This is a genomic window from Modestobacter sp. I12A-02662 (genome assembly GCF_041028325.1).
Classification (GTDB): domain Bacteria; phylum Actinomycetota; class Actinomycetes; order Mycobacteriales; family Geodermatophilaceae; genus Modestobacter.
The window spans coordinates 54,973-167,279 of record NZ_JABGDE010000005.1; the positions used below are offsets into that span (position 1 = coordinate 54,973).

Sequence of the window (112,307 nt, forward strand, 5' to 3'; positions counted from 1 at the left end):
GGGTCGGGCGGGGTACGTGAGGCTGCCCGCATGACCATCGTCGTGGGCTACGTCCCCACCCCCGAGGGCGAGGCCGCCCTGGACGCCGGCATCAGCGAGGCCCGCCTGCGCCAGGAGCCGCTGCACGTCGTCAACACCTCGCGCGGCGACTCGCTCGTCGACAGCCGCTTCGCCTCGGAGGACGCGCTCGCGGCGGTCCGGTCGAGGCTGGACGAGTCCGGCGTCGTGTACGAGATCGCCCAGCAGCTGGGCCGCCACGACGCGTCCGACGAGCTCGTCGAGATCGCCGACCGGGTCAAGGCCAGCCTGCTCGTCATCGGCCTGCGCCGGCGCACGCCGACCGGCAAGCTGATCACGGGCAGCCAGGCCCAGCGCATCCTGCTCGACGCGCACTGCCCGGTCCTGGCGGTCAAGGCCTCGTACTGAGGACACCTCGTCTGCTTCTGCGGTCGAGTGCGGTCGCAGCAGGCACGGGAGACGTCATCACCTCACCGAGCACACGACCCGTCATCGGTGCGCGGGGGTCTCGCGACCGCCTCCCGACCCCGGCGCTCGTCATCGACCGGGACGCCCTCCGATCGAACATGACCGCCGTGCGCCGCCTCCTCCACGGCACGGGCGTCTCCCACCGTCCCCACTTCAAGGCCCACAAGTGCCTGGAGATCAGCCGGTTGCAGATCGAGTTCGGAGCGAACGGGTTCTGTGCGGCGACCGTCGGCGAGGCCGAGGTCCTCGCTGCGCTGGACACGTCCGTCCTGCTGACGTCCATCGTCTTCTCGGACACCAACCTGGGCCGGGTCGCCGAGCTGCGCGCGACGGGCTGCGAGCTGACGCTCGTGGTGGACGACGCGGTCACCGCGCAGCGGATGAGCAGTGCGCTCACCGCCAGGGGCTCCGCTGCCGAGGTCCTCATCGACATCGACACGGGCAGAGGCCGGTCCGGTTGCGGCTCCGTCGACGAGGCGCGTCAGCCCGCCCAGCAGGTCGAGCAGTTGCCCGGGCTGACCCTCGGCGGACTGCAGCTGTACGCCGGGCACCTCTCCCACCTGCGGGATCCGGCCGCGCGGGCACGGGAGCACGCGGACTTCCGGGGCCTGGTGACGCGCCACCGGGAAGCGCTGGCGGACCTGCTCCCGGCAGCGCCGATCATCACCGGCGGCAGCACCGGCTCGCTCGTGCTGGAGCTGCGGGACCCCGTCCTGAGCGAGGTGCAGTGCGGGAGCTGTGCGCTGATGGACGTGGAGTACCTGCACGGCCGGCTCGACTTCACCTCCGGCCACCGGCCCCCCACCGGTGCGCGGATCGAGTGCGGCGTCCCGCACTGCGACCCCTCGATCAACCTCTTCGACGTCGCCCACGTCGTCAGCGGGGACGTCCTCGTCGACGTGTGGGCGATCGACGCTCGAGGCGCGTAGTTCAGCCGAGGAGGTCGAGGCCCTCGCCCGGGCCCCGTGCGAGGTTGCGGAAGATCGTCCGCAGGCTCTGGGCCAGGTGCTCGGCGATCGAGGCCGCCGCCGCGTCGGCGTCCCCGGCGAGCAGCGCGTCGCACATGTCCAGGTGCTCGGCGACGGAGACCTCCACGCGCTGCGGGTCCACGTGCGAGAGGTTGCGCAGCCGGGCGGTGTGCGGCCGCAGCTCGGCGATGGTGCGGCGCAGGTGCTCGTTGCGCGTGGCGCCGATGATCGCCCAGTCGAACCGGTCGGCCACGTCGTAGAACGCGCGGGAGCGGGTCTGCGACGGCGCGCGGCGCTGGATCCGCGCGAACTCCGCGCGCATCGCGGTGAACGCGCGGCGCAGCTCCGGATCGGCCGCGGCGGCCTCGGTCGCCTGGCGCATGGCCGCCGGCTCCAGCAGCGAGCGGAAGTCGAACAGGTCCCGCACGCTCTGCAGGGACACCCGGGACACCCGCGCTCCCTGCCGGGGCACCAGGTCGACCAGGCCCTCGGCCGCCAGCCGGCGCAGCGCCTCGCGGACCGGCGTCCGGGAGGCGCCGGTGCGCTCGACGAGCCAGAGCTCCGACAACGGTGTGCCGGGTGCCAGCTCGCCGAGCTCGATCTCCTCCTTGAGCCGCCGGTGGACGAGGTCGGCCTTGCTGAGGTCGGTGGCGAGCCCGGAGCTCTCGGGGCCGGTGGTCATCGCGCCCCGTCCGCAGGGAACGGCACGCCGGCCCCGTCGCCCAGGGCGCGCAGGTCCGCCAGCGACTGCTCGGCGAGGACCACCCCGCCGGCCGCCAGGTTCGCCGCCTCGGCGCGGTCCTCCACCTCGCCGGGGTAGAAGACCTCGTCGAAGCCCTGGGCGAGAGGGACGGCCTTCACCTCGTCGATCAGCTGCCGCACGCGGGCCTCGTACCCGGCGCGGTCGCCGAAGGCGTCGGGGTCCAACGCGAGGAACAGGTGGCCGCACCCGCTGGGCCGGTCGGCCTGGTAGGGCCCGTGCACGCCGGTGCCCACGGCGCTGCCGGTCAGCGCGCCGGACAGCACGTCCATCAGGAAGGTGATCGCGTAGCCCTTGTGCCCGGCCATCGGCAGGATCACCCCGAGCACCCCCTCCGCCGCGTCGGTGGTAGGCGCGCCGTCTGCGGTCAGTGCCCAGGTCCCCGGGATGCGTTCGCCGCGGTTCTCGGCGAGGTAGATCTTGCCACGGGCCACAGCGGTGTTCGCGATGTCCACGGCGACGACCCGGCCGTCCGGCCCGGGCGCCCCGATCGACCACGGGTTGGTGCCCAGCACCTTCTCGCGGCCGCCCCACGGCGCCATCGCGGGACTCGCGTTGGTCGTGAGGACGGAGACCAGCCCGTCGCGCGCCGCCCGGCGGGTGAAGTACATGGCCGTGCCGAAGTGGTTGGAGTTGCGCACCCCGACGACGCCCACGCCGTGGGAGCGCGCCCGCTCGCCGGCCAGCCGGCGCGCCTGGTCGGTGAGCACCTGCCCGATCCCGTCCCGGCCGTCGAGCAGCACCAGCGGCCCGGTGTCGGAGAGGACGGCGGCGTCGGTGACCGCGCGCATGGCGCCGGAGCGCAGCCGCGCGGCGTACCAGGGCAGCCGCAGGAGGCCGTGCGACTGGTGGCCCCAGAGGTCGGCCTGCACGAGGCTGTCGGCCACCAGGGCGGCGTCGGTCTCGGGGACGCCGAGGGCCAGGAGCACCCGGGTGCCGAACGCCCGGAGCGCCGGTGCCGGGATCCGCTGCTGTGTCATGTCGACCTCTCGTCATCCGGTATGCATTGATGTATACATTAGCGCATACATACACCCCAGCCAATGGAGGAGACGGCGATGTTCAGCCTGGTGGTCCAGATGGAGGTGCGGCCGGGGCTCCGCGAGCAGTTCCTCACCGGCATGGCCGCGAACGCCGAGGCGTCGGTCCGGGACGAACCCGGCTGCCTCCGGTTCGACGTGTGCTCGGTGGCGGGCGATGAGAACCGCTTCGTCCTGTACGAGCTCTACACCGACGCGGACGCGTTCACCGCGCACAAGACGTCCCCGCACTTCGCCCGGTGGCGGCAGATCGCCGAGCAGGTGCTGGTCCCCGGCGGCCAGGTGAACACCCCCGGCGAGCTGCTCCACACCCACACGTCCGAGGAGTCCGCATGAGCACCCAGCGCCCCGCCCAGCCCGCCGCTCCCTCGTTGGTCCTCCGTCCGGAGGCGATCGAGCGCTTCGACCGCGGGAACGGCGTCGTCACCATCCCGTTCGTCGGGAAGTGGAACTGCGAGGACAACCGGGTCACCACCGGGATGACCGTGTTCTCGCCCGGCACCGGCATCCCGCTGCACTCGCACAACGTGGAGGAGTCGGTCCTGGTGTACGAGGGCGAGGCCACCGCCGTCGTCGGCGACGACGAGTTCGACCTGGTCGCCGGGCAGGCGACCTGGGTGCCGGCCGGCGTCCCGCACTGCTTCCGCAACCGCGGCGAGGGTTCGATGACCATCTACTGGGTCTACGGCGGCCGCGACGTCACCCGCACCATCACCGCCACCGGCGAGACGTTCGAGCACCTGTCCGACAGCGACCGCGGGGCGACGCCGGCATGAGCGCCGTCGTCACCGTGAACCCCGCCACGGGTCAGCGGCTGGCCGAGTACCGGACCCTCTCCGGCGCCGACGTCGACGCGGCGCTCGACCGCGCGGCCGTCGCGCAGACCGGCTGGGCGGCGCTGCCGTTCGACGAGCGGTCCGCCGTCCTGCGGCGTGCGGCCGAGGTGCTGCGGGCCGGCGCGGAGCAGCTGGCCCTGCTGGTCACCCGGGAGATGGGCAAGCCGCTGGCCGAGTCCCGCGCCGAGGTGGCGAAGTGCGCCACCGCGTGCGACTACTACGCCGAGCACGCCGCCCGGTTCCTGGCCGACGAGCCGGTGGCCACGTCGGCGGACCGCAGCTGGATCGGCTACGAGCCGGTCGGGGTGGTGCTCGCCGTCATGCCGTGGAACTTCCCGCTCTGGCAGGTGCTCCGGCTCGCCGCCCCGGCGCTGATGGCCGGGAACGCGGCCCTGCTCAAGCACTCGCCGAACACCACCGGGTGCGCCCTGGCGGTGCAGCGGGTGCTGCTCGACGCCGGTGCTCCGGAGGGACTCTTCACCGCCCTGGTCGTGGCCGAACCGGACGTCCCGGCGGTCACCCGACGGCTCATCGGGGACCCGCGCGTCGGCGCGGTGACCATCACCGGGAGCGAGCGGGCCGGCCGGGCCGTCGGCTCCGCCGCGGGCGACGCCATCAAGAAGTCGGTGCTCGAACTGGGCGGCTCCGACCCGTTCGTCGTCCTCGCCGACGCCGACCTGCCGCGGGTGGCGGCCATGGCCGCCCGGGGCCGGTTCCTCAACGCGGGGCAGAGCTGCATCTCGCCCAAGCGGTTCGTGGTCGACGCCTCGGTCGCCGAGGAGTTCACCCGGCTGCTGGTCGCCGAGGCCGGGGCGCTGACCGTGGGGGACCCCGAGTCCGCAGCCACCGACGTCGGCCCGATGGCCCGGGCGGACCTGCTCGAGGGCGTGCACCGGCAGGTGGAGGCATCCGTCGCCGCCGGCGCCCGGCTGCTGGCCGGTGGCCGGCGCCTGGAGGGGCCGGGGAACTTCTACGCGCCGACGGTCCTCACCGACGTCGCGCCCGGGCAGCCCGCCCACGACGAGGAGATCTTCGGTCCCGTCGCCACGGTGATCGTCGTCGACGGCGACGACGAGGCCGTCCGGGTCGCCAACGACACCCGCTTCGGCCTGGGCGCCAGCGTGTGGAGCGCGGACCCGGAGCGGGGGATCGCGGTGGCCCGGCGGATCCGGTCAGGTGCGGTCTTCGTCAACGCCGTCGTCGCCTCCGACGTCCGGATGCCCTTCGGCGGCACCCGGGCCAGCGGCTACGGGCGGGAGCTGGCCGCGGCCGGCATCCGCGAGTTCGTCAACGTCCGGACCTGGTGGGTCCTGGACTCACCCGCCGTCACGGCGCCGGCTTCCGAGTAGTCCCGACCCCCGGAGGAAAGACATCATGACCCGCTCGTACCGCCTCGGCGTCCTGCTGGGCGACGGCATCGGACCCGAGATCGTCCCCGCATCGGTGCGGGTGGTCGACGCCGCCCTCGCGGCGGCTGCGGCCGCTCCGGTCGAGTGGCAGGAGCTCCCGCTGGGGGCCTCGGCCATCGAGGAGCACGGCAGCGCCATCCCGGCCACCACGATGCAGGCACTCGCCGACCTGGACGGCTGGCTGCTCGGCCCGCACGACAGCGCCGCGTACCCCGAGCCGTACCGGTCCCGGCTCAACCCCAGCGGTGCCATCCGCAAGCACTTCGACCTGTACGCCAACATCCGGCCGGCCCGCGGCCTCGGGGGCGGGGAGGCGATCGCGCCGGACACCGACCTGGTCGTCGTCCGGGAGAACACCGAGGGCTTCTACGCCGATCGCAACACCTTCGCCGGGACGGGGGAGTTCATGCCGTCCGCCGACGTGGCGATCGCCCTGGGCGTCTTCACCCGGCCGGCGATCGAGCGGATCGCCCGCGCGGCGTTCGAGCTGGCCGGACGCCGGCGGAAGAAGCTCACCATCGTCCACAAGGCGAACGTCCTGCAGCTGAGCTCCGGGCTGTTCAAGCGGGTCTGCCTCGAGGTCGCGGACAGCTACCCGGACATCGCCGTGGACGACTTCCACATCGACGCGATGACGGTGCACCTGCTGCGCCGGGCCACGGCGTTCGACGTCGTCGTCGCCGAGAACATGTTCGGGGACATCCTGTCGGACATGGCCGGTGAGCTGGCCGGCTCGCTGGGGATCGCGCCGTCGATCAACGCCTCGGACGACCGGTGCATGGCGCAGGCCGCCCACGGCTCGGCCCCGGACATCGCCGGCCGGGGCCTGGCCAACCCGATCGCGATGGTCCTGTCCTCGGGGATGCTGCTGGACTGGCTGGGCACCCGGTTCGGGGACGAGCGGGTGGCAGACGCCGCCGTACGGGTCGAGGACGGCGTCCGGGCGGCCGTGCAGGGCGGGGTGAGCACCCGCGACCTCGGTGGCACGGCCTCCACCGACGAGTTCACCGACGAGGTCGTCGAACGCATCGGCTCGGCTGGATCAGGCGGGCCGTCCCGGGCATCGTCGTCGCCGACGACCCGATCCTCCTCCTGAGAGCGAGCTCCCCGTGCCGACTCCTGCCACCACCGACCTCTGCGACGCCCACCCCGAGATCCAGGTCTGCGACCCGGTGTTCCGGGTGTTCGGGGGCACCCCCGCCTTCAGCGGCCCGATCACCACGCTGAAGGTGTTCGAGGACAACACCCTGGTCAAGCAGGCGGTCGAGGGCCCCGGCGACGGCCGGGTGCTCGTGGTCGACGGCGGCGGATCGCCGCGCTGCGGGCTGGTCGGCGGGAACCTCGCGGTCGCCGCGGCGACCAACGGCTGGGCCGGGCTGGTGGTCTACGGCTACGTCCGGGACGTCGACGAGCTGGCCGAGCAGCCGGTCGGGATCCGCGCGCTCGGCTCGTTCCCCCGCCGGAGCGAGCGCGGGTTGCACTCGGGGCAGGCGGGCCGGCCGGTCGTCTTCGCGGGCGTCGAGTTCCGCGAGGGCGCCTGGCTGTGCGCCGACGGTGACGGCATCGTCGTCCTGCCCGCCGCGCCGGCCGAGGTCTGAGGCCGCCCGGTCAGGTCAGGACCCGGATCGGCGTGCCGGCGAGGTGGGCGGCGACGTCCTCGACGGCCTCGCGGAAGAAGACCTCGTAGGTGCGCTCGGTGACGTAGCCCAGGTGCGGGGTGAGCACGGTCCGCGGGGCGCTGCGGAGCGGGTGGTCCCGGGGCAGCGGCTCCCGGTCGAAGACGTCGAGCCCGGCACCGGCGATCGTGCCGGCGGCCAGCGCCTCGAGCAGGGCGATCTCGTCGACGATCGGGCCGCGCGAGGTGTTGACCAGGATCGCCGAGGGCTTCATCCGGGCCAGCGCGTCGCGGCCGACGAGCCCCCGGGTGCGATCGGAGAGCACCAGGTGGACGGTCACCACGTCGGCCGTGGCGAACAGCTCGTCCCGCCCGACCCGGCGGACGCCGACCTCGGCGGCCCGCTCCGCGGTGAGGTTCTGGCTCCAGGCGACGACGTCCATGCCGAACGCCCCGCCGATCATCGCCACCCGCTCGCCCAGCCGGCCGAGGCCGACGACGCCGAGGGTGCTCCCGGCCAGGTCCGTGCCCACGGTCTCCTGCCATCCGCCGGCGCGGACCGAGGCGTCCTCCTGCGGCAGGTGGCGGGCGACGGCCAGGATCAGTGCCCAGGTGAGCTCGACCGGACCGGTCGGGTGCGACGCCGTCCCGCAGACGGTGACGCCCCGGCCGGCCGCGGCGGCGACGTCGATGGCGGCGTTGCGCGGGCCCGTCGTGACCAGCAGCCGGAGCTGCGGGAGCCGCTCGAGGAGGCTGCGCGGGAACGGCGTCCGCTCCCGCATGGCCACGACGACCTCGAACGGCGCGAGCCGCTCCGCCAGGGCGTCCTCGTCGTCGAGGTGGTCGGAGAACGTGGTGACGTCGAGGGGCGCCGGCACCAGCGACCAGTCGGCGAAGCGGGCGGCGACCGACTGGAAGTCGTCGAGGACGGCGACGCGGAGCATGCGGCGGTTTCTACTCCATCTCGCTGACACGGGCTGATCGGCCAAGGCTCGTTCTGCTCCCTATGCTCCCTCCGACGGCGTCGACGAGGGCGCCGCGGTGCTCGGAGGCGATCATGTCCACGACCGTGACCCAGGACGACACCGGCGGGCCCGCCCGCCCCCCTGGCTCGCTGCGCGGGATGTCGGTGCGCTCGGTGATCGTCTGGGTGGCGGTCGCCGCGGCCGGTGCGGTCTCGTGGACGGTGCTCGCCCTGTCGCGCGGCGAGACGGTGTCGGCGCTGTGGATCCTCTTCGCGGCGCTGTGCTCCTACGCGATCGGGTACCGGTTCTACGCCCGCTACATCACCTACACGGTGCTCCGGGCCGACGACCGGCGCGCCACCCCGGCGGAGCGGCTGCACAACGGCATCGACTTCGACGTCACCGACCGGCGGGTGCTCTTCGGGCACCACTTCGCCGCCATCGCCGGCGCCGGGCCGCTGGTCGGGCCGGTGCTCGCGGCGCAGATGGGCTACCTGCCGGGCACCATCTGGATCGTCGTCGGCGTCATCTTCGCCGGGGCCGTCCAGGACCTGACGGTCATGTTCTTCTCGATGCGCCGCAACGGGAAGAGCCTCGGCCAGATGGTCCGCGAGGAGATCGGCATCGTCGGCGGCATCGCGGCGCTCATCGCCGTCTTCGCCATCATGATCATCATCCTGGCGGTGCTCGCCCTCATCGTGGTCAACGCGCTGGCGGAGTCCCCCTGGGGCGTCTTCTCCATCGCGCTGACCATCCCGATCGCGCTCTTCATGGGCATCTACCTGCGCCGGCTCCGACCGGGCAGGGTGCTCGAGGCCACCGGCATCGGCGTCGTCCTGCTGCTGCTGGCCATCGTCGGCGGCGGCTGGATCCAGGACACCGGGCTCGGCGACGCGCTCACCCTGTCCAAGGAGTGGCTGGTCCTGGCGCTGGTCGTCTACGGGTTCGTCGCCTCGGTGCTGCCGGTCTGGCTGCTCCTCACGCCGCGGGACTACCTGTCGACGTTCATGAAGATCGGCGTCATCGTGCTGCTGGCGCTGAGCCTGCTCATCGCCCGGCCGGTGCTGCAGGCCGAGGCGATCACCGACTTCGCCCGCGAGGGCACCGGCCCGGTCTTCGCCGGCTCGCTGTTCCCGTTCGTGTTCATCACCATCGCCTGCGGTGCGCTGTCCGGCTTCCACGCGCTGATCTCCTCGGGCACGACGCCGAAGATGGTGGCCAAGGAGAGCCAGGTCCGGCTCATCGGCTACGGCGGCATGCTCATGGAGTCCTTCGTCGCCATCAGCGCGCTGATCGCGGCCTGCGTCATCGACCAGGGCCTCTACTTCGCGATGAACAGCCCCGCCGGGGCCACCGGCGGCACGGTCGAGTCGGCCGCCACCTTCGTCCAGGGCTTCGGCTTCGACACCACCGCGCAGGACCTCGCCGCCGCGTCCGCGGCGGTCCAGGAGCCGAGCCTGGTCTCCCGCACCGGTGGCGCCCCCACGCTGGCGGTCGGCATCTCCGAGATCTTCAGCGACGCGTTCGGTGGCGGTCTCCAGGCGTTCTGGTACCACTTCGCGATCATGTTCGAGGCGCTGTTCATCCTCACCGCCGTCGACGCCGGCACCCGGGTGGGCCGGTTCATGCTGCAGGACACGATCGGCAACGTCTGGAAGAAGTTCGGCGACCTGTCGTGGCGGCCGGGCAACATCATCGCCAGCGCCGTCGTCGTCCTCCTGTGGGGCTCGGTCCTCTACATCGGGGTGACCGACCCGCTCGGTGGCGTCAACCAGCTGTTCCCGCTGTTCGGCATCGCCAACCAGCTGCTCGCCGCCATCGCGCTCACCCTGGTCACCGTGCTGCTGATCAAGCACGGGAAGCTGCGCTGGGCCTGGGTGGCCGCCGTCCCGCTGGTCTGGGACCTCGTCGTCACCATGACGGCGAGCTGGCAGAAGGTGTTCTCCGACATCCCCGCGATCGGCTACTTCGCGCAGGCCCAGCGGTACCGCGACGCACGGGACGCCGGGGAGGTGCTGGCGCCGGCGCAGGACCCGGGGCAGATGGACCAGGTCATCTTCAACTCCACGCTGAACGGCATCCTGCAGTCCTTCTTCGCCCTGCTGGTCGTCGTCGTGGTGGTCAACGCCGTGGTCGTCATCGCGAAGGCCATCCGGGCCGGCGGCTCGCTGCCGACCACCGAGGAGCCGGCCGTGCCCTCGAAGCTCGTCGAGCCCGCGGGCCTGTTCGCCACGGCGGAGGAGAAGCGGGCGATCGCCGAGCACGAGCGGCTCGTGGGCGCCGGGACCACCGAGGGCGGCCGGGGGTGACCGGCGGGGACGTCCGCGCGGCGGTCCTGCGCGCCGGCCGCGGGGTGCGCTGGTACCTCCGGGCTTGGAGCGGTGAGACGCGCTGGGACGAGTACCTGCGCGAGTGCGCCGCGCACGGGCACCCGCCGGTCAGCCGGCGGGACTTCGAGCGGCGCCGGGCCGACGCGCTGGAGAGCCGCCCGGTCAGCCGCTGCTGCTGAGCCGGGACCGGGGTGGCCGGCCGTCACGGCCAGTCGTAGAAGCCCCGGCCCGCCTTCCGGCCGAGCTCGCCGGCCGCCACCTTGTCGCGCAGGACCTGTGGCGGGGCGAAGCGCTCGCCGAGCGTCGCGTGCAGGTGCTCGGCGATGCCCAGGCGCACGTCCAGACCCACCAGGTCGGTCGTCCGCAGCGGCCCGACCGGGTGCTGGTAGCCCAGCACCATGGCGTTGTCGATGTCCTCGGGGGCGGCGACGCCCTCCTCGACCATGCGCATGGCCTCCAGCGCGATGGCGACCCCGAGCCGGGAGGAGGCGAAGCCGGGGGAGTCCCGCACGACGACGGCGGTCTTCCCCAGCGCCTGCACCCACCGGCGGGCGGCCGCGACGGTCCCGTCGGAGGTCCTGTCGCCGAGGACGACCTCGATGAGCTTGGAGGCCGGCACCGGGTTGAAGAAGTGCAGGCCCAGGAACCGCTCCGGCCGGGCGAGCGAGGTGGCCAGCTCGCTGACCGACAGGGCGGAGGTGTTGGTCGCGAGGTAGGCGCCCGGGCTCAGCTGCGCCTCCACCCGGGCCAGCGCCGTCGCCTTGAGCGCGGCGTCCTCGGGCACGGCCTCGACCACGAGGTCGCAGCCGGCGAAGGCGCCGTGGTCGACCGCGGTGGTGAGGCCGGCGAGGAGGTCCTGCGCGCTCCGGGTGACCGCCCCGCGCTCGACGGAGGCCTCGACCGAGGTCGCGACGCGCGCGCGGGCGGCGTCGGCGGCCTCCTGGTCGCGTTCGACGACCACGACGGTCGCCCCGCGGACGAGGAACGCGTGCGCGATGCCGGCGCCCATGCGCCCGCCGCCGAGGACGCCGACCCGGGGGACGAGCCCGTCGGCCGGTTCCGTGCTGGTCATGGGTGCTCCTGCTCCCTCTCGGACGACGCTGCCCGGCCCACCGTGCAGCGCAGCCCCCGCCAGCGGACTTCCTGGCGGGGGCTGCGCTGCACTGCGGAGTGGATCAGATGTCGTAGTACATCGCGAACTCGTGCGGGTGCGGGCGGAGACGGATCGGGTCGATCTCGTTCTCCCGCTTGTACTCGATCCACGTCTCGATCAGGTCGGCGGTGAACACGCCACCGTCGAGCAGGTAGTCGTGGTCGACCTCGAGCCGGTCGAGGACGGCGTCCAGCGACGCGGGCACCTTCTCGATGCCCAGGGCCTCCTCGGGCGGCAGCTCGTAGAGGTCCTTGTCGACCGGGGCCGGCGGCTCGATCTTGTTCTTGATGCCGTCGAGGCCGGCCATCATCATCGCCGAGAAGGCGAGGTAGGGGTTGGCCGACGGGTCGGGCACGCGGAACTCGATGCGCTTGGCCTTCGGGCTGTCGCCGGAGATCGGGATGCGGCAGCAGGCCGAGCGGTTGCGGGCCGAGTAGACCAGGTTGATCGGCGCCTCGTAGCCGGGCACCAGGCGGTGGTAGCTGTTCACCGTCGGGTTGGTGAAGGCCAGCAGCGAGGGGGCGTGCGTCAGCAGGCCGCCGATGTAGTGGCGGGCGGTGTCGGACAGCCCCGCGTATCCGGTCTCGGCGTGGAAGAGCGGCTCGCCGTCCTTCCAGAGGCTCTGGTGGCAGTGCATGCCCGAGCCGTTGTCACCGTAGAGCGGCTTGGGCATGAAGGTCGCCGTCTTGCCGTGGGCCCAGGCGGTGTTCTTGATGACGTACTTGAACAGCATCAGGCTGTCGGCCGAGCGCAGCAGGGTGTCGAACTTGTAGTTGATCTCCGCCTGGCCGCCGGTGCCCACCTCGTGGTGGCCACGCTCGAGCTCCAGCCCGGCGTTGGCCAGGTTCACCATCATCGTCGAGCGCAGGTCGCTCTGGTGGTCGTAGGGCTCGACCGGGAAGTACCCGCCCTTGGGCCGGGTCTTGTAGCCGAGGTTCGGGCCACCGTTCTCGCCGGTCAGCGACCCGGAGTTCCAGGAGCCCTCGACCGCGTCGATGTGGTAGTAGCCCTCGTTGATCCCGGTGCTGTGCCGCACCGAGTCGAAGACGTAGAACTCGGCCTCCGGTCCGAAGTACGCGGTGTCGGCTATGCCGGAGCTCGCGAGGTAGGCCTCGGCCTTCTTCGCCACGTTGCGCGGGTCACGGCTGTAGGCCTCGCGCGTGATCGGGTCGTGGATGAAGAAGTTGATGTTCAGCGTCTTGTGGATGCGGAACGGGTCGAGGTAGGCGCTGCTCGCGTCGGGCAGCAGCAGCATGTCCGACTCGTTGATCGCCTGGAAACCGCGGATGGACGACCCGTCGAAGCCGAGGCCCTCGGAGAAGGTGTCCGGACCGAAGGTCTCCGCCGGGATGGTGAAGTGCTGCATGACGCCGGGCAGGTCGCAGAACCGGACGTCGACGAACCTCACGTCGTTGTCGCGGATGTACGCGGTGACCTCGTCGGGACTGTTGAACATCGATCCTCCGGGAGTGGGCGGACAGCCAGGCCGAACGCTACGAGCGAGGAGTTCCGCTGGCATGACACTTGTGTTTCCGGCCGGTGACAACGCCCGCGGGCGTGTCGCGGCGCCCGCCCCGAGGCACGGCCCCCGGGACGACGCGGGGTCGGTCCTACGCTGGGGTCATGTCTGGCGACACGACCGAGGACGGCGCCCCAGCCTCTCAGGAGCGCGCCCGGGGCGCGGCACTGGGGCTGCCCGCCGACGGACCGGGCGCACTGGCGACCTTCGGACGGCGCAGCGGCCAGTTCGCCATCGACGCGATCAGCTCAGCCCTGGTCACGGCGCTGTTCACCGCCCCCGAGCCGCCGGGCAACTGGAGCCTGCTGACCTTCGGGTTGATGACCGTGTTCTTCCTGCTTGCCACCGGCCAGACCCCGGGGATGCGGCTGCTCGGGCTGCGGCTCGCCCACCCGGCCGAGGGGCACCGCCTGGCCCCCTGGCGCGCCGTCGTCCGGACCGCGCTGCTGATCCTCCTCGTCCCGGCGCTGGTCGTCGACTCCGACGGCCGGGGGCTGCACGACCGGCTCACCGACACCGCCGTCGTCCGCGATTAGCCCGGAGACGACGAACGCCCCCGACCGTCCGGCCGGGGGCGTTCGTCGTCTCCGGGCTGTCGCTCAGCGGCGGCGGACCTGCCGCTGGCTGACCGACATCTGCCGGCCGCCGGGGAGCGGGCCACCGGGCACCGGCATGCGCGCCCCGCCCAGGGCGCTCATCCGCCGGCTCAGCGCGTTCACCTCGGCGGCGGTGAGGTTGCGGGGCAGCTTCGTCACGTGCGTGCCCAGCTTCTTCAGCGGCACCTGGCCCTCGTCGTCGCCGACCACGATGTCGTAGATGGGGGTGTCGCCGACGACCTTGGCGATCCGCTTCTTCTCCTGCGCGATCAGCCCGCGCACCCGGTGGGGGGAGCCCTCTCCGACCAGCACGATGCCCGGCCGGCCGAGCACCCGGTGGACGGCGTCCAGCTCGCGCGTGCCGGCGACCCCGGAGGACACCCGCCAGTCACCGCGCATGCCCTCGAGCACCCAGGCGGCCGCGCCGGGCTGGCCCTCGACCTGGCGGTAGGCGGAGCCCTGCGCCCGGCGGCCGAAGATAATCATGGCGACCAGCACGCCGAGCAGGATGGCGATGGGCAGGAAGAGGAACGGCGAGCCGAGCAGGATGCCGACGAGCTCGACCACCGCGGCGGCCGTGACGAACCCGATCAGCATGATCCACGGCAGCTTCGGGTCGTTGCGGCGGGTGAGGGTGTAGGCCTGCTTGATCATCCGGGCCTGGCCCTTGAGCTTGCTCAGCCGGGAGACCTTGGGCTGACCGTCCTTGCCGACCTTCGACGTCTTCCGGCCGAACCGCCGGGCCTTGCCCGGCGTGGCGGCCGTGGAGCCCTTGCCGGAGGGGGCGGAGGAGTCGGTGGACCTGCTGCGAGCCATGTCCTGAGGATAAGACCCCGCCGCGTCCGGCCTGCGCGCCGCGCGCGCAGGCCGGACCCGGACGGGTGGCTTCAACGGGTGACGGCGAGCCCTCGGGCCTCGGCGGCCTGCACGTACAGCCGGCCGGCGCGGTAGGAGCTGCGCACCAGCGGCCCGGCCAGCACCCCGGCGAAACCGATCTCCTCGGCCTGCGCGGCGAAGCCGACGAACTCGTCGGGCTTGACCCAGCGGACGACCGGGTGGTGCCGGACGCTCGGGCGCAGGTACTGGGTGATGGTCAGCAGGTCGCAACCGGCCTCGTGCAGGGCCTGCATCGCCTCGACGACCTCGGCGGGCTCCTCGCCCATGCCGAGGATCAGGTTGGACTTGGTGACCAGCCCGGCCTCCCGGGCGGCGGTGATCACGGCCAGCGAGCGCTCGAACCGGAAGCCGGGGCGGATGCGCTTGAAGATCCGTGGGACGGTCTCGACGTTGTGCGCCAGCACCTCCGGCCGGGAGGAGAAGACCTCCGCCAGCTGTTCGGGCTCGGCGTTGAAGTCGGGGATGAGCAGCTCGACGCCGCAGCCGGGGACGGCGGCGTGGATCTGCCGCACCGTCTCGGCGTACAGCCACGCCCCGCCGTCGGGCAGGTCGTCGCGGGCCACGCCGGTGACCGTGGCGTACCGCAGCCCCATGGTGGCGACGCTCTCGGCGACCCGGCGCGGCTCGTCGGCGTCGAAGTCGGCCGGCTTGCCGGTGTCGATCTGGCAGAAGTCGCACCGCCGGGTGCACTGGTCACCGCCGATGAGGAACGTCGCCTCGCGGTCCTCCCAGCACTCGTAGATGTTGGGGCACCCGGCCTCCTCGCACACCGTGTGCAGGCCCTCGCGGCGCACCAGCGACTTGAGCTCGGTGTACTCCGGCCCGGTCTTCAGCCGCGTCTTGATCCACTCGGGCTTGCGCTCGATCGGCGTCTGGCTGTTGCGGACCTCCAGGCGGAGCAGCTTCCGGCCGGCCGGCTCGATCGGGGACGTGGTCCCGATGGGTGCTGCCGAGGTCTCCTCCATCGCCGAACTCATGGTCAGCACCGTACTCCCGCAGGTCGAGCGGCCCCCGGCAGACGAGTGGGGCCCGGCGCCGTGGCGCCGGGCCCCACCGGTGTCGGGCTGCGAGGTGTCAGCCCCGGGTGTTGCCCGGCTCGCCGGCCGGACCGCCCTGGTCCGCGCCGTCCGCGCCGTCCGGGCCGGCGGTCGCGATCGGGGTGTCGGGGTCGTTGTAGGTGCTGGTGGCCGGCTCCGGGGTCGACTGGTTGCTCGGCTCGTCGGGGCCCGACGCCGGCTGGGCCTCCAGGGCGCCGATGTCGGTGTCGGTCGGGGAGGAGTCCGACGGGGCCGTCTCGGCGGTGGAGACGGTCTTGCCCTGGGCCTGAGGGGTCTCAGAGCCGCCGGCCGGGCTGCTGGGTGAACTGGGCACGGGGTCCTCTCGGTAGCTGGGCACGGGCCCGTCGCCGGCGGGCGCGGGCGTCCACTGGTCGTCGGGGGCATTGCGGCGGATGAGGACGGCGACCCCGGCGGCCACCGCGGCCAGGACGGCGACCACCCACGGCCACCGGCGCGGCTTCTTCTTCTCGATGCCCACCCCGCGCTTGACCGAGACGACGGTCGCGGCGGTGCGCTTGGCGGCCTCCTTGCGGGCCCGAGCCGCGGCCTTCTCCATCTCGGCCCGGCGCTTGGCCGCCTTCTTCGACAGCTTCTCCGCCCGCCTGCCGAGTTCCTCGGCCTTCCTGCCGGCCGCCCGGCGGCTGACCTCCGCGGCGGTGAGCGCGGCGGCCACCCGGGCCGCGGCCTGGTCGCGGGCGGCCTCGGCGTCGTGGCGCACCTTCTCGGCCTGGGCGGCGGCCGCGGCACCGACCGTGGCCGCGAGCTCGCTGCTGCGGCCGGTCAGCTGGGTGCGCGCGTTCTCCACACCCTCGGCAAGGCTCTCCCGGACGCCCTCCAGCACCGGGAGGGCGGACACCCGGGCCGCCTCCACCCGGGGGACGGCAGCGGCCATGGCCGCCTCGAGGTTGGCCATCGCCGTCTTCGTCGCCGCCTCCAGCCGGGGGACGACGTCGGTTTCGTAGGCCTTCTGCGCGGCCACCAGCTGCGGGCCGAGCGCGGCGACGGCCGCCTCCACCCGCGGGGCGACGTCCTTCTCGTACGCCTTGTGCGCGGCCGCGAGCTGCGGTTCGAGTGCGGCGACGGCTGCCTCGACCCGGGGGGTGAGCGCGGCGACGGCCGCCTCGACCCGGGGCGCCAGGTCCGCAGCGTAGGCGGCCTGGGCCGCCTTCGTGGCCGCCTCGACCTGCGGCCTGAGCTGCTCGGCGGTGGCCTTCCGCGCCTCGGAGACCGCGGCGCCGAGATGCGCGAACCCCTCCTGCAACTCTGCGCCGATGACCTCGGTCGAGCTCTGCTTGCGGGACACTCCTGCACCTCCGAGTTGATCGCGTCGCGATCATCCTGCCCGGGAAACCCGGCGAGCACACCCCGAGCCCCGCCGGGGAGCGCGCCCCTCGGCGCGCTGGCTAGCGTGCGCGGTGTGCAGCTGCGGATCTTCACCGAGCCCCAGATGGGTGCCACCTACGACGACCTGCTCGCCGTCGCCCGCCGCACCGAGGAGACCGGCTTCGACGCGTTCTTCCGCTCCGACCACTACCTGGCCATGGGCGGCGACGGGCTGCCGGGGCCGACCGACGCCTGGGTCACCCTGGGCGCGCTGGCCCGGGAGACCAGCCGCATCCGGCTGGGCACGCTGATGAGCTCGGCGACCTTCCGGCTGCCCGGCCCGCTGGCGATCGCGGTGGCGCAGGTGGACCAGATGAGCGGCGGCCGGGTCGAGTTCGGCCTGGGAGCGGGCTGGTTCGAGGCGGAGCACACCGCCTACGGCATCCCGTTCCCCGAGGTCGGGGAGCGGTTCGACCGGCTGGAGGAGCAGCTCGCCGTGGTCAGCGGCCTGTGGGGCACGCCGGCCGGGGAGACCTTCGACTTCGCCGGCCGGCACTACCGGGTGTCCGGGTCACCGGGGCTGCCCAAGCCCGTGCAGGAGGGCGGGATCCCGGTCCTGGTCGGCGGGCACGGCGCCCGCCGCACGCCGCGGCTCGCCGCCCGGTACGCGGCCGAGTTCAATGTGCCGTTCGGCTCGGTGGACGACGTACGGCAGCGGATCGCCGGAGTGCGGGAGGCCTGCGCCGAGGCCGGCCGCGACCCCGCGTCGCTGGTGTACAGCGCGGCGGTCACCGTCTGTGTCGGTGTGGACGACGCCGAGGTCGCCCGGCGGGCCGCCGCGATCGGCCGGACGCCGGGGGGCTGGCGCCCCTCCGACGTGGCCGGGAGCCCCGCACAGGTGGTCGACGTCCTGGGCCGCTACGCCGACGAAGGCGCGTCACGCGCCTACCTGCAGGTGCTCGACCTCGCCGACCTCGACCACCTGGACCTCATCGCCGCCGAGGTGGCGCCCCAGCTGTCCTGAGGCGCCACCTCACGCTCACGGCGTCCAGCGCGGGTCGCGGCCCTGCCAGGCGACCAGCCGGTCGACCAGCGGCGCGTCGTCGGGCACGGGGACCACCGGCCCGAAGGGCACTGGCCCGCCGCGGACGTCGGCCGGGAGGATCCGCTGCGCGGCCGGGAGCGCGACGGCCAGCACCCGCTCGTCCCAGTCCGGCGACTGACCGGTGGCCCGCGCCAGGTCCCAGCTGTGCGTGGTCAGCTCCGAGGTGTAGGCCGCCAGCGCGACCGAGCCGCGGTGGGAGCCGAACGGCAGGGTCAGCTCCCGGTCGAGCAGTTCGTCGTCGGCCCAGACGGTGAGCACCTCGGCCGCGGCCGCCCGGGCGGCGGCGCCCCAGCCGTCGTCGGGCACACCGGCGGGCAGCTCCGGCACCGAGAACGGGTCCTCGCCGCGCCCGATGGCGGCCACCCGGCGCAGGACGAACACCTGGTGGCCGAGCAGGGCGCGGACGTCGAACTCGGGGCAGGGCGTGGGGCAGGACAGCTGCTCGGGCCGGACGACGGTGGCGACGGCGACGGCCGTCGCCACCGCGGAGCCGAACGCCGGGCGGGGGTCGGTGCTGGTCGACACGGTGGTCGTGGTCTCTGTCATGGACCGACCGTCGCAGCCGAAGTGGTCACCTCCTGGCCACTTCGTCGGCCAAGCTGCGGGCATGCGCGCCGACCGGCTGATCGCCGTCCTGCTGCTGCTCCAGAACCGCGGCCGGGTCACCGCCGCCGAGGTGGCCCGCGAGCTGGAGGTGTCCCAGCGGACGGCCCGCCGGGACCTGGAGGCGCTCAGCCTGGCCGGCGTCCCGGTGTACAGCTCGCCGGGAGCCGGCGGGGGCTGGGCGCTGGTCGGTGGGGCGCGCACCGACCTGACCGGGCTCACCGCCGAGGAGGCCCGCGCGCTGTTCCTCACCGCCGGGTCCTCGACGGCCGTGGCGCCGGCCGCTGCCGGTGCGCTGCGCAAGCTGCTCGGCGCCCTGCCCGCGCCGTTCCGGGACGACGCCCGGGCGGCCGGGGAGGCGGTGGTCGTCGACGCGGCCAGCTGGGGGCGGACGGCGCCGCCCGAGCCCCCGTACCTGCCGGCGCTGCAGCGGGCGGTCCTGGAGGCGGAGCAGGTGGTGCTGGGGTACCGCGGCCGGGACGCCCGGGAGTCCACCCGGGTCGTCTCCCCGCTGGGCCTGGTGACCAAGGGCGGGGTCTGGTACCTGGTCGCCGGCACCGAGTCGGGCGTGCGGACATTCCGGGTGGGGCGGGTGACCGACGTCGCCGCCACCGGGCAGCCGGTGCAGCGACCGCCCGGGTTCGACCTGCGGGCGGCCTGGGAGCAGAGCGTGGGGGAGGTGGAGCAGCGGCGCACCGGCGTCCGGGTGCAGGCCCTGGCCGAGCCGGACGTCGTCCCGGTGCTGCTGGCCTGGCTGGGCCGCGAGGGCGTGACGGTCGGCGGGACGGCGCCCGACGGCCGGGTGGAGGTCACGGTCGCCGGTCCCACGCTGCCGCTGGTCGTCGCCCACCTCGCCGGCCTCGGCAGCCGGCTCGAGGTCCTCACCCCGGAGGCGCGGCCGCAGCTCGCCGCGCTGGCCGAGCAGCTGCGGGCGCTGTACGGCGCCGCGGGCTGACCGTTCCCGAACTGCGGCGCGGGGTCCGGGGGCAGCGCGGTAGGCTGGCAGCGTGTCCGGCGGGTTCCTCCTTTCCCGGCCGTGCTGATCTGAACCGCATCGACAGCACGGCGACCCCTCCTGCGTGAGGGGTTTTTTTCTGCCCGCCCACCGGAACCAGGACCCAGGAGCACAGCGATGAGCCAGACGGCCAGCCAGACGGGCACCGAGCCGAGCAGTGAGGTGCCCCCGCACCGGTACACCCCGGCGCTGGCGCAGCAGATCGAGCTCGCCTGGCAGGACCGGTGGGACGCCGAGGGCACCTTCCACACGCCCAACCCGGCGGGCCCGCTCAGCGAGGGCTTCGACCGGGTCGCCGACCGGCCCAAGGCCTTCGTGATGGACATGTTCCCGTACCCCTCGGGCGCCGGCCTGCACGTCGGGCACCCGCTGGGCTACCTGGGCACGGACGTGACCAGCCGCTTCCTGCGGATGGACGGGCACAACGTGCTGCACCCGATGGGCTACGACGCCTTCGGGCTGCCCGCCGAGCAGTACGCCGTCCAGACCGGGCAGCACCCGCGGATCACCACCGAGGCGAACATCGAGGCGATCCGGGCGCAGCTGCGCCGGCTGGGCGTCGACCACGACACCCGGCGCACCTTCGCCACGATCGACCCGGACTACTACCGGTGGACCCAGTGGATCTTCAAGGAGATCTTCGAGTCCTGGTTCGACGAGACCGCCGACGGCGGCCGTGGCCGGGCGAGGCCGATCGCGGAGCTGGTCAGCGAGCTGGACGCCGGCACCCGCCGGCCCGCGCCGGGCACCCTGCCCGACGGGCGCAGCTGGGCGGAGCTGGACGAGGTCGGCCGCCGCCGGGTCGTCGACCGGCACCGGCTGGCCTACCGCCACGAGGCGCCGGTCAACTGGTGCCCCGGGCTGGGCACCGTGCTGTCCAACGAGGAGGTCACCGCCGACGGGCGCTCCGAGCGGGGCAACTTCCCGGTGTTCCGCCGACCGCTGACCCAGTGGATGATGCGGATCACCGCCTACGCCGAGCGCCTGCTCGAGGACCTGGACCGGCTGGACTGGTCGGACTCGCTGAAGCACATGCAGCGCAACTGGATCGGCCGGTCCACGGGCGCCCGGGTCGCCTTCGAGGTCGCCGGGGAGACGATCGAGGTCTTCACCACCCGCCCGGACACGCTGTTCGGGGCCACCTACCTGGTGCTGGCCCCCGAGCACCCGCTGGTCGAGGCGTTGACCGCCGCGGCCTGGCCGGACGCCGTCGACCCGCGCTGGACCGGCGGCGCGGCGACCCCCGCCGAGGCGGTGGAGGCCTACGAGCTGCAGGCCTCCCGCCGGTCGGAGCTGGAGCGGCAGACCGAGGGCCGGGACAAGACCGGTGTCTGGCTGGGTGTCACCGCCCCCAACCCGCTGACCGGCCAGGACATGCCGGTCTTCATCGCCGACTACGTGCTGTTCGGCTACGGCACCGGCGCGGTGATGGGCGTACCGGGGGAGGACCAGCGGGACTGGGAGTTCGCCCAGGCGTTCGGCCTGCCCATCGTGCGCACCGTGCAGCCGCCGGCCGACTTCGACGAGACCTCCGGCGCCTGGACCGGCAGCGGTCCGATGATCAACTCGTCCAACGAGAAGCTGTCGCTGGACGGGTTGGACAAGACCGCCGCGATCGATGCCGTCACCGAGTGGCTGGTCGCGACCGGGAACGGGGAGGCGACGACCACCTTCAAGCTGCGCGACTGGCTGTTCAGCCGTCAGCGGTACTGGGGCGAGCCGTTCCCGGTGGTCTACGACGAGAACGACCTGCCGGTCGCCGTCCCGGACTCGATGCTGCCGGTGCTGCTGCCCGACGTCGACGACTACTCGCCGAAGACGTTCGCCGACGACGACGCCGACTCCCGGCCCGAGCCGCCCCTGTCGCGCGCCACGGAGTGGACGACGGTCACCCTCGACCTGGGCGACGGGCCCAAGGAGTACCGCCGGGAGACCAACACCATGCCCAACTGGGCCGGGTCGTGCTGGTACTACCTGCGCTACGCCGACCCGACCAACGCCGAGCGGCTGGTCGACCCCGAGCTGGACCGCTACTGGCTGGGCCCGCGGGAGCCGGGCGACGTCGGCGGCGTCGACCTGTACGTCGGTGGCGTGGAGCACGCGGTGCTGCACCTGCTGTACGCCCGGTTCTGGCACAAGGTGCTGTACGACCTGGGCCACGTCAGCAGCGAGGAGCCGTTCCGCCGGCTGGTGAACCAGGGCTACATCTCCGCGCACGCCTACACCGACGCCCGCGGCTTCTACGTGCCCGCAGCCGAGGTGGAGGAGCGGGACGGGCGGTTCTTCCACGACGGGGAGCCGGTCACCCGCGAGTACGGGAAGATGGGCAAGAGCCTGAAGAACGTGGTGACGCCGGACGAGATGGTCGCGGCGTTCGGTGCGGACACCTTCCGGGTCTACGAGATGTCGACCGGTCCGCTGGACCAGTCCCGGCCGTGGGAGACCAAGGCCGTGGTCGGCGCCCAGCGCCTGCTGCAGCGGATCTGGCGGGTCGTCGTGGACGAGGAGACCGGCGCGGTGCGGGTCGCCGACGTCGATCCGGACGACGTCACCTCACGCGCGCTGCACCGGGCGATCGAGGCCGTCCGGGACGGCATGACCACGCTCCGGTTCAACATCGCCATCGCCCGGGTCACCGAGCTGACCAACCACCTCACCTCGGCCTGCCCGCCGGGGACGGCGGTGCCCCGCGCGGTCGCCGAGGGGCTGGTGCTGCTGGTGGCCCCGCTGGCGCCGCACCTGGGCGAGGAGCTGTGGGCCCGGCTGGGGCACGACACCTCGGTGGCCTGGGCGGCGTTCCCGGTCGCCGATGAGCGCTGGCTGGTCGACGCGACCGTGACCGTCGCGGTCCAGGTCAACGGCAAGGTGCGGGCCCAGGTCGCGGTGCCGGCCGACGCGGACGCCGCCGGCCTGGAGGCGGCCGCCCGAGCCGACGAGCGGATCGCCGGCCACCTGGACGGCGCCACCGTGCGCCGGGTGGTCGCGGTCCCGGGCCGGCTGGTCAACTTCGTCGTCACCCAGTGACCGCTGAGGGGGGCGGGCCCACCGGCCCGCCCCTTCAGACCGGCGAGATGCGCAGGATGACGTGCCGCTGGGCGCCGGGGCGGGTGATCCGGCTCCACGCCCGGGACGCCACCAGGCCCACCTGGAAGCGCAGGCCGTAGCGACGGCGGAGCGTGGCCAGCGCCCGCGGCCACTCCTCCTCCGGCACGAAGCGGGCGACCGCCTCCACCGCCGGGCCGAGCAGCCGGCCCCGCACGTCGCACGGCGCCACCGTGACCCGGGACGTGTGCCGCAGCCGCTTCACCTTGCCCGAGTCGGCCCGGGTCCAGACCAGGCGGTCCGCGCCGTCCGGTGCAGCCCACACCGGGGTCGCCACAGGCTCCCCGGTGCGCCGGAACGTCGTGAGGCTGACGTACTCGCTGGTCGGCAGCGGCACGGTGGTCAGACCGTGGCGGTCGGGACCGGCGCGAGCACCGCGCGCATCTCCCGCTCGACCGCGTCGATGACCTCGTCCACCCGCACGTCCCGGCCCAGTTCGGCCGACAGCGACGTGGCGCCGGCGTCGACGATGCCGCACGGGATCATGTTGGCGAAGGCGCGCATGTCGGGGTCGCAGTTCAGCGCGAACCCGTGCATGGTCACGCCCCGGGCGACCCGGACGCCGATCGCGGCCACCTTGCGGTCGGGGCCCTTCGCGTCGGCCCGCACCCACACGCCGCTGCGCCCCTCGACCCGCTCGGCCGCCAGGCCCAGCCCCGAGCAGACGACCATCAGGGCCTGCTCCAGGCGGCGGACGTGCGCCACCACGTCGACCGGGTCGGGGAGCCGGACGATCGGGTACCCCACCAGCTGCCCGGGGCCGTGCCAGGTGATCTTGCCGCCCCGGTCGACGTCGATGACCGGCGTGCCGTCGAAGGGCCGCTCGTGCGGCTCGGTGCGCTTGCCGGCGGTGTACACCGGAGGGTGCTCGAGGAGCAGCAGCGTGTCGGGGCCGGTGCCGGCCACCCGCTGCTCGTGCAGCTCGCGCTGCCTCGCCCACGCGTCCTCGTAGGGGACCAGACCCGCCCGGATGACCTGCAGTTCGCTCACGACCCGAGCCTATGTGCCGTCACCGCAGCCGTCTCGGCTCGATCCGCGTCTCCACCGCCGTGCCGTCCCCGCCGGGCGCCACGCGGTACGCAGCCCTGCCGGGACGGTCGGCGACGGCCTCCACCAGGTCGGTGCCGCGGTAGACCAGTCCGACGCCGTCGTCGGTGGCGTGACCGGCGGGCAGCGTGCCCTCCGCGACCAGCCGGTGGTACAGCGGACGGCGCTGCTCCTCCGAGTCGAAGTGCACCCCGTTGCTGTACGGCAGGAGCGCCAGTCCGTCGGTCACCGGCCGCAGGTCGGGCCCGAAGGAGTCGGTGATGCCGCCGACGTGCCAGCACAGCGACCCCGCGGACACCCCGGCCAGCACGACGCCCGCGCCCCAGGCCTCGCGGAACACCTCGTCCAGGCCGTGGACCCGCCACACCGCGAGCAGGTTGGCGACGCTGCCGCCTCCCACCCACACCACGTCCTGGGCGAGCAGGTGCGCGCGCACGTCGGCCACCGTCGGCATCGGGAACAGGCTGAGGTGGCTGGGGCGTACGTCGCGGCCCGCGAAGGCCCCGTAGAACCCGGCGACCCGGGCCGGGTCGTCACCGCTCGCGGTGCCGAGCCAGCAGATGCGTGGCCGTGGAGGCGACCCGGCGAGCTGGACGGCGAGGTCGAGCACCGGGCCGGGCGCCCAGTCGTACGGCCCCCGGCCGCGGGAGTCGAAGCCGATGCTGGTGGCGAGCACGGTCGGCGCGGCGGCGGGCATCGGACCCCTCCCCTCGGCGGTGGTGGAGCCGAACCTAGGCGGGGCCGGTGGCCCACGGCCTCCCCGGCGGGGCGGTCGTGGACCGGGGCCGGGCCTGTGGACAGCCGCGGCACGATCGGCACCGCCGGCCCTACCGTGCCCGCCATGCCCGCACCGCCGCTGCCGACACCCGCCCCCGTCGTGCCCGGGTACGTGCTGGAGGAGCTGCTGGGTCGCGGTGGGTCCGGGCAGGTCTGGCGGGCGCGACCGCGGGGCGGGGGTCCGCCGGTCGCGGTGAAGGTGCTCCTGCGCGGGGACCCGGAGCGGCAGGAGCGGGAGGCCCGGCTGCTCGCCGAGCTCGACCACCCGCACCTGGTCCGGCTGCACCACGTCGTCCGGCGGGAGGTTCGTACCGGGCCGGCCGAGGTGGCGCTCGTGCTCGACCTCCTGGACGGCGGCAGCCTCGCCGCGCTGCTGGCCCGGCGCGGCCGGCTGCGGCCGGGCGAGGTGGTCACCACGGTCGCTCCCGTGGCGGCAGCGCTGGCCCAGGCGCACGAGCGCGGCGTCGTCCACGGCGACCTCTCGCCGGGCAACATCGTCTTCACCGCGGAGGGCCGGCCGGTACTCACCGACCTCGGCACCGCCCGGCTGGTGGGAGACGACGCACGGGCGGAGGTGACGCCGCCCTACGTCGACCCGGTGGTGGCCCGGGGTGGTGCGCCCGGCCCGGCGTCGGACGTCTTCGGTGTGGCGGCCGCCGCCTTCCACGCGCTCACCGGCACCGCTCCCTGGAACGCCGCCGACCCCACCGGCACCCTCTCGGTCGCCGCCGACGGAGCACTGCCCGACCTGGCGCTCCTCGCGCCCGAGGCGCCGGCGGAGCTGGTCCGGGTGGTCCTGCGGGGGCTCTCCCCGGAGCCCCACCTGCGCGGGTCCGCGGCCGCGTTCGCGCTCGACGTGCGGCACGCCTGCCGGCCGGAGCCCGTCCGGCTGCCCGCCCCGGGGGTGCCGGACGCGGAGCTGGCCGGCACCGGGCAGGGCCCGCAGACCGAGCTCACCCACCAGGTGGCCGGCCGGCGCGCGCGGGCCGTCCATGCCGCTCCCGCCGACGCCGGTCGGCTCGATCGGCTGCGGACCGCCCTGCGCAGCCGCGTGGGCGCGGAGGAGGGGACAGGACCCTGGCTGGGCGCGGTGCTGCGCCGGGCGGGGGCCGTCGCGGTGGCGCTCGTGGTGGTGGTCGCCGGGCTCGCCGCCGCCGTCTGGGCCGGGACAGCGTGGGGCGGCCGGGCGGGGGAGCCGGCTCCGGCCGCGGAGAGCGCGCGGGGACCGGGCGCGCAGCCGACCCCCTCGCCGGCGGCTCCTCCGCCGGCTCCCGACCCGCCGGGCACTGCGCCGGCGAGCACGTCGCCGGGTGCGCGGGACGACCAGGACGCCGCCCCCGGGCCGGTGGAGCCGCCGGCCGTGCCGGCCGACCAGGCCGACCAGGCCGACCCGGTCGACCCGGATGGGTGGTCGGCGGTGGTCTCGGTGCTCTACGCCCGTCGCGCCGCCGCCTTCCAGGAGGCCGACCCGGCACCGCTGACCGAGGTCTACGCCGCGGGCAGTGCCCTGCTGGCACGGGATCGCGAGCAGGTCGAGGCGCTGGCGGCCGACGGGGAGCGGCTCGCCGACTTCACCCCGGCGGTGGTGCGCACGGAGTCGGTGGCCCGGCAGTCGCCGGACCGGGTGGAACTCCGGCTGGACGACGAGCTGCCGGGCTACCGGGTGGTGTCCGCGGCCGGCCCCGCGACGGCGCCGGTGGCCCAGGTGCCCGGACGCGGCGAGGCGCGCGTGGGCATGGTGCTCACCCGCACCGCCGCCGGCTGGCGGATCAGCGACGCCTGGCTCGTCGGTTGACGCACGGGGCGGGGCGGTGGGCGAGGCCTCAGGCGGTGAGCGCCGCCCGCAGCGCCTGCTCGAGGTCACGGTGCGTGTGTTGGAAGCCGGCCTCCGTCAGCGCGGCCGGCACTGCCCGCTTCCCGCCGAGGACCGCCTCCCGCGCGAACGAGCCGAGTGCCAGACGCAGGGCGATCCCTGGCACCGGCAGCACGGCCGGCCGGTGGAGCACCTGGGCCAGGGCGCGGGTGAACTCCGCGTTCGTCACCGGGGTCGGGGCGGTCAGGTTGACCGGGCCGGCCACCTCCGCGGTCAGCAGGAACCGGATCGCGTCCACCTCGTCCTGCAGGCTGATCCACGGCCAGTACTGCCGGCCGTTCCCCAGCCGCCCGCCGAGGCCCACCCGGAAGACCAGGCCCATGATCCTCATCAGGGTGGCGCCGGGCCCCACCACCAGCCCGGTGCGCAGGTGGGCGACCCGGACGCCGGCCTCCTCGGCCGGGGCGGTGGCCGCCTCCCATTCCGTGCAGAGCGTGGCCAGGAAACCGCTCCCGGCCGGGTCCCGCTCGGTGACCGTCCGGGAGCCGGTGTCGCCGTAGAAGTCGATGCCCGAGGCGGACAGCAGCACGCGCCGGGGCGAGGGGTCGCTCGTGGCCGCAGCGGCCAACGCCTCGGCGATCGTGGTGGTGCTGTTCAGCCGGCTCGAGCGCAGCCGCTCCTTGTACGCCCGGGTCCACGGCCGCGGCCGGATCGGTTCTCCGGCGAGGTTGATGACCGCGTCGACGTCCAGCAGCAGCGCCGGGTCGACGCGGTGGTGGACCGGGTCCCACCGGTGCTCGTCGGCGGTGCGCGGAGTGCGCCGGACGAGGCGCAGCACCTCGTGCCCGTCCGCGCGCAGGGCCGGCGCGAGCGCCGACCCGATCAGCCCGGACGAACCGGTGAGGGCGACCTTCATCGAATGCTCCTGGCCGGGGGTCGGGGACGGTGCGGAGACGACGAGGGGCCCCGGCCGAAGCCGGGGCCCCTCGGGGAGACCCGGTTCAGAGCCTCGTCCGGAGCGTGCGAGGGACGAGGGGAACGGGGTCCTCGTTCAGGACAGGCCGAGCTCGCCGTGGAACTGACCGGCTTCCAGCCGCTCCTTGACCGTGCCGAGGAAGCGCGCCGCGTCGGCGCCGTCGACGATGCGGTGGTCGTAGGTCAGCGCCAGGTAGACCATCGACCGGACCGCGATGACCTCGCCGAGGTCCGGGTCGTTGACCACGACCGGACGCTTGACCACCGAGCCCACGCCCAGGATGGCGACCTGGGGCTGGTTGATGATCGGGGTGTCGAACAGCGCGCCCCGGCTCCCGGTGTTGGTGAGGGTGAACGTGCCACCGCCCAGTTCGTCGGGGGTGACCTTGTTCGAGCGGGTCCGCTCCGCGAGGTCGGCGATCTTCCGGGCGATCCCGGCGATGCTGAGGTCACCGGCACCCTGGATAACCGGGACGAGCAGGCCGCGCTCGGTGTCCACGGCGACGCCGAGGTTCTCGCTGTCGTGGTAGGTGACGGTGCCCGCCTGCAGGTCGATCGAGGAGTTCACGGCCGGGTGGGCCTTGAGCGCCTCGACGGCGGCCTTCGCGAAGAACGGCAGGAACGACAGCTTGACGCCCTCGCGGGCGGCGAAGTCGTTCTTCACCTGGTCGCGCAGCTTGGCGATCCGGGTGATGTCGGCCTCGACCACGGTGGTCAGCTGCGCACTGACCGCCAGCGACTCGACCATCCGCTTCGCGATGACCGTCCGCAGCCGGGACAGCTTCTCGGTGCGCCCACGGAGCTTGGTGTCCGGGGTCGCCGCCGGCGAGGGGGTGCGCCCGGCGGCCGGTGCCGCGGTCGGTGCGGCGGCCGCAGGGGCCTGCTGGGCGGCCTGCTCGGCCGCGGCCAGGACGTCCTGCTTGCGGATCCGGCCGCCGACACCGGTGCCCTGCACGGAGCCGAGGTCGACACCGTGCTCGGCGGCGAGCCGCCGCACCAGCGGGGTGACGTAGGCGCCCTGGCCCTCCGGCGCCGGGGCAGCCGGCTGCGAGGGCGGCGCCACGGCCTGCGCGGGCGCGGGCCGTGACGTCGGCGACTGGGTGGGCATCGCGCCGCTGGACCCGTAGTCGGCACCCGGGGCCGCCGAGGAGGTCTCGGCGCGGGTCGGGGTCGGCTGCGGCGAGGGCGCCGACTCCGCCTTCGGGGCGGGCTCCGCCTCGGGAGCGGGCTCCGCCTCGGGGGTGGGCTCGGCCTGGGCCGGCTGCTCGGCCGCCGGAGCGCCCGCCCCGCCGCCGATCACCGCGAGCTGCGCGCCGACCTCGACGGTCTCGTCCTCACCCACGAGGATCTTGCTGAGCACACCGGCGGCGGGGGACGGGATCTCGGTGTCCACCTTGTCGGTGGACACCTCCAGGAGCGGCTCGTCGACCTCGACCTGGTCCCCCTCCTGCTTGAGCCAGCGGGTGACCGTGCCCTCGGTGACGCTCTCACCCAGGGCGGGCATGGTCACCGGGGTGCCCTCGCCGCCACCGGCGGAGCCGCCGTCCCCGCCGGACTGCGCCGGGGCCGGCTCCTCGGCGGCCGGCTGCTCGGCGGCCGGCTGCTCGGCGGCCGGCTGCTCGGCGGCCGGCTGCTCGGCGGCCGGCTGCTCGGCGGCCGGCTGCTCGGCGGCCGGCTGCTCGGCGGCCGGCTGCTCGGCGGCCGGAGCGGCGCCGTCGCCGGAGGCGTCCCCACCGATCACCGCGAGCTCCGCGCCGACCTCGACGGTCTCGTCCTCACCCACGAGGATCTTGCTGAGCACACCGGCGGCGGGGGACGGGATCTCGGTGTCCACCTTGTCGGTGGACACCTCCAGGAGCGGCTCGTCGACCTCGACCTGGTCCCCCTCCTGCTTGAGCCAGCGGGTGACCGTGCCCTCGGTGACGCTCTCGCCCAGGGCGGGCATGGTGACGGACGTCGGCATCGAAGGCAGGTCTCCTCAGGTCGTGGTGGGCGGTGCGGAGGGTCGGGTCGTGCGGGTGGAGCGGTGGTACGGCGGTCAGCTGTGCGCGTGCAGCGGCTTCCCGGCCAGCGCCAGGTGCGCCTCGCCCAAGGCCTCGCTCTGGGTGGGGTGCGGGTGGATCAGCTGGGCGACCTCGTCGGGCATGGCCTCCCAGTTGTAGATGAGCTGGGCCTCGGCGATGAGCTCGCCGACGCGGCTGCCGACCATGTGGACGCCGACGACCGGGCCGTCCTTCTGGCGGATGAGCTTGACCGCGCCCTGCGTCTTGAGGATCTGGCTGCGGCCGTTACCGCCGAGGTCGTAGTTCAGCACCTCGACGTCCCCGTAGCGCTCCTTGGCCTGCGCCTCGGTGAGGCCGACGGAGGCGACCTCCGGGTCGGAGTAGGTGATCCGCGGGACGCCGGCGTAGTCGATCGGCACGACCGGGAGCCCGGCCAGGCGCTCGGCGACGAGGATGCCCTCACCGAACCCGACGTGGGCCAGCTGCAGGGTCGGCACCAGGTCGCCGACGGCGGAGATGGTCGGCACGCTGGTCTGGCAGTACTCGTCGACGAGGACGAAGCCGCGTTCCATGGCGACGCCGGCCTCCTCGTAGCCCAGGCCCTGGCTGACCGGGCCCCGGCCGACCGCGACGAGCAGCAGCTCGGCCTCGTACTCCTTGCCGTTCTCCAGCGTCACCTTGACGCCGTCGGCGATGGGCTCCGCCTTCGCGAACCGGGTGCCCACGGAGAAGTCGATCTTCCGGCGGCGGAATGCGCGCTCCAGCAGCTTGGAGGACGACTCGTCCTCCAGCGGCACCAGGTGGGGCAGGGCCTCGACGATGGTGACGTCGACGCCGAAGGACTTCCACGCGCTGGCGAACTCGCAGCCGATGACTCCGCCGCCGAGGACGATCGCCGAGGTCGGGACGCGGTCCAGGTTGAGCGCGTGCTCGCTGGTGATGATCTTCGTGCCGTCGATCTCCAGGCCCGGCAGCGAGCGCGAGTAGGAGCCGGTGGCCAGCAGGACGTGGCGGCCCTCGTAGGTCTGCTCACCCACCTGGACGGCGGTGGGGGAGACCAGCCGCCCCTCGCCCTCGACATAGGTGATCTTGCGGCTCTTGATCAGCCCCTGCAGTCCCTTGTAGAGCCGGCCGACGACGCCGTCCTTGTACGCGTTGACGCCGTCCATGTCGATGCCGGCCAGGGAGGTCTTCACGCCGAACTGCTCGCCCTCGCGGGCGCTGTCGGCCACCTCGCCGCTGTGCAGGAGGGCCTTGGTGGGGATGCAGCCGCGGTGCAGGCAGGTGCCGCCGACCTTGTCCTTCTCGATCAGGACCACCTGCATGCCGAGCTCGGCGGCGCGCAGCGCGGCGGCGTAGCCACCGGAGCCGCCACCGAGGATGACCAGGTCAGCGGGGGTGGACGGTGCGCTCACGTGTGCTCCTCAGTGCTGTGTGGCCCGGCTTTCCACCGGACTCGGCGGTCGTGCGCCTGCTCATCCTGCCACTCCGGGGAACGGCGCGTCCTGGTGCTCCGTTGCAGTCGGTCAGAGCGTGGCGGACGGGCCCGCGGCGCCGGGACCTGGAGCGGGGCATGGGGCTGTTCGACCGCCTGCGCGGAGGCCGTCCGCCGGCCGACCGACGGGGCACGCTGGACCGCGCCTCCGGCCGCGGGGACCTGGCGCACCTGGAGCAGTTCGTGGCGACCCGGCGCGGTGTGGAGGGCTACGTCGAGCCGCGCACCGCCGTCACCGAGACGACGATCCTGCTGGTCGCCGCGGACGGGGAGTGGACCCGGCGGCGGATCGACGGCCCCGACGTCGCCCGGCGGCTGTCCCGGGAACTGGCGATCCCCGTCTACGACGCCCAGGTGACCGGCTATCCCCAGCGCATGCGCGACTGGAACGCCCGCCAGCAGCAGCCCCGGTAGGCCCTCCTGCTCACCGCGCGGCGATGAGGTCCTCGATGGTCGCCAGCAGCGTCCGCACCGGCACACCGGTGCCGCCCTTCGGGGTGTGGCCCCACGGCGAGCCGGTGTTGTACGCCGGACCGGCGACGTCGAGGTGCGCCCACGGCAGGCCGGACGGGACGAACTCGGCGAGGAAGTGCCCGGCGACGAGCATGCCGCCCATCCGGTCGGCGTTGGCGTTGACCATGTCGGCGAGGGGCGAGTCCAGCCCGCGCCGCAGCTCCGGCGGCAGCGGCATCGCCCACATCGGCTCCCCGCACCGACGAGCGGCCGCGACGACGGCGTCGCGCAGGTCGTCGCTGCCCATGACCCCGGCCGTGCGCGTGCCCAGGGCGACCAGCTGGGCGCCGGTCAGGGTGGAGGTCTCCAGCAGGTAGTCGGGGGAGTCCTCGGCCGCGCGGCAGATCGCGTCGGCGAGCACGATCCGGCCCTCCGCGTCGGTGTTGGTGATCAGGACCTTCTTGCCGTTGCGGAAGGTCACCACGTCCGCCGGGCGGTAGGCGCTGCCACCGGGCAGGTTCTCGGCGATCGGGACGGTCGCGGTGACCTCGACCGGCAGGCCCAGCTCGGCCACGAGGCAGACCGTGCCGATCACGGCCGCGGCACCGGCCATGTCGCTGGTCATGTCCTCCATCTTCGGCGCGGGCTTGATCGACAGGCCGCCGCTGTCGAAGGTGATGCCCTTGCCGACCAGCGCGATCTTCGCCTTGGCCTTCTTGCCGCGGTAGGTCATCCGCAGCAGGCGGGGTCCCCGCGCCGAGCCGCCACCGACGGCCAGGATGCCGCCGTAGCGGCCCTCCGCCAGCGCCTTCTCGTCGAGGACCTCGACCGACAGCCCCGCCTTCCTGCCCGCCGCGGCACCCCGCGCGGCGAGCTCGGCCGGGTACAGGTCGTTGGGCGGGGTGTTCACCAGGTCCCGGACCAGGGCGACCGCGTGCGCGACGGCGCGCACCCGTTCCAGCTGCCCCTTCACCTCCGCGACGGCCGGGACGACCAGCTCGAACGACGACGGCGGGGCGAGCCGGTCGGCCGGCAGCTCGGACTTGTAGCCGGTGAACTCGTAGGCGCCGAGCAGGGAGCCCTCGCCGACGGCGTGCAGCCGCTCGGCGTCCGGCGGCCCGCCGACGGCCGCTAGCAGCGTGACGACCGTGCCCCGGCCGGCGAGCGCGCGGCTGGCGGCGCCGGCTGCCCGCCGCACCACGTCGGGGGAGTAGCAGCCGTCCGACTGCGGCGCGCCGAGCCCGACGGCGACGACCACCGGGAACGGGCCCTGGCCGAACGTGGGCAGCTTGGTGATCTCCTCCTCGGCGCCCTTGGCGCCCAGATCGGCGAGTGCGGCGAGCAGCCGCCCGCCGAGGAGCCGGTCGACCGCATCGGCGCCGGGGGTGGAGAGGAGTCCCGAGGGCCCCTTGCCGACACCGACCACGACGGCGTCGGCGGAGAGCTTCTCGATCGGGCGGTCGGTGGCGGAGATCGTCGGCGGCACGGCGTCGATCCTAGTGAGCGGGCTCCGCTGCCCCCCGCGCCCCGCGAGCTCGCCGCGGGACCCGCAGCGGGGCCGCGCTAGCGTCACTTCCGTGAGTCCCCAGACCTCGCCCCTGCGCGAGCGCCACGCTGCCGCCGGCGCCAAGTTCGCGGACTTCGGTGGCTGGTCCATGCCGATCGAGTACGCCCACGGCGGCGTCCTCGCCGAGCACGCCGCGGTGCGGGAGGCCGTGGGGCTGTTCGACGTCTCCCACCTGGGCACCGCCACGGTCCGCGGCCCCGGGGCGGCCGCCTTCGTCGACTCCTGCCTCAGCAACGACCTGTCCCGCATCGAGCCCGGGCAGGCGCAGTACACGCTGTGCTGCGTGCCCGACGGGGAGCCGCGGGCCGGGGGCGTCGTCGACGACCTGATCGTCTACCTGCACGGCCCCGACGACGTCCTGCTGGTGCCCAACGCCGCCAACGCCGCCGACGTGCTGGCCCGGCTGTCCGCGGCCGCACCGGACGGGGTCACCGTCACCGATCGGCACACCGAGGTCGCCGTGCTCGCGTTGCAGGGTCCGCGCTCTCCGGAGGTGCTCACCGCGGCCGGGCTGCCCGGCGGGGACCTGGCCTACATGTCGTTCGCCGGTGGGGACGGCGACGAGGTCACCGTCTGCCGCACCGGCTACACCGGCGAGCACGGCTACGAGCTGCTCGTCGGCGCAGCCCGGGCCGGTGAGCTGTGGGACGCGGTGCTCGCGGCCGGGGAGCCGCACGGCATCCGGCCCTGCGGGCTCGGCGCCCGGGACACGCTGCGCACCGAGATGGGCTACCCGCTGCACGGGCACGAGCTGTCGCTGGACATCACCCCGAACCAGGCGCGCTCGGGCTGGGCCGTCGGGTGGAAGAAGGCGGCGTTCTGGGGCCGGGAGGCGTTGCTCGCCGAGAAGCAGGCCGGCCCGGCCCGGCAGCTCTGGGGGTTGCAGGCCCCCGGCCGCGGCATCCCGCGGCCTGGCATGGACGTCCTCGGCGCGGACGGGCAGCGGATCGGCGAGGTCACCAGCGGCACGTTCTCCCCGACGCTGCGCACCGGGATCGCCCTCGCGCTGGTCGACGCCGCGGCGGGGGTGGCCGAGGGCGACGAGGTGGCCGTCGACGTCCGCGGCCGGCCGCAGCCGGTCGTCGTCCGCCGTCCGCCGTTCGTCGAGTCGCACGTGCGCTGAGGCCTCAGGCGCCCTTCCCGGCCTGCTTGGACTCCTTGGTGGGCGTCGGCGGGTCCGGCAGCTCGTCGGCCATCGTGGCGTCGCGCTGGCCCATGGGCTGGGGCTCGCCCTCGGTCGTGTCGTGCGCCGTCTGGTGCTCGGCCTCGGAGTTGATCTCCGCGCCGAGGAGCACCAGGTAGCAGGTGAGGTAGAGCCACAGCATCAGCACGATCACGCCGGCGATCGCCCCGTAGGTCTTGTCGTAGGACCCGAAGTTGTCGACGTAGATGCTGAACAGCAGGCTCACGAGCGCCCAGATCACGGTGACGACGACCGAACCGAGGCTCACCCAGGAGAAGCGGGGGGAGTTGCGGTCGGGGGCCACCCGGTACAGCACCGCCAGCGAGCCCGCGACGACCCCCAGCAGCAGCACCCAGCGGATGACCTGCGCGAGGACGGTGCCGAAGACCCCGAGCGGCAGCGCCTCGAGAACCGCGGGCACGACGGCGACCAGCGCGAAGGTGATCAGCACGAAGACGATGGCGCCCAGCGTCAACCCGAGCGCGAGGGCCTTGCGCTTGACGAAGCCGCGGGTCTCCACCTCGTCGTAGGCGATGTTCACCGCGGTGATCAGGTTCCCGGTCCCGCCCGAGGCGCTCCACAGCGCGGCCAGGATCGAGACGATCAGGCTGAAGGTGAGCGCGCCGCCGCTGTTGTCCACGATCGAGGTGAGCTGGGCGGCGAGCAGGCTCTGCGCCTCCTCGGGCAGCTGGCCGGACAGCGACTCGATCTGCCGGCTCACGGTCTCCGGGGAGGCGACCAGCCCGTAGATCGAGATGGTCGCGATGAGCGCCGGGAAGACCGCGAGGAAGGCGAAGAACGCGACGCCGGCACCGATGATCGGCATGTTGTCGGCGCTGTTCTCGGCCCAGGCGCGCTTGACGATCTGCACCCAGCCCCGCGCCGGGATCTCGGTCGGCTTCTCGGCGTGCACGCCGGGCAGCTCGGCCTCGCCGGGCACGTGCGGGGCCGGCCGGGCGGCCTCCCGGCGCTCGGTGGCGACCACGTCCGCCGACGAGGACCCGGTCGCCGGGCGGTCAGCGGACCGCTCGGCGGCGACCCGCGCCGCGGCACGCCGCTCGGCCTTCTCCTGCACCCGCTGGCGGATGCGGTCGACTGAGCCTTCGGGACGACCGGTGTTGACCATCGGGCTGCTCCTCGTCGGGGGTCGGGCGGTCAGTCGCCGGGCCAGCTGCCGGTCAGCTTGGTGAAGCCGCGGGCGCCGGCCCGGTCGATCGCGGCCTTCGTCGCGGCGAAGATCGCGCCCTGGATCGCCGCGGCGAGCACCACCTCGCGCATCCGGTACTCGCTCTGCAGCGCGCTGGGGGCGTCGTCCTCGTTCGCCACGCGCTTCCAGACCTGCTTGAACACCGCGCCGGACACCATGCCGGCGAGCACGCCACCGAGCAGGCCGATCGGCCGGTAGGCGAGCTTTGCGCCCGTGCTGCTCATCGCTTCCTCCTCCAGGTCACCACGCCCACGACGAGCGCGACGAGGACCGCGACGGCCCCGAGCACGACCGGCGGGCTCTCGCGGTAGGTCTCCACGGCCGTGTCCCGGGCGCGGTAGACGCCCTCCCGGGCCCGGCTGGGCACGTCCAGCCGGTTGCTGAGCTCGTCGAGGGTGCGGCTGAGCTGCTCGCGGGTGCGGTCGATGTCGGCGCGGATGGCGTCGGGGTCGGTCGGCCCGCCGACGTCCGGGGTGCCGGTGGGGCGGTGGCCGTCGGGTGCGGTCATCGCTGCACCCGCTCCTTCAGCGTCGTCACGTCGGTCCCGAGGCTCCCGATCGTCTCGCCCGGCAGCCGGGGAGCGGCCTGCTGGACGTCCTCCTCGCCGAGCAGGCCGAGGACGGCGACCGGGCCGGCCCCGCCGAAGAGCCCCGCGCCGACGCCGAGCAACTGGGCGGTGGACGCGTTCGCGGGGTGGGGCTGCGGGGTCTCCGCTCGGGTCGAACCGGTGCCCGGGCTGGGCAGGGCCATGGGTCCTCCGCGGTCGGGGGAGCTGGACGCCACCCTCCATGCCCCGATCGCCTTACTCCGTAAACCAAGATCACCAACCGCGACGGCGGGGACCTGACTAGCCTCGCCGCCATGCGCTGGACCTGGCAGCTGGAAGACCCGACGGGTGCGCCCGTGGACCCTGCGAGCCTCGACCTGGAGGTCTCCGACTGGGACAGCCAGGGGGACGCCGAGTCCTGGCTGGGGGAGAACTGGCGGGACCTGCTGGAGCGCGGGATCGCCACCGTGACCCTGTTCGAGGGCGGGACGAAGGTGTACGGCCCGATGGGGCTGGCCGCGACATAGGACCGGGGCGGACGACGAGTCGTCCGCCCCGGTGGCCCCGTCCAGAGGAGGACGGGGTCCTTTCTCAGCCGCGGGAGGTCTTGGCGGGGTCGCGCTCGACCACGTCGCCGAGCGCCTCGTCGATGCGGGTCAGCACCTCGGCCGGCAGCTGGACGCCGGCGGCCTCCACGTTGTCGTGCACCTGCTCGGGCCGGCTGGCGCCGATGATCGCTGCGGCGACGTTCTGGTTCTGCAGCACCCAGGCGACGGCGAGCTGGGCCATCGACAGCCCGACCTCGTCGGCGATCGGGCGCAGCTGCTGCACGCGCGTGAGGATGTCGTCGGTCAGGAAGGACTGCATCGACCCGCCCACGCCGGCGTGCGCCCCGCGGCTGCCCTCCGGCGGCTGCTGGCCCGGCTGGTACTTGCCGGTCAGCACGCCCTGGGCCAGCGGCGACCAGACGATCTGGGACAGGCCCTCCTTCTCGCTGGTGGGCACGACCTCGGCCTCGATGACCCGCCACAGCATCGAGTACTGCGGCTGGTTGCTGATGAGCTGGACCTTCAGCTCGCGGGCCAGCTCGGCCGCGGCCGCGATCTCCTCGGCCCGCCACTCGGAGACCCCGAGGTAGAGCACCTTGCCCTGGCGGACGAGGTCCGCGAAGGCGGTCATCGTCTCCTCCAGCGGCACCGAGGAGTCGTAACGGTGCGCCTGGTAGAGGTCGACGTAGTCGGTCTGCAGCCGCTTCAACGAGGCGTGGCAGCTCTCGATGATGTGCTTGCGGGACAGGCCGCGGTCGTTGGCGCCGGGGCCGGTCGGCCAGTAGACCTTGGTGAAGACCTCCAGGCCCTCGCGGCGCTGGCCGGCCAGCGCCCGGCCGAGCACGGACTCGGCCTTCGTCTGGGCGTAGACGTCGGCGGTGTCGAACGTGGTGATCCCGGCGTCGAGGGCCGCGTGCACGCAGGCGTGCGCGGCGTCCTCCTCGACCTGGCTGCCGTGGGTTAGCCAGTTGCCGTAGGCGATCTCGGAGATGGTCAGGCCGGAGCGGCCGAGGCGTCTGAATTCCACGGACGCCGACCGTACCGACCTGCGCGCAAACCGCTCGTCGAGACGGGAGGCGGGCAGTTCTTCCGGCTAGACCTCGGCGTTCGGCGCGACGGCGGGCTTCGGGAAGCGCCAGCGGCGGATCATCGTCGACCGGCTGATGCCGTACCAGACCAGCGACCGCATCTTCTGGTCGGAGTCCGGGAAGCGCGCGGTGACGACCTTCTTGATCCGGCGGCCCAGCAGGAACGAGTCGGTGACGATCGCGAGGAAGAACACCAGCCAGACCATCGTGGCGTAGTTCTTGAACGCCGGGCTGGGGACGACCAGGCTGATCATGATCAGCCCCGCCACGAACAGGAAGACGCTGCCGACGTTGCGCCGGGTGTCGACGATGTCGCGCACCAGCCGCCGCACCGGCCCCCGGTCCCGGGCCGGCAGCGCGCTGTCGTCGCCGCGGCCCAGGGCGGCCCGCTGGCTGCCCCGGGTGCTCGCCTGCTGCTCCCGCATCCGCCGGTAGGCCTCCTTGCGGGTGGTCGGCGGCGGCGGGACCGGCCCGCTGCGCCGTCCCTGGGCCTCGTTGCGCTTGGGGGTGGGGCGGCCCTTGCCGGCCGCGACCGCCTGCTGCGCCGCGGTGTCGTCGGCCGCGGCCGGCGTGGTCTCGGCGGCGGGACGGCGGCCGGGGAGGCGGAACTTCACGGCTGGGGAGTCTACGTGTCCACCGCCGGCCCCCCGGTGCCGCGGACGGCGGCGTCGTGCCCCGGTGGTGGCAAGCGGTCCCCGCGGCTGCACCTGCGCCGTACAGTGGGAAGCAGCTCCGCTCCGGCGGTGTTGGACGTCGCGACAGACCGCCGGACCGACGCGGCCCCGCGGCGCCCGAGCTGGACACCTCGAGTGTGGGAGGACCACAGACATGACCGTGCAGGACACGCAGGCCCCCGGCGCCACCAACGTCGTGCTCAGCGAGCAGGCTGCCGCCAAGGTGAAGGCGCTGCTCGACCAGGAGGGCCGGGACGACCTGCGTCTGCGGATCGCGGTGCAGCCGGGCGGCTGCTCGGGTCTGCGTTACCAGCTGTTCTTCGACGAGCGCTTCCTCGACGGTGACCAGACCTACGAGTACGGCGGCGTCGAGGTCATCGTCGACCGCATGAGCGGCCCGTACCTCGGTGGCGCCGTGATCGACTTCGTCGACACGATCGAGAAGCAGGGCTTCACCATCGACAACCCCAACGCAGGCGGCTCCTGCGCCTGCGGCGACTCCTTCCACTGAGTAAGGACCCTCCTGCCCCCCGCCACTCGCAAGCTCGCGGCGGGACCACGCAGGAGGGCCGTACCACGAGGCCCGGTTCCCCTTGGGGAGCCGGGCCTCGTTCAGTTCTGCGGTTCCGTCGGGATCGGGATGCCGCTCCCGCCGGGTCCGGGCGTCAGCGTCTCGGGCAACCCGGAGGTCGGTGGCGTGACCGTGCCGGACGGCGTGATCGGCGGGGGAGTGGAGACCTCCGACGGGGTGGCGGGTCCAGGCTGGTCGCCGTCCCCGCCGGAACACCCACCGAGGACGGCGACGGCCAGCAGCCCGGCCGTCAGCGCACCCGCCGCCCGCCGGCCGGTCACAACCGGACCGGGTAGACGGGCTCGGGGATCTCCGGGGTGATCCGCTGCTCGACGAAGATGCCGTGCCACACCATGAAGACCAGCACCTCCCAGACCTGCCGGGCGACCCGCTTGCTCGGGGTGTCCTCCTGGCGCAGCCGCTCGAGCAGGCCCAGCACGTGCTCCCGGTCCAACCACTCGTCGGCCTGGCTGGCGGTGACGATGTCCCGGGCCCAGCCGTGCAGCGGCCCGGCCAGGAAGTCCGCCGTCGGCACCGGGAAGCCCAGCTTGCGGCGGTCCATGATCCGCGGCGGGACGATCTGCCGCATCGCCTGCCGCAGCGCGTACTTCGTCGCGTCCCCGCGCGCGGGCACCCGCATCTCCAGCGGCAGCGTGCTGGCCAGCGCGAACACCTCCGGGTCCAGGAACGGCACCCGGAGCTCGAGGGAGTTCGCCATGGTGATCTTGTCGGCCTTGACCAGGATGTCGCCGCGCAGCCAGGTGAACAGGTCGACGTACTGCATCGCGGTCACGTCGTCGTAGCCGGCCTCCCGGGTGCGCCGGTAGAGGTCCTCGGTGACCTGCACGTGGGACAGGTCCGGGTCGTGGCCGGGCAGCAGCTGCGCCAGCTCGTCGTCCCGCATGTTCCGCGCGTTGCCGTAGTAGCGCTGCTCCAGCGGGATGGAGGCGCGGCGCAGCAGGTCCTGGCCGCGCACGCCCTCGGGGACGAGCCGGGACAGCGCGCCGAGCGCCCGGCGACCGGCCGGGGGCAGCTTCGACGCCCAGGCCAGGCTGAGCGGCTCCCGGTAGATCGTGTAGCCGCCGAACAGCTCGTCGGCGCCCTCGCCGGAGAGCACGACCTTGACGTGCTTGCGCGCCTCACGGGCCACGAAGTACAGCGGCACCAGCGCCGGGTCGGCGACCGGGTCGTCGAGGTACCAGACGACCGTCGGGATCACCTCGGCGAACTCCTCGGCCGTGATCTCGACCGGGACGTGCCGGACGCCGAGGATCGCGGCCGACTCCGCGGCGATCTCCACCTCCGAGGTGGCCTCCCGCTGGAAGCCCACGGTGAAGGTCACCAGATCGCGGTTGTACTTGTGCGCGAGGGCCGCGATCGCCGTGGAGTCGATGCCGCTGGACAGGAACGAGCCGACCGTCACGTCCGCGCGCATGTGCTTGGCCACGGAGTCGTCGAGGACGGCGGCGATCCGGTCGTACAGCGCCTGCTCCGTCCCCGGGGCCACCGGGACCGGGCGGAACGACGGGTGGAACCACCGCTTCGTGTGCAGCTCCCCGTCCGCGACGGTGAAGCTGGTGCCGCTCTCGATCCGCCGGATCCCGCGGTGCAGGGTCGCCGGCTCCGGGACGTACTGCAGGGTCAGGTAGTGCTGCAGGGAGGCCGGGTCCACCCCCCCAGCCGCCGCGCTGCCGCCGAGCAGCTCGAGCAGCGCCTTCTTCTCCGAGCTGAACACCAGCCCGCCGTCCGCGAGGCGCGCGGTGAACAGCGGCTTGATGCCGAAGCCGTCCCGGGCGCCGAACGCCGTCCCGGTCTCGGTGTCCCAGATGACGAAGGCGAACATGCCGCGCAACCGGGGGACGATCGCCTCGCCCCAGAGGTCGTACCCGGCGACGATCGCCTCGGTGTCACCCTCGGTCGCGAACTCGGCCCCGGCGGCACGCAGCTCCTCGCGGAGCTCCAGGTAGTTGTAGATCTCGCCGTTGAAGACGATCCGGTAGCGGCCGTCGGCGTACGGCATCGGCTGCGGGCTGCCCTCGATGTCGATGAAGGCCAGCCGGTTGAAGCCGAGGACCGCGCGGCGGTCCGCCCAGATCTCCCGGTCGTCCGGGCCGCGGTGACGCAGGCAGCGCAGCGCGTGCTGCACGCCCGCGATGGTCTGCTCACCGACCCGGTCGGCGTCGGTGGACAGGTAGGCGAGCAGGCCGCACATGCGGGGTGGTCTCCAGGAGCCGGGGAACGGGGGAAGGGGGCGGTCTACAGGGGCCGACCGGCGCGGACGCGGGAGGTCACCCGGCGCTCCGCCCAGAAGGACAGGAAGGGGACGACGCCGGCCAGCAGCACCAGGACCGTGCCCTTCGCCGTCCAGCGCGCCTTCAGCGCCAGGTCGAAGGCGGCCACCAGGTAGACGATGTAGAGGAACCCGTGGACCGGTGAGACCACCTTGGAGACCTCGGGGATCCCGGCGGCGTAGCGCAGCGGCACGGCCACCAGGACCAGGATCAGAAGCATGACGCCGACGACGTAGGACATCACCCGGTAGCGGGTCAGGGTGCCGGCGACCCGGGGCGGCACGGTGGCCGCGGACGGCTCAGCGACCACCGTTCACCCGCTGTCCCAGCGCCTTGGCGTTCAGCTCGGCCAGGTAGGCGTTGTACGCGGCCAGCTCGGGGTCGCCGGTGGTGTCGATCCGCGGCCGCTGGTAGAGCACGACCGACGTCCCCGGCTCGTCGTCGGCGGGGTCCCGGCGCAGCTCGTCGCGGCACATGCGCAGGTAGAAGCCCGCGCCCATGAGGCCGTACAGCGGCCACTGCAGGGCGTAGCTCCAGTTCACCGGGCCGCCGCCGGCCTCGGCCTTGGTGAGCTGCCAGTGGCCGAGGAAGAACGTCATCACGAACAGCGCCAGGACCAGCAGGTGCATCAGCACCCACCGCCAGGTCAGCAGGCGTTGGTACACGCCTGCGACTCTAACCGCCGCCGGACCCGGGAAGGCGCCGCCGGAGGTGATGCCGGTGACCCGACGCGGCCGGGCCCGGACCCTGCGGCAACGGATCGCCGCTGCCGAACCCGCAGATGGGAGCCGTCGTCGGGCGGTCGCGCGGGCCGACCCGCCGGGCCGTCGCGCCCACCCCCGGACCGGGAGGCGGGGTCGGATACTCTCCGGGAGACTGTGGTGGGGATCGACGGCGCCTGCCGAGGAGCCGTGGGACCCGCCGGTGAGACCGCCTGGCGCCGCCGGGCGGAGGAAGAGGAGGCAGCGGGCAGTGGCTCGACGCAGCAAGCAGGCGAAGGTCGCCGGGCTCGGTCTCCTGGGGGCGCTGACGCTCAGCGGGTGCTCTCTGAACGACGTCGCGGGCAGTTGGCTCAGCTGGGGCTGGCCCGAGGGCATCACCGACGAGGCCCACGCGATGCACGAGCTGTGGATCGGCTCGACGATCGCGGCCCTGGTCATCGGCATCGCCGTGTGGGCGCTCATGGCCTACGCCGCGATCCGGTACCGGAAGCGGGGTGACGAGCTGCCTCGGCAGACGGCGTACAACCTGCCGCTCGAGGTCGTCTACACGATCATCCCGTTCATCATCATCGCGGTGCTCTTCTTCTTCACCGTGAACACCCAGAACCGGGTGATGGAGCGCAGCGAGGACCCGGACGTCACCGTCTCGGTCAACGCGTTCAAGTGGAACTGGCAGTTCGTCTACCCGGACACCACTGACGCCGGTGGCGAGCCGATCTCCACCGTCGGCACCTCCGACGAGGTCCCGATCCTGGTGCTGCCGACCAACGAGACGGTCCGCTTCGAGCTGGTGTCCGCCGACGTCATCCACTCCTTCTGGGTGCCGGACTTCCTCTTCAAGCTCGACGTCATCCCGGGCAACGAGAACGGCCGCGACAACGTCTTCGAGGTGACCGTCCGCGAGGAGGGCTCGTACGTCGGCCGCTGCGCCGAGCTGTGCGGCACCTACCACGCGTACATGAACTTCGAGGTGCGGTCGGTGACCTCCGACGAGTACGACGACTACATCACCGCCCGCGAGTCGGGCCTGTCGACCTACGAGGCGCTGGAGAGCATCGGCCAGCCCGGCCAGGCCACCACCACCGTGCCCCTGCCCCTGGGTGGCCAGCAGGCCGCCTCGGCGCAGGACTGACCCGACCCACGCGGCACCAGGAGGAGCGACCGTGAAGGTCGAAGCAGCAATCTTCAACTTGATCACGGTGTTCTGCCTCGTCGCGGCCATCGTGTACGGCGTGTGGTCCCGCGAGCCCATCGGCACCACGGCGCTGGTCCTGTCCGGTGGCCTGTGCGCGCTCATCGGCGGGTTCTTCTGGTTCGTCAGCCGGCGCATCGACGCGCGGCCGGAGGACCGCAAGGACGCCGAGATCGCCGACGGCGCGGGTGAGCTGGGCTTCTTCAGCCCGGCGAGCTACTGGCCCTTCGGGCTGGCCCTCTCGGCGGCGCTGATGGGCCTGGCGCTGGCGTTCTGGTACCCGTGGCTGGTGCTGATCGCCGCGGTCGCCCTCCTGCTGACCATCGGCGGCCTGCTGTTCGAGTACTACGTCGGGCAGAACGCGCACAGCTGACCGGTCTCGCCCGAGCACGGGCCCCCTCCCCGCCGGGAGGGGGCCCGTCGTCGTCTCCGAGCCGGCGTGTGCCGCGGCCGGGGGACCGGAGCATCTTCCTCCCTGCGCTCCTCGGGGCTCGGCCACCAGGAGCTGTGGCCGTCGCACGTGGGCCTGCACGCCGTGCGACGTCGAGCGGGAGACCGGCCCGATCGGGGAGGCAGACGCCGCGACGGGCAGCGCGATGTCCGCGACGTCCCGGCCCCACTGGGGGACGCGCGGTGGGGTGGCAGCCCTACCGCGACGGTTGCCGCCGAGATCGGGGATCCCGGTGGCAGCAGCCGGGCGCACGGGCCCGGCATCCCGGATCTCGACGCGAGAGTGCCGTGGCGCCGGGGCACGAGGGGTGTCCGCGCCCGTCCGACCGCAACGAGAAGGGCCCCGGTGGGAGATCCCACCGGGGCCCTTCCTGCGTGCTGTGCGCCAGGTCAGTCGCGCGGCTCCCGCGGGCGACCACCCGCGGACGGGCGACCGCCCTCGGCGGGCCGGCCGGACCTGGTGAGCTCGCGGCTGGCCTCCTCGGCCTCCAGCCCGCGCGCCTCCCGCTCGGCCTGGCGCTGGACCTCGGCCGGCTCCTCGATCGGGCGGAAGAAGCCCTTGATCGCGCGGCGGGCGCCGCCGACCTGGTTCATCTTCTTGGGCACCGAGGCGCCGCCGTAGGACAGCACCCCGTGGCCGTGGTCGTCGACCGGGCCGAGCGGCTGGTGCACCTCGATGAACTCACCGTTGGGCAGCCGCCGGATGACACCGGTCTCGATCCCGTGCTCGAGCACCTCGCGGTCGTGCCGCTGGAGGCCCAGGCAGATCCGGTAGGTGATCCAGTAGGCGATCGGCGGCAGGAGGATGAAGCCGATGCGGCCGAACCAGGTCATCGCGTTGAGGCTGATGTCGAACTTCTCCGCGATGACGTCGTTGCCCCCGGAGATCCACAGCACGATGTACGCGGTCAGCGCCATCGCGCCGAGCCCGGTGCGCACGGGGACGTCGCGCGGACGCTGCAGCAGGTGGTGGCTGGCGGTGTCACCGGTCAGCTTGCGCTCGATGATCGGGTACAGCGCCATCACGGTGAACATCACGCCCGGGAGGCCGAGGGCACCCCAGAGCACCGGCGGGATGTGGTAGCCCCAGAGCTCGATCTCCCACGGCGGGAAGATGCGGGAGCCGCCGTCGACGAAACCGATGTACCAGTCCGGCTGCGACCCGGCGGAGACCTGGGCCGGGTTGTACGGGCCGATGAGCCAGATCGGGTTGATCTGCACCAGACCGCCCAGGGCGGCACAGACCGCGAAGACGATGAAGAACAGCGCCGTGGCCTTGCCCGCGAACGTCGGGAAGAGCCGGTTGCCGACCACGTTGTGCTCGGTCCGCCCCGCGCCGGGGAACTGGGTGTGCTTCTGCTTGATCAGCACCGTCAGGTGCAGCGCGATCAGGGCCAGGATGATCGCGGGGATGATCAGCACGTGCAGGATGTACAGCCGGCCGATGATCAGCTCACCCGGGAAGTCCCCACCGAAGACGGTGAAGTACACCCACGTGCCGATCACCGGGATCGACAGGAACACCGCGGAGAAGATCCGCAGCCCGGTCCCGGACAGCAGGTCGTCGGGGAGGGTGTAGCCGGCGAAGCCCTCGAGCATGGCCAGGACCAGCAGCGCGACGCCGATGAACCAGTTGGTCTCGCGCGGCCGGCGGAAGGCGCCGGTGAAGAAGATGCGCAGCAGGTGGACGCAGATGGCCGCCACGAACAGCAGCGCGGCCCAGTGGTGCATCTGCCGGATGAACAGACCGCCGCGGACGTCGAAGGAGAGGGCGAGGGTCGAGTCGTACGCCGCGGACACGTCCACGCCGCGCAGCGGCGCGTAGCTGCCCTCGTACACGACCTCCCTCATCGACGCGTCGAAGAAGAAGGTCAGGTACGTGCCGGACAGCAGCAGGACGACGAAGGCGTAGAGCGCGATCTCCCCGAGCAGGAACGACCAGTGGTCGGGGAAGACCTTGTTCATTGTGCGCCGGAGCCACCCGGCGATGGGAAGGCGGTCGTCGACCTCGAGGGCCGCCTTCCCGACGAGCGTCCTGGGCTGCTCCGGCGCGGGAACGGTGTTCGTGGCCATCAGTTGAGCCTTCCCATGTTCCAGAACGACGGGCCGACGGGCTCACGGAAGTCGCTGCGAGCGACGAAGTAGCCCTCCTCGTCGACCCTGATGGGCAGCTGCGGCAGCGAGCGGGTGGCCGGGCCGAAGACCGGCCTGGCGCCCTGCGTCACGTCGAACTGCGACTGGTGGCACGGGCAGAGGATCCGGCTGGTCTCCTGCTCGTAGAGCGACACCGGGCAACCGGCGTGCGTGCAGATCTTGGAGTAGGCGAGGTAGTCGCCGTAGCCGAAGTCCTCCTGGCCGGCCGGGGTGACCAGGGTCTCCATCTGGTCGGGCCGCAGCCGGATCAGCATGACGGCGGCGTCGGAGTGGTGGACCGAGTTGCCGCCCGGGATGGCCGGGAAAACCGTCTCCAGCGATCCGGGCACCTGGTCACCCGGGCGCACCGGGGTGCCGTCGTCACGCAGCAGCCGGAGCCCGTCCGCCCACGGGGTGGTGCCGAGCGGGTTGCCCTTGTTCGGGTTCTTGATCAGACCACCCAGCGGGGCGATCAGCATGACCCCCATCGCAGCGCCCATGAAGGCCAGTGTCCCCCCGAGGAGCTTGCGGCGGGGGAGCCCCGAGTTGTGCCACGCGCCGACCAGCGTCGCGCCGGTGGTGACCCGGTCGAAGTGCGAGCCGTCGTGCTTGTCCTGCACCGCCGTCTCGTGCGGCAGCAGCTTCTTGACGTACAGCACGAGGCCCACGCCGATGGCGAGCAGCGACAGGCCCATCGTGGCGCCGAGCAGCGGCGTGAAGAGCGCGCTCCAGCCGCTGTCCCCCGGCTCCCAGGACCAGTCGGGGAGGAACCAGTTCGAGCCGGCGTAGACGACGAGGAAGGCCACGGCGGACAGGGCGGCGATGGCGAACCACAGGGTGACCTGGCGGGCGGCCTTCCGCTCCAGCGGCGAGCCGGGCTCCGGCACCGGGTCCACGTGCAGGACCTCGACCGCGTCGTACCGGGCACCGAGCCGGTCCAGCTCGGTGCGGTCCATCGCGGCGAGCTGCTGGGGGGTGTAGTCGTCGTCCGGCCCGCCGTGCAGCGGGCCGGGGACGTCCGCGCCGCCGGTGGAGCCGGGGCGGTGGTCGGTCGTGCTCACGCCTTCGTCCCCATCCAGAAGATCCCGAACAGCAGGCTGCCCATGCCGACGGTCCAGATGACCAGGCCCTCGGCGACCGGGCCGACCCGTCCGATGCCGGCGCCGCCGGGGTCGGCCTGCTCCTTGATGGTCTGCACGTAGTTGATGATCGCCCGCTTGTCCTCGGGCGTCAGCTGGTTGTCACCGAAGACCGGCATGTTCTCCGGACCGGAGAGCATCGCGGTGTAGATGACGAGGTCGCTGGCCTCCTGGAGGGAGGGCGCACGCTTGCCGGAGGAGAGCGCGCCGCCCTCTCCGGTGAAGTTGTGGCACTGGGCGCAGTTGAGCCGGAAGAGCTCGCCACCCGCGGCCAGGTCGCCGTCGCGCAGATCACCCGAGGGCATGGTCGGACCGCCGCCGTTGGCCTGGATGTAGGCCATCAGCTGCTCGATCTGCTCCTCGGTGAAGATCGGCGCGCGCTCGGGCGCCTGGGCCTCCTGGCGCACCAGGGGCATGCGGCCGGTGTGCACCTGGAAGTAGACGGCGGCCTCGCCGACGCCGATGAGGGACGGACCGCGGTCCTGCACGCCCTCCAGGTTCGCGCCGTGGCAGGTGATGCAGCTGCGGGTGTACAGCTCCTGCCCGGCCTCGACGGCGTTGGACGCGGTGCCCGTGGAGTCGTCGGCGGCGCTGGCGCCGGGGGCCAGCACGGAGTAGCCCACCCCGGTGAGGACCAGGGCGGCCATCAGGCCGGCGACGTTGGCCAGGCGACGGCGCTGCTTGGAGCGGCGGCGGTCGCGCGCCGCGGCGGCAGGGCTGCCGGCCACCGGCCGGCGTCCGAACCGGGCGCGCAGGCCGCGGTGGCTGTCGACGGGGGCCTCGGAGGAGGGGTTCGTGGTGGACACCGGTTCCCTAGCGGATCAGGTAGATCGTGGCGAAGAGCCCGACCCACACGACGTCGACGAAGTGCCAGTAGTAGGAGACCACGATGGCCGAGGTCGCCTGGGCTGGCGTGAAACGGCCCATGGTGGACCGGATGAGCACGAAGATGAAGGCGATCAGGCCGCCGATCACGTGCAGCGCGTGGAAGCCGGTCGTCAGGTAGAAGACCGAGCCGTACGTCGACGAGGCGATCGTCGTGCCGTGGTCCACGACCAGCACGCGGTACTCGTTCGCCTGGGCGAGGACGAACACCGTCCCCATCAGGAAGGTGATCGTGAACCAGCGGCGCAGGCCGTAGACGTTCCCGATCTCCGCCGCGAAGACACCGAGCTGGCAGGTCACCGACGAGGCGACCAGGATGATGGTGAACACCGTCGCGTACGGCAGGTTCAGCTCGGTGGGCTCCGGGGGCCAGCCCTCGGTCGCCCGGGCTCGCGCGGTGAAGTACATGGCGAACAGCCCGGCGAAGAACATCAGCTCACTGGCGAGCCAGACGATCGTGCCGACGCTGACCATGTTCGGTCGGGTCAGGGAGTGCACCCGCGAGGTGTCGAAGGTGCTGCTCGCCACGGGGGCCGTTGTCACGGGCTCATCATGGCATCGGAACAGCGTGCCCACGACGTGGGGTGGACGGGCGTGGCGCGCCGACCACGAGGCGTGCGCCGCACCGGCGTGGGCGATCCGGGCAGACACTAGGCTCCGGGCTGTGAGTGACGTCTCCGTGCCGTCCACCGTGCTGGTCTTCAGCCCGCGGGCCGAGGTCCGCGCCGCCGTCCGCACCGCCCTGGGGAGCTCGCCGGCCGCCGACGTGGGACCGCTCGGGTACGTGGAGTGCGCCACCGGCGAGGAGGTCGTCGCCGCCGTCGACGCGGGGGGCATCGACCTGTGCGTGCTGGACGGTGAGGCGCAGCCCACGGGCGGCATGGGCCTGAGCCGGCAGCTCCACGCCGAGATCGCCGACTGCCCGGCGCTGGTCGTGCTGATCGCCCGGCAGGCCGACCGCTGGCTGGCGCACTGGTCGCTGGCCGACGCCACGCTGGCGTACCCGGTCGACCCGCTGACCGCCACCGACGTCGTCGCCGGGCTGCTGCGCGACCGCGCCGCGCGGCGCCCCGCCGCCCGCCGCTGACCCGTGGCGGACACGAGCCCGACCTGGTCGGGTCTGCTCAACCGGCTGACCCGCGGCGAGGACCTCGCCGCGGAGGACACCCGCTGGGCCATGCGCCAGGTCATGACCGGCGAGGCGACCCCGGTCCAGGTGGCCGGCTTCGTCGTCGCGCTGAAGGCGAAGGGGGAGTCGCCGCAGGAGGTGGCCGGTCTCGCCGCGACGATGCTCGAGGTGGCCACCCCGGTGTCGCTGCCGGTCGACTGCGTGGACGTCGTCGGGACCGGGGGCGACGGCGCGCAGACGGTGAACATCTCTACCATGGCCGCGATCGTGACCGCCGCCGCCGGGGTGCCGGTGGCCAAGCACGGCAACCGGGCGGCCTCCTCCCGGTCGGGCACCGCCGACGTCCTCGAGGCCCTCGGCGTGGTGATCGACCTGCCGGCACCGGCGGTGGCCCACTGCGTGCGGGAGGCCGGCATCGGCTTCTTCTTCGCGCCGGTGTTCCACCCCGGCATGCGGCACGCGGCGGTGCCGCGCCGGGAGCTCGGCATCGGCACGGTCTTCAACTTCCTCGGTCCGCTGACCAACCCCGCCCGGCCGGTGGCCGGGGCGATCGGCTGCGCCGACGCGCGGATGGCACCGGTGCTCGCCCAGGTGCTGGCCGACCGCGGCTCGCGGGCGCTGGTCTTCCGCGGGGACGACGGCCTCGACGAGATCACCACCACGACCACCTCCGCGGTCTGGGTGGTGCGCGACGGCGAGGTGGTGGCCGAGCGCCTGGACCCGACGCTGCTCGGGGTGCCCCGGTCCGCGCCGGACTCCCTGCGGGGCGGCGAGCCCGCGGTCAACGCCGAGGTGGTGCGCCGGCTGGTGGCCGGTGACCGGGGGCCGGTGCGGGACGCGGTGCTGCTCAACGCCGCCGGCGCCCTGGCGGCGTTCGACGAGCGAGGCGCCCGGCTGCACGACGCCCTGGCCGCCGGCCTGGAGCGCGCGGCCGCGGCGATCGACGACGGCCGGGCCGCCGCCAAGCTGGAGAAGTGGGTGCGGGTCAGCCGTCAGGCACGCGAGGCCGTCCAGGCCTGAAGACGGCCCCTCTGCCCCCCACCGCTTGCGAGCTCGCGGCGGGGCCCTGCGGAGGGGCCGCTCTCACTCGGCGGACTCGAGCCCCAGGGAGAAGGCCGACTCCAGGTCGTGCCGGGAGTAGGCCCGGAAGGCGATGTGCGTCTCGGTCTCCAGGACGCCGGGGACCTTGTTGATCTGCCCGGCGATGACGTCGGCCACCTGGTCGAACTGGCGGACCCGCACGACCGCGATCAGGTCGACCTCCCCGGCGGTCGAGTAGACCTCGCTGACCCCCTCGAGGTCGGCGACGGCCGCCGCGACCTCGGGGATGGCGTCGGTGGCGGCATCGATCATCACGATGGCGGTGATCACGCCGGGGATGCTAGCGGGGTGCCGCCCCGGGCGCGCCGCCCCGAGGGGCGGGCCGGCCGGGCGGGTGCGGCTCCCGGTGCGGGGGCGGCCACGCGATCGGGCTGGCTGTGCGTCCGCAGGGAGCGGTTGTCGCCGAACGGGTCGCGCTCGGCACGGCCGGCGTCCACGAGGGACAGGAACCCGCTGTAGTCCCCGGTGCCCGGAGCGCGGCAGGCCAGCGTGCCGGTGAGCTCCACCAGCCGGGTGCCCGGCTTCTCCATCCAGCGGAGCACGAGCTCGGTCTCGTCGACGGAGGCGGCCAGCTCGTCGCCGGGCCCGACCGGGGTCTCCGCGGTCGAGAGCAGGTCGGCGAGCGTGCCGCGGACCGACCGCCCCCGCTCCGCGACCCCGGCGGCCACCAGCCGCCCCCGCCGCACCACGGACAGCTGCCAGCCACCCGCGCCGTCGGGGCGGGCGAGCACCAGCTCGGGCACCCGGGCGAGGGACTCCAGCCGCTGGCGGCGGCGGACCGCGCGGACCAGGACGGCGACGCGGTCGCGCAGGACCGCGGCGTCCTCGTACCGGCCCTCCGCGGCGAGCTGCTCGACCCGGACGAGCAGCGGGGCCACCAGCGCCCGGGGGTCGGCGTCGACCGCGGCGGCGAAGACCGCGGCGATCGCGGCGTACTCCTCCCGGGACTGGGCCCCGGTGCACGGAGCGCCGCACCGGCCCATGCCGGCCAGCGCGCAGGCGCTGCCCCGCCCGGCGAGCGACAGCCGGGCGGTGCACTGCCGCAGCGGCAGCGACTCGTGCACCGCCGCGACGGCGGCGTCGGCCGCGCGCCGGTCGGCGAAGGGGCCCAGGAACACCCCGGTGCCGGGCCGGACCCGGCGGACCACCGACAGCCGCGGGAACGGCTCCTCGGTCAGCCGCACCCACAGGGCCCGCTCGGGGAAGCGGGACCGGCGGTTGTACCGCGGTTTGTGCTCGGCGATGAGGCGCAGCTCCCGGACGGCTGCCTCCAGGCCGTGGGCGCAGGGCAGCGCCTCCACCCGCTCGGCCAGCCGGATCATCTCCGTCATCCGGCTGCGCTGCTCGCCGGCGGAGAAGTAGGAGCGCACCCGGCTGCGCAGGTCGGTGGAGGTGCCCACGTACAGGGGTTCGTCGCGCGGGCCACGGAAGAGGTAGACGCCGGGGCCGGAGGGGACGTGCTCGGCCAGGTGGCGCTTGCGCCGCCGCTCCGGGTCGACCTGCCGGGTGAGGCCGGTGAGCTCCTCCAGCGACGTGATGCCCAGCGGGCCCACCCGCTCGAGCAGGCCGTGCAGGACGTCGACCGTGGCCCGGGCGTCGGCGAGGGCCCGGTGGCAGGGCTCCGTGGAGGTGGCGAAGTACGGCGCCAGGGTGGCCAGCTTGCAGTTGGGCACCTCGTCGCGGGTGAGCAGCCGCCGGGCGAGGACGGCGGTGTCCACCGAGGCGAACGCCGGCCAGGGCACGCCGATCTGCTCGCAGGCCGCCCGCAGGAACCCGAGGTCGAAGGGGGCGTTGTGGGCCACCAGCACGGTGCCGCGGGCGAACTCCAGGAAGGCCGGCAGCACCGCGTCGATGCGCGGGGCGGTGGCCACCATCATCGAGGTGATCCCGGTGAGGACGCTGATGTAGGGCGGGATCTCGCAGCCGGGGTCGACCAGGGTCTGGAACTCGCCCAGCACCTCCCCGCCGCGCACCTTGACCGCGCCGACCTCGGTGATCGCGCAGTCCTTCGGTGAGCCGCCGGTGGTCTCCAGGTCGACGACGACGAACGTGACGCCCGCCAGGGGCGTGCCGAGGTCGTCGATGGTCGCCTGCTGGTACCGGCTGCCCGGCGGCGGCGCGGCCGGCCCGGCGGCCGGCGGGTGGTGCGGGCCGGCGGTGGGCGGGGACACGGGGGTTGCGGATCGGGACGACGCGGTGCGGAACGGCACGGTGCGGACGCTAGGTGCGGGGTCCGACAGTCCCCGGGAGGCACGCGGGTCGCCGGCCGCCCGCGGCGGGCGGGCGGCGAGCTCTGCGCGCGACCGGGGCGGAACTGTCGGTGGCCGCTCCTACCGTTCTCCGCGTTGGGTCCGAGAGAAGGAGGAGGGCTGCCGTGCTCATCGACTGCGACACCTGCACCGTCCGCGGTCAGGGCTGTGACGACTGCGTCGTGACCGTGCTCCTGGGCGCACCGCCGGGCTGGCGGGGGAGCGACCCCAGCGTCGTGCCGCTGACCCGCCGGGCGGAGCGTCCGCCCCATGAGCCGACCGTCGCGGACGCGCCCGGACGGACGGACGCCGGACGTGAGGTGCATCACGTTGACACCGCCGCCGCGGACGCCTGGTCGGTGGTGGACCTGGACGACGTCGAGCGGAGAGCCGTCCGCGCTTTGGCAGACTTCGGACTGGTTCCGCCGTTGCGTCATCAGGATGCGTCCACCGGTGGGGAGCGCCACGTGGGTTGACGAATTCCACGGCTGTGATTCAGCAGGAGCTGTCCATGGTTCGGGGTTTGACGGGGCTTTGTCTCGGTCGGGTCACGGACTTAGCGTGATGGCGTCCACACGGGCTGTCGCCACCGACGAGGTGGCCCCGCAGGACACCGCCGAGCCAGCCGGCTGCCCAGCCGCTGGCGGCACCAGCGCACCACCGGATGAGCTCCTGCGCTCCCTGCGGAAGCAGGGCGCCCGCGTCCACGAGGACGCACGGAACTCCGGCCTGGTCCCCAGGCCCGGCCCGGCGGCTGGCCCCACGGCGGTCCGACCGGAAGAAGTGGAGCCCCGCTGCCCGTGGCGCGCCCTGAGTCCTCCTCCCGACCCGCCCGGGCGCTCCCCGTCAGCACGGACGGCTCCGCCGCCCCGCGGCGCAGCCGGTGGGGTGGTCGCGTCGGTCCGGGGCTGGTCGTCGGGTCCGTCGCCGCTCTCCTGCTCGCGGTCCTCCCCGGCAGCGCGTCCGCGACCCCGGCCGCGACCCAGGCCGGCACCGCCGCGGAGGCGACCCGGCTGGTCGCCGACGCCACCCACGAGCTGGAGGTCGTCACCGAGCAGCTGAACGACGCGAAGGTGACGCTGACCCAGCAGCAGGACGCGGTCACGGCCGCCGACGCCGCGATGGCCACCGCCCAGGCCCAGGCCGACGCCCTGCGGGCCGAGATGCGCCAGGTCGCGCGCAGCGCGTTCACCGGCGAGAACATGTCCCACTTCAACGCCCTAATGACCAGCGACTCCGCCGACGACTTCCTGGCGCAGGTCTCCACCCTGGATGCGATCGCCGGCCACACCGGTGACGTCATCGCCCAGGCGGCCGCGGCGGCCCAGGTCGCGCAGCAGGCCAAGACCGTCGCCGAGAACGCGGCGGCCGAGGCGCACCGCACCCTCGAGGACGTCACCGCCCGCCAGGCGTCCCTGCAGGCGCAGGTCGCCGACTACCAGGGGCAGTACCAGACGCTGACCGCGGCGCAGCAGCAGGCCGTCGTCGTCCAGCACGCCGGCCCGGCCCTCCAGGCCCCGCCCCGGGTCGTCGCCCCGTCCGGCACGGTCCAGCCGGTCATCGACACCGCGATGGCGCAGCTCGGCGACCCGTACGTGTGGGGCGCCGGTGGCCCCCACTCCTTCGACTGCTCCGGCCTCACGCAGTACGCCTACGCCGCCGCGGGGATCACCCTGCCGCACTCCAGCAAGGTGCAGTCCACCATGGGCACCGCGGTGCCCCGGGGTCAGCTGCAGCCCGGTGACCTGGTCTTCTTCTACTCCCCGGTGAGCCACGTGGGCATGTACATCGGCAACGGGCAGATGGTGCACGCCTCGACCTTCGGCAGCCCGGTCCTGGTCACCAGCGTCGACATGAAGGGGTACGTCGGCGCCCGCCGCCTGATCGGCTGAACCCGGACGCCGCGACCCCGCTGCCTAAGCTCGCGGCGTGAGCGGGTTGGACGCGGGCACGGCCGGAGCCGGCACGACCGGGGCCGGGACGCCGGGGTCCCGCCGGCTCGCCCTGGCGGTGGCCGCCGTCCTGGGGCTCGCGCTCGCCGTGGTGGTCGCCGTCGTCACCCCGTTCGACCTGCTGCCCACCCCGGCCGGCGGCCGCACCCAGGTGGAACCGACCGAGGTGTTCACCCCCGGGCAGGTGGCCCGCGCCGAGGCGTTCGCCGGCGCCCTGCGGCCGGCCTCGCTCACCTCGCTGGTCCTGAGCCTGGCCGTCGCCGCGCTGTTCGGCCTCACCCGGGCCGGCGCCGCGGTCGCCCGGACGGTGGCCCGGCCGCTGGGCGGGGGCTGGGCCTGGCAGGTGCTGCTGGGCGCGATCGTCCTGCAGGTGGCCGGCCGGCTGGTCACCCTCCCGCTGTCGGCCTACGGCGAGGTGGTGCGGCACCGGTTCGGCCTGTCCACCCGCGGCTGGGGTCTGTGGGCCCGGGACGTCGCCACGTCGACCGGCATCAACGCCGGGCTCACCGCCCTGGGACTGCTCGCCGTCGTCGCGCTGGCCCGCCGGGCCGCCCGGAGCTGGTGGGCGTGGGCCGGGGCCGGGGCGGCCGCGCTGGTGGTCGCCGGCTCGTTCCTCTACCCCCTGGTCATCGAGCCGGCGTTCAACCGGTTCGAGCCGATGCCCGCCGGCCAGCTGCGCAGCGACCTGCTGGACCTCGCCGACCGCAGTGGCACCCCGGTGGAGGACGTCCTGGTGGCCGACGCGAGCCGGCGCACCACGGCGCTGAACGCCTACGTGTCGGGCTTCGGCTCGACCCGGCGGATCGTCGTCTACGACACGCTGCTCGGCCAGCTCTCCGACGAGGAGGTCGAGTCGATCGTCGCGCACGAGCTGGGCCACGTCGCCACCGACGACGTGCTCACCGGCACGCTGATCGGGGCGCTCGGCGCGGGCGCCGGGGTCGCGCTGCTGGGCTGGCTGCTGGGCGCCCCGCCGCTGCTGCGCCGGGCCGGGGTCAGCGGCCCGGGCGACGGGCGGGCCGCCGGACTGCTGCTGTTCCTCCTGGCCGTCGGGACGCTGGTCTCCACCCCGGTGCAGAACGGGGTCTCCCGGCACATCGAGGCCCGCGCGGACCTGCACGCCCTGGACCTCACCGGCGACCCGGAGTCGTTCATCGCCGTCCAGCAGCTCCTGGGGGCGGCGAACCTCAACGACCCCGACCCGCCCGCGCTGTGGCAGTGGGCCTTCGGCTCGCACCCGACGGTGCCGCAGCGGGTCGCGTTCGCCGAGGACTGGGCCCTGGTGCACGGCCGGTGACCCGCACGCTGGTCGTCACCAACGACTTCCCGCCGCGACAGGGAGGCATCCAGACGTTCGTCGCCGCCCTCCTCGCCACCCGGCCCCCGGAGCAGCTGGTCGTGTACGCGTCCGACCACCCCGGGTCGGCCGAGCACGACGCCGGGCTGCCGTACCCCGTCGTGCGCGCCGGGACGTCGATGCTGCTGCCCACCCCGGGGGCGACCCGGACCGCCGTCCGGCTGGCCCGGGAGCACGGCTGCACCTCGGTGTTCTTCGGCGCGGCGGCACCGCTGGGGCTGATGGCGCCGGCGCTGCGCCGGGCGGGGGCGCAGCGGCTGGTCGGCGCCACGCACGGCCACGAGACCGGCTGGGTCGCCCTGCCCGGCGCCCGGCAGCTGGTGCAGCGGATCGCCGGGGGGCTCGACGTCCTCACCTACATCAGCGACTACACCCGCGGCCGGCTCGCGCCCGCGCTGGGGTCCCGGACCGAGCTGCGGCAGCTGTCCCCGGGGGTGGACGTCGACCGGTTCGCCCCGCAGGTCGACGGCTCGCCGGTCCGCGCGCGGCTCGGGCTGGGCGACGCCCCGGTGGTCGTCTGCGTGTCCCGGCTGGTACCGCGCAAGGGCCAGGACGTGCTCGTGGCGGGCTGGGCCGAGGTGCTGGCCCGGCACCCGGGGGCCCGGTTGCTGCTGGTCGGCGGAGGGCCCGCTGAGGCGGCGCTGCGCCGGTCGGTGGCCCGGCGAGGCCTCGAGCGGTCCGTCGTCCTCACCGGCAGCGTGCCGGCCCACGAGCTCCCGGCCCACTACGCCGCCGGGGACGTGTTCGCGATGCCCTGCCGCACCCGCCGCGGCGGGCTGGATGTCGAGGGGCTCGGCATGGTGTTCCTGGAGGCCGCCGCCTGCGGCCGCCCGGTGGTCGCCGGCACGTCCGGTGGCGCGCCGGAGACGGTCCGCGAGGGCGTGACCGGCCACGTGGTCGACCCGCGCTCGCCCTCCGCGGTGGCCCGGGTGGTCGCCGACCTGCTCGACGACCCGGCCGGCGCGCGCGCGATGGGCGCGGCCGGCCGGGCCTGGGTCGAGCAGCGCTGGTCCTGGGCGACCGTCGCCGGCACGTTCACCGAGGTGCTGGACGGCTGAGGGCGCCGCCGCGAGCCCGCGACGGGGAGGAGGGCCGGGGCCCTCCTACTGCTGCAGGGTCCCGCCCCGAGCCTGCGAGGGGTGCGGGGCAGCGGTGTCCGTCCGGTACAGCGCCTCGACCTCGTCGCCGAACTCCCTCATCACCACGGCTCGCTTGAGCTTCAGGCTCGGGGTGAGGGTGCCGTTGTCCTCGGTGAAGTCGTCGGGGAGCACCCGGTACTTCTTGATCGCCTCGGCCTTGGAGACCGCCTTGTTCGCCTCGGCCACCGCGGTGTCCAGCTCGGCCCGCAGCGCGGGGTCCTCGGCGAGCTGGGCCGGTGTGAGCGACTCGTCCTTGCCCTGGCTCCTCAGCCAGGTCGGCAGCGCCTCGACGTCGAGGGTGATCAGCGCGCCGATGAACGGGCGCTGGTCGCCGACGACGATGCACTGGCTGACCAGCTTGTGGGCGCGCAGCCGGTCCTCGAGCACCGCCGGCGCGACGTTCTTGCCGGCGGCGGTCACCAGGATCTCCTTCTTCCGCCCGGTGATCTTCAGGAAGCCCTGCGAGTCGAGCTCGCCGAGGTCCCCGGTGTGGAACCAGCCGTCCGCGTCGATGGCCTCGCGGGTGGCCTGCTCGTTGTGCCAGTAGCCGCGCATCACGATCCCGCCGCGCAGCAGGATCTCGCCGTCGTCGGAGATGGCGGCGTCCACGCCCGGCAGCGGGCGACCGACCGTGCCGACCTTCAACGCCGCGTCGTGGTTGACCGCCGCCGCGGCGGTGGTCTCGGTGAGCCCGTAGCCCTCGAAGACGGTCACGCCCAGGCCGCGGAAGAAGTGGCCCAGACGCTCACCCAGCGGAGCGCCGCCGGACACGGCCGCGGTGCAGCGCCCGCCGAGCGCGGCGCGCAGCTTGCCGTAGACGAGCTTGTCGAACAGGGCGTGCTGCAGCCGGAGGGCGATCCCCGGGCCGCCGGTGTCCTGCGCCCGCGACCAGTCGACGGCCACCTGCGCGGCGCGGTCGAAGATCTTCCCCTTGCCGTCGCCCTCGGCCTTGGCCTTGGCGCCGTTGTAGACCTTCTCGAACACCCGGGGGACGGCGAGCACGAACGTCGGCTGGAACCGGCCGAGGTCGCCGACCAGGTCCTTGATGTCGGCGGTGTGGCCGATGACCGTGCGGGTGTAGACCGCGCCGACCTGCAGCACCCGCGCGAGCACGTGCGCCAGCGGGATGAACAGCAGGAGCGAGCCCTGGTCGTTGAGGTAGCCCGACAGCAGCCCCATCCCGTTGCGGACCTCGAAGAGGAAGTTCGCGTGGGTCAGCTCGCAGCCCTTCGGCCGGCCGGTGGTGCCGCTGGTGTAGATCAGCGTGGCCAGGCTGGCGCTGGTGAGGGTGGCCCGGCGCGCGGTGAGCTCGCTGTCGGGCAGCTCGGCGCCGGCGGTGGTCAGCTGGTCGAGGGCGCCGTCGTCGATCACCCAGACCGGACCGAGCTCGGGTACCTCGGCGCGCACGGAGTCGACGGCCGCGGCGTGCGAGGCCCCCTCGACGACGAGGGCGCGGGCGCCCGAGTCGGACAGGATCCAGGAGATCTGGTCGGTGCTGGAGGTCTCGTAGATCGGGACGACGACAGCGCCGGCGGTCCAGATCGCGAAGTCCAGCACGGTCCACTCGTACCGCGTCCGGGCCAGCAGCCCGACCCGGTCGCCCGGCTGGACGCCGGCGGCGATCAGGCCCTTCGCCACCCCGGAGACCTCGTCGGCGAACTGCCGGTGGGTGACGTCGACCCACTGGTCGCCCACCAGCCGGCGCAGGCCGACGTCGTCCGGGTGCTCGGCCGCGTTGCGGACGACCATGTCGGGCAGGGCGTCGTCGATCGCCACGGTCGCGGTGGGGGGAACGCTCAGCTCGCGCACGCCGGTCCTCTCTTCCAGGCCCGGGTCCCGCGGCCCCGTCGCCGCGCGCCCCGGCGCCGGGGTCGTCAGCCAATCTAACCGGGCGAGCCGGGTGGGCAGCAGGCCTGACCACCCGACCGGGGGGTGCCCCCGGTTCCCGGCCGGGGCCGATGTGGTGACCGGCTACCCTCCGGCCCATGGCCGACCAGTCCACGCAGTCGATCGTCGTCGACGCGTCCGCTGCCCAGGTGATGGCCGTGGTCGCCGACTTCGCCGCGTATCCGGAGTGGGTCGCGGCCGCCAAGAAGGTCGAGGTGCTGGAGACCGGCCCCGACGGCCGCGCCCGGCGGGTGCACTTCGTCATCGACGCCGGCCCGGTCAGCGACGACTACGTGCTCGACTACACCTGGGACGGCGACCGCCGGGTGGCCTGGACCCTGGTGCAGGGCCAGATGCAGAAGAAGCAGGACGGCTCGTACCTGCTGGAGGAGGCCGGCGGCCGGACGACGGTCACCTACACGATCGCCATCGACCTCTCGATCCCCATGCTGGGGCTCATCAAGCGCCGCGCCGAGAAGGTCATCCTCGACACCGCGCTCAAGGAGCTCAAGAAGCGCGTCGAGGGCTGAGCGTGCAGATCCTCCTCGTCACCGGCCCCGGCGGCGCCGGCAGCTCCACGGTGGCCGCGGCGACGGCGTTGCGCCTGGCCGCCGGGGGCAGCCGGGTCGTCCTGCTCACCCCGGACGCGCCGCGGACCACCGGGCTCGGCGAGGCCGTGGAGGTCGACGTCGTCGCGGCCGGTCCCGCGCTGGAGCAGCTGTGGGGCCGGCACGCCGAGCAGCTGGGCGGCGCGCTGCCGCTGCTCACCGTGCCGCCGGCCAGCTCCGTCGTCCCCGTCCCCGGCGTGCGGGAGTTCGCGCTGCTCACCGCGCTCGCCGGGCACGCGGCGGCCGGGCGGGCGGACGCCGTCGTCCTCGACCCGGGGCCGACGCCGGCCGCGGTCGCGCTGCTGGCGCTGCCGTCCGCGCTGCGCTGGTGGCTCGGCCAGGCCGCACCCACCCGGCTGCGCGTGCTCGCCGCCCTCCGCGCCGCGGCGACCCCCGAGCAGCCCGGCGGGACGGCCGCCCTGCTGGCCGGCGTGGCCGGGGTCGAGGAGCTGCTGACCCACGTCCCGCTGGCCGATCCGCGGCGCACGGCGGTGCACCTGGTGCTGCGCCCCGAGCCCGGCGCGGACGAGCAGCTGCGCGCGACCGCGACCGCGCTCGGCGTGCTCGGGCAGCGGGTGGCCTCGGTGACCGTGGCGCGGCTGCTGCCCGACGGGCCGGGGGTGTGGTGGGCGCAGCGCGCCGTGGTGCAGGCCGAGACGGTGCGGGCGGTCAGCGACCTGCTGGGTGAGGTGCGGGAGGTCGCGGAGTCCGCCGTCCCGCCGTTCACCGCCGCCGACGTCGCGGCGCTGGACGCCGCCGTGCCGGACGCCCCCGCGCCGCAGGTGGCCACGCCCGCCCCGCGGCGGGTGGCGGACGAGTGGGTGCTCGACCTGCCGCTGCCCTTCGCCCGCCGCGGCGAGGTGGAGCTGACCCGCTGGGACGACGACCTGGTGGTCACCGCCGCCGGGATGCGCCGCTCCGTGCCGCTGGACGCCCTGCTGCGCCGGTGCACCGTCACGGGCGGGGCGCTGGCCGCGCCGGGCACCGCCTCGGCCACGCTCGAGGTGCGGTTCACCCCGGACCCGGCACACTGGCCGACCGGTCTCCTCCGTCCGGAGGCCGGTGCCACCGATCCCGAGGAGAGCAGGGCATGAGCGCTGCCGGTGCCGACTGGTTCGAGCAGGCCCGCCGCCTGCTCACCGACACCCCGGCCGGGGCCCGGCTGGGCGAGACGCTGGGCGGGCTGCTCGGAACGCCCGGCAGCGCTCCCGCCGACCACTCCGCGGAGTGCTCCCGGTGTCCGCTGTGCGCCGCGCTGGCCACGCTGCGCGGCCGCCGTCCCGAGCTGCTCGAGGCGCTGGCGGACGTGCTGGCCACGACCGCGACCGTGCTGCGAGACTCCGCGGCGGCCGGTACCCGGCCCGGCGACGACCGGACGGGGGCCGCCCCCGACCCGACCTCCCACCTCGCCGAGGACCCCGTGAGCCAGCCCGCCCCCACCCCCGTCCAGCGGATCGAGGTCGCGTGAGCCCCGACGCCGCCCAGCTGCCCGCCCTGGGCATCGACATCGGCGGCACCAAGGTGGCCGGCGGGGTCGTCGCCCCGGACGGGGCGATCCTCGACACCGCCCGCCGGGCCACCCCGGGCAAGTCCGTCTCGAAGACCGAGGACTCGATCGCCGCCGTCGTCGACGAGCTCGCCGAGCGGCACGGCGGCCCGCTCGTCGGGGTCGGCGTCGGCGCCGCCGGCTGGTTCGACCGCACCGGTGACACCGTGCTGTTCAGCCCGCACCTCGCCTGGCGGAACCAGGAGCTGCGCCGGGACCTCGGCCGGCGGCTGCACCGCCCGCTGTGGGTGGGCAACGACGCCGACGCGGCGGCGTGGGCCGAGTACCGCTACGGCGCCGGGCGCGGGGCCAGCCTGATGGTGATGATCACCCTGGGCACCGGCATCGGCGGCGGCCTGGTGATCGACGGCCGGCTGCAGCGCGGCGCGCACGGCGTGGTCGGTGAGTGGGGCCACATGCGGGTGGTGCCCGACGGCCGGCTGTGCGCCTGCGGCAACCGCGGCTGCTGGGAGCAGTACGCCAGCGGCAACGCGCTCGGTCAGACCGCCCGGGACGTCGCCACCAAGTCCCCGGCGGCGGCGGCCAGCCTGCTGGACCGGGTGGGCGGTGACCTCGGCCGGATCACCGGGGAGGTGGTGGCCAAGGCGGCCGCCGAGGGCGACCCGCTGGCCGACGAGCTGCTGCACGAGGTCGGCTCCTGGCTGGGCCAGGGCATAGCCGACATCTCCGCGATCCTCGACCCGGAGGTCGTGGTGATCGGTGGCGGGCTCAGCGTGCTGGGCGAGACGGTGCTCGGCCCCGCCCGCGAGCGGCTGGAGCGGGCGCTGCCCGGCCGCGGCTTCCGGCCCGGCCCGCGGGTGGTCGCCGCCGAGCTCGGCGCCCAGGCCGGCCTGGTCGGCGCCGCGGACCTCGTGCGCTGCGCGGTCAGCGACGGCGAGCAGCAGTAGGAGGACCCCGTCCGGAGGACGGAACCGTCACTCGGCGGCGAGCTCGCGCGCGAGCTGCTCGAGGAACAGCCCGATGTCGGTCACGATGCCCATCGCCTGGGCGCTGCCGCGGTCGGCCAGCTTGGTCACCGTGGCGGGGTTGATGTCGACGCAGACCAGCGGGACCGACGCCGGGAGGATGTTCCCGGTCGCGATGGCGTGCAGCATCGTGGCGACCATGATCGCGAAGCCGACGCCGGGCAGCTGCGCGCGCATGGCCCGCTGACCCTCGACCACGTCGGTGAGCACGTCGGGCAGCGGCCCGTCGTCGCGCACCGACCCCACCAGCACGAACGGCTTACCCGCCCGGACCATCGCGTGCATCACGCCGCCGGTGAGCACGCCGCTCTCGACGGCCGCCGCGATCGACCCCGCCGCGCGGATGGTGTTGATCGCCCGGATGTGGTGCTCGTGGCCGTGCGGCACGCCGGAGCCCTTCGCCAGGTCCACCCCCAGCGAGGTGCCGTACAGCGCGGACTCGATGTCGTGGGTGGCCAGCGCGTTCCCGGCGAACAGGACGTCGACGTACCCGGCGCGCACCAGGCGGACCATCGCCGGGGCCGCCCCGGTGTGCACCACCGCCGGCCCGCCGACCCACAGCACCTTCTTCCCGGCGGCCTTCACCTCGCGCAGCCGCTCGGCGATCTGGCGCACCAGCAGCGCCTGCGGCTTCTCGCTGGAGACCGCCGAGGACATGAAGCCGAAGTCCTCCTCCTCGCCGCGCACCACCGACGGGGCCATCTCCACGCGCACCCCGCGGGCGCCGCAGACCACGGCCTCCCCGGCGCGCACGTCGCTGACCGGGACGGTGCGGACGACCACCTCGCCGTCCCGCTCGCCGACGACCAGCCCGCAGTCCATCTCGGCGCGGTCGACCGGCAGCCAGTCCCGGTCCAACCGGACGAAGGTGTCGAGGTTGGTCGTGGAGTAGAAGTCCTCGGGGAAGACGCCGTCCGCGGGCGCCGGCCGGGTGGTCGCCGTCCCGGGGTCGACCGGGTTCGCGCCGTGGGTCTGCAGCCGCATGACGATCCGCTCGAGCAGGTCGGCGTCCGGGGCCCGGACCTCCACCAGGGCCCGCGACTCGTCCTCGTGCTGCCGGCCGAGCTCCAGGCTGTCGATCCGGTAGTCCCCGCCGTACTCGAGCACGTCGTCGAGGACCCTGGCCAGGATCCCGGTGTCCATGAGGTGGCCGGTCAGCGCGACGACGGTGCGGTGGGGGAGGGCGCCGGTGCTCACGTCCCGCACGCTAACCGAAGAAGGACCCCCTCCTCCCCACCCCTCGCACGCTCGGGGCGGGCCCCTGGAGGGGGCCGGTCACACCACTGCGCCGTCGTCGCCGTCCTCGGTCGACCGCTCCCGCATCCGGGACACCAGCACGCCCACCCCGCCGGTCACGGCGGCGACGCCGAGCACCAGCCCGACGTCCAGCGTCAGCCCGACCCGGCCCGGCGCCACGATGAGCACGGCGCCGACGAGGATGAGCAGCAGCGCGTACAGCGACGCGGGCGCCAGCACCGGCAGCGGCGGGGGCGGCGGCGGCTCGTAGTGGTCGTCGAAGGCGTCGAGCACCGACGGCTCGGCCCGCGGTGGCGGCGGGTCGTCCCGCGGCTCCGCCGAGACGACCGGGCGCCCGTGCTCCGCCTCGAAGGCCGCCACGATCCGGGCGAACTCGGCGTCCTCGTCGACCGGCCGCAGGTCCCGGGACGGGCGCTGCTGCGGCGCCGCGGGGTCCACGGCCGGGTCGTCGACGTGCGCGGCCACGACCTCGCGGGCCTCCGCGCGCCGCGCCCGGTCGACGAACAGCCGGTCCGCGGGCGGGCTGGGCAGGTGGACGTTGCGCGTGTACGGCACCACGTCGGTGGACGGCTCGAGGTAGGCGGCGATCCCCACGGTGGCGAGGACGTCGAGCAGGTGCTCGCCGACCCGGGGGTCGACGTCGCGCAGCGGGTGCCACAGGGTCGCGTCCAGGCCGTTGTCCCGGCGACCGCGGCCGCGGCGGGGCGGCATCACGCGGCACCGTCCGATCGCGGGTGCTGCGGTGGCATCGGACCTCCGGGCGGACGCCGGCGGCTCCCGGGGGAGCCGCCGCAACGGTGGGACGGCGGGGCTGACGACTCGCGCGCGACGACGGATTGTCGCCGGACACGACGCGTCCCTAGTCTGACAGTCACTCAGGGAGGCGTGTTGATCTACTGGTTCCTCAAGTACGTGGCCGTGGGCCCGCTCGTCCGGCTCGTGTACCGCTGGCGACCGGAGGGCGCGCACCACGTGCCGCGGCGCGGGGCGGTGATCCTGGCCAGCAACCACCTGTCCGCGTCCGACTGGATCTTCATGCCCATGTCGGTGCGCCGGCGGGTCACCTTCCTGGCCAAGGCGGAGTACTTCCGCGGCACCGGGCTCAAGGGCATGGCACAGCGCCTGTTCTTCGCCGGCAGCGGCCAGGTGCCGATCGACCGCACCAACGCCTCCGCCGCCGAGGACGCCATCCGCACCGGCATCCGGATCCTGCGCGAGGGCAAGGTGCTGGGCATCTACCCCGAGGGCACCCGGTCACCCGACGGCCGGCTGTACCGCGGCAAGACCGGGGTGGCCCGGATGACCCTGGAGACCGGCGCCCCGGTCATCCCCGTGGCCATGACCTACACGCCCCGGGACATCCCGCTGCCGGGCAAGCTGGGGAGGCTGCTGGGCCAGAAGCTGATCCGGGTCCAGGTGCGCTTCGGGGAGCCGCTGGACTTCTCGCGCTACGCCGGGTTGTCCGGGGACCGCTTCGTGGAGCGGTCGATCACCGACGAGATCATGTACGAGATCATGGAGATGTCGGGGCAGGAGTACGTCGACCTGTACGGCGCCAAGGTGAAGAAGTCGATGGACACCACCGGCGCCAGCGCCGGCGAGGTGGTCCGCCGGCTGCAGCCGCCGCCGGCCGAGGCCGCCGACCGCCTGCCCAGCTCGCTGGCCGGCTGAGGTCACCCCGCCCGGCTCGCCCGGCCGTACTCGCCGGGATCTCCGGCACACCGGGCGGGCCGGCGGACGCCGCGCACCTCGGTCGGGGTCAGGAGGTGGCCGCGGCGCTCGGCTCGGCCGGAGCGGCTGACAGGTCGCGGAGGGCTTCCATCGTGGCTGACCGGCGGTGCGGGCCGGGACGGTGACCGTGGAGGCGATGGTCGCCGCGGCCGGGCAGGACCCGACGGCCGCCTTCGACTTCCTCGACCCGGACGAGGACCCCAGCAGCGAGGGGTGACCGGGCGGGCGGGCCGGCGGCCGGTGCCCCATGATCGGGCGGTGACCTCCGGCATCGAGCTCGTCCGGCCACCCGCGCTGAGCCGCGCCGCCCCGTACGCCTACGCGGCGGTGTCCGACCCGGGCCGCATGGTGTTCACCGCCGGCGCCTGCCCGCTGGACGCCGACGGGGCCACCGTGGCCGTGGGTGACGTCGCCGGCCAGGCCCGGCAGGTGATGGCCAACCTCGTCACCGCGCTGGAGGCGGCGGGCGCCACGCTGACCGACGTCCTCAAGACCACGGTCTACGTCGCCACGACCGACCGGGAGGACCTGCGGAGGGCGTGGGACGTCGTCCGCACGGCCCTGGGAGACCATGCCCCGCCCAGCACCCTGGTCGGGGTGACCGTGCTGGGGTACGCCGACCAGCTCGTGGAGGTCGAGGCGGTCGCCGTCCGGGACAGCTGGCCGGAGCCGGGTCCGCCGGACGACGGTTCTACCGTGGGGAGGTGAGTGTGCGGCGGTACTTCTACGACACCGAGTTCATCGAGGACGGCACCACCATCGACCTGGTGTCCATCGGCGTCGTCGACGAGACCGGCCGCGAGTTCTACGCCGTCAGCACCGAGTTCGACCCGGATCGGGCGATCCCGTGGGTCCGGCGCAACGTGCTGGACCAGCTGCCCCCGCCGGCGGACCGCGCCTGGCGCAGCCGCCAGCGGATCCGCGACGACCTCCTGTCCTTCCTCACCGCGCCGGGGGAGGAGATCGAGCTGTGGGCCTGGATCGCGGCCTACGACCACGTGGCGCTGTGCCAGCTCTGGGGCCCGATGACGGCGCTGCCACGGCCGATCCCGCGCTTCACCCGGGAGCTGCGCCAGCGCTGGGACGACGCCGGCCGCCCCGAGCTGCCGCCCAAGCCGACCGGCACCCACGACGCCCTCGTCGACGCCCGGTACAACCTGCTCCGCTGGAACGTGATGGGAGCCGTCCGAAGCTGAGGGCACGTACGGGTCACCGGTACCGCCACGAGGCCGGCGGGACCCCCGCGAGCGGCCCCGGTGAGGGATCATGTGCCGCCTTGCCCACCCACGAGGGGTCCTGGAGAACTGCATGCGCATCGGCATCCTGACCGGCGGTGGTGACTGCCCCGGCCTCAACGCGGTGATCCGTGCGGTGGTCCGCCGGGCCGTCGTCCAGAACGGCGACGAGGTCGTCGGCTTCCGGGACGGGTGGCGGGGCGTGCTGGACGACGACGCGCTGGTGCTGGACGTCACCGCGACCCGGGGGCTGCTGCCGCGCGGTGGAACGGTGCTGGGCACCTCGCGGACCAACCCGTACGCGGTCGACGGCGGACCCGAGCGGCTGCTCGCCACCCTGGAGCGGCGCGGGATCGACGCGCTGGTCCCGATCGGCGGCGAGGACACCCTCGGCGTCGCCCGCCGACTGGCCGAGGCCGGCGTCCGCACCGTGGGGGTGCCGAAGACGATCGACAACGACCTGGCGGCGACCGACTACACCTTCGGATTCGACACCGCCGTCGGGGTGGCGTCGGAGGCCATCGACCGGCTGCACACCACCGGCGACAGCCACCACCGGGTGCTGGTGGTCGAGGTGATGGGCCGGCACGCCGGGTGGATCGCCCTGCACGCCGGCATGTCCGGCGGCGCGACCGTCGTGCTGGTGCCCGAGCGGCCCTTCGACCTAGACGCGGTGGTCGGGCACTGCCGGCGCCGGTTCGACTCCGGCTACTCGCCGATCGTCGTCGTGTCGGAGGGGGCCCGGCCGGCGGGGGGTGAGCTGGTGTCCAGCTCGGGGGAGCGGGACGCCTTCGGGCACGTCCGGCTGGGCGGCGTGGGGGTGTGGCTGGCGGCCGAGCTGGAGGAGCGGACCGGGCGGGAGGCGCGGGCCGTCGTCCTCGGGCACATCCAGCGCGGTGGCACGCCGTCCCCGTTCGACCGGGTGCTGGCCACCCGGTTCGGGCTGGCCGCGGCCGACGCGGTGCACGAGGGTGCGTCGGGCGTGATGGTGGCGCTGCGCGGGACCGACATCGTGCGCGTGCCGCTCACCGAGGCGACCGCCGGGCTCAAGCTCGTGCCGCTGGAGCGGTACACCGAGGTCGAGACGTTCTTCGGCTGACCCACCCGGCCCCGGGCCGGACACCCGGTCCGGCGGGGACGCCGCGGGCCGTACCCTCGTCACGTGACCCTGCCTGATCCCGCCGAGCTGGTCCCCGGCCTGGACCGGTGGCGGAGTCTGCCCGCCGCCCAGCAGCCGGAGTGGCCCGACCGGGCCGCGCTGGACGCCGTGCTGTCCACCCTCACGTCGGTGCCGCCGATCGTCGCGCCCAGCGAGGTCGACACGCTCCGGGCCCAGCTGGCCGAGGTCGCCCAGGGCCGGGCGTTCCTGCTGCAGGGCGGCGACTGCGCGGAGACCTTCGACCTCAACACCGAGCCGCACCTGCAGGCGACCACCCGCACGCTGCTGCAGATGGCCGTCGTGCTCACCTACGGGGCGAGCGTGCCGGTCGTCAAGGTGGGCCGGGTGGCCGGGCAGTACGCCAAGCCGCGCAGCTCGAACATCGACGCGCTCGGCCTGCCGTCCTACCGCGGCGACATGGTCAACTCGCTGGAGCCGGTGCTCGAGCAGCGGATCCCCGACCCGAACCGGCTGGTCCGGGCCTACGCGAACTCGGCCGCCGCGATGAACATGATCCGGGCCTACGCGCGCGGCGGGCTGGCCGACCTGCACGCGGTCCACGACTGGAACAAGGACTTCGTCGCGAGCTCGCCGGCCGGCGTCCGCTACGAGGTGATCGCCCGCGAGATCGACCGGGCCCTGGCGTTCATGTCCGCCTGCGGGGTGGACGACGCGGCGCTGCGGCAGGTGGAGCTGTACTGCAGCCACGAGGCGCTGATCCTGGACTACGAGCGGGCCCTGCTGCGGGTGCACGAGGGCCGGGCGTACGACCTGTCGGCGCACTTCGTCTGGGTCGGCGAGCGCACCCGCCAGCTGGACGGCGCGCACATCGAGTTCGCCTCGCGGATCGCCAACCCCATCGGCGTCAAGATCGGCCCGACGACGACCCCGGAGCAGGCGGTCGAGCTGGTCGAGCGGCTGGACCCGGAGCGCGTCCCCGGCCGGCTCACCCTGATCAGCCGGATGGGCAACGGGAAGATCCGCGACGTGCTGCCCGGCATCGTGGAGAAGGTCACCGCCGGCGGCCACCAGGTGGTCTGGCAGTGCGACCCCATGCACGGCAACACGCACGAGTCCCCGAGCGGCTACAAGACCCGGCACTTCGACCGCGTCGTCGACGAGGTGCTCGGGTTCTTCGACGTGCACCGCGCGCTGGGCACCTGGCCCGGCGGCATCCACGTCGAGCTGACCGGTGAGGACGTCACCGAGTGCCTCGGTGGCGCCATGGAGATCAGCGACGCCGACCTGAACAGTCGCTACGAGACCGCGTGCGACCCGCGGTTGAACACCGGCCAGTCGCTCGAGCTGGCCTTCCTCGTCACGGAGATGCTGCGCGGCTGATGTACGGGATCGACACCGACAACCCCACCCCTGTTGCCGGCGCGGTGGACCTGCGCTCGGACACCCTCACCCGGCCCACCCCGGCGATGCGCCGGGCGATGGCCGAGGCCGAGGTCGGCGACGACGTCTACCGCGAGGACCCGACGGTCAACGCGCTGGAGGAGCGGACCGCGGACCTCTTCGGGCACGAGGCCGCGCTGTTCGTCCCCTCCGGCACGATGGGCAACCAGATCGGCCTGCGGCTGGTCTGCGAGCCCGGCCAGGAGGTGCTCGGCGACGCCGACGCGCACGTCTTCACCTACGAGATGGGCGCCGCCGCGGCGCTGTTCGGGCTGTCCAGCCGCACCGTGGTCTCCGGCAGCGGGGGCGGTGGGTCCGGCGACGCCGGCCGGGTGTCCGCGGCGCAGCTGATCGCCCAGGTGCGGCCCAAGGACGACTGGCACGTCACCTCCACCGCCGCGATCGCCGTGGAGAACACGCACAACCGCGGCGGCGGCCTGGTCCAGCCCCTGGACGAGCTGCAGACCCTGTTCGACTGGACCCGGCAGCACGACGTGGCCGTGCACCTCGACGGGGCGCGGATCTGGAACGCGCACGTGGCCTCCGGCGTCCCGCTGTCCACCTACGGGCGGCTGTCCGACACCGCGTCGGTCTGCCTGTCCAAGGGCCTCGGCGTCCCGATCGGGTCGGTCCTCGTGGCCGGCGAGGAGCGGATCGCCCAAGCGCGGCTGTGGCGCAAGCGGCTCGGCGGCGGCATGCGGCAGGTCGGCGTGCTCGCCGCGGCCGCGCTGTACGCGCTGGACCACCACGTCGAGCGGCTCGCCGAGGACCACGAGCACGCGCGGTTGCTGGCCGAGCGGCTCGGCGTCGACCCGGCCACGGTGGAGACCAACATGGTCGTCGTCGAAGGCGTCCCGGCCGCCGCGGTGGCGGCCGCCGCCCGCGCCCAGGGGGTGCTGGTCGGGCAGGTGAGCGCCACCCGGATCCGGCTGGTGACCCACCTGGACGTCGACCGGGCCGGTGTCGACCGCGCGGCGAAGGTGCTCACCGAGGTGCTGGCGGACCTGCGCGCCGCCTGACCCCGGACTAGATCCCGACGAAGTCCCCGGGCTTCATCCCGACCAAGTCCCCGGGGCTCTTCCCCGATGAAGTCCGGTCAGGCGGCGGCGGGGAGCGCGGTGCCGTCCCGCAGGGCGCCCAGCAGCGCGATGTCCGCGGCGTGGCCGCCCCAGTCGCTGCCGTGCCCGACGCTCGGGGTCTCCACCACGACCGGCACGCCGGCCATCAGCGGGTGCGTGAGCAGCTCGCCGAACGGCGCGGCGCCGATCGAGCCGGCGCCGATGGTCGTGTGCCGGTCCCGGGTGGAGCCGCAGCCGTCCAGGGAGTCGTTGGCGTGCACCAGGCCCAGCCGGCCCGGTCCCACGGTGGCCTCCAGCGCCTCCAGGGTCGCGGCCATGCCGCCGGGGGTGGCGAGGTCGTGGCCGGCCGCCCAGGCGTGGCAGGTGTCGAAGCAGACCCCGACCGCCGGGTGGCCGTCGAGCGCGGCGAGGTAGGGGCCGAGGTCCTCCACCGTGGCGGCCAGCGACCTCCCGCCGCCCGCGGTGGGCTCGACCAGCAGCCGCGGAGCCCCCTCGGGCAGCTCGTCGAGCACCGGCAGCAGCCGTTCGTGCAGCTGGCCGAGCGCCGCCTCGTAGCGTTCCTCACCGACCGCGGAGCCGGCGTGCACGACCACCCCGGCGCAGCCGAGCTGGACGCCGCGCTGCAGCGAGTGCCGGATGGTGGCGATCGACTGCTCGACGGTCGCCTCGCTCGGCGACCCGACGTTGACCAGGAACGGCGTGTGGATGAACGAGGGCACGCCGCGCTCGGCGCACCCGGCGGTGAAGGCGGCGTCCTGGGCCGGCTTGCCGGCGCTGGGCCGCCAGCCGCGGGGGTTGCCGACGAACACTTGGACGGCGCGGGCGCCGACGGCGTCGGCGTAGGGCAGCCCGCCCGTGGCAAGACCCCCCTTGACCTGGATGTGCGCCCCGATCGGGGGCAGAGCGGGAGCGTGCGAGATCACGAGGGAGGGATCACCCGAAGCTGATGAGGATCTTGACGGTGGTGCCCAGGTCGACGACCTCGCCGGCCTTGGGGCTCTGCTGGAACACCCGGTTGCCCGAGATGAACTGGGTGGACTCGGCGGCCAGCCCGGCGGCCTGCAGCGCCGCCGTCGCATCGGCCTCGGACATGCCGACGACGTCGGGCACGGTCACCTGGGGCGGGCCGACCGAGACGGTGATGGTGACCGCGCTGCCGTAGGGCTGCGTCCCGCCCGGCGCGGGGGCGACTGCCATGACGGCCCCGCTGGGGACGTCGGCGCTGCGGCCCTCGTCGCGCTGCACGGTGAACCCGAGTTGCTCCAGGGTGTCCTGGGCGGCGTCCGGCTCCTGGCCCACGACGTTCGGCACCTCGACCGGGGCCCGGCCCTGGGAGACGACGAGGGTCACCACGTCGCCCCGCTTGAGCTGGGTGCCGGCGGCCGGGTCGAAGCGGATGACGCTGCCGCTGGGCACGTCGGCGCTGTACTCGGTGGCGTTGTCCAGCTGCACGGGCAGCTCGCCCAGCGCCGCCTGGACCTCCTCGAGGGGCCGACCGGCCAGCGCGGTGTCGACGGTGAACCGCTCCACGCCCTTGGACAGCACGAGGGTGACGTCGGAGCCCCGGATCAGCTCGCCCTCGCCGGGGTCGGCGGACAGGACGACGCCCTCCGGCACGGTCTCGCTGAACTGCTCCTCGCCGAAGGCCGGGTCCAGGCCCGCCTCCTGCAGCCGGCCGATGGCGGTCTGCTCGTCGGCGCCGACGAGCTCGGGCACGGTGGTCCAGCGCCCGGAGCCCAGCCACCAGCCGATCGCGCCGATGGTGACCGCCAGCAGCAGGACGAGTGCGATCGCGAACCGGGCGCGCCGGCGGCGGATGTGCGGGGGCACCCCGGGGCGGACCCCCGGCGGGCGGGGTGCCGCGCCCCGGACCTGCGCCATCGGGCCGCTGTCGGCGCCCGGCAGCACGGTGGTGCCGCGGGACCGGCCGCCCAGCAGTTCGGTGCGCGGAGCGCTGCCCCGCCCCGGCACGCTGGCGTCGCGTGGCCGCGGAGCGGAGGGGCGGTTGGTGGGTCGCAGCGTGCCAGGGGACTCGACCGGCCGGCCGGTGGGCACCGGCATCCGGCCGATGCCGAGGTCGGCACGCAGGTCGGTGAGCTCGGCCAGGAACGCCCCGGCGTCCAGCGGGCGGGCCGCGGGGTCCCGGCGGGTGGTCCGGGCGACCAGCTCGTCGACCTGCCACGGCAGGCCGGGCACCTCGGCCGACGGCGCGGGGACGTCGTGGTGCACGTGCTGGTACGCCACGGCCAGGGGGGTGTCGCCGGCGTAGGGCGGATGCCCGGTGAGCAGCTCGTAGAGCATGACGCCGGCGGCGTAGACGTCGCTGCGCGCGTCGCTGCGGCCCCGCTCCAGCTGCTCGGGGGAGAGGTAGGCGACGGTGCCGATGAGCACGCCGCCGGTGTGGCTGGTCTGCCCGGTGCCGGCGACCGCGCGGGCCAGGCCGAAGTCGGCGACCTTGACCTGGCCGTCGGTGGAGATCAGCACGTTCTCCGGCTTGATGTCGCGGTGCACGATGCCGGCCCGGTGCGCGGCGGTCAGCCCGGACAGCACCGGTTCCAGGACGGCGAACGCCTCGCCCGCGGTGAGCCGGCCGCGGGCCTGCAGCAGGTCGCGCAGCGTGCGGCCGCGGACGAGCTCCATGACCAGGTAGACCAGGCCCTGGTCGGCGCCCTGGTCGCTGACCGAGACGACGTTGGGGTGGCTGAGCATGGCCGTGGCCCGCGCCTCGCGGGTGAACCGGTCGACGAACGCCGGGTCGTGGGCGAGGTGCTCGGCCATCACCTTGACCGCGACCGTGCGGTGCAGGCGGAGGTCGGTGGCGGCGTAGACGGTGGACATGCCGCCGCGTGCCAGGCGCTCCTCGAGGCGGTAACGCCCTTCGAGGAGCAGGCCGACCACGGGGTCGGTCACGACGGTGTCCACGCGGCGAGTCTAGGAGCGGATGCGCGGCGTTGGACGAAACGACGCGGACCCGTCGGGGGCGTGGGGCTGCTGGGACCAGACTGGCTGGGCGGACCGGTGGGAGAACGTCCAACCGCTGGTCGCCGCGGGTGCCGACCGTCCAGCGCGGGAGGCCGTCCGGGCCGCCCCGCGGTGCGCCCTAGGCTGGGGACGTGGACACGCTCACCCCCGCGGAGGTCGCGGCGCAGCTCGGGACCTCGCCGAACCGGGTCCGGCAGCTGCTGCGCGAGCGCAAGCTCCTCGCCGTCCCCGGCAGTGGCAACAGCAAGATCCCCGCCGACTTCCTGCAGGACGGCGCCGTGCTGCGTCACCTCCCCGGGTTGCTGACCGTGCTGTTCGACGGCGGCTACACCGAGCAGGACGCGTTCGACTGGCTGTTCCGCCCCGACGACACGCTGCCCGGCACCCCGGTGGAGGCGCTGCGCGACGACCGGCACACCGAGGTCACCCGGCGGGCCCAGGCGCTGGCGTACTGAGCCGGTCCCGCCCGACCCGGGCGAGCTGCGCGGCGGTCAGCCGGCGGGCGAAGACCGCCAGGCGCCGGGGCCGCGAGACGCGCACCCGGCGGTCGAGCACCCGGTGGTCCGCCCGCTCGATCTCGGTGAGGATCCCCCCGTACAGCGCGGTCGCGGCCCGCACGCAGTCCCGGGACTCCTTGGCCAGCATCGGCGTGCCGGGGGCCGCGTCGTCGTAGCGGCGGCGGGTCACCGCCACCATCTCACGCATCAGGTCCTGGAAGCCGGGGGAGTGGCGCCGGGCTCCGAGCTGCTCCCGGGTGACCCCGTGCGCCGCCATCAGGTCCGCGGGCAGGTAGACCCGGCCCCGGTCGGCGTCCTCGCCGACGTCGCGCAGGAAGTTGGTGAGCTGGAAGGCCTCGCCCAGCGCGATCGCGTGCGGCGCGGCCTCCTCCCGGGCCACGCCGGGCGCGGTGCCGAGCACCGGCAGCACCTGCAGGCCGATCACCGCGGCCGAGCCCCACATGTACCTGTCCAGCGCCGCCAGGTCGGCGTAGCCGGTGACCTCCAGGTCGCTGCTCATCGCGGCCAGGAAGTCGACCAGGTGCTCGACCGGGATCGCGTACCGCCGGTAGGTGTGCACCAGGGCCAGCCGGACGGGGTCGTCGGACCACCCGGCGTCCAGCTCGGCCAGCACCGCGCGGGACCAGTCACCGAGGTCGCCGGCCGGATCGGCGCCCGGGACGTCGACCAGGTCGTCGGCGGTGCGGGCCGCGGCGTACAGCGCGTGGACGGCCGGCCGGCGGTCGGCGGTGAGCAGGCGGGTGGCCAGGTGGTAGCTCTTGCCGTGCCGGGCGGCGATCGCCGCGCAGTGCCGGTAGGCCGCGTCGAGGGCGGCCTGCTGCTCCGCCCGGGTCGGGGGGATGGTCATCGGGCCGCCGTGATCCGCTCGGCGGCCAGCCGGCCGCTCATCACCACCATCGGGACGCCGACCCCCGGCTGCACCGAGGAGCCGGCCAGCACGACGTTGACCGGCCCGCGGCGGGGGAGCGTGGGCGGCCGGAACGGACCGGTCTGCCCGAACGTGTGCGCCAGGGCGAACGGGGTGCCCGCGGCCATGCCCTGGGCCGCCCAGTCGACCGGGGTGAGCACCTCCTCGACCTCGACGGCGTCGCCGATGCCGGTCCAGCCGCGGGCGTCCAGGACGCGCAGCAGCTCGTCGCGGTACCTCGGGGTGAGCACCGGCCAGTCCAGGTCGGGGTTGCCGCCGCTGCGCGGGTCGAGGTTCGGGGTCGGGGCGACGACGCTCAGCACCTGCCCGCCCTCGGGGGCCAGCGACCGGTCGGTGACCGACGGCATGCTGACCAGCAGGCTCGGGTCGCTCATCGGCCGCCCGTCGCGGGTCAGCTCGCGGAACACCTCCGACCACGAGGCGCCGAAGCTGATCGTGTGGTGCGCCTGCCCGGGGAGCTCCGCCCGGACGCCGAGGTGCAGGGCCACGCAGGACGGCGAGTGGACCGGCCGTCGCGGGCCGCGGAGCCCGGGCACCAGCCGGTGCGGGGCGTCGGCGGTCACGACGACGGCGTCGGCGGGCAGCCGGTCGCCGTCCGCGAGCCGGACACCGGACACCCGGTCGCCGGTGGTCTCCAGCTCCGCGACCTCCGCCCCGTACCGCAGGACGACGCCGGCGTCGGCGGCCGTGGCGGCCATCGCCCGGGGGACGGCGCCGATCCCGCCCTCCGGGTGCCACACGCCGGCGCCGATGTCCAGCTGCGCGATGACGGCGTAGGCGGCGATCGCCCGGTACGGCGAGACCCCCGCGTAGAGCGCCTGGAAGCTGAACAGCCGGCGCAGCCGCTCGTCGGTGAACGCCGCGGCCACGTGGGAGGACAGCCGCCGGAAGCCCCCGCGCCGGACCAGCCGCACCAGCTCGGGACCGGCCAGGTCGAGCGGGGAGTCGAGGTTGCGGTCGATGAACGTCCGCAGCTGCAGGCGGTACAGCTCGGCGAGGTCGTCCAGGTAGCGGTGCAGCGCGGCCGCCTCCGCCGGGCCGCACAGCCGCTCCACCTCGGCGGCGAAGGCCGCCCGGTCGGCGTGCACGTCCAGGTGCGAGCCGTCGGCGAACCGGGCGCGGTAGGTGGTGGCCAGCGGGGTGAGCCGCAGCCGGTCCTCGAGCCGGTCGCCGACCGCGGCGAAGGCCTCGGCGAGCACCTCGGGCGCGGTGAACACCGAGGGCCCGGTGTCCAGCGTGTAGCCGGCCCGCCGCACCACCCCCGCCCGGCCGCCGGGACCCTCGCCCCGCTCGACGAGCGTGACCTCCCGGCCGGCGCCGCGCAGGCGCAGCGCGGCGGAGAGCCCGGCGAGGCCGGCGCCCACGACGACCACCCGGTCGGTGCGCCCGGGGACCGTCCTCACGCGGAGCGGGAGGTCGCCGCGACGGCGAGCGCGTCGAGCGCGGCGCGCGCGTCCTCGGCGATGGGTGCCGCCGCGATCGCGGACCGGGCCAGCGCCGTGCGCTCGGTGATCCGGTCCTCGACCCGGGCGCGGGCCCCGGTGGACTCGATCAGCCGCCGCAGCTCCTCGAACTGGTCCGGCCCGGCGGTGGGGTCGCCGAGGCCCTCGGCCAGCAGCTGCCGGCCGGCGGCGTCGGCCGCCTCCTCGGCGAGGGCGATGAGCAGCGTCTGCTTGCCCTCGCGCAGGTCGTCGTCCGCGGACTTGCCGGTGACCGCCGGGTCGCCGAACACGCCCAGCACGTCGTCGCGCAGCTGGAACGCCTCGCCCAAGGGCAGGCCGATGGCGGTGTAGGCGTCCACGGCGCGCGGTCCGGCGCCGGCGATCGCCGCGCCGAGCTGCAGCGGGCGCTGCACGGTGTAGCCGGCGCTCTTGTACCGGGCGACGGTGAGCGCGCCCTGCGGCCCGGGCAGCCCACCGCCGGCCCGCAGCAGGTCCAGGTACTGCCCGGCCGTCACCTCGGTGCGCATGGTGTCCCAGACCGAGCGGGCCCGGATCAGCGCGGCGACGGTGATGCCCGACCGGCGCAGCAGCTCGTCGGACCACACCAGCGCCAGGTCGCCGACCAGGATCGCCGCGCCCACGCCGAAGGTGTCGCCGTCCCCGGTGAGCCCGTCCGCGCCGTGCCGGCCGGCGAAGCCGACGTGGGTCGCCGGGCGGCCGCGGCGGGTGAGCGCCCCGTCCATGACGTCGTCGTGCACGAGGGCACTGGCGTGGACGAACTCCAGCGCGGCCACCGCGCGGAGCACCGCGTCGTCGTCCTCGGCCGGTCCCGGCGCGTCGGCGGCGAGGCCGCGCCACCCCCAGTAGGCGAACAGCGGGCGCAGCCGCTTGCCCCCGTCGGCGAGGGCGCAGACCTCGTCGACGACCGGGGTCAGCGCCGCGTCCATGGCGGCCAGGGTGCGGCGCTGCTCGGCCAGGAAGTCGGTGAGGGCGGCGCTCACCGCGGACCGGACCCGGTCGAGGTCCGCCGCGTCGATCGAGGGGGCCGGGAGGCCGGGCGAGCTGTGCAGGGGCTGCGTCCCGACGGTCACCAGGCCAGTATCGCCCAACCCGATCGACGGCGTCCCGTCCAAGGTGCCAGTTGCCTGGTACCAGAGCATGCGCGTCCTCCTCCCGGCGGCCGCAGGCGCGGTCGACACCCCTCTTCGGCCGGAGGTGGCCGATCGGATGCACCGACGCTGCGTACCCTGTGCCCTCATGAGCGGCACCGTGCGGGAGTTGGTGGCGCAGTCCCGGCCCACCTGGTCCTTCGAGTTCTTCCCGCCTCGGGACGAGGCCGCCGAGGCGCAGCTGTGGACCGCGCTGCGGGAGCTGGAGCGGCTGCGGCCGTCCTTCGTGTCCGTCACCTACGGAGCGGGCGGCTCCACGCGGGAGGGCACCGTCGCGGTGACCGAGCGGATCGCCGCCGAGACGACGATGCTCCCGCTGGCCCACCTCACCGCCGTGGACCACAGCGTGGCGGAGCTGCGGCACGTGGTCAGCCGGCTGGCGGCCGCCGGGGTGCGGAACCTGCTCGCCCTGCGCGGTGACCCGCCGGGCGCCGACCCGCAGGCCGAGTGGGTCGCGCATCCCCAGGGGCTGCGGTACGCCGCCGAGCTGGTCGCGCTCATCAAGTCCATGGGCGACTTCTCCGTGGGGGTCGCGGCCTTCCCCGAGCGGCACCCGCGCTCGCCGGACTTCGACTCCGACACCGACATGTTCGTGGCCAAGTGCCGCGCCGGCGCTGACTTCGCGATCACCCAGATGTTCTTCCGGGTCGAGGACTACCTGCGGCTGCGCGACCGGGTGACGGCCCGGGGCTGCGACGTCCCGGTCATCGCCGGGGTCATGCCGGTCACCAGCGCCCGGCAGATCAACCGCATCGTGCAGCTGTCCGGGCAGGCCTTCCCGGCCGGGCTCGCCGCGCGCTTCGCCGAGCTGGACGGGGACACCCCGGAGGCCAGGAAGGCGGTCCGCGCCTACGGCGTGGAGGTGGCGACCGCGATGTGCCAGCAGCTGCTCGACGAGGGCGTGCCCGGCATCCACTTCATCACCATGAACCGGTCGACGGCCACGCGTGAGGTGTACGCCGCGCTGGCCGGGGAGAGCGTCCCGGTCCCGGCCTCCCCGTCGGCGCTCAGCGCGCCGGTGCGCTGAGCAGTTCCTCGGACTTCCGGGCCGCGCGGCGCAGCCCCTCCCGCTCCGCGGCGTAGCCCCCGGCCACGCCGACCACCGGCAGCTGGGACAGCGCACGGGCGAACAGCTTGCCCTTGGGCCGGGCGTCGAGGGCGTCGTCGATGCGGCTCAGCAGCCGGGCCACCCGCCACAGGCTGCGGGCCGCGCCACCCACGCCGCGGCTGCGCTCCGCGCCGAGGGCCTCGTCGACGTAGACGCCGCGGACACGCTGCAGCAGCGGCTCCACCCGGCCGGCGGGGAGGTCCCGGTCCAGGAGCACCCGGGCCAGCAGCGAGATCCGCTCCGCGGGGTCGCCGACGTCGTGCTCCGCGGCGACACCGAGGACGACGAGTGCCTGCACCGCCGACCCCACGGTGTTCTGCAGCGGCAGCAGGTCGGCGAGCTTCCCGGCGAACCGCGGTGCGGCCGAGACGCCGGCGGCGACGCGGGTGACTCGGTCGGCCCACCAGTCGGCGCGCGCGGCCAGCGGCAGGGCGGGCGGCCGGTCCAGGCGCTGCACCAGGGGGTCGAGCACCCGGTCGACCCGGCGCAGGACGTCGACGACGACGGCGTCGCTGATCGGTGCGGCCATGCCGGAACCGTAGGCGGCCCGCCGGTCGCCCGCCCGTTCGCCATCGGGACGTTCCCGCGGGAACGCCCCTTCGCGGCTGCCGATCACCTGCACCACGCGGTGTACCGCTGGGTACCTCGTGGGCATGGCGTCCCTGCTGCAGATCCGCGACGTGCCCGACGAGGTGCGGGAGGCTATCTAGCAGTCATCGGTCCGGAGCGGTCATCGGTCCGGCGTTCGGGGTGGCTGTACCGCTGGGCCCGGTGCCGAGCGGGCGGTTCCACGGAACCGCGCGCTCCGATCGCTACGGTGCGCGGGTGATCACGACCGCCGCCGTCCTGGGCTGCGTCGTCCTGGCGGGGCTCGCCGTCTTCCAGGGTCTGCTGGTCGCCGGGGCGCCGCTGGGCCGGTTCGCCTGGGGCGGCGGGCACCGGGTGCTCCCGAACCGGCTGCGGATGGGCAGTGCCGCCTCGATCGTGCTGTACGCGCTGTTCGCCGTGGTGCTCGTGGCGGCGGCCCGGCGGTCGACCGGGCCGGCCGACGTCGCCATCTGGGTGCTGACCGGCTACTTCGTGCTCGGCATCGGGATGAACGCGATCAGCCGGAGCCGCCCGGAGCGGCTGGTGATGACGCCGGTCGTCGCGCTGCTCGCCGGCTGCTGCCTGGTGGTCGCGCTCGGCTGAGCATCGAGCGGCTGAGTGCGGTCAGCGGGGGACGTCGGGCGGCTCGGCCAGGGGCGCGCGGGTGCGGGTCATCAGGTCGACGAGGTCGGTCATCGCCCCGCGGACGGCGGCGATCCGCTCGGCCACGTCGCCGAGTCCGCCGTCCCCCCGCCCGGACGGGTACGCGGTCTCGACCGTGAGCCCGTCGATCTCCACGGCGCTGCGCTCCATCCGCTCGAGGTCGGCGAGGTGCTGCAGCTCCACGGAGAGCGCGGCGGCCTGGTCGCGGTGCCGGATGAGCGCGTCGGCGCGGGAGCCGAGCCGGCGGGCGGCGTCGTCCAGCGCGGTCTGCTGGCGGTCCCAGAACTCGGCGGCCGGGCCGGTGGGGCGCAGGCCCAGCCGGCTGCGGGCCTGCCGGATGCGGGAGGCCAGGTCGACGATCTGGCGCACCTCCGCGTCCCCGTCGAAGCCGGCCCGGGTGGCGGCCAGGTACGGGGAGCGCCAGGAGGGCTCGCGCACCGTCTCGGCCCAGGCCCGGCTGGCGGCACCGGCGACGCGGGCCTCGATGGTGTCCCAGGCGGCCAGGCTCGCCTCGGGGGACACCGGCGGCGTCGGGAGGGCGGCGCGGGCGGCGTTCTCCCGGTGCTGCAGCACCAGCAGCCCGGCGGCGGGCACGAGGAGTCCCAGCCCGCCGGTGAACACCAGCAGCAGGACGGCGAGCACCCACTTCTGGTCGGTGTCCAGCGCTCGCCACTGCCGGCCGCACCAGACCAGCCACTCCTGCGCGACCAGCCAGTCGCGGGCCTGGTCCCAGAGCGTGGTCTCGGCGCCCGGGGACCGGTCCGGCGGTGACGTGGTGATGACCAGCCGGCCGTCGGTGAGGTAGCGCTCGGGCCACAGCGGCCGGGAGCCCTCGGCGCTCACCGTGCCCGTCCCGCGCTGCCCAGCCGACGCACTCCGTGCCCTCCCCGTTCCGCAAAGGTCCGGGCTGCACCTTCCCCCATGCGGGGACCGAGGCGGAAGAGGCGCGGCGAGGCTCGGGACCCGCGACGGGTGATCACCTCGCGCTGGTCGCTGCCCCCGCCGGCGGACACGACTACCAGCGCGAGGTGGTCATGCTTCCCCGGCGGCCCGCAGCCGCTGGTCGAGGAGGGCGTCGAGCTCCGGGAGGAGCACGACGCTCTCCTGCTCGTTCGGATCGGTGCGGGCGATCACCGCACGCAGCGGGGTGCTGCCGGTGTTGACCGGCAGGTGCGGCACACCGGCCGGGATGTAGACGAAGTCGCCCGGCCGCACGACGTCGCGGTGGGCGAGCCCCTCGCCCCACCACATCTCGCTGTCGCCCTCCAGCACGTACACGGCGGACTCGTGGTGCTCGTGCAGGTGCGCCGTGCCGCGTCCGCCCGGCGGCACGACCAGCGTGTGCAGGCAGAGGCCGCGGGCGCCGGCGGACTCGGCGGACACCCCGGTGCCGTAGTCCAGCCCCTGCTTGCCCGTGTAACCGTCTCCCGGCCGGACGACCCGGCAGGCCGGGCTGCTGTCGTCCATCACGTCCCCTCCCGCTGGTGGTCCGGCCAGCCTGCTCGCCGACGGGGCGGGGCACAACGGATGCGCGGTCGCCGCGCGGCCCGTCGTACCGTCGAGCCGTGGGCGGGCCGCGGACGGGGGCAGCGGCACGCTGGGCTCTCGTCGGCGGTGGGGTCGCCGTCCTGCTGGCGCTACCCCCGCTGATCGACGCGCTCCCGGCCACGGACGCCCCGGCCTCCGCGGCCGACCTGCGCACCCGGGCACTCGCCTCGGCCGGCACCGCGTTCGCGGGGTACGCGCAGTCCGCCGGCGGCCTGGACCTGCCGGTGGGCGACCAGCTCACCGACGCGGCTGACCTGTTCAGCGACCGGACGACGATGCGCGCCTGGTACCGCGGCCCCGCGGACTGGCGGGTGGACGTCGTCACCCCGACCGGGGAGACCGGCGTGCACACCGACGCCGGCGGCACCTGGTCCTGGAACTGGGAGGACGCCGTCGCCACCCGGTCCGCGCCCAGCCCGCTCGCGTTCCCCGGCCCGTCGGACCTGCTGCCCAGCGCGCTGGGCCGGCGGCTGCTGTCGGAGGCGGCCGACGACGAGCTGTCCCGGCTCGGCGCCGAGCGGGTCGCCGGCCGGGACGCCCTCGGGCTGCGGGTGGAGCCGGCCGCGGAGGCGGCGTCGGTGACCCGGGTCGACGTGTGGGTCGACCGGTCGACCGGCCTGCCGCTGCGGGTGCAGGTGTGGGGCGACGACGCAGAGCCCGCGATGGACACCGGCTTCCTGGAGCTCGACCTGACGATCCCGCCGGCCGAGGTCACCGCGTTCACCGTGCCCGCGGGGGCGGAGGTGCGCGAGGGCCAGGCCGAGCAGCTGCTGCAGGCGGCCGATCGCGGACGGCGCCGGGGCCCCCTGCTGCCGGCGTCCCTGGCCGGCCTGGACCGGCGCGCCGTCGAGGGGGCGCCCCGCTCGGTCGGCGTCTACGGCCGGGGGGTGACCCTGCTCGCCGTCGGCCTGCTGCCCGACCGCGCCGCCGCCGGGCTGCGCGCCGAGCTGGCCCGGGCGCCCGGGGCGGTGCTGGACCCGCTCGGCACCCGGATCGCCGCCGGCCCGCTGGGGCTGATGATCGTCGACGGGCCCGACGGCGCGTTGCTGCTCACCGGCACGGTCACCCTCGACGCGCTGGCGGCGGCCGCCACCGAGCTGACCGGGAGGACCGGATGAGCACGGTGATCGGCACCACCGGGCTGGTCAAGCGGTACGGCCGGCTGCGCGCGGTGGACGGGATCGACCTCGACGTGCGGGCCGGGGACGTCTACGGCTTCCTCGGCGCGAACGGCTCCGGCAAGACGACGACGGTGCGGATGCTGCTCGGGCTGGTGCTGCCCACCGCGGGCGAGGTGCGGCTGCTGGGCGAGCCGATGCCGAAGGCGGCCCGGCGGGTGCTGCCCCGGGTGGGGGCGCTCGTCGAGGGCCCGGCGCACTACGGGCACCTGTCGGGGCGGGCCAACCTGGCCCTCGTCGACGCCGCCGGGCCGGGGGGCTCACGGCGGACCCGGCGGGCGCGGATCGAGTCGGTGCTCGAGCAGGTGGGGCTCGCGGGCGTGGGGCGCAAGCCGACGCGGGCCTACTCGCTGGGCATGCGGCAGCGGCTGGGGCTGGCCGCCGCGCTGCTGCGCCGGCCGGAGCTGCTGGTCCTCGACGAGCCGACCAACGGCCTGGACCCGCAGGGCATCACCGAGATCCGTGACCTGCTGCTGCAGCTCAACCGCGAGGGCACCACCGTCTTCCTGTCCAGCCACCTGCTGGCCGAGGTCGAGCAGATGTGCACCCGGATCGGCGTGCTCGACCGGGGCCGGCTGGTGCTGCAGGACGAGCTGGCCCGGCTCACCGCGCCCACCGGCGCGACGGTCGTGGAGACCGCCGAGCCGGACCGGGTGCGCGCGGCGCTGGACGGCCGGGTGCTGTCGGTGGCCGCCGGCCGGGCGGTGGTGCGCGGCGCGGACCCCGCCGAGGTCAACGCCGCGCTGGTGGCCGCGGGCGTGCCGGTGCGCGGGCTGGCGCTGGAACGGCCGAGCTTGGAGGAGGTGGTGCTGGCCGCGGCGCGGACCAGCGCCGACCGGGTCGACGCGCCGGGCGAGCGGGGCCGCCGGTGATACTCGTCGAGCTGCGCAAGCTGTTCCGCCGGCCACGCACCTGGGCGACGATCGGGCTGCTCAACGCGCTGCCGGTGCTGGTGGCGGTGCTGCTGGCGTGGACCGACCTCGCGCCGCGGCCGGGGGAGGGGCCGGTGTTCCTCTCCGCCGTCCTCACCAACGGCACGCTCTACCCGCTGGCCGCCCTCGCGATCGTGCTGCCGCTGTTCCTGCCGATCGCCGTCTCGGTGGTGGCCGGCGAGGCGGTGGCAGGGGAGGCGCAGGGCGGCACGCTGCGGTACCTGCTGGCCCGCCCGGCGGGCCGCACCCGGCTGCTGGTGGCCAAGCTGATCGCGGTGATCGCCTTCGTGGTCGTGACCGTCGTGGTCGTCGCCGCGGTCGGCTACCTGGTCGGGCGGCTGCTGTTCGAGGTGCAGCCGGCCGGTGGGACGGCGCTGTCCGGCACGTCGCTGACGTCGGAGGAGCTCGCCGTCCGCACCCTGCTGGCGATCGGCTACGTGACGGTCTCGATGCTCGGGGTCGCCGCCTTCGCGCTGTTCTTCTCCACGCTCACCGACTCCCCGCTCGGCGCGACCCTGGGGGCGCTCGCCGTCCTCATCGCCTCGTCGCTGCTGTTCACCCTGGACGCGGCGTCGTCGTTCGCGCCCTACCTGCCGACCCGGTACTGGCTGGCCTTCGTCGACCTGTTCCGCGATCCGATCCTGTGGCGGGACGTCGGCCGGGGCGTGGCGCTGCAGGCGGTCTACGTGGTGGTGCTGCTGGGCGCCGCCTGGGCCAACTTCACCACCAAGGACGTCACGAGCTGAGTCCTACCGGGCCGCCGCGCCGGAACGCTGCTCGGTAACGGGCCGGGGGCGCGGCTGGGCCCGCAGCACGGTGCCCGCCGAGCCGGGGTCCCGCCGCTCGGGCACGACCCGGGCGCCGCCGTGCGGCCCCGCGCCGGCGGCCGGCGCCGGGCGGCCGAGGTGGTACCCCTGGCCGTGGTCGACGCCGAGCGCGCGCAGCGCCTCGAGCTCCCCGGCGGTCTCGATGCCCTCGGCGACCAGGGTCAGCTCCAGCGTCCTGCCGAGCGCGACGATCGCGCCGACGACCGCCCGGTCCTGCGGGCTGCTGGCGATCCCCTCGACGAACGCCTTGTCGATCTTGAGGACGTCGATGGGGAAGCGCCGCAGGTAGCTCAGCGACGAGTAGCCGGTGCCGAAGTCGTCCAGGGCCAGCCGGACGCCGAGCGCCTTGACCTCCAGCAGCTTCGCGCTGGTGCTGGCGGCGTCCTCCACGAACAGCGACTCGGTGATCTCCAGGCAGAGCAGCCCGGCGTCCAGCCCGGACTCCTCCAGCGCGCTGCGCAGGTGACCGACCAGGTCGGGGTGCTGGAACTGGCGCACCGAGACGTTGACGCTCACCCGGGTGCGGGAGCCGGGGTCCGACCGCTGCCAGGCCGCGGCCTGCCGGCACACCTCGTGCAGGATCCAGCGGCCGATCGGGACGATCAGGCCGGTCTCCTCGGCGAGGGGGATGAACTCCGCCGGGGGGACGAGCCCCCGCTCGGGGTGCTGCCAGCGGACCAGCGCCTCGAACCCGGTCACCTGCCCGCCGGTGAGCTCGACGATCGGCTGGTAGTGCAGCACGAACTGCCCGGCCCCCAGGGCCCGGTGCAGGTCGGTGCGCAGCCGCTCCCGGTCGACGACGGCGGTGTGGTGGCTGGGCTGGAAGACCGCGTAGCGGCCCTTGCCGGTGGTCTTGGCGACGTACATGGCGACGTCAGCGGCCCGCAGCAGCGGCATCCCGCTGGCCGCGCAGGCGGCCGAGGTGGCGATGCCGATGCTCAGCCCGGCCGTGCAGGACCGCTCGGCGATGGTGATGGGCCGGCGCAGGCTGGCGAGGATGCGCTCGGCCATCCCCTCGGCCGTGATGGACGCCTGGTCCCCGGGCCCGCCGACGAGCAGCACGGCGAACTCGTCCCCGGACAGCCGGGCCAGGGTGTCCTCGGCGCGCAGGCAGCCGCTCATCCGGGCGGCCACCGTCTGGAGCAGCCGGTCACCGCCCTCGTGCCCGAGGTCGTCGTTGATCGTCTTGAGGTTGTCCAGGTCCAGGAAGAGCACGGCGAGCGGGGTGCCGGTGGCCCGCTCCAGCTCCTCGGCGGCCCGCAGCCGCTCCATGAACATCACCCGGTTGGGCAGGCCGGTGAGCGCGTCGTGGTAGGCCTGCTCGCGCAGCTTCTCCTCCAGCTCCCTGCGGTCGCTCACGTCGCGGGTGGTCAGCACGATGCCGGCCACGGCCCGGTCGCCGAGCAGGTCGTTGAGCACGGTCTCGGTCCAGCGCCACGAGCCGTTGCGGTGGCGCAGCCGCGCGGCCACCGACGCGGCGGGCGCGCGGCCGTCGACCGCGTCCCGGAGGTGCGCGGCGAAGGAGGCGGCGTCCTCGGGGTGCACCAGGCCACGGACGTCGCTGCCCAGCAGCGTCGCCGGGGGGTAGCCGAGGACCCAGCCGACCGACGGCGTCTGGTAGGTGATCGTGCCGGCGGCGTCGACGACGGTGATGACGTCGGAGGCGTTGCGGACCAGGGACCGGAAGTGCTCGCCGTCCTCCAGCGCGTCGAGCAGGCTGTTGAACGCCTGCGCGGTCTCCCCGAGCTCGTCGACGGAGTCCACGTCGATCCGGGTCGAGCCCGACCAGTCCCCGCTGCGGCCGGCCGAGCCGATCGAGTCGGCGACCGACCGCAGGTGGGAGCTGAGGACGGCCAGCCGGCTCCCGACCACCCACCGGCACAGCGCGTAGCTCAGCCCGCTGACCAGGAAGCCCGCGACCAGGCAGGCGACCTGGAAGGAGGGCCGGCCGGCGTACCGGTCGGGGACCCCGAGCACCGTGGCGAACGGGGGGAACACCAGCCCGACGACCAGCCCGAACCCGACCATGTAGATGGCCAGGTCCCAGAAGACCCGGCGGGTCAGCCGGACCCCGCTCCGGTGGCCGGCGGGAGGGCTGGGCTCCGGCGGGGTTGTCCTCACACCAGCAGCATCGCCGTTCCGGCGGCCCGCTTGACCGGGGCTCCCCCCGAAGGGGTCATGCCCGCCGCGCCGGCCGCCGATGACACGCCCATGCGCAGCGCACCCTCCAGCGACCCCGGACCGCTCCTGGGAACGGGCATGCAGGTGCCCGTCCTCGGCGGCGGGACGCGCACCTACGTCGACCTGGACACCGCGGCGACCAGCCCGGCGTCGGCGGCGGTGGCCCGGGCGGTGGCGGACTTCCTGCCCCGGTACTCCAGCGTGCACCGGGGGGCCGGCGCCCGGTCCCAGTACGCGAGCGCCCGGTACGAGGGCGCACGCGACACCCTCCTCGGGTTCGTCGGCGCGGACCCCGCGACGCACGTGGCCCTCTTCCCCCGCAACACCACCGAGGCGCTCAACGTCCTGGCCTTCCGGCTGGGCCTCACCCGCGACGACGTGGTGCTGACCACGGCCGTGGAGCACCACGCGAACCTGCTGCCCTGGCGGCGGCACGCCCGGCTGCGGGTCGTCGACGTCGACGCGGCGGGCACCTTCGGCCCCGAGGACGTGATCGCCGCCCTGGACCAGCGCCCGGTGCCCCGCGTGCTGACGCTGACCGGCGCCTCCAACGTGACCGGCTGGCTGCCCGACCTGGGCCGGATCGCCACCGCCGCCCGCGAGCGCGGGGTGCTGGTGGTCGTCGACGCCGCCCAGCTGGCCGGGCACCGGCCCATCGACATCACCGCGCTCGGGATCGACGTCCTGGCGCTGTCCGGGCACAAGATGGGCGCGCCCTACGGTGCCGGCGCGCTGGTCGGGCCCCGGGACCTGTTCAGCTCCGGCGAGCCGCTGCTGGTCGGCGGCGGCGCGGTGCGGGCGGTCTCCTTCGACGACGTCGTGTGGGCCGACGGACCCGACCGGGACGAGGCCGGCTCGCCCAACGTGCTCGGCGTGGTGGCCCTGGCCGCGGCGGCGGAGGAGCTCGGCCCGGAGGTGTGGCCGGCCCTGCTGGGGCACGAGCGGGCCCTCACCGCCGCCCTGGACGCCGAGCTGGCCACCGTGCCGGGCCTGCGGCGGCTCGGGCCGGGAACGGTGGACCGGCTGCCGGTCGCCGCGTTCACCCTCGCGGGCGTGCCGCACGCGCTGGTGGCCGCCCGGCTGTCGCACGAGCACGCGATCGGCGTGCGCAGCGGCTGCTTCTGCGCCCACCCCTACATGAGCCGGCTGCTGTCGCTGACCGAGGACGAGGTGCGCCGGTTCCACCGCGACGCCGGCGCCGGCCGGGTCGACCTGCCCGGGGCCGTGCGGGCCAGCGCGAACCGCGGCACCTCGACGGCGGACGTGGCGGCCCTGGGGACGGCGCTGCGCGCGATCGCCGGCACGCCGGAGGACGCCGACCGCTACCGGCTCGACGAGCACGGCCAGTACGTCCCGGCCGCACCCTCGCTCACCGTCGTCAGGGGCTGACGCGCACCAGCCGGTAGTGCGCCGCGGCCGGTGAGGCCGCGTGCTCGGCGACCGTCAGGGGCGGGGCGTCCTCCAGGTCGCCGAGCAGGCGCTCGCCGGCGCCGAGGAGCACGGGGACGACGACCACGTGCAGCTCGTCGACCAGCCCGGCCCGCAGGTACTGCCGGACCGTCGCCGCCCCGCCGGCGAGCCGCACGTCCGCGCCTCCCGCCGCCGCGAACGCCTGCTCCAGCGCGGACTCGATGCCGTCGGGGACGAAGGTGAACGTCGTCCCGCCGGCCATCTCCTGCGGGCGCCGCGGGTGGTGGGTGAGCACGAACACCGGGTGGTGGAACGGTGGGTCCTCGCCCCACCAGCCCGTCCACGCCGGCTCGGTCCACCCACCGCGGATCGGGCCGAACATGTTCCGGCCCATGATCGTCGCGCCGATGCCCGCCTCGCTGCGGGCCAGCCAGTCGTCGTCCACGCCGGTCGCCCCGCCGGAGCCGCCGTGCGCCGCCTGGCCGGTGCGGGTGTCGAACATCCAGGTGTGCAGCTGCTCTCCGCCCACCCCGAGCGGGTCGTCGGTGCTCTGGCGGGGCCCGGCGGCGTAGCCGTCCAGCGAGACGGACAGGTTGGAGACGCGGAGTCGGGCCATGCTGCTCGGACTCCGCCCGGCAACGGGAGTCATCGCCCGGCCGCGACGGCGCGCTCCCGGCGGCGGTCGGTGACCTCCTCGGCCAGGCGCCGCCGCAGCTCGGCCCGGGGGAGCACCGCCCGGGACGGCAGCCCCGGCGCCGAGACGGCGACGCTGCCCGCGGCCACCTCGGCGTCCCCGAGGACCGCGACGTAGGCGTCCCGCCGCTCGTGCGCCTCCCGCACCCGGGAGGGGAGCGACCCCCGCTCGTCGACCACCGCCCGGATCCCCGCCGCGGTCAGCTCCGCCGCCAGCTCCCGCCCGGGACCGGCGTGCTGCTCGCCGACCGGGAGGACCCGGACCTGCACCGGGGTCAGCCAGGTGGGCAGCCGGCCGGCCGAGGACTCCAGCAGGATCGCGGTCAGCCGCTCCATCGAGCTGAGCAGACCGCGGTGCACCATCACCGGCCGGTGCTTCCGGCCGTCCGCGCCGACGTAGGTCAGGCCGAACCGCTCGGGCTGGTTGGAGTCGACCTGCACGGTGGACAGGGTCTCCTCGCGGCCGCGGCGGTCGGTCACCTGGACGTCGATCTTCGGGCCGTAGAACGCGGCCTCGCCGGGCGCGACCTCGTACGCGAGCCCGGCGTCGTCCAGCGCCTCCCGGAGCTGGGCCTCGGCGGTGCGCCACTGCTCGTCGTCCCCGAGGTACCGGCCACCGGGGCCGCGCACCGACAGCCGGAACCGGCCCACCTCGATCCCGAGCACCGCGTAGCAGTGCCGGATCGCGTCCAGCGCGAGCCGCACCTCGGCGACGACCTGGTCGGGGCGGCAGAAGGAGTGGGCGTCGTCCAGGTTGATCTGCCGGACCCGGCTCAGCCCGCCCAGCACGCCGGACAGCTCGCTGCGGAACATCGCCCCGAGCTCGGCCAGCCGCACGGGCAGGTCCCGGTGGCTGTGCGGGCGGGCGGCGAAGACCTGGGTGTGGTGCGGGCAGTTGGCCGGGCGCAGCACGAAGCTCTCGCCGCCGACGACCATCTCCGGCCACATGTCGGCGGAGAACTTGTCCCAGTGGCCCGAGCGCTCGAACAGCTCGCGTTTCGCCAGCACCGGGGTGTAGACCCGCCGGCAGCCCGAGGCCAGGGCCTGCTCGAGGGCGAACCGCTCGAGCTCGGCGCGGACGACCGCGCCGTCGGGCAGCCACAACGGCAGCCCGGCGCCGACGGCGGGGGTGGTGTCGAACAGGTCGAGGGCCCGTCCGACGGTGGAGTGGTCGGGATCCATGTCGCTTCCTCTCGGGGGAGGGGACCGGCCGCCGACAGCAGAGAGCCCCGGGGACCGGTCCCCGGGGCTCGTGGCGTGCGCTGCCTACACGAGGTGCCGGAGGTCCTCCGGCGTCGTGGCGGCCAGCGCGATGGGCATGCAGCGACGATGACGGGTCCCCGGCTCGCGGTCAACGGAGTTCCGCGGGGCTCCTCCGGCCGGGCAGCCCGACGCCGGCCAGAGGGCGGCCGTCGGCGCCGTGGGCCACGGCGACGGGTGCGCGCCGGCCGGTCCACACCACGACGACGTGCCCGTGGCGCGGCACGGGGAGCACCCGGTCCCCGACGTGCACGCTCGCGACGGCGGCGCTCACCCGCAGCTCCGCGTAGCTGATCCAGCGACCGCCCCACGGCATCCGCCGGCCGGCGTCGTCGGCCACCCCTCCGCTGCCCTGCACCACCACGTGCCCGCCGAGCTCCCAGGCGCCCGGCCGGTCCTCGAGGCCGTCGGTCTCCGCGCCGCTGCCTCCGCCGCCGAGGTACACCCAGTCGGCTCCCCGGCGGACCAGGACGTGGCACATGTGCTCGAAGGAGCCCACGCTGCGCCGCACGAACCTCGTGCAGGCGACATCGCCGTCGACGTCGACGGCCACCGCGGCGAAGCGGCGGCGCCGGCTCAGCCGGACCGGGTCCCCGGTCAGGCCGTGCGCGATCAGCGCGCGGCTCTCCGCCTCGACGTCGTACGCCACGGGCGCACCGTAGGGGGTCAGCCCCGGCGGAGTCGCGTGCAATCGGCGGAGGTGAGCGGCACCGGGTCGCCGGGGGCCAGCTCGGCCAGCACCATGCCCTGCACCAGCGGGTCGGTGGGCAGCTGCCCGTGGGTCACCGCCGAGTCCGCGCACACCGACTGCACCGGCAGCTCCAGCGCGCCGGCCAGCGCGGCCGACTCCGGCGGGGTGACCGTGGAGTCCGCCGTCGTCCAGATCGACACCCAGGTCGGGCCCTCCGGCGTCTCGTCACCCGCGTTCAGCTCCGCGAGCAGGTCGCTGTCGGTGGTCAGCTGCCGGCACCCCTCCGGGCACTCCGCCGGTGCGTAACTGATCGCGAGGTCGGCGACGGTGGTGCCGTGGTGCGGCGACCCGAGCGTGACGACCCGCCGCGCCCGGTCCGCGCCGCCGTCGGCGACCCACAGCCGGGCGACCACCCCGCCGGCCGAGTAGCCGACCACGTCGACGCTCTCCGCGCCGGTGCGCGCCAGCGCCTCGTCGACCGCGGCATCCAGCGCGGCGGCCGACGCCCGCAGGTCGCCGGTGCCCCCGCCGGGCACCGCCACGACCGTCGCGTCCCGGCCGGCGGCGGTCAACCGGTCGGCGAGGGAGGACAGCGCGACGCCCGACCCGCCGTAGCCGGGCACGAGCAGCACCGGTCCGGGGGTCGACTGGTCGGCCGCGTGCGCCGGCCGGGGGTCGTCCCGCGTCAGCAGGGGGACGGCGACCGCCAGGACGACGGCCACGACGACGACCCCCAGCAGGGCCAGCAGGAGGCGGCGGCGGGCGGGGGAGAAGCCGGCGAGCACGCGTCCCACTGTGCCCGGCGTGGTCAACTGGGCCCGTGCTGAGCCGCGACGAGTACCTGGCGGCCTGGTCCCGGTGGCACGGGGACGCGGATCCGGACGACAGCCGGCTGGTCCGCGGCTGGCTCACGCTGGCCTACACCCTCGCCCGGCCGCTCGCCGGGGTGTCCCCGCTGGCGGTGACCGCCGCCGGCCTGCTGGTGGCCGCGGCGGCGGTGGCGCCGGCGGCCGCGGGGGGTGGCTGGCTGGTCGCCGCGGGGCTGCTGGTCGCGTCGTCCGGCCTGCTCGACTCGCTCGACGGTGCGCTGGCGATCGCCGGCGGCCGGGCGTCGCGCCGGGGGTTCGTCCTCGACTCGGCGGTCGACCGGCTCACCGAGGTCGCCTACGCGCTCGCCCTCTGGGTCGCCGGCGTCCCCGGGCTGCTGGCCGCGGCCTTCGGCGCGCTGTGCTGGCTGCCCGACTACCTGCGGGCGCGCGCCGGGCAGGCCGGGGTCACCGAGACCGGTGCGATCTCGGTGTGGGAGCGGCCCACCCGGGTGGTGATGACCGCGCTCACCCTCGGCGGCGCGGGGGTCGTGTCCGGCGTCGTCGACCCGGCCGTCGTCACGACCCTCGGCGCGGCCACCGGCTGCCTGCTCGGGGTGGTCGCCACCGCGCAGCTCGGTCTCCAGCTGCGCCGGGCGCTCACCGACTGAGCCCGCCTACCCTGTAACCCGCCTCGGTGCCCCTCCCGGTCGCCGTCCCCCGAGGGAGTCCCCTGATGTCCGTCGTCGTGACCGGCTCGATCGCCACCGACCACCTGATGACCTTCCCCGGCCGGTTCGCCGACCAGTTCGTCGAGGGCAAGATGGCGAACGTCTCGCTCTCCTTCCTCGTCGACGACCTGGTGCAGCACCGGGGTGGCGCGGGGGCGAACATGGCCTACGGGCTGGGGCTGCTGGGCCTGCACCCGGTGCTGGTCGGCGCGGTGGGCAGCGACTTCGCCGACTACGACGCCTGGCTGACCCGGCACGGCGTCGACACCGCCAGCGTCCGCTGGTCGGAGCTCAAGCACACCGCCCGCTTCACCTGCACGACCGACGCGGCCAACAACCAGATCGCCTCCTTCTACTCGGGGGCGATGAGCGAGGCGGCGCTGATCGAGCTGGCGCCGGTCGAGCGGCGGGTCGGCGCGATCGACCTGGTCGTCGTCGGGCCGAACGACCCGAGTGCGATGGTGCAGCACACCCAGGAGTGCCGGGACCGCGGCTACCCGTTCCTCGCCGACCCGTCCCAGCAGCTGGCCTGGGCCGACGGCGAGATGATCCGCGACCTGGTCGACGGCGCCGACCTGCTGTTCACCAACGAGTACGAGCACGCGCTGCTGCTGCAGAAGACCGGCTGGGACGACGCCGAGGTGCTCGCCCGGGTGGGCACCTGGGTCACCACCCTGGCGGCCTCCGGCGTGCGGGTGGAGCGGGCCGGCGCGGAGCCGATCGAGGTGATCGCCGTCCCGGAGACCAAGCCGGTCGAGCCGACCGGAGGCGGCGACGCGCTGCGGGCGGGGTTCGTGGCGGCCCGGCAGTGGGGGCTCGGCCTGGAACGGTCCACCCAGGTCGGCTCCGCGGTGGCGACCGCGGCGGTGGAGGTCGTCGGCACGCAGGAGTACGCGCTGCCCCGCGAGCACTTCCTGGAGCGGTTCGCCGACGCGTTCGGCGCGGACGCCGCCGAGGAGGTCGCGCCCTTCCTGCCCGGCTGACGAAGGACCCTGCTGCCCCCAGCCCACTCGCGAGCCCGCGCCGGGCCCCTGCAGCGGAGCCGTCAGCCGCCGCGCAGGCGCTCGCCGATCTCCGGGTCCTCCGACCAGCGGCGGTAGGGGATCCGGCGGATCTCCTTGACCTCGCCGATCGTCGACCACTCGTTGCCGCCGAGCCGGGCCAGCGGCCGCAGGTGCTCGATCCGCGGCCGGCCGTCCCGGACGGCGGACTCCCACGCGCTCACGTGCACGACCCGCCCGAACACCACGGTGCTGTCGCCGAAGGACACCGTGCCCTGCAGCGTGCACTCGATCGACACCGGCGACCCGGCGACCCGGGGCACGCCGACCACCTCGCTCGGCTCGAGTGCGACCCCGGTGTGCTCGGCCTCGTCGTGCTCCGGCGGGAAGTCGGTGCCCGTGGCGTTTACCTGCTCGAACAGCGACTCCGGGGTGAGGCTGACGGTGAACTCCCGGGTCTGCTCGACGTTGGTGAGGGAGTCCTTGCGGCCGACCGAGGTGAACTGCACGACCGGCGGTTGCACGCAGGCCACCGTGTAGAAGGAGTGCGGGGCGAGGTTGAGCACGCCCTCGGCCGACCGGCTGCACACCCAGGCGATCGGCCGTGGGACGACGATCGAGTTGAGCACCCGGTAGAACGCGGCGCTCTCCATCTCGGCGGGGTCGAAGTGCACGCGGGCGGTGGTCACCGCTCCATCCTGCGGGAGGTGGGGCCCTCCGGCGCGCCGGTCACCGCGCGGCCGCGCCAGCGCAGCGAACCGCGGCGGTGGCCGGCGAGCGAGCGGGCCACCAGCACGTCGAGCAGCGCGATCGACACCGGGTGGGCCAGCGCGTCGGGCCAGGCCCGGCCCCCGGTGGCGCGCGCGGTCACCGCCCGGCCGGCCGCCCCGGCGGCCCAGCCCAGCAGCCCGGCGCGCGAGCCGGTGAGCGCGGCCAGCGGCGGCAGCAGCCACACCAGGCTCAGCGCGGCCGCCGCCGCGGCGGCCCCGGCCGGACGCCCGCCGAGGGCGGACCACAGCGACTTCGCGTAGCCGTCGCGCACGCCCGGCCAGCCGGCGTACATCCGGCAGGCGGCCAGCGTCGAGCCGTCGACCACCACGCCGCGGCCGCCGGCGGACTTGACCGCGCGCAGCAGGGCGACGTCCTCGATCACCTCGCCGCGGACGGCGGCGTGCCCGCCGGCCCGGACGTAGGCGGAACGCCGGACGACGAGGAACTGCCCGTTCGCCGCCGCCAGCGAGGGGCGCGGGGACCGCTCGGCCAGGCGCAGCGGCAGCAGGGTCGCCCACAGCCACTGCTGCAGCGGCTGCACCAGCCGCTCGGCGGCGCTGCCGGTCAGCTGCTGCGGCCAGGGGGAGACCAGGTCGAGGCCCGCGTCGTCGAGGACGGCCACCGCGGCGGCGACCGCGTCGGGCATCAACCGGACGTCGGCGTCGAGGAAGGCCAGCACGTCGACGTCCCCGGCCGCCGCCGCGCCCTGCGCGCAGGCGTTCGGCTTGCCCAGCCAGCCCGGGCCCGGCGGGGTCGCCCGGAGCACCCGCACCCGCTCGTCGGCGGGCACCCGGTCGGCGGTGCCGTCGGTGGAGCCGTCGTCGACCACGACGACCCGCAGGTCGGGGACGCCGCGCTGGTCGAGGACGGCGGCCAGGCAGCCGGCCACCTGGTCGGCCTCGTCGCGCACCGGCAGGACGACGGCCACCCGGCTGCGCACCGGCGGCGGGACGGCGGGCGGGCGGCGCAGCAGCCGGGTGTTCACCGCCGCGTGCACGGCGCCCAGCACCGACAGGCCGGCGCCCAGCCGCACCAGCCGGCTCACCGGCGGCTGCGCAGGCCCAGCGCGGCGAGCACCGGCAGTGCCAGCAGCACGCCCCAGACGGCCGAGCCCGGCAGGTCCAGGAACGCCGCGTGCGCGAGCGCCCCGCCGAGGGTCATCCAGCCGAGCACGAGCAGCGGTGCGGCGTCCCCGCCCCGCGAGGGGCGACGGCCGGCCAGCAGCTCCAGCAGGGTCATGAGCACCAGCCCGGCCAGCAGCCAGCCAGCGAGGTTGGTCAGCGGCACGGTGTCGATGCCCGGCAGGCCGGGGGAGGGGTGCGCCCAGCGCCAGTAGCCGGCCTGCACCATCTGCGGATCGAGGACGACGTCCCACGCGGCGAAGACGTACGCGGCGACGAGCACCCGGGCCGGCCGGGACCGCGGGGCCAGCCGGGCGGCGAGCACCCAGCTCGGCCAGGCCATCATCAGCCAGGCCAGCGGCACCAGGAACGGGACGCCGAGCAGCGTCGGGCCGAGGCCGTCGCTGTAGCCGTACTCGCCGTAGGGGAAGCCGGTGGCCAGGCCCAGCGCCTCGAACAGCACCGCCACGACGGCGACCAGCCCGAGCACGCCGAGGCCGGTGGGCAGCCCGCGGCTGAGGGCCGCCGAGGTCACCGACACCGCGGCGCCGAGCAGCACTATGGTCCAGCTGACGGCGTTCCGCGGGGCGCCATCGGTGAGCGGGTAGGCGATCGCCGCGCCGACGAGGAGCAGCGCGAGGACCAGGGGCAGCCGGACCGGCGTGCCCGGCCGGAGGGCCAGGGCCCCGGTCACCGGCGGGCTGCCCGCAGCCGCCGGCCCGCCTCGGCGCGCAGCCGGGCCGCGGGACGGCGGTCGGCCAGGACCAGCCGCGCGGCGGTGCGCCCGGAGTTGCCCGACACCCCGCCGCCGGGGTGGGTGGACGCGCCGGCGAGGTAGAGCCCGCCCAGCCCGGGCACCCGGTGCCCGGCCAGGGCCGGCGTCGGCCGGAAGCCGAACATGCTGGCCAGGCCCATCTCCACGTGCATCACGTTGCCGCGCCGCAGCCCCAGCTCCTGCTCCAGGGACAGCGGTGTCTGCACGTACAGCCGCTGTACCGAGTCGGCGAAGCCCGGCGCGAACCGGTCGACGGCGCGCACCAGCTGCGCGGCCGCGGTGTCGGCGACCGCGTCCCAGTCGCTGCCGTCGGCCAGCGTGTACGGGTACCACTGGCCCCAGATGGTGACGACGTGCTGCCCGGGTGGCGCCAGCGTCGGGTCGCTCGCGGAGAACGACATGGCCAGCGGCACCGGCTCGCGCGGGAGCTCACCGGCCAGCCAGTCGCCGTGGGCCCGGGCGAGCTGCGCCCGGTCGGTGCACAGCAGCTGCAGCCCCTGCAGCGACTCGGCCGCGGTGGCCCCCGGATAGGCGGGCAGCGCGTCGGTCAGCGCCCGCAGGACCAGGCCGAAGCCGTTGCCCACCGGCGGGTCGGCGTCGGCCAGGGCCGGGGGTGCGTCCTCGCCGGCCAGCTCCCTGGTGGCCAGCACGTGGCAGGCGGCGACCACGACCGGCGCGGGGATCCGCCGTCCCGACGTCGTCTCCACCCCGGCGACCCGGCGTGCGCCGGGCGGGCCGTCGACCAGCAGCCGGGCGGCGCCGTCCCCGAGGGTGACCCGGCCGCCGTCGGCGGCCAGCCGGGCCGCCAGCGCCGAGGTGAGCCCGCCCGAGCCGCCCACCGGGTGGCCCGGCGGCACCTCGTGCAGCAGCGCCACCCAGGCGACCATCGCCGCGGTGCCCGGCTCGGACATCGGCGGCCCGGACTGGGCGCCGAACCAGGCCAGCGCCGCCTTGAGCCGTTCGCTGTCGAACCAGCGGTCCAGCAGGGCGTCGCCGGAGCCGAGGAAGTCGGTGGCGATCTCGCCGCCGGGGGTGCGCGGCTGCCCGGACCGCGGCGCGCCCACCGGCCACAGGTGCCGGACCAGCCGGCCCATGGTCGGCCGGTCGCCGAACGCCCGGACGACGGCGGCGCTGCGCGGACCCCACACCTGCACGAACCGCCGGTAGGCGCGGGCGTCGGCCTCTCCGCAGGCGGCCGCGATGGAGGCGCAGGTGGCGTCCAGGTCGACGGAGAAGACCAGCGGGCGGCCGTCGGGACCGGGATCGCCGGGGCGCGGGGCGGGCGCGAACCCCCACGGGTCGCAGTCGACGTAGCGCAGGCCGAACCGCTCGAGCTCCAGTTCCTCGACCACGCCGCTGTGCCGGATGATCACGTGCGCGCTGGAGCCCCGGTCGACCCGGACCCCGGGCCACCGCTCGACGGTGGAGACGGCGCCGCCGAGCACCTCGTCGCGCTCCACGACCTCCACCCGCAGCCCCGCCCGGGCCAGGTGGCAGGCGGCGACCAGCCCGTTGTGGCCGGCACCGACGACGACCGCGTCGACCGCGTCGACCCCGGAAGCCCCGGAGGTCATGGAGGTCATGGAGGTCCCGGGGGTCACGGGTTCCGCGGGGACGAGAGGAGCGGCAGGCGGGCACCGAGGATCGCGAACGGGCGCGCGTCCCCGGGGAAGTGGTAGCCGCGGGCCAGGTCGACGAAGCCGTCGGCGTGGTACAGCCGGAACGCCTTGGTGTCGGTGTCCGGGGTGCTGAGCAGCGCCACCGGGGCCGGCACGCCCTCGACCAGGGCGTGCAGCAGCTGCCGGCCGATCCCGCGGCTCTGGTGCTCGGGCAGCACGTGCAGCTCGCAGACCTCGAACGCGCCGGGCAGCCACTGCTTCGCCGTCCGCCGGTCCATGGCGTTGCGCACCTGGTCGTGCCACCACTGGCCGGGGGCGACCAGGTAGCCGTAGCCGAAGCCGACCAGCCGCTCCCCCTCCGCGCCGTCCTCCCGAGCGGTCTCGGTGAACGCGCCGACGGCACGGAAGCCCGCCCGCTCGGTGTGCTGGACGGCGTAGCCGTACCGGCCGGCGACGACCGACTCGCCGTAGCCCATCGCCGCGCCGTAGATGGCCAGCACCTCGTGCAGGTGGTCGCGCACCCACCCGGTGGGCAGCTCGACCACCCGGGTGGCCGGGGCGGTGCCGGTCATCGACCGGCCGCCTCGTCCGGCGGTGTGGCCGGCGTGACGGCCGGGCCCGGACCCACCTCGGCCGGGGTGCCGCCGGTGAGCCGCAGGAGCTCGTCGTAGGTGGTGGGGAAGACGGTGTGCGGGTGCCCGGCTGCGGCCCAGACCTGCGGGTGCCGGGCCAGCTCGACGTCGACGAGGGTGCCGATCGGTGCGGGGTGCCCGACCGGGGCGACCCCGCCGATGGCCTGGCCGGTGTGCTCCCGGACGAACGCCGGGGTCGCCCGGCGGACCTCGGGCACACCGAGCAGCGTGGCGATCAGCTCCTCGTCGACCCGGTGGGCGCCGCTGGTCAGCACCAGCAGCGGCTGGCCGACGGCCTCGAACACCAGGCTGTTGGCGATCGCGCCCGCCTCGACACCGAGCTGGGCGGCTGCGGCGGCGGCGGTGCGGGCGCTGTCGGGCAGCGCGCGCACCTCACCGGCGGCACCGGCGGCGCGCAACTGCCGCACGACCTCGGCGACCCGGGGGTGCAGGGTCTCCGCTCCGGTCATGCCGGCGATCCTGCCACCGGCGCCGGACGGCCGCGCCACCCGGGACCGCCGGGGCCCGCCGGCCGCGGTCCGCGAGAACGGTCGGTGGTCCGTGGTGTGCTGCGGTGCGCAGGCCGCAGGCTGCGTGCAGTCGCTGCAACGACACGGATCCCGACACGCGCCGTCGGCTTGACGCTGTCGGTGGGGTCCGGTCTACTCATGGGTGTTCGAACACGTGTTCGAACACCGGGGGCGCCGTTCCCCGGCCCGGTCGCCGTGCACTTCCCGCATGCGCGCTTCCCCACCGGGTCGGGCGGACGGGGTCGCCGGTGGGGGCGAGGAGTGCGGGAGTCGTGTCATGAGCCGGGTGCTCGTCGGGGCCGAGGGTCGCGTCGGTGAAGAGGTGCAGGTCGAGCAGGGGTCGGCGGGGCCGGCCCAGTTCTGGCGCGGGCAGTCCCGCTACGTCGTCGGGGAGCTGCTCGACTCCTGGGTCGAGACCGCGCCGTGGTGGCAGGCCGACAGCGCCGAGCGGCGCGGGGCCTCGGCCGACCTGGTCGCCACCCGGCAGGTGTGGCGGGTGGAGGCGGTGCGGGCCGGCCGGTCGCGGATGAGCTTCGCCGGGGTGTTCGACCTGTCCTGGGAGCCGACGGCCAACCAGTGGCTGCTCGTCCGGGTGCACGACTGATGGGCGCCGTCCGCGCCCTCGCCGCCCAGGGCCAGCTCCCGTTGCCCCCGCCGATGCCGGCCGCCGCCGCCCAGTTGCTCGGCCAGGCGCACCGCGGCCTGGCCGAGGCCGCCGCCGAGCCCCAGGCGAACTGGCGCTACGCCGGTGCCCACCTGGCCGCCCTCCGCGGCGCCGCCGCGGTGCTGGCGGCCCGTACCCGCCCGGAGCCGGCGCGGCGCCGGCCGCGCAGCGCCTGGGTGCTCATCACCGAGGTGGCCCCCGAGCTCGGGGAGTGGGCGGTCTTCTTCGCCGCGAACGCGCCCAAGCGGGCCGCGGCCGAGGCCGGGCTGTCCTCCGCGGTCACCGACCGGGAGGCCGACGACCTGGTGCGCGACGTGGGGGCCTTCCTCACCGCGGTCGAGACGACGGTCAGCCGGCCCGCGCCCGCCCCGGCGGCACCGGTGCGCCTGCGGTCGATGGACGGCGGCAAGCGCCGTCCGTCGGGCCGCACACCGTGAGCGACCCGTTCGTCCACCTGCACGCTGCCTCCGGCTACTCGATGCGTCACGGCGCCAACCACCCGGCCGACCTGGTCGCCCGGGCCGCCGAGCACGGCATGGGGGCGCTCGCGCTGACCGACCGCGACGGCCTCTACGGCGCGGTCAAGTTCGCGCTGGCCTGCCGGTCGGCGGGGATCCGGCCGCTGTTCGGCGTCGACCTCGCCGTCGACCCGGTCGCCGGAGGTGAGCCGGGCGAGCAGCAGCTGGGCGGGCGCATCTCCTCGGCCGCGCTGCACCGGGCCGCGCACCCGTCCGGGCGCCGGGTGCCGGCCCGGGGCGGCGCCAGCGTCGACCCGCGGCTGCCGCGGGTCACCTTCCTGGCCCGCGACGGCGCCGGCTGGCGCTCGCTGTGCCGGCTCACCAGCGCCACCCACCTCGGGGGCACCCGCGGCGAGCCGGTCAGCTCGCTGCGGGTGGCCGGTGAGCACGCCGCCGGGCTGCTCGCCCTGCTGGGCCCGCAGTCGTCGGTGGGTCGGGCGCTCGCCGCCGGCCGGGCCGACCTGGCGCGCGCCCGGCTGGCGGCCTGGCGGGAGGTCCTCGGACCGGGGCAGCTGGTGCTCGAGGTCGTGCACCACCGCGGGCAGGGCGACCGGGTGCGGGCGCAGGCGATGCTGCGCCTGGCAGCCGAGACCGGGGTGCCGGCGGTGCTCACCAACGCCGTCCGGTACGTCGACGCGCTCGACGCCCCCACCGCCGACGTCCTGGACGCCACGCGCCGGCTGGTGCCGCTCGGGCAGCGGCACGTCGACCGGCGCACCGCCGAGGGGTACCTGAAGTCGGGCAAGGAGATGGCCGAGGTCGCCGAGGAGCTCACCGGCCCCGACCGGGACGCCGCCGCGCGGCTGCTGGCCACCACCGCCCGGGTCGCCGAGCAGTGCGCGGTCGACGTCCGGGCCGACCTCGGCATCGGCACGGTGCGCTATCCCGAGCTCGACGTGGTCACCAGCCCGGCCGAGCGGGGGATGGGCCCCTCGCAGGTGCTGCGGGCCCGGTGCGAGGCCGGGTTCGGGCGGCGGGGCATGTCCCCGACGGCGACGGTGCGCGAGCGGCTGGAGGAGGAGCTCGCGGTCATCGACGGGCTCGGCTACCCGTCCTACTTCCTCACCGTCGCCGACGTGGTCGCGCTGATCAAGGAGCTGCGGGTGCGCGCGGCGGCCCGTGGCTCGGGCGCCGGCAGCCTGGTCACCTACCTGCTGGGCATCTCCGACGTCGACCCGGTCCGCTACGGCCTGCTCATGGAGCGGTTCCTGTCGCCGCTGCGCCACCAGCTGCCCGACATCGACATCGACGTGGAGTCCGCCCGGCGGATGGAGGTCTACGACGCGGTGATCGACCGCTTCGGGGCGCACCGGGTCAGCTGCATCTCGATGATGGACACCTACCGGGTACGGCACGCGATCCGTGACGTCGGCGCCGCGCTCGGGCTGCCGCCCGCCGAGGTCGACGCGGTGGCCAAGGCGTTCCCGCACATCCGGGCCAACCAGGTGCACGCCGCACTGCGCGACCTGCCGGAGCTGCGGGCCAGCCGGCTGGGCTCGAGACGCGGCGGTGGCTCCGGTGACCTCGACCTGCTGTTCGACCTGGTCGCCCGGCTCGACGGGCTGCCCCGGCACATCGCGCTGCACCCGTGCGGGGTGCTGCTGTCCGACGCGACGCTGCTGGACCGCACGCCGGTCGAGAGCAGCTACCTCGGCTACCCGATGAGCCAGTTCGACAAGGACGACGTCGAGGAGCTCGGGCTGCTCAAGCTCGACCTGCTCGGCATCCGGATGCAGTCGGCGATCGCCCACGCGATGGACGAGGTCGCCCGGGTCGACGGGGCGGAGGTCGACATCGACGCCGTGCCGCGCGACGACCCGGCCACCTTCGAGCTGATCCGCAGCACCCGCACGCTGGGGATGTTCCAGATCGAGTCCCCGGGGCAGCGCGAGCTGGTCGGCAAGTTCGGGCCGCAGACGTTCGAGGACCTGATCATCGACATCTCGCTGTTCCGGCCCGGGCCGGTCAAGAGCGACATGGTCACCCCGTTCCTCATGGCCCGGAACGGCTGGCGCGACCCCGAGTACCTGCACCCGGCGCTGCAGCCCGCGCTGGAGCAGACCGCCGGTGTGGTGGTCTTCCACGAGCAGGTGTTGATGATCGTCTCGGCGATGACCGGCTGCACCCTGGCCGAGGCCGACGAGGTGCGCCGGGCGCTGGGCGAGCGGGACGCCCATCCGGAGGTCAAGGCGTGGTTCGCGCCGCGGGCGCTGGACGAGGGCTTCGCCGTCGAGGTGGTCGAGCAGGTGTGGGAGGTGCTGGTCGCCTTCGGCTCCTTCGGCTTCTGCAAGGCGCACGCCGCCGCGTTCGCGCTGCCCACCTACCAGTCGGCCTGGCTGAAGACCCACCACACGGCGGCCTTCCTCGCCGGGGTGCTGACCCACGACCCGGGCATGTACCCCAAGCGGCTGATCCTCGACGACGCCCGCAACTTCGGCGTGCACGTGCTGGGCCTGGACGTCAACGCCTCGACCGGCACCTACCGGATGGAGCGGGTCGAGCCCGACCCGGCCGCGGACCGGCCGCGGCCGGACTGGATGCCTGCCTCGATGTCCGATCCGGGGCGCTACGGCATCCGGCTCTCGCTGGCCGACGTGAAGGGCATCAGCGAGGAGGAGGTGGCCCGGGTCGTGGCCGGGCAGCCCTACCGGTCACTGGCCGACTTCTGGACCCGGGCGAACGTGTCCCGGCCGGTGGCCGAGCGGCTGGTGCTGGCCGGCGGCTTCGACTCGGTCTACGGGTTCGGGGTGCGGGACAGCGAGGGCGGGCGGCCGACCCGGCGGCGGCAGTCGATGACCCGCCGCGACCTGCTGCTGCAGATCGGCGAGCTCGACCGGTGGAGCCGCAGCGGGGCGCGGGCCGCCGGCAGCGGTCAGCTCGGCCTGGAACTGTTCGGCACGGACCTGTCCGGGACGGAGGAGCCCGACCCCGGCGAGGACGCCGGCGGGCCGCCGGAGTTCGTCAGCTCCGGGCTGCCGGAGTTCACCGACGCCGAGCGGGTGCGGGCGGAGCTGGAGGTGCTGGGGCTGGACGCCAGCCGGCACGTCGTCGACTTCTACCGGCCGTTCCTCGCGGCGCTGGGCGCGGTGCCGGCCGGGGAGCTGCTGCAGTGCCGCAGCGGGTCGGAGGTGCTGGTGGCCGGGGTGAAGGTGGCCACGCAGACACCGCCGATCCGGTCCGGGCGCCGGGTGGTGTTCGTGACGCTGGACGACGGCACCGGCTGCACCGACTCCACCTTCTTCGAGGACGTGCAGGGGCCCTACGCGTCCACCGTCTTCCACTCGTGGCTGCTGGTGATCCGCGGGGTGCTGCGGCGCACCGGTCCGCGGGGGATCTCGATGCGGGCCACCGGCGCGTGGGAGCTGCCGGCGCTGCACGAGGCGTGGGAGGTAGGCGGGCTGGCCGCGGTCGCCGAGCTGATGGCCACGGAGGGGGAGTACACGGAGCAGGCGATCACCGGTGCCGCCGCCTCGCACGGCTCCCGGCCGGTCGTGGTGCGGCCGGTGCTCGTGCACCCGACGGGCTTCCGGATGTCGCCCTACGCCGACATCAAGCCGGCCGGCGACGACACCAAGTCCGCGGTCCGCCGGGAGGCGACCGCGGCGCCGCGGAAGCTCTGGCACTCCAGCCCGGGCAGCTCCGGCCGGTGACGGTGGCCTCCTGCAGGGAGGTCCTCGTCTAGACCGGCGCCCAGGCGACCAGCAGGGTCCAGCGCTCGCCGTCCTGGCGGTGCAGCTGGAAGTCGCGGCGCGCTCCGAAGCGCGGCTCGGGGAGCGGGAAGTCCAGCGCGCGGGTCTTCCCGAAGGCCGTGGCCTCCTGGTCGCAGGCGGCGGTGAACGTGTCGGCCGGGCGGCCGTGCCCGTCCACCAGTCGGTAGCTCGGCATGGCCGGACCGTAGGGAGTGAGCCGGCACACGCCGGGGACACCACGCGAACGTCGGGTGACTGCTGCCCCAACACTGCGCTCCCGCCCCACCGGCACCAGCAGGGGCGGGAGCGGCCGGAGCCGCGCGCTCGGGACTGCCGGGTCCACGGGGCGGCCGGAGGGGCGTGCCCACTAGGCTCCGACGGGTGCCCGGAACCGCGCCCGCAGCCGGAACGCAGGCCCCTGCCCGCACGGCGGCGGTCTGGGCCGCCCTCCAGCCGGTGGTCGCCGCCGGCACGCCCCTGCAGGTGCTCGACGTGGGCGGTGGCAGCGGCATGTTCGCCGTTCCGCTCGCGCAGCTGGGGCACGACGTCACCGTCGTCGACCCCAGCGCGGACGCGCTGGCCACCCTGCAGCGCCGCGCCGACACCGCCGGGGTCGCCGACCGGGTCCGCGCGGTGCAGGGCGACGCCGACCGCATGCCGACCCCCGCCGGCGGCGCCGCCTTCGACCTGGTGCTCTGCCACTTCGTGCTCGAGGTCGTCGACGACCCGGCGAGCACGCTGCGCCAGATCGCCGGGGTGCTGCGCCCCGGCGGGCAGCTGTCGCTCGCCTCGGCCAACCGGGCCGGCGCCGTCCTCGCCCGCGCGATCAGCGGCCACCCGGTCGAGGCCCGCGCCCTGCTCACCGACGAGGACCCCGCTCCCCGCCGGTCCCGCCCGGCGCGCCGCCGGTTCGGCCCCGCCGAGCTGCTCGACCTCGTCTCCGGCGCGGGGCTGCAGCCCGGGGACTGGCGCGGGGTCTCGGTGGTGGCCGACCTGCTCGACGCCGCCTCCGGTGCCGACCCCGACGCCGTCCGGGCCCTCGAGCTCGCTCTGGCCGCCACCTCGCCCTACCGCGACATCGCCACCGCGCTGCACCTGCTCGCCACCCGCCCGTGACGCCGCTGCCCCGTGACCTCACGGCACCGGGTTACGGCACGGCCACCCTCGCCGACGTCCTGCCCGGCGTCGCCACCGCGCTCGGAGTCCCGGTGCGCCGCGGCGGGCTGCCGGCCGACCCCCTCCGGCTGGCTCCCGCCCTGGGCGAGGCCCGGCGGATCGCGGTCCTGCTCGTCGACGGCCTCGGCGCCGAGCAGATCGCCGCCCATCCCGACGAGGCGCCGGTCCTCAACGCGCTCGGCACCCCCGCCGGCGTGCTGTCCGCGCCGTGCCCCAGCACCACCCCGGTCAGCCTCGCCACCTTCGGCACCGGCCTCCCCCCGGGCAGCCACGGGGTGCTGGGCTTCGTCACCGAGGTGCCGGGGGAGGGCCGCATGCTCAACCACGTGCAGTGGACCGACGACCCCGACCCGCGGCGGTGGCAGGCGCAGCCGACCGTCTTCGAGCAGGCCACCGCCGCCGGGATCACCTGCACCGCCGTCGGCCCGCACGCCTTCGCCCGCTCCGGGCTGACCCGGGCCGCCTACCGCGGCGCCGACTACGCGAACGCGTACAGCCTCGGCGACCTGGTGGCGGTCGTGCACGGCGCGCTGGCCGCCGGTGAGCGCAGCCTCGTCTACGGCTACACCGCCGACCTCGACGTGACCGGGCACATCCGCGGTGTGGACTCCGCCAGCTGGCGGCACCAGCTCGGCGTCGTCGACCGCCTGGTCGAGCAGCTCGCCGCCGGGCTCCCGGACGACGCCGTCCTGCTGGTCACCGCCGACCACGGCATGGTCGACGTCCCCGCCGGGACCCGGCTGGACGTGGCCGACGTCCCCGCGCTGACCGAGGGCGTCCGGCTCTTCACCGGGGAGCCCCGGGCCCGGTACGTGCACACCGAGCCCGGGGCCGCCGCCGACGTGCTCGCCGCCTGGCGCGAGGTGCTCGGCGACCGCGCCTGGGTCGCCGGGCGCGAGGAGGCGGTGGCCAGCGGGATCTTCGGCGCCGTCGACCCGGCCGTCATCGACCGGATCGGCGACGTCGTCGCCCTGGCCCGCGGCAGCTGGGCGATCACCACCGCCGAGCAGGACCCGCGCGGTTCGGTGCTGGCCGCCTTCCACGGATCGCTGACCTCCGCGGAGCTCGCCGTTCCGTTGCTGGCCGCGCGCGGCCGCGCCGTGTCCTGAGCCGGCTCAGGACGGTGCGGCCACCCGCAGGGACAGCGGGTGCCAGGTGCGCCAGTGCCCCGGGTGCGGCGCGGCACAGGTCAGCCGGTGCGCCTCGGCCGACAGCCGGCTCTCCACGGTGACGGTGATCCCGCCGTCCGGGCCGGCGAGGACGACGTCGAAGCGCTCGATCCCGGGCGCCGGTGAGGGCAGCGCGCGTACCTGCCGCGGTGGCAGCTCGAGGATCCCCAGCAGGCCCAGCTCCCGGCGGGCGTGGTGCTGGGCGGCCTGCGCGGCCGGCGACAGCCCTGCCTGGCCCCGCAGCCACGGCAGCGCCACCTGCCCCGCGGCGTGCGCGCGGACCAGCTCCGCCCCGTCGTCGGGCACCTGCCCGTAGTACAGCCCCCAGGGCAGCACCAGCACGTTGGCCGCGAACCGGTCGCCGCCCAGGTGGCTGGTCTCCCAGACGTCGGCCCGGTCCGGCCCGGCGACCAGCGGCAGGGAGCGGGTCAGCGGGCGGCCGCGGACGGCGCAGCAGACGTCGTGCGCCCCGTGGGTGCAGACCAGGTAGGTCGGTGTCTGCGACGGCGTGCCGACCGATCCGTCCCAGGGCAGCTGGAGCAGCTCGGCGTCGGTCTGCCGGGTGGACCATCGGATGAACTCGCGGCCGGGGGTGGTGTCGGCCACCGCCCAGCGCCGTCCGGAGTCGGCCAGCCGGTCGCCGGCGCGGCGCACCAGCTGGATCCGCAGCCCCAGCTCGCGGGCCCGGGCGGCCAGCCGGGACGCCACCCGGCGGTCGAAGCGGGACTCCAGCAGCGCGTCCCGGCCCCACGGTCCGGGCTGCTCGACCAGCAGCCAGCGGCGGGCCGGCGGTGCGGTCGCCACCGAGGAGTCCGCTCGCAGCAGCGCCCGCACCGAGCACCAGGCGGGGTCGAGCCGGCCGACCGGGGTCGAGCGGGTGCCCGGCGGAGCCCCGTCGGGCTCGCGGCAGAAGTCGGGATCGGTTCCCGGCCCGCTGGGCTCACGTCCGGCTGCCATGCTCCCCATCGTGCCTGCCGGTCCCGGGCACCTCGGCGCGGGCATCGGGGACCACCGCCACCGACCCGGTGACCAGCCGCCGGGCCAGGGTGAGCTGGTCGGCGGGCTCGAGGCCGGGCAGGTCGCCGACCTTGAGCTCACCGGCGGCCAGCAGCGCGGCCAGCGCGGGCCGGGTCGCGGCGGGCAGGTCGTGCGTCCGGCGTCCGGTGACCAGCGCGACCCGGTCGCCCTCGGCCTCGCGCAGCTGCACCCGCAGGCGCGGACGCAGTCGCAGCACGGTGTCGGCGGTCAGCTCCGCGGCGGCGGTCGACTGGGCGAGGGGGGCCACCGGCTCGGGCCGCACCTGGGCCCACGTGCGCGCGCGGACCCGGTCGGCGACGACGGCGGGGTCGATCCGGTGGAGCGCGTGCTCGAGCCCGGCGAGGACCGCGGCGACGTCGTCGGCCACGGCGTCCGGATCGGTGAGGTCGACGCCCAGCGGCAGCGACCGGCGCAGCTCCGGGTCGTCGCCGGCCAGGGTGCGGACCAGGTCCAGGACCGCCTCCGCGGCCGACCAGCGGGTGACCGGGTGCACGCCGATGGTCAGGTGCGCGCTGGTCCGGCCCAGCGCGACGGCCGAGTGCAGGTGCCCGCGCGGCAGGTAGAGCGCGTCGCCCGGGCGCAGCACGGCGTCGATCACCGGCTCCCGCTCGGCGGCCGCGGCGACCTGCTCGGCGCGGTCGTTCCACGGCTGGGTGCGCAGCGGGTCGGGGAGCACCGGCTCGTGGATGGTCCAGTGCTTCTCGCCGGCGACCTGCAGCACGAAGACGTCGTGCACGTCGTAGTGCGGGCTGAACCCCCGCGAGGACGGCGGTGTCACGTAGGCGTTGACCTGGGTCGGGTGCCCGAGGTCGGCGGCCAGCTGGTCGGCGAACTCGATGAGCGGCGGCCAGAGCCGGTGCAGGCCCTGCAGCACCACGGTGCTGCCCTCGGAGAACAGCCGGAGCACCGCGTCGGAGGAGACCTGGTCGGCGACCTCCGCGCCCGCGCCGCCGGAGGTGGTGAACCGCTGGGTGTCGACCACCCTGCCGTCCTTGGCGATGCGCAGGAACGGCGTGCGCAGGCCGCGCCGGGACAGCAGCTCGTCGACGTCGTCCAGGGTCAGCAGGTCCCGGAAGGACCCGCCGGTGTCCTCGGCGCGGGTGAGCAACGGCCGCCGGGACCAGTACTGCTCGGTGAAGACCTGCGGGTCCATCGCCGTGCAGCGGCGCAGCGCGGGCCGGGCGCCGCCCTCCGAGGAGGACGGCGCCCGGCCCTGGCTCCCGAGGTCAGGCACGCTCAGGCCGAGCCGTCCGCGCCGCCGTCCGCACCACCGTCGGCGCCACCATCGGCACCGCCGTCCGCGCCACCGTCGGCGCCACCGTCGGCCCCGCCGTCGGCCCCGCCGTCGGCCCCGCCGTCCGCACCGCCATCGGCCCCGCCGTCCGCGCCACCGTCGGCCCCGCCGTCGTGGGTGCCGGGCGTGCCCTGGGCGCCGCCGTCGGCCGGCCCTTGGGTGCTGGTCATGTCGTCGTCGTCGAGCGCCATGGCTTCTCCGATCGTCCAGTGGGGGACCGCCGGCCGGCGCTCCCGGGGCATTCCTACCGCTGAGATCGACTCGACGCACCTGGTCCGTCGCTGCGTCGTAGCAGGCCGCCGAGCGGCACGACCGCTAGTGTGATCATGTCGAACAAGTGTTCGAAGGCCGTGGGGAAGACGGTCGCGCGGAGGGCCGTGCCGGGGGAAGCCGGTGCGGTGTGGGGAAGGGGCTCGGTGTGTCGGTTCGTGCTGCCGGTTGCAGGGTGCTGCACGTCGACATGGACGCGTTCTTCGCCAGCGTCGAGGTGCGGCGGCGTCCCGAGCTGGCGGGGAAGCCGGTGATCGTGGGCGGCACGGGCAACCGGGGGGTGGTCACGTCGGCCACCTACGAGGCCCGGGCGTACGGCGTGCACAGCGCCATGCCCACCTCGCGGGCGCTGCGGCTGTGCCCGACCGCCACCGTGCTGCCCGGCGACCTGGCCCTCTACGGCGAGGTCTCGCGGTCGGTCATGGCGCTGTTCCGGTCGATCACGCCGCTGGTCGAGCCGTTGAGCCTGGACGAGGCGTTCCTCGACGTCTCCGGAGCCGGCCGGCGGCTGGGCGACCCGGTGGCGATCGCCGAGTACATCCGCGCCCGGGTCTTCGACGAGCAGGGGATCACCTGCTCGGTGGGGGTCGCCCCGAGCAAGTTCGTCGCCAAGCTGGCCTCCACGCGCTCCAAGCCCGACGGGCTGCTCGTGGTCCGGCCGGCCGAGGTCATGGGGTTCCTGCACCCGCTGCCGGTGGGGGCGCTGTGGGGCGTCGGGGCGAAGACCGAGGAGGTGCTGCTCCGGTTGGGGCTGCGCACGGTCGGGGACCTCGCGCACGTCCCGGTGCGGACGCTGCAGCGGGCGGTCGGCCCCGCGGCCGGCGCCCACCTGCACGAGCTGGCCTGGGGGCGCGACCCGCGGCGGGTGGTCCCCGACGAGCCGGACCGGTCGACCGGGGCGGAGGAGACCTTCGGCACCGACGTCGACGACCCGGCCGTCGTCCACCGGGAGCTGCTGCACCTGGCCGAGCGGACGGCGGGCCGGCTGCGCTCGAGCGGCGTCCTGGCCCGGACGGTGACCCTCAAGGTGCGGTTCGCGGACTTCACCACGATCACCCGGTCGCGGACGCTCAAGGTGCCCACCGACGTGGGGCAGGAGCTCTACGACACCGCGCGCGCCCTCTACGACGCGCTGGGGCTGGAGCGGGCCCGGATCCGGCTCGTCGGGGTGCGGGCCGAGGGGCTGGTGGAGGCCGACGGCACCGCCCGCCAGCTCGAGCTCGGGGCCCGCGAGCACGGGCGCCGGGACGCCGAGCTCGCCGCCGACCGGGCGTCCCGCCGCTTCGGCGCGGGCGCGGTCCGGCCGGCGACGCTGCTCACCCGCCGGAGCGTCCCCGGGGCCGGGCCGGCCGGCGGCCCGGGAACACGTCGCTGACCTGCGCCGCAGCCCGCCCGGCACCGCCAGGCGGAAGAACGGGCTCCCGTACGGGTGTGTCGGTGGTCGCTCGCCTTTCGCTGCCCGCAAACGACTCGTATCCTCGGTGTCACCGCGGGCGGACTGCCGCCGGTGGCTTTCTTGCATTGTGCAACTGGAGGTCGACGTGCCGCTCTCTGAACACGAGCAGCGTCTGCTGGAGCAGATCGAGCGCGCCCTCGTCGACGACGATCCGAAGTTCGCCTCGACCGTCCGCACCGGCGACGCCCGATTGAAGGCCCGCCGCAAGGTCCAGCTCGGCGCTCTCCTGGTGGTCGTCGGGCTGGCGGTCCTGGTCCTCGGGGCGGTCGTCCCGCAGGTGGTCCTGGGGGTCCTGGGCTTCCTGGTCATGTTCGGCGGCGCGGTCCTGGGCCTGTTGAACTACAAGCACGCGGCCGGGGCCGTCGAGGCCGGGGGAGCCCCCGGGCGCCCCGCGGCCGGGCGTGGCCGCGCCCCCAAGGCCCGGCGTCAGCCGCTGAAGAACCGGCTCGAGGAGCGCTTCCGCCGCCGCTACGACCAGTAGCCGCAGCCGGCAGCACACATCGGCAGCCGTCGTCCCCACGGGGACGGCGGCTGCCGTCGTCCCGCCCCACCTCGTGCCTCGATGGCCCCGTCCAGAGGCTCGCCCCGAGCTTGCGAGGGGTGAGGAGGACGGGGTCCTTTCTCAGGCGGAGCGGAGCCGCCGCGGGGTGCGGGCCGCCAGCCACCGGGTCGCCGCGCCCACCGTCGAGGCCGGCCACAGCGCCGCCTGCAGCCGCCGGCCGCGGGGGACGCTCGCGCCCAGCGCCTGCTCCAGGGTGAGCACCGCGTCCCGCAGCCCCGGGTCCGGGGCGCCCGGGGTGGGACGCCCGTAGACCGACTGCTCCTCCGCGAGCGCCAGCGACCGCACCGCCGCCACGGCGGACCGGTCCACGTCGGCGACCCGCTCGGCGAGCTGCCGGGCCAGCTGGCGCGGGGTGGCCGTGGCGGGCGCGGGCACGCCCAGGTCCGTGGCGGTGGCCAGCAGCTCCTCCCACAGCGCGCCGGGCCGGCCGTCGTCCAGCCGGGCCCGCCGCTGGCGCCGGCGGACCGCCCACGGCACCAGCCCGGCGGCGAGGACCAGCACGGCCAGCCCTCCGCCGGTGAGCACCGGGGTCAGTCGGTCGGCCTGCTCGGCGGCGGGCAGGGCGAGCGGCGGCACGTACTGGTCGTCGCGGTCGAGCTGGGCGGTGGGACCGGCGGGCACCGGCGCGGTGGCGGTCGGGGCGGCGGGCGCGGCGGCCTCCGGGGTGTCGGCGTCCGCCCGGGGCGCCCAGGGCAGCTCGACCGCCCGCGCCGCGGCGATCGGGGTCGGGTCGAACGGGACCCAGCCCAGGTCGGCGAACCAGACCTCCACCCAGGCGTGCGCGTCGTCGGTGGTCACGACGCGGGTGCCGTCCTCCTGCGCGGACCCGGTGGTGTACCCGAGGACCACCCGGGCGGGCACCCCGGCGGCCCGGACCAGCACGGCCATCGCACCGGCGTACTGCTCGCAGTAGCCCTGCTTGAGCCGGAGGAAGTCGGCGAGGTCGTCGCCGGTGGTGCCCGGCGCGGTGGACAGGCTGTAGCGGAAGCCGTTGGCGCGGTCGGTCAGGTGCCGGTGCACCGCCATCACCCGCTCGTACGGCGTCTGCCCGGGAGCGGTGAGCTCGCCGACGAGCGCGGGGACGCTGGGGTCCAGCGGCGGCAGCTGCCCGAAGCGCTCGGCGACGGGGTCGCCCGGGGCGACCTCCGGTGCCGCCGCCAGCTCCTCCGGCGCGGGCTCCGGCTCTTCCGCGGTGACCCGGTAGGTCAGCCCCGCCGTGGTCACCCCGCGGCCGAAGACCGTGCCGGTCCACTCGTCGAAGCGCCACCGGTTGTCGGAGGGCCCGTCGACCTCCACCGACAGCGGGGAGTACAGCGAGGGCAGGAACCGGTCGTCGTGACCGACCACGGTGATCTCCGCGGCGACCGGGCGGGACGCCACCCGGCCGGGCAGCGGGGCGAGCGTCGGGTCCTCGGCGACCGACTCGGAGCCGTCGAGGTTGCTCATCCGCCAGCCGGTGTCGGTGTACTGGTCCAGGACGACGGCCCGCAGGTACCCCGGCTGCTGGACCGACGCGTCGATCCGGAACAGCTCCCGCGGCGAGGGCAGGGTCAGGTCGCCGCGCATCTCCGCGACCGGGTCGAGCGCGGACCCGGTGCTGCCGCCGCCCGCGCCGCCGCCGAGGCCGGTGGCCAGCGAGCCCTCGCTGAGCGTCGGGACGAAGGCCGCCAGCACGATCCCCGCCACCAGCGCGACGACGCCGGTGCGCAGCGCGGGCAGCGTGCCGGTCCCCAGCGCCGACCCGGCGCCGGCCCGCGCGCCCTCGGTGAGCCGGTCCCGCTGGTCGGCCCACAGCAGCAGGGCGAAGCCGGTCGCCGGCGCCAGGAACGCGATGAGCGAGACCTGCCCGGTGATCGTGCTGACCGGGACGCAGTAGAGGACGAGCAGCCCGAGCCCGCCGACCGCCGGCTGGCGGGCCGGGACGGCGAGCAGGTCGACGGCGAGGGCGACCAGCGCGACGAAGACGGTGGTGAGGGCGACCAGCCCGGTCAGCGGCAGGGCGGGCGTGGCCTGCTCGCGGATCTCGGCGGCGCCGTCGAGGAGCAGCCCGGCGAGGTCCCCGACGCTCGTCGGCGTGGGCAGCACGCCGGCCCAGGCGTCGTCCGGCGTGAAGACGGCGGTGAGCGCGCACAGCGCCAGCCCGGCCTGGCCCAGGGGCACCAGCCGGCCCAGCGCGGAGGGCAGGGCCCACCGGGCGAGCACCGCCCGCAGCAGCACCCCACCGAGCCCCACCGTGAGGACGGCGACGACCACCGGCGGGAGCCAGCTGCCCGCGGCGAACACCGGCACCAGCGCCAGCGAGCCGAGCAGGACCGCTGCGGCGGCGGCGACCGCGGTGCCAGGCCGGGGCCGGGGACGGTCCGGGACCCCGTCGTGCGCGCTCACGACGGCATCCCCGTCGGGTGCGCGGCGCGGCCGGCGGGCGTCGGGCGCATCAGCTGCCAGACCTGCTCGACGGTCTGGTCGGGGCGCATCAGGACCACCTGCCAGCCGGCGGCACGCAGCAGGTCGGCCGTGCGCTGCTGGCGCGCGACCAGCTCGCTGCGCGCCGCGGAGGAGGTGGCCCGGCGCCCCCGGTTGGCCCCGGCGTCGAGCCAGGCGGCGGGGTCGACCAGCACCGCGACGTCGGTTCCGGGGCCGGAGCGGGCCCGCGCGAGCGGGGCGACGTCGTCCGGGTCCAGCAGCCCGAGCAGGCACACCGCGGGACCCTCGGCGGACACCCGGCGCAAGGCGTCGACCGCCAGGTCGAGCCCGCGGACACGCGAGGCGCTGAGCTCGGCGAGCTGCTCGAGGAGCTCCTCGGACCCCAGCCGCCCGCGGCCGGCGGCCGGGGTCAGCTCGCCGCCGTCGGTGACGACGCGCAGCCCGGCACCGCGGCGCAGCAGGTGGGTGCCGATGCCGGCCGCCGCCTCCACGACCCACTCCAGCGAGTCCGAGGGCGGGGCCGGGTCGCCGGCGGGGCCGGTCACCGCCCCGCCCAGCAGGTGGCCGGCGGCGCGGGTGTCGAGCAG

112 protein-coding genes (1 of these 112 running past the window's edge) are annotated in these 112,307 nt (G+C 75.0%); 52 read left to right on the forward strand and 60 right to left on the reverse strand.

The genetic code is table 11. The annotated features are described in order from the left end of the window. Window positions 1-30 precede the first annotated feature (30 nt). A complete protein-coding gene (locus HL189_RS07800; RefSeq protein WP_369133126.1) occupies window positions 31-426 on the forward strand; it encodes a universal stress protein in 396 nt (131 codons plus the stop codon). 131 nt (window positions 427-557) lie between these two features. Then, complete coding sequence (locus tag HL189_RS07805) at window positions 558-1,415, forward strand: alanine racemase (RefSeq protein ID WP_369133443.1); 858 nt, start codon at window positions 558-560, stop codon at window positions 1,413-1,415. A 1-nt stretch (window position 1,416) separates the two neighbouring features. On the opposite strand, the gene HL189_RS07810 is transcribed toward HL189_RS07805, so the two are convergent. Together HL189_RS07810 and HL189_RS07815 are read right to left on the reverse strand one after the other, a co-directional pair. Continuing rightward, window positions 1,417-2,136, reverse strand: a complete 720-nt coding sequence (locus tag HL189_RS07810) for a GntR family transcriptional regulator (protein WP_369133127.1) — start codon at window positions 2,134-2,136, stop codon at window positions 1,417-1,419. Further along, window positions 2,133-3,194, reverse strand: coding sequence for an Ldh family oxidoreductase (locus HL189_RS07815; RefSeq protein WP_369133128.1), 1,062 nt, complete (start codon window positions 3,192-3,194; stop codon window positions 2,133-2,135). Before HL189_RS07815 ends, HL189_RS07810 begins: the two co-directional genes overlap by 4 nt. 78 nt (window positions 3,195-3,272) lie before the next feature. Here HL189_RS07815 and HL189_RS07820 point away from each other — a divergent pair, with 78 nt between their 5' ends. Genes HL189_RS07820 through rraA form a run of 5 tightly spaced genes read left to right on the forward strand, consistent with a single transcriptional unit; the run spans window position 3,273 to window position 7,097 of the window. After that, the gene (locus HL189_RS07820) at window positions 3,273-3,590 is read left to right on the forward strand and encodes a putative quinol monooxygenase (protein WP_369133129.1); all 318 of its coding nucleotides are present in this window, start codon (window positions 3,273-3,275) and stop codon (window positions 3,588-3,590) included. Then, window positions 3,587-4,030, forward strand: coding sequence for a cupin domain-containing protein (locus HL189_RS07825; protein WP_369133130.1), 444 nt, complete (start codon window positions 3,587-3,589; stop codon window positions 4,028-4,030). The genes HL189_RS07820 and HL189_RS07825 overlap by 4 nt, the downstream gene beginning before the upstream one ends. Next, window positions 4,027-5,439, forward strand: coding sequence for an NAD-dependent succinate-semialdehyde dehydrogenase (locus tag HL189_RS07830; protein ID WP_369133131.1), 1,413 nt, complete (start codon window positions 4,027-4,029; stop codon window positions 5,437-5,439). The genes HL189_RS07825 and HL189_RS07830 overlap by 4 nt, the downstream gene beginning before the upstream one ends. Before the next feature lie 25 nt (window positions 5,440-5,464). Further along, window positions 5,465-6,595 (forward strand): isocitrate/isopropylmalate dehydrogenase family protein, encoded by a 1,131-nt coding sequence (locus HL189_RS07835; protein WP_369133132.1) that lies wholly within the window; start codon window positions 5,465-5,467, stop codon window positions 6,593-6,595. 13 nt (window positions 6,596-6,608) lie between these two features. Beyond that, window positions 6,609-7,097, forward strand: coding sequence for a ribonuclease E activity regulator RraA (gene rraA, locus HL189_RS07840; protein ID WP_369133133.1), 489 nt, complete (start codon window positions 6,609-6,611; stop codon window positions 7,095-7,097). A 10-nt stretch (window positions 7,098-7,107) separates the two neighbouring features. Here rraA and HL189_RS07845 read toward each other — a convergent pair whose 3' ends face one another. After that, window positions 7,108-8,058 (reverse strand): D-2-hydroxyacid dehydrogenase family protein, encoded by a 951-nt coding sequence (locus HL189_RS07845; RefSeq protein WP_369133134.1) that lies wholly within the window; start codon window positions 8,056-8,058, stop codon window positions 7,108-7,110. Window positions 8,059-8,171: 113 nt separating this feature from the next. Between HL189_RS07845 and HL189_RS07850 the strand changes: the two genes are divergently transcribed. Further along, window positions 8,172-10,388, forward strand: coding sequence for a carbon starvation CstA family protein (locus HL189_RS07850; RefSeq protein ID WP_369133135.1), 2,217 nt, complete (start codon window positions 8,172-8,174; stop codon window positions 10,386-10,388). Continuing rightward, window positions 10,385-10,588 (forward strand): YbdD/YjiX family protein, encoded by a 204-nt coding sequence (locus tag HL189_RS07855; protein WP_369133136.1) that lies wholly within the window; start codon window positions 10,385-10,387, stop codon window positions 10,586-10,588. Before HL189_RS07850 ends, HL189_RS07855 begins: the two co-directional genes overlap by 4 nt. 23 nt (window positions 10,589-10,611) lie before the next feature. On the opposite strand, the gene HL189_RS07860 is transcribed toward HL189_RS07855, so the two are convergent. After that, a complete protein-coding gene (locus tag HL189_RS07860; protein ID WP_369133137.1) occupies window positions 10,612-11,481 on the reverse strand; it encodes a 3-hydroxyacyl-CoA dehydrogenase family protein in 870 nt (289 codons plus the stop codon). Between the two features lie 103 nt (window positions 11,482-11,584). Next, complete coding sequence (gene glnA / locus HL189_RS07865) at window positions 11,585-13,018, reverse strand: type I glutamate--ammonia ligase (RefSeq protein ID WP_369133138.1); 1,434 nt, start codon at window positions 13,016-13,018, stop codon at window positions 11,585-11,587. 167 nt (window positions 13,019-13,185) lie between these two features. Between glnA and HL189_RS07870 the strand changes: the two genes are divergently transcribed. Then, a complete protein-coding gene (locus HL189_RS07870) occupies window positions 13,186-13,617 on the forward strand; it encodes an RDD family protein (protein ID WP_369133139.1) in 432 nt (143 codons plus the stop codon). Between the two features lie 63 nt (window positions 13,618-13,680). On the opposite strand, the gene HL189_RS07875 is transcribed toward HL189_RS07870, so the two are convergent. The 3 genes from HL189_RS07875 to HL189_RS07885 form a co-directional block, all read right to left on the reverse strand. Beyond that, window positions 13,681-14,493 carry a DUF4191 domain-containing protein gene (locus tag HL189_RS07875; RefSeq protein ID WP_369133140.1) on the reverse strand — a complete coding sequence of 271 codons (813 nt, stop codon included), beginning with the start codon at window positions 14,491-14,493 and terminating at the stop codon, window positions 13,681-13,683. Between the two features lie 71 nt (window positions 14,494-14,564). Next, complete coding sequence (gene lipA, locus HL189_RS07880; RefSeq protein ID WP_369133141.1) at window positions 14,565-15,551, reverse strand: lipoyl synthase; 987 nt, start codon at window positions 15,549-15,551, stop codon at window positions 14,565-14,567. A gap of 97 nt (window positions 15,552-15,648) precedes the next feature. Beyond that, complete coding sequence (locus HL189_RS07885; protein ID WP_369133142.1) at window positions 15,649-16,935, reverse strand: hypothetical protein; 1,287 nt, start codon at window positions 16,933-16,935, stop codon at window positions 15,649-15,651. Between the two features lie 114 nt (window positions 16,936-17,049). Between HL189_RS07885 and HL189_RS07890 the strand changes: the two genes are divergently transcribed. Next, on the forward strand, window positions 17,050-17,979 hold the full coding sequence (locus tag HL189_RS07890; protein ID WP_369133143.1) for an LLM class F420-dependent oxidoreductase: 930 nt from the start codon (window positions 17,050-17,052) through the stop codon (window positions 17,977-17,979). A 15-nt stretch (window positions 17,980-17,994) separates the two neighbouring features. Here HL189_RS07890 and HL189_RS07895 read toward each other — a convergent pair whose 3' ends face one another. Then, window positions 17,995-18,606 carry a TIGR03086 family metal-binding protein gene (locus HL189_RS07895; RefSeq protein ID WP_369133144.1) on the reverse strand — a complete coding sequence of 204 codons (612 nt, stop codon included), beginning with the start codon at window positions 18,604-18,606 and terminating at the stop codon, window positions 17,995-17,997. A gap of 61 nt (window positions 18,607-18,667) precedes the next feature. Between HL189_RS07895 and HL189_RS07900 the strand changes: the two genes are divergently transcribed. Beyond that, complete coding sequence (locus HL189_RS07900) at window positions 18,668-19,618, forward strand: helix-turn-helix transcriptional regulator (protein ID WP_369133145.1); 951 nt, start codon at window positions 18,668-18,670, stop codon at window positions 19,616-19,618. Window positions 19,619-19,795: 177 nt separating this feature from the next. Next, window positions 19,796-22,702 carry a leucine--tRNA ligase gene (gene leuS / locus HL189_RS07905; RefSeq protein ID WP_369133146.1) on the forward strand — a complete coding sequence of 969 codons (2,907 nt, stop codon included), beginning with the start codon at window positions 19,796-19,798 and terminating at the stop codon, window positions 22,700-22,702. A gap of 34 nt (window positions 22,703-22,736) precedes the next feature. On the opposite strand, the gene HL189_RS07910 is transcribed toward leuS, so the two are convergent. From HL189_RS07910 to HL189_RS07920, 3 genes are read right to left on the reverse strand one after another with little or no spacing between them, the layout of a single operon-like run. Continuing rightward, window positions 22,737-23,117: a PPOX class F420-dependent oxidoreductase gene (locus tag HL189_RS07910; protein ID WP_369133147.1), complete on the reverse strand. Its 381-nt coding sequence runs from the start codon at window positions 23,115-23,117 to the stop codon at window positions 22,737-22,739. Between the two features lie 5 nt (window positions 23,118-23,122). After that, complete coding sequence (gene lipB / locus HL189_RS07915; RefSeq protein ID WP_369133148.1) at window positions 23,123-23,770, reverse strand: lipoyl(octanoyl) transferase LipB; 648 nt, start codon at window positions 23,768-23,770, stop codon at window positions 23,123-23,125. A 19-nt stretch (window positions 23,771-23,789) separates the two neighbouring features. Continuing rightward, the gene (locus tag HL189_RS07920; protein WP_369133149.1) at window positions 23,790-24,524 is read right to left on the reverse strand and encodes a Type 1 glutamine amidotransferase-like domain-containing protein; all 735 of its coding nucleotides are present in this window, start codon (window positions 24,522-24,524) and stop codon (window positions 23,790-23,792) included. Between the two features lie 144 nt (window positions 24,525-24,668). Between HL189_RS07920 and HL189_RS07925 the strand changes: the two genes are divergently transcribed. Then, a complete protein-coding gene (locus HL189_RS07925; RefSeq protein ID WP_369133150.1) occupies window positions 24,669-26,399 on the forward strand; it encodes a protein kinase in 1,731 nt (576 codons plus the stop codon). A gap of 28 nt (window positions 26,400-26,427) precedes the next feature. On the opposite strand, the gene HL189_RS07930 is transcribed toward HL189_RS07925, so the two are convergent. The 3 genes from HL189_RS07930 to lpdA all read right to left on the reverse strand — a co-directional run bounded on the left by HL189_RS07930 (window position 26,428) and on the right by lpdA (window position 30,810). Further along, window positions 26,428-27,333, reverse strand: a complete 906-nt coding sequence (locus HL189_RS07930; protein WP_369133151.1) for a TIGR01777 family oxidoreductase — start codon at window positions 27,331-27,333, stop codon at window positions 26,428-26,430. A 135-nt stretch (window positions 27,334-27,468) separates the two neighbouring features. Continuing rightward, a complete protein-coding gene (sucB, locus tag HL189_RS07935) occupies window positions 27,469-29,355 on the reverse strand; it encodes a 2-oxoglutarate dehydrogenase, E2 component, dihydrolipoamide succinyltransferase (RefSeq protein WP_369133152.1) in 1,887 nt (628 codons plus the stop codon). Window positions 29,356-29,430: 75 nt separating this feature from the next. Next, entirely contained in the window at window positions 29,431-30,810 is a 1,380-nt protein-coding gene (gene lpdA, locus HL189_RS07940; RefSeq protein ID WP_369133153.1) for a dihydrolipoyl dehydrogenase, read from the reverse strand. Between the two features lie 158 nt (window positions 30,811-30,968). Between lpdA and HL189_RS07945 the strand changes: the two genes are divergently transcribed. After that, window positions 30,969-31,304, forward strand: a complete 336-nt coding sequence (locus HL189_RS07945; protein ID WP_369133154.1) for an oxidoreductase — start codon at window positions 30,969-30,971, stop codon at window positions 31,302-31,304. A gap of 10 nt (window positions 31,305-31,314) precedes the next feature. Here the strand turns inward: HL189_RS07945 and HL189_RS07950 are convergent, their stop codons facing one another. Continuing rightward, complete coding sequence (locus tag HL189_RS07950) at window positions 31,315-32,829, reverse strand: leucyl aminopeptidase (protein WP_369133155.1); 1,515 nt, start codon at window positions 32,827-32,829, stop codon at window positions 31,315-31,317. A 91-nt stretch (window positions 32,830-32,920) separates the two neighbouring features. Here HL189_RS07950 and gcvT point away from each other — a divergent pair, with 91 nt between their 5' ends. Then, window positions 32,921-34,033 carry a glycine cleavage system aminomethyltransferase GcvT gene (gene gcvT, locus HL189_RS07955; RefSeq protein WP_369133156.1) on the forward strand — a complete coding sequence of 371 codons (1,113 nt, stop codon included), beginning with the start codon at window positions 32,921-32,923 and terminating at the stop codon, window positions 34,031-34,033. A gap of 4 nt (window positions 34,034-34,037) precedes the next feature. Here the strand turns inward: gcvT and HL189_RS07960 are convergent, their stop codons facing one another. The 4 genes from HL189_RS07960 to HL189_RS07975 are packed head-to-tail and all read right to left on the reverse strand — an operon-like array spanning window position 34,038 to window position 36,050. Continuing rightward, window positions 34,038-35,219 (reverse strand): YihY/virulence factor BrkB family protein, encoded by a 1,182-nt coding sequence (locus HL189_RS07960; protein WP_369133157.1) that lies wholly within the window; start codon window positions 35,217-35,219, stop codon window positions 34,038-34,040. Between the two features lie 29 nt (window positions 35,220-35,248). After that, entirely contained in the window at window positions 35,249-35,524 is a 276-nt protein-coding gene (locus HL189_RS07965) for a DUF4235 domain-containing protein (protein WP_369133158.1), read from the reverse strand. After that, complete coding sequence (locus HL189_RS07970; protein WP_369133159.1) at window positions 35,521-35,808, reverse strand: DUF3618 domain-containing protein; 288 nt, start codon at window positions 35,806-35,808, stop codon at window positions 35,521-35,523. Before HL189_RS07970 ends, HL189_RS07965 begins: the two co-directional genes overlap by 4 nt. Further along, complete coding sequence (locus tag HL189_RS07975; protein ID WP_369133160.1) at window positions 35,805-36,050, reverse strand: hypothetical protein; 246 nt, start codon at window positions 36,048-36,050, stop codon at window positions 35,805-35,807. Before HL189_RS07975 ends, HL189_RS07970 begins: the two co-directional genes overlap by 4 nt. A 111-nt stretch (window positions 36,051-36,161) precedes the next feature. Between HL189_RS07975 and HL189_RS07980 the strand changes: the two genes are divergently transcribed. After that, window positions 36,162-36,374, forward strand: coding sequence for a hypothetical protein (locus HL189_RS07980; RefSeq protein WP_369133161.1), 213 nt, complete (start codon window positions 36,162-36,164; stop codon window positions 36,372-36,374). 64 nt (window positions 36,375-36,438) lie between these two features. Here HL189_RS07980 and HL189_RS07985 read toward each other — a convergent pair whose 3' ends face one another. Continuing rightward, on the reverse strand, window positions 36,439-37,422 hold the full coding sequence (locus HL189_RS07985) for an aldo/keto reductase family protein (protein WP_369133162.1): 984 nt from the start codon (window positions 37,420-37,422) through the stop codon (window positions 36,439-36,441). A 66-nt stretch (window positions 37,423-37,488) separates the two neighbouring features. Further along, window positions 37,489-38,097, reverse strand: coding sequence for a DUF3043 domain-containing protein (locus HL189_RS07990; protein WP_369133163.1), 609 nt, complete (start codon window positions 38,095-38,097; stop codon window positions 37,489-37,491). A 214-nt stretch (window positions 38,098-38,311) separates the two neighbouring features. On the opposite strand from HL189_RS07990, the gene HL189_RS07995 reads away from it, so the two are divergent. Next, window positions 38,312-38,668, forward strand: coding sequence for an iron-sulfur cluster assembly accessory protein (locus tag HL189_RS07995; RefSeq protein ID WP_222263941.1), 357 nt, complete (start codon window positions 38,312-38,314; stop codon window positions 38,666-38,668). A 337-nt stretch (window positions 38,669-39,005) separates the two neighbouring features. On the opposite strand, the gene asnB is transcribed toward HL189_RS07995, so the two are convergent. Genes asnB through HL189_RS08010 form a run of 3 tightly spaced genes read right to left on the reverse strand, consistent with a single transcriptional unit; the run spans window position 39,006 to window position 41,684 of the window. Further along, window positions 39,006-40,940 carry an asparagine synthase (glutamine-hydrolyzing) gene (gene asnB / locus HL189_RS08000; protein WP_369133164.1) on the reverse strand — a complete coding sequence of 645 codons (1,935 nt, stop codon included), beginning with the start codon at window positions 40,938-40,940 and terminating at the stop codon, window positions 39,006-39,008. A 44-nt stretch (window positions 40,941-40,984) separates the two neighbouring features. Then, window positions 40,985-41,329 (reverse strand): DUF3817 domain-containing protein, encoded by a 345-nt coding sequence (locus tag HL189_RS08005; RefSeq protein WP_369133165.1) that lies wholly within the window; start codon window positions 41,327-41,329, stop codon window positions 40,985-40,987. Then, window positions 41,319-41,684: a metalloprotease gene (locus HL189_RS08010; protein ID WP_369133166.1), complete on the reverse strand. Its 366-nt coding sequence runs from the start codon at window positions 41,682-41,684 to the stop codon at window positions 41,319-41,321. Before HL189_RS08010 ends, HL189_RS08005 begins: the two co-directional genes overlap by 11 nt. 307 nt (window positions 41,685-41,991) lie before the next feature. On the opposite strand from HL189_RS08010, the gene coxB reads away from it, so the two are divergent. Next, window positions 41,992-42,873: a cytochrome c oxidase subunit II gene (gene coxB / locus HL189_RS08015; RefSeq protein WP_369133167.1), complete on the forward strand. Its 882-nt coding sequence runs from the start codon at window positions 41,992-41,994 to the stop codon at window positions 42,871-42,873. A gap of 31 nt (window positions 42,874-42,904) precedes the next feature. Continuing rightward, window positions 42,905-43,306: a cytochrome c oxidase subunit 4 gene (locus HL189_RS08020; RefSeq protein WP_369133168.1), complete on the forward strand. Its 402-nt coding sequence runs from the start codon at window positions 42,905-42,907 to the stop codon at window positions 43,304-43,306. Between the two features lie 467 nt (window positions 43,307-43,773). On the opposite strand, the gene HL189_RS08025 is transcribed toward HL189_RS08020, so the two are convergent. Genes HL189_RS08025 through HL189_RS08040 form a run of 4 tightly spaced genes read right to left on the reverse strand, consistent with a single transcriptional unit; the run spans window position 43,774 to window position 48,083 of the window. Then, window positions 43,774-45,456, reverse strand: coding sequence for a cytochrome bc complex cytochrome b subunit (locus HL189_RS08025; protein WP_369133169.1), 1,683 nt, complete (start codon window positions 45,454-45,456; stop codon window positions 43,774-43,776). Next, window positions 45,456-46,577, reverse strand: a complete 1,122-nt coding sequence (locus HL189_RS08030; RefSeq protein WP_369133170.1) for a ubiquinol-cytochrome c reductase iron-sulfur subunit — start codon at window positions 46,575-46,577, stop codon at window positions 45,456-45,458. Before HL189_RS08030 ends, HL189_RS08025 begins: the two co-directional genes overlap by 1 nt. Next, on the reverse strand, window positions 46,574-47,461 hold the full coding sequence (locus tag HL189_RS08035) for a cytochrome c (protein ID WP_369133171.1): 888 nt from the start codon (window positions 47,459-47,461) through the stop codon (window positions 46,574-46,576). The genes HL189_RS08030 and HL189_RS08035 overlap by 4 nt, the downstream gene beginning before the upstream one ends. Window positions 47,462-47,468: 7 nt before the next feature. Then, a complete protein-coding gene (locus HL189_RS08040) occupies window positions 47,469-48,083 on the reverse strand; it encodes a heme-copper oxidase subunit III (protein WP_369133172.1) in 615 nt (204 codons plus the stop codon). A 121-nt stretch (window positions 48,084-48,204) separates the two neighbouring features. Between HL189_RS08040 and HL189_RS08045 the strand changes: the two genes are divergently transcribed. Together HL189_RS08045 and trpD are read left to right on the forward strand one after the other, a co-directional pair. Then, window positions 48,205-48,627 carry a hypothetical protein gene (locus HL189_RS08045; RefSeq protein ID WP_369133173.1) on the forward strand — a complete coding sequence of 141 codons (423 nt, stop codon included), beginning with the start codon at window positions 48,205-48,207 and terminating at the stop codon, window positions 48,625-48,627. 3 nt (window positions 48,628-48,630) lie between these two features. Continuing rightward, complete coding sequence (gene trpD, locus HL189_RS08050) at window positions 48,631-49,689, forward strand: anthranilate phosphoribosyltransferase (protein ID WP_369133174.1); 1,059 nt, start codon at window positions 48,631-48,633, stop codon at window positions 49,687-49,689. Window positions 49,690-49,752: 63 nt separating this feature from the next. Here the strand turns inward: trpD and HL189_RS08055 are convergent, their stop codons facing one another. Then, window positions 49,753-50,040, reverse strand: a complete 288-nt coding sequence (locus HL189_RS08055) for an Lrp/AsnC family transcriptional regulator (protein WP_369133175.1) — start codon at window positions 50,038-50,040, stop codon at window positions 49,753-49,755. Beyond that, window positions 50,037-51,980 (reverse strand): DEDD exonuclease domain-containing protein, encoded by a 1,944-nt coding sequence (locus tag HL189_RS08060; RefSeq protein ID WP_369133176.1) that lies wholly within the window; start codon window positions 51,978-51,980, stop codon window positions 50,037-50,039. The genes HL189_RS08055 and HL189_RS08060 overlap by 4 nt, the downstream gene beginning before the upstream one ends. A gap of 164 nt (window positions 51,981-52,144) precedes the next feature. Between HL189_RS08060 and HL189_RS08065 the strand changes: the two genes are divergently transcribed. The 4 genes from HL189_RS08065 (at window position 52,145) to HL189_RS08080 (ending at window position 56,386) form a co-directional block, all read left to right on the forward strand. Beyond that, entirely contained in the window at window positions 52,145-52,495 is a 351-nt protein-coding gene (locus HL189_RS08065; protein ID WP_369133177.1) for a hypothetical protein, read from the forward strand. Between the two features lie 324 nt (window positions 52,496-52,819). Beyond that, window positions 52,820-53,911, forward strand: a complete 1,092-nt coding sequence (locus HL189_RS08070) for a C40 family peptidase (RefSeq protein ID WP_369133178.1) — start codon at window positions 52,820-52,822, stop codon at window positions 53,909-53,911. Between the two features lie 37 nt (window positions 53,912-53,948). Then, window positions 53,949-55,268: a M48 family metallopeptidase gene (locus HL189_RS08075; protein ID WP_369133179.1), complete on the forward strand. Its 1,320-nt coding sequence runs from the start codon at window positions 53,949-53,951 to the stop codon at window positions 55,266-55,268. Next, the gene (locus tag HL189_RS08080) at window positions 55,265-56,386 is read left to right on the forward strand and encodes a glycosyltransferase family 4 protein (RefSeq protein ID WP_369133180.1); all 1,122 of its coding nucleotides are present in this window, start codon (window positions 55,265-55,267) and stop codon (window positions 56,384-56,386) included. The genes HL189_RS08075 and HL189_RS08080 overlap by 4 nt, the downstream gene beginning before the upstream one ends. Window positions 56,387-56,431: 45 nt before the next feature. Here the strand turns inward: HL189_RS08080 and HL189_RS08085 are convergent, their stop codons facing one another. Beyond that, a complete protein-coding gene (locus HL189_RS08085) occupies window positions 56,432-58,276 on the reverse strand; it encodes a long-chain fatty acid--CoA ligase (protein ID WP_369133181.1) in 1,845 nt (614 codons plus the stop codon). A 176-nt stretch (window positions 58,277-58,452) separates the two neighbouring features. Here HL189_RS08085 and HL189_RS08090 point away from each other — a divergent pair, with 176 nt between their 5' ends. The 4 genes from HL189_RS08090 to HL189_RS08105 are packed head-to-tail and all read left to right on the forward strand — an operon-like array spanning window position 58,453 to window position 61,416. After that, on the forward strand, window positions 58,453-58,884 hold the full coding sequence (locus tag HL189_RS08090; protein WP_369133182.1) for an SRPBCC family protein: 432 nt from the start codon (window positions 58,453-58,455) through the stop codon (window positions 58,882-58,884). A 2-nt stretch (window positions 58,885-58,886) separates the two neighbouring features. Then, window positions 58,887-60,056, forward strand: a complete 1,170-nt coding sequence (locus HL189_RS08095) for an ArsA family ATPase (RefSeq protein WP_369133183.1) — start codon at window positions 58,887-58,889, stop codon at window positions 60,054-60,056. After that, window positions 60,053-60,430 carry a hypothetical protein gene (locus HL189_RS08100; RefSeq protein ID WP_369133184.1) on the forward strand — a complete coding sequence of 126 codons (378 nt, stop codon included), beginning with the start codon at window positions 60,053-60,055 and terminating at the stop codon, window positions 60,428-60,430. The genes HL189_RS08095 and HL189_RS08100 overlap by 4 nt, the downstream gene beginning before the upstream one ends. Continuing rightward, window positions 60,427-61,416, forward strand: a complete 990-nt coding sequence (locus HL189_RS08105; protein WP_369133185.1) for an ROK family protein — start codon at window positions 60,427-60,429, stop codon at window positions 61,414-61,416. Before HL189_RS08100 ends, HL189_RS08105 begins: the two co-directional genes overlap by 4 nt. Before the next feature lie 27 nt (window positions 61,417-61,443). On the opposite strand, the gene HL189_RS08110 is transcribed toward HL189_RS08105, so the two are convergent. Together HL189_RS08110 and HL189_RS08115 are read right to left on the reverse strand one after the other, a co-directional pair. Beyond that, on the reverse strand, window positions 61,444-62,691 hold the full coding sequence (locus HL189_RS08110; protein WP_369133186.1) for a TIGR00300 family protein: 1,248 nt from the start codon (window positions 62,689-62,691) through the stop codon (window positions 61,444-61,446). A 78-nt stretch (window positions 62,692-62,769) separates the two neighbouring features. Continuing rightward, on the reverse strand, window positions 62,770-63,462 hold the full coding sequence (locus tag HL189_RS08115; RefSeq protein WP_369133187.1) for a hypothetical protein: 693 nt from the start codon (window positions 63,460-63,462) through the stop codon (window positions 62,770-62,772). A 174-nt stretch (window positions 63,463-63,636) separates the two neighbouring features. On the opposite strand from HL189_RS08115, the gene HL189_RS08120 reads away from it, so the two are divergent. From HL189_RS08120 to HL189_RS08145, 6 genes are all read left to right on the forward strand, one after another. Continuing rightward, window positions 63,637-64,422 (forward strand): lysophospholipid acyltransferase family protein, encoded by a 786-nt coding sequence (locus tag HL189_RS08120; protein WP_369133188.1) that lies wholly within the window; start codon window positions 63,637-63,639, stop codon window positions 64,420-64,422. 318 nt (window positions 64,423-64,740) lie between these two features. Then, window positions 64,741-65,190 (forward strand): RidA family protein, encoded by a 450-nt coding sequence (locus tag HL189_RS08125; RefSeq protein WP_369133189.1) that lies wholly within the window; start codon window positions 64,741-64,743, stop codon window positions 65,188-65,190. Next, the gene (locus tag HL189_RS08130) at window positions 65,187-65,678 is read left to right on the forward strand and encodes a polyadenylate-specific 3'-exoribonuclease AS (RefSeq protein WP_369133190.1); all 492 of its coding nucleotides are present in this window, start codon (window positions 65,187-65,189) and stop codon (window positions 65,676-65,678) included. The genes HL189_RS08125 and HL189_RS08130 overlap by 4 nt, the downstream gene beginning before the upstream one ends. 112 nt (window positions 65,679-65,790) lie before the next feature. Next, window positions 65,791-66,816, forward strand: coding sequence for a 6-phosphofructokinase (locus HL189_RS08135; RefSeq protein WP_369133191.1), 1,026 nt, complete (start codon window positions 65,791-65,793; stop codon window positions 66,814-66,816). 63 nt (window positions 66,817-66,879) lie between these two features. Continuing rightward, the gene (locus tag HL189_RS08140) at window positions 66,880-68,217 is read left to right on the forward strand and encodes a class II 3-deoxy-7-phosphoheptulonate synthase (protein WP_369133192.1); all 1,338 of its coding nucleotides are present in this window, start codon (window positions 66,880-66,882) and stop codon (window positions 68,215-68,217) included. Further along, window positions 68,217-69,296 (forward strand): low specificity L-threonine aldolase, encoded by a 1,080-nt coding sequence (locus HL189_RS08145; RefSeq protein ID WP_369133193.1) that lies wholly within the window; start codon window positions 68,217-68,219, stop codon window positions 69,294-69,296. Before HL189_RS08140 ends, HL189_RS08145 begins: the two co-directional genes overlap by 1 nt. A gap of 77 nt (window positions 69,297-69,373) precedes the next feature. On the opposite strand, the gene HL189_RS08150 is transcribed toward HL189_RS08145, so the two are convergent. Together HL189_RS08150 and pknB are read right to left on the reverse strand one after the other, a co-directional pair. Continuing rightward, a complete protein-coding gene (locus HL189_RS08150) occupies window positions 69,374-70,279 on the reverse strand; it encodes a deoxyribonuclease IV (protein WP_369133194.1) in 906 nt (301 codons plus the stop codon). 10 nt (window positions 70,280-70,289) lie between these two features. Then, a complete protein-coding gene (pknB, locus tag HL189_RS08155) occupies window positions 70,290-72,278 on the reverse strand; it encodes a Stk1 family PASTA domain-containing Ser/Thr kinase (RefSeq protein WP_369133195.1) in 1,989 nt (662 codons plus the stop codon). Between the two features lie 191 nt (window positions 72,279-72,469). Here pknB and HL189_RS08160 point away from each other — a divergent pair, with 191 nt between their 5' ends. Beyond that, window positions 72,470-72,793 (forward strand): Rv2175c family DNA-binding protein, encoded by a 324-nt coding sequence (locus HL189_RS08160; protein ID WP_222263892.1) that lies wholly within the window; start codon window positions 72,470-72,472, stop codon window positions 72,791-72,793. Here HL189_RS08160 and HL189_RS08165 read toward each other — a convergent pair. Genes HL189_RS08165 through HL189_RS08175 form a run of 3 tightly spaced genes read right to left on the reverse strand, consistent with a single transcriptional unit; the run spans window position 72,762 to window position 76,386 of the window. After that, entirely contained in the window at window positions 72,762-73,703 is a 942-nt protein-coding gene (locus tag HL189_RS08165; protein WP_369133196.1) for a phytoene/squalene synthase family protein, read from the reverse strand. The two genes, HL189_RS08160 and HL189_RS08165, sit on opposite strands and share 32 nt — an antisense overlap. Further along, complete coding sequence (gene crtI, locus HL189_RS08170; protein ID WP_369133197.1) at window positions 73,700-75,187, reverse strand: phytoene desaturase family protein; 1,488 nt, start codon at window positions 75,185-75,187, stop codon at window positions 73,700-73,702. The genes HL189_RS08165 and crtI overlap by 4 nt, the downstream gene beginning before the upstream one ends. Continuing rightward, window positions 75,184-76,386, reverse strand: coding sequence for a polyprenyl synthetase family protein (locus tag HL189_RS08175; protein WP_369133198.1), 1,203 nt, complete (start codon window positions 76,384-76,386; stop codon window positions 75,184-75,186). The genes crtI and HL189_RS08175 overlap by 4 nt, the downstream gene beginning before the upstream one ends. A 97-nt stretch (window positions 76,387-76,483) precedes the next feature. Here HL189_RS08175 and metF point away from each other — a divergent pair, with 97 nt between their 5' ends. Then, entirely contained in the window at window positions 76,484-77,422 is a 939-nt protein-coding gene (gene metF, locus HL189_RS08180; protein ID WP_369133199.1) for a methylenetetrahydrofolate reductase [NAD(P)H], read from the forward strand. Here the strand turns inward: metF and HL189_RS08185 are convergent. Further along, entirely contained in the window at window positions 77,403-78,032 is a 630-nt protein-coding gene (locus HL189_RS08185; protein ID WP_369133200.1) for a hypothetical protein, read from the reverse strand. The two genes, metF and HL189_RS08185, sit on opposite strands and share 20 nt — an antisense overlap. Before the next feature lie 296 nt (window positions 78,033-78,328). Between HL189_RS08185 and HL189_RS08190 the strand changes: the two genes are divergently transcribed. Further along, the gene (locus HL189_RS08190; protein WP_369133201.1) at window positions 78,329-78,694 is read left to right on the forward strand and encodes a hypothetical protein; all 366 of its coding nucleotides are present in this window, start codon (window positions 78,329-78,331) and stop codon (window positions 78,692-78,694) included. A 21-nt stretch (window positions 78,695-78,715) separates the two neighbouring features. On the opposite strand, the gene HL189_RS08195 is transcribed toward HL189_RS08190, so the two are convergent. Together HL189_RS08195 and HL189_RS08200 are read right to left on the reverse strand one after the other, a co-directional pair. Beyond that, a complete protein-coding gene (locus HL189_RS08195) occupies window positions 78,716-79,597 on the reverse strand; it encodes a hypothetical protein (protein ID WP_369133202.1) in 882 nt (293 codons plus the stop codon). Between the two features lie 189 nt (window positions 79,598-79,786). Continuing rightward, complete coding sequence (locus tag HL189_RS08200; RefSeq protein ID WP_369133203.1) at window positions 79,787-80,221, reverse strand: cupin domain-containing protein; 435 nt, start codon at window positions 80,219-80,221, stop codon at window positions 79,787-79,789. A gap of 98 nt (window positions 80,222-80,319) precedes the next feature. Here HL189_RS08200 and HL189_RS08205 point away from each other — a divergent pair, with 98 nt between their 5' ends. The 3 genes from HL189_RS08205 to HL189_RS08215 are packed head-to-tail and all read left to right on the forward strand — an operon-like array spanning window position 80,320 to window position 83,158. After that, window positions 80,320-81,420: a sigma-E factor regulatory protein RseB domain-containing protein gene (locus HL189_RS08205; protein ID WP_369133204.1), complete on the forward strand. Its 1,101-nt coding sequence runs from the start codon at window positions 80,320-80,322 to the stop codon at window positions 81,418-81,420. Then, window positions 81,417-82,352 (forward strand): ATP-binding cassette domain-containing protein, encoded by a 936-nt coding sequence (locus tag HL189_RS08210; protein WP_369133205.1) that lies wholly within the window; start codon window positions 81,417-81,419, stop codon window positions 82,350-82,352. Before HL189_RS08205 ends, HL189_RS08210 begins: the two co-directional genes overlap by 4 nt. Continuing rightward, window positions 82,349-83,158, forward strand: a complete 810-nt coding sequence (locus tag HL189_RS08215) for an ABC transporter permease (protein ID WP_369133206.1) — start codon at window positions 82,349-82,351, stop codon at window positions 83,156-83,158. Before HL189_RS08210 ends, HL189_RS08215 begins: the two co-directional genes overlap by 4 nt. A gap of 3 nt (window positions 83,159-83,161) precedes the next feature. On the opposite strand, the gene HL189_RS08220 is transcribed toward HL189_RS08215, so the two are convergent. Both HL189_RS08220 and HL189_RS08225 read right to left on the reverse strand, forming a co-directional pair. Continuing rightward, the gene (locus HL189_RS08220) at window positions 83,162-85,360 is read right to left on the reverse strand and encodes a putative bifunctional diguanylate cyclase/phosphodiesterase (protein ID WP_369133207.1); all 2,199 of its coding nucleotides are present in this window, start codon (window positions 85,358-85,360) and stop codon (window positions 83,162-83,164) included. Then, window positions 85,357-85,500 (reverse strand): hypothetical protein, encoded by a 144-nt coding sequence (locus HL189_RS08225; RefSeq protein ID WP_369133208.1) that lies wholly within the window; start codon window positions 85,498-85,500, stop codon window positions 85,357-85,359. The genes HL189_RS08220 and HL189_RS08225 overlap by 4 nt, the downstream gene beginning before the upstream one ends. Here HL189_RS08225 and HL189_RS08230 point away from each other — a divergent pair. After that, window positions 85,499-86,809 carry an aminotransferase class V-fold PLP-dependent enzyme gene (locus HL189_RS08230; RefSeq protein ID WP_369133209.1) on the forward strand — a complete coding sequence of 437 codons (1,311 nt, stop codon included), beginning with the start codon at window positions 85,499-85,501 and terminating at the stop codon, window positions 86,807-86,809. The two genes, HL189_RS08225 and HL189_RS08230, sit on opposite strands and share 2 nt — an antisense overlap. Here the strand turns inward: HL189_RS08230 and HL189_RS08235 are convergent. The 4 genes from HL189_RS08235 to HL189_RS08250 form a co-directional block, all read right to left on the reverse strand. Next, complete coding sequence (locus tag HL189_RS08235; RefSeq protein WP_369133210.1) at window positions 86,799-87,446, reverse strand: dihydrofolate reductase family protein; 648 nt, start codon at window positions 87,444-87,446, stop codon at window positions 86,799-86,801. The genes HL189_RS08230 and HL189_RS08235 overlap by 11 nt on opposite strands. Before the next feature lie 29 nt (window positions 87,447-87,475). Then, entirely contained in the window at window positions 87,476-88,705 is a 1,230-nt protein-coding gene (thrS, locus tag HL189_RS08240) for a threonine--tRNA ligase (protein WP_369133211.1), read from the reverse strand. Between the two features lie 169 nt (window positions 88,706-88,874). Next, complete coding sequence (locus HL189_RS08245; protein ID WP_369133212.1) at window positions 88,875-89,432, reverse strand: hypothetical protein; 558 nt, start codon at window positions 89,430-89,432, stop codon at window positions 88,875-88,877. A 17-nt stretch (window positions 89,433-89,449) separates the two neighbouring features. Beyond that, entirely contained in the window at window positions 89,450-90,259 is an 810-nt protein-coding gene (locus tag HL189_RS08250; RefSeq protein WP_369133213.1) for a lipase family alpha/beta hydrolase, read from the reverse strand. A 35-nt stretch (window positions 90,260-90,294) separates the two neighbouring features. On the opposite strand from HL189_RS08250, the gene HL189_RS08255 reads away from it, so the two are divergent. Together HL189_RS08255 and HL189_RS08260 are read left to right on the forward strand one after the other, a co-directional pair. Next, window positions 90,295-90,951 carry a CDP-alcohol phosphatidyltransferase family protein gene (locus HL189_RS08255; protein WP_369133214.1) on the forward strand — a complete coding sequence of 219 codons (657 nt, stop codon included), beginning with the start codon at window positions 90,295-90,297 and terminating at the stop codon, window positions 90,949-90,951. Between the two features lie 65 nt (window positions 90,952-91,016). Then, entirely contained in the window at window positions 91,017-91,994 is a 978-nt protein-coding gene (locus HL189_RS08260) for a carbohydrate kinase family protein (RefSeq protein WP_369133215.1), read from the forward strand. 62 nt (window positions 91,995-92,056) lie between these two features. Here the strand turns inward: HL189_RS08260 and HL189_RS08265 are convergent, their stop codons facing one another. The 6 genes from HL189_RS08265 to HL189_RS08290 are packed head-to-tail and all read right to left on the reverse strand — an operon-like array spanning window position 92,057 to window position 97,400. After that, window positions 92,057-92,701: a flavin reductase family protein gene (locus tag HL189_RS08265; protein WP_369133216.1), complete on the reverse strand. Its 645-nt coding sequence runs from the start codon at window positions 92,699-92,701 to the stop codon at window positions 92,057-92,059. Beyond that, window positions 92,698-93,828, reverse strand: a complete 1,131-nt coding sequence (locus HL189_RS08270) for a glycosyltransferase family 2 protein (RefSeq protein WP_369133217.1) — start codon at window positions 93,826-93,828, stop codon at window positions 92,698-92,700. Before HL189_RS08270 ends, HL189_RS08265 begins: the two co-directional genes overlap by 4 nt. Beyond that, window positions 93,825-94,598, reverse strand: coding sequence for a carotenoid biosynthesis protein (locus HL189_RS08275; RefSeq protein WP_369133218.1), 774 nt, complete (start codon window positions 94,596-94,598; stop codon window positions 93,825-93,827). Before HL189_RS08275 ends, HL189_RS08270 begins: the two co-directional genes overlap by 4 nt. After that, a complete protein-coding gene (locus tag HL189_RS08280) occupies window positions 94,595-96,253 on the reverse strand; it encodes a phytoene desaturase family protein (RefSeq protein ID WP_369133219.1) in 1,659 nt (552 codons plus the stop codon). Before HL189_RS08280 ends, HL189_RS08275 begins: the two co-directional genes overlap by 4 nt. A 23-nt stretch (window positions 96,254-96,276) precedes the next feature. Continuing rightward, entirely contained in the window at window positions 96,277-96,870 is a 594-nt protein-coding gene (locus HL189_RS08285) for a GNAT family N-acetyltransferase (RefSeq protein WP_369133220.1), read from the reverse strand. Further along, entirely contained in the window at window positions 96,867-97,400 is a 534-nt protein-coding gene (locus HL189_RS08290; RefSeq protein WP_369133221.1) for a YbaK/EbsC family protein, read from the reverse strand. The genes HL189_RS08285 and HL189_RS08290 overlap by 4 nt, the downstream gene beginning before the upstream one ends. A gap of 337 nt (window positions 97,401-97,737) precedes the next feature. Between HL189_RS08290 and HL189_RS08295 the strand changes: the two genes are divergently transcribed. Genes HL189_RS08295 through HL189_RS08305 form a run of 3 tightly spaced genes read left to right on the forward strand, consistent with a single transcriptional unit; the run spans window position 97,738 to window position 102,292 of the window. Then, a complete protein-coding gene (locus tag HL189_RS08295; RefSeq protein WP_369133222.1) occupies window positions 97,738-98,064 on the forward strand; it encodes a DUF6504 family protein in 327 nt (108 codons plus the stop codon). Further along, entirely contained in the window at window positions 98,064-98,561 is a 498-nt protein-coding gene (locus HL189_RS08300; RefSeq protein WP_369133223.1) for an SAV_6107 family HEPN domain-containing protein, read from the forward strand. The genes HL189_RS08295 and HL189_RS08300 overlap by 1 nt, the downstream gene beginning before the upstream one ends. Next, a complete protein-coding gene (locus HL189_RS08305) occupies window positions 98,558-102,292 on the forward strand; it encodes a DNA polymerase III subunit alpha (protein WP_369133224.1) in 3,735 nt (1,244 codons plus the stop codon). The genes HL189_RS08300 and HL189_RS08305 overlap by 4 nt, the downstream gene beginning before the upstream one ends. Before the next feature lie 28 nt (window positions 102,293-102,320). On the opposite strand, the gene HL189_RS08310 is transcribed toward HL189_RS08305, so the two are convergent. Further along, window positions 102,321-102,527, reverse strand: a complete 207-nt coding sequence (locus HL189_RS08310) for a hypothetical protein (protein ID WP_369133225.1) — start codon at window positions 102,525-102,527, stop codon at window positions 102,321-102,323. A 185-nt stretch (window positions 102,528-102,712) separates the two neighbouring features. Between HL189_RS08310 and HL189_RS08315 the strand changes: the two genes are divergently transcribed. Both HL189_RS08315 and HL189_RS08320 read left to right on the forward strand, forming a co-directional pair. Next, window positions 102,713-103,447: a class I SAM-dependent methyltransferase gene (locus HL189_RS08315; protein ID WP_369133226.1), complete on the forward strand. Its 735-nt coding sequence runs from the start codon at window positions 102,713-102,715 to the stop codon at window positions 103,445-103,447. Beyond that, a complete protein-coding gene (locus HL189_RS08320; protein WP_369133227.1) occupies window positions 103,444-104,616 on the forward strand; it encodes an alkaline phosphatase family protein in 1,173 nt (390 codons plus the stop codon). The genes HL189_RS08315 and HL189_RS08320 overlap by 4 nt, the downstream gene beginning before the upstream one ends. A 6-nt stretch (window positions 104,617-104,622) precedes the next feature. Here HL189_RS08320 and HL189_RS08325 read toward each other — a convergent pair whose 3' ends face one another. Genes HL189_RS08325 through HL189_RS08335 form a run of 3 tightly spaced genes read right to left on the reverse strand, consistent with a single transcriptional unit; the run spans window position 104,623 to window position 107,199 of the window. After that, window positions 104,623-105,633: a sucrase ferredoxin gene (locus HL189_RS08325; RefSeq protein ID WP_369133228.1), complete on the reverse strand. Its 1,011-nt coding sequence runs from the start codon at window positions 105,631-105,633 to the stop codon at window positions 104,623-104,625. After that, window positions 105,617-106,948 (reverse strand): cupin domain-containing protein, encoded by a 1,332-nt coding sequence (locus tag HL189_RS08330; RefSeq protein ID WP_369133229.1) that lies wholly within the window; start codon window positions 106,946-106,948, stop codon window positions 105,617-105,619. Before HL189_RS08330 ends, HL189_RS08325 begins: the two co-directional genes overlap by 17 nt. Before the next feature lie 2 nt (window positions 106,949-106,950). Further along, entirely contained in the window at window positions 106,951-107,199 is a 249-nt protein-coding gene (locus HL189_RS08335; protein ID WP_369133230.1) for a BatC protein, read from the reverse strand. Window positions 107,200-107,453: 254 nt separating this feature from the next. Here HL189_RS08335 and dinB point away from each other — a divergent pair, with 254 nt between their 5' ends. Together dinB and HL189_RS08345 are read left to right on the forward strand one after the other, a co-directional pair. Then, window positions 107,454-108,653: a DNA polymerase IV gene (gene dinB, locus HL189_RS08340; protein WP_369133231.1), complete on the forward strand. Its 1,200-nt coding sequence runs from the start codon at window positions 107,454-107,456 to the stop codon at window positions 108,651-108,653. A 166-nt stretch (window positions 108,654-108,819) separates the two neighbouring features. After that, window positions 108,820-109,215: a DUF3040 domain-containing protein gene (locus tag HL189_RS08345; RefSeq protein ID WP_369133232.1), complete on the forward strand. Its 396-nt coding sequence runs from the start codon at window positions 108,820-108,822 to the stop codon at window positions 109,213-109,215. 141 nt (window positions 109,216-109,356) lie between these two features. On the opposite strand, the gene HL189_RS08350 is transcribed toward HL189_RS08345, so the two are convergent. Continuing rightward, window positions 109,357-111,681 carry a transglutaminaseTgpA domain-containing protein gene (locus HL189_RS08350; protein ID WP_369133233.1) on the reverse strand — a complete coding sequence of 775 codons (2,325 nt, stop codon included), beginning with the start codon at window positions 111,679-111,681 and terminating at the stop codon, window positions 109,357-109,359. After that, window positions 111,678-112,307, reverse strand: the 3' portion of a protein-coding gene (locus HL189_RS08355) for a DUF58 domain-containing protein (protein WP_369133234.1). Its footprint extends 735 nt past the window's final position; 630 of the gene's 1,365 nt are visible here — the last part of the coding sequence; its start codon lies beyond the right edge, outside the window; it ends in the stop codon at window positions 111,678-111,680. Before HL189_RS08355 ends, HL189_RS08350 begins: the two co-directional genes overlap by 4 nt.

Coding starts and splice junctions, on each gene's coding strand:
- HL189_RS07800 (WP_369133126.1), top strand. CDS start 31: ATGACCATCGTCGTGGGCTACGTCCCCACCCCCGAGGGCGAGGCCGCC.
- HL189_RS08335 (WP_369133230.1), bottom strand. CDS start 107,199: ATGGCGCTCGACGACGACGACATGACCAGCACCCAAGGGCCGGCCGAC.
- HL189_RS08280 (WP_369133219.1), bottom strand. CDS start 96,253: ATGACCTCCGGGGCTTCCGGGGTCGACGCGGTCGACGCGGTCGTCGTC.
- lipA (WP_369133141.1), bottom strand. CDS start 15,551: ATGAGTTCGGCGATGGAGGAGACCTCGGCAGCACCCATCGGGACCACG.
- sucB (WP_369133152.1), bottom strand. CDS start 29,355: ATGCCGACGTCCGTCACCATGCCCGCCCTGGGCGAGAGCGTCACCGAG.
- HL189_RS07920 (WP_369133149.1), bottom strand. CDS start 24,524: ATGCCCGCCGCCGCGCCGACCGTGCTCGCCACCAGCATCGGCTTCGAC.
- HL189_RS08100 (WP_369133184.1), top strand. CDS start 60,053: ATGAGCGCTGCCGGTGCCGACTGGTTCGAGCAGGCCCGCCGCCTGCTC.
- HL189_RS07820 (WP_369133129.1), top strand. CDS start 3,273: ATGTTCAGCCTGGTGGTCCAGATGGAGGTGCGGCCGGGGCTCCGCGAG.
- HL189_RS08295 (WP_369133222.1), top strand. CDS start 97,738: ATGAGCCGGGTGCTCGTCGGGGCCGAGGGTCGCGTCGGTGAAGAGGTG.
- HL189_RS07930 (WP_369133151.1), bottom strand. CDS start 27,333: ATGAAGGTCGCCCTCACCGGTTCGTCCGGGCTGATCGGGTCGGCGCTC.
- HL189_RS08185 (WP_369133200.1), bottom strand. CDS start 78,032: ATGGCCGCACCGATCAGCGACGCCGTCGTCGTCGACGTCCTGCGCCGG.
- HL189_RS08200 (WP_369133203.1), bottom strand. CDS start 80,221: ATGGACGACAGCAGCCCGGCCTGCCGGGTCGTCCGGCCGGGAGACGGT.
- HL189_RS08310 (WP_369133225.1), bottom strand. CDS start 102,527: ATGCCGAGCTACCGACTGGTGGACGGGCACGGCCGCCCGGCCGACACG.
- HL189_RS08235 (WP_369133210.1), bottom strand. CDS start 87,446: ATGGCCCGACTCCGCGTCTCCAACCTGTCCGTCTCGCTGGACGGCTAC.
- HL189_RS07925 (WP_369133150.1), top strand. CDS start 24,669: ATGCCCGCACCGCCGCTGCCGACACCCGCCCCCGTCGTGCCCGGGTAC.
- HL189_RS07995 (WP_222263941.1), top strand. CDS start 38,312: ATGACCGTGCAGGACACGCAGGCCCCCGGCGCCACCAACGTCGTGCTC.
- HL189_RS07965 (WP_369133158.1), bottom strand. CDS start 35,524: ATGAGCAGCACGGGCGCAAAGCTCGCCTACCGGCCGATCGGCCTGCTC.
- HL189_RS07860 (WP_369133137.1), bottom strand. CDS start 11,481: ATGACCAGCACGGAACCGGCCGACGGGCTCGTCCCCCGGGTCGGCGTC.
- HL189_RS08290 (WP_369133221.1), bottom strand. CDS start 97,400: ATGACCGGAGCGGAGACCCTGCACCCCCGGGTCGCCGAGGTCGTGCGG.
- HL189_RS08225 (WP_369133208.1), bottom strand. CDS start 85,500: ATGCCCGTTCCCAGGAGCGGTCCGGGGTCGCTGGAGGGTGCGCTGCGC.
- HL189_RS08260 (WP_369133215.1), top strand. CDS start 91,017: ATGTCCGTCGTCGTGACCGGCTCGATCGCCACCGACCACCTGATGACC.
- HL189_RS07895 (WP_369133144.1), bottom strand. CDS start 18,606: ATGACAGAGACCACGACCACCGTGTCGACCAGCACCGACCCCCGCCCG.
- metF (WP_369133199.1), top strand. CDS start 76,484: ATGAGCGGCACCGTGCGGGAGTTGGTGGCGCAGTCCCGGCCCACCTGG.
- HL189_RS07815 (WP_369133128.1), bottom strand. CDS start 3,194: ATGACACAGCAGCGGATCCCGGCACCGGCGCTCCGGGCGTTCGGCACC.
- HL189_RS07870 (WP_369133139.1), top strand. CDS start 13,186: ATGTCTGGCGACACGACCGAGGACGGCGCCCCAGCCTCTCAGGAGCGC.
- HL189_RS08300 (WP_369133223.1), top strand. CDS start 98,064: ATGGGCGCCGTCCGCGCCCTCGCCGCCCAGGGCCAGCTCCCGTTGCCC.
- HL189_RS07945 (WP_369133154.1), top strand. CDS start 30,969: ATGGGGCTGTTCGACCGCCTGCGCGGAGGCCGTCCGCCGGCCGACCGA.
- HL189_RS07875 (WP_369133140.1), bottom strand. CDS start 14,493: ATGGCTCGCAGCAGGTCCACCGACTCCTCCGCCCCCTCCGGCAAGGGC.
- HL189_RS08210 (WP_369133205.1), top strand. CDS start 81,417: ATGAGCACGGTGATCGGCACCACCGGGCTGGTCAAGCGGTACGGCCGG.
- thrS (WP_369133211.1), bottom strand. CDS start 88,705: ATGGATCCCGACCACTCCACCGTCGGACGGGCCCTCGACCTGTTCGAC.
- HL189_RS07845 (WP_369133134.1), bottom strand. CDS start 8,058: ATGCTCCGCGTCGCCGTCCTCGACGACTTCCAGTCGGTCGCCGCCCGC.
- glnA (WP_369133138.1), bottom strand. CDS start 13,018: ATGTTCAACAGTCCCGACGAGGTCACCGCGTACATCCGCGACAACGAC.
- HL189_RS08115 (WP_369133187.1), bottom strand. CDS start 63,462: ATGCCGCCCCGCCGCGGCCGCGGTCGCCGGGACAACGGCCTGGACGCG.
- HL189_RS08145 (WP_369133193.1), top strand. CDS start 68,217: ATGTACGGGATCGACACCGACAACCCCACCCCTGTTGCCGGCGCGGTG.
- HL189_RS07810 (WP_369133127.1), bottom strand. CDS start 2,136: ATGACCACCGGCCCCGAGAGCTCCGGGCTCGCCACCGACCTCAGCAAG.
- asnB (WP_369133164.1), bottom strand. CDS start 40,940: ATGTGCGGCCTGCTCGCCTACCTGTCCACCGACGCCGACCGGGTCGGT.
- HL189_RS08285 (WP_369133220.1), bottom strand. CDS start 96,870: ATGACCGGCACCGCCCCGGCCACCCGGGTGGTCGAGCTGCCCACCGGG.
- HL189_RS07830 (WP_369133131.1), top strand. CDS start 4,027: ATGAGCGCCGTCGTCACCGTGAACCCCGCCACGGGTCAGCGGCTGGCC.
- HL189_RS08025 (WP_369133169.1), bottom strand. CDS start 45,456: ATGGCCACGAACACCGTTCCCGCGCCGGAGCAGCCCAGGACGCTCGTC.
- HL189_RS07980 (WP_369133161.1), top strand. CDS start 36,162: ATGCGCTGGACCTGGCAGCTGGAAGACCCGACGGGTGCGCCCGTGGAC.
- HL189_RS07970 (WP_369133159.1), bottom strand. CDS start 35,808: ATGACCGCACCCGACGGCCACCGCCCCACCGGCACCCCGGACGTCGGC.
- HL189_RS08230 (WP_369133209.1), top strand. CDS start 85,499: ATGCAGGTGCCCGTCCTCGGCGGCGGGACGCGCACCTACGTCGACCTG.
- HL189_RS07850 (WP_369133135.1), top strand. CDS start 8,172: ATGTCCACGACCGTGACCCAGGACGACACCGGCGGGCCCGCCCGCCCC.
- HL189_RS08325 (WP_369133228.1), bottom strand. CDS start 105,633: ATGGCAGCCGGACGTGAGCCCAGCGGGCCGGGAACCGATCCCGACTTC.
- HL189_RS07975 (WP_369133160.1), bottom strand. CDS start 36,050: ATGGCCCTGCCCAGCCCGGGCACCGGTTCGACCCGAGCGGAGACCCCG.
- HL189_RS08135 (WP_369133191.1), top strand. CDS start 65,791: ATGCGCATCGGCATCCTGACCGGCGGTGGTGACTGCCCCGGCCTCAAC.
- HL189_RS08165 (WP_369133196.1), bottom strand. CDS start 73,703: ATGACCATCCCCCCGACCCGGGCGGAGCAGCAGGCCGCCCTCGACGCG.
- HL189_RS07900 (WP_369133145.1), top strand. CDS start 18,668: ATGCGCGCCGACCGGCTGATCGCCGTCCTGCTGCTGCTCCAGAACCGC.
- HL189_RS08090 (WP_369133182.1), top strand. CDS start 58,453: ATGGCCGACCAGTCCACGCAGTCGATCGTCGTCGACGCGTCCGCTGCC.
- leuS (WP_369133146.1), top strand. CDS start 19,796: ATGAGCCAGACGGCCAGCCAGACGGGCACCGAGCCGAGCAGTGAGGTG.
- HL189_RS08175 (WP_369133198.1), bottom strand. CDS start 76,386: ATGCTCTGGTACCAGGCAACTGGCACCTTGGACGGGACGCCGTCGATC.
- HL189_RS07825 (WP_369133130.1), top strand. CDS start 3,587: ATGAGCACCCAGCGCCCCGCCCAGCCCGCCGCTCCCTCGTTGGTCCTC.
- HL189_RS07960 (WP_369133157.1), bottom strand. CDS start 35,219: ATGGTCAACACCGGTCGTCCCGAAGGCTCAGTCGACCGCATCCGCCAG.
- HL189_RS07835 (WP_369133132.1), top strand. CDS start 5,465: ATGACCCGCTCGTACCGCCTCGGCGTCCTGCTGGGCGACGGCATCGGA.